The organism is Streptococcus sp. 20925_1_22 (assembly GCF_041431685.1).
Lineage (GTDB): Bacteria > Bacillota > Bacilli > Lactobacillales > Streptococcaceae > Streptococcus.
The window spans coordinates 288,357-402,576 of the sequence record NZ_JAPVYE010000002.1; the positions used below are offsets into that span (position 1 = coordinate 288,357).

Consider the following 114,220-nt stretch of genomic DNA (forward strand, 5'->3'; position numbering starts at 1 on the left):
TCTTCAAGCTCCGATAGATAAAGCAGGCTAGTGGCACTATGCAGAGAACAAGATAGAGCCAATCGATATGTCCTTCTTCTAAGCTAGAGATAGCTACAATGGCAAAGACGAGTGAGCTTGCTAAGAGGAGAAATGAGAGGAGATCAAAGGCGCGTTTCCTAGACTTTTCGGAATTTCTTAAAAAGAAAAAGCCAAGAATAAAGGAAATGATTGGGACAGGAAGAATAAAGGTATAAATCATATGCCAGTCAAAACGACTAATCATAAAACCACCGTAAGTCGGACCAATTGCTGGTGCTAGGCTGACCACCATCCCAGACAAGCCCATGTAGGTTCCGATTTTTTGCTTAGGAATACGCTCAACAATCAAGTTAAAGAGCAAAGGAATGGCTAATCCAGTAGCGCCTCCTTGCAGGATTCTCCCTATCATCAAGATGGGAAAGCTTGAAGCCAACATGGCAATCAGTGTGCCCAAGCAAAAGTTGGCCAAAGCAGTAAAGAGGATGGTCCGCTCTTTCCAATTGTGGGCTAAGGTCGCTCCTAAAGTAATCGTGATGGCCACCGCTAGTAAATACCCTGTTGTAATCCATTGCAGCGTTCCCAATCCTAACCCAAAGACCTTACTTAGATGCGGGAAGGTTACATTCATACTGGTTTCAGATAAGATGCCTGCAAAGCTGACTAAGGCTGTCGCAAGGAGCGAGAAAAAATCTTTCTTTTCAACTGTTTGATGATCTGGCACGATTGTCTCCTTTACATGTTTGAAATGAGTCACTGTATTTATTATAAAGCAAGAAGTTCGCTTTGAAAAGTGAATAGTGGCTATACCGCCATCTTATTTGATGAATCGAAAGAGAAAAAACGAACTCTGACAGCCAACTATCATCAGCTATAGAAAAGAAAAATAGGTTTTCAGTACTTTTATAGAAAAAAAGCCATTTTCAGACTTTTTCTTTTGGCTGAAATTGTGGTAAAATAAGGTCTGTACGTGCTTGATACAAAGATGAGGATATAATAAGCTGCTAAGACCATGATATTAAAGCTAAAATTCTGAGAAGGTTAGTTGTCAGCTGTGATTATGCTATGAGCTTTTGACGGGCTTAATATCTTGATCTTTGTAGCCAAGGCGTATGAAAAAATTTGAGCATATGCTCGGCAAGGAGTCTTTATGACAAAACAAGTTTTTAAAACTATTTTTGCAGGCCGTGAGCTGGTAGTTGAAACCGGTCAGGTTGCAAAGCAGGCAAATGGCAGCGCCGTTGTTCGATATGGAGAAAGTACCGTTTTAACCGCGGCAACCATGTCCAAAAAGATGGCTACGGGAGACTTTTTCCCATTGCAGGTCAACTATGAGGAAAAAATGTATGCAGCTGGGAAATATCCTGGTGGCTTTAACAAGCGCGAAGGCCGTCCATCAATGGATGCGACTTTGACTGCTCGCTTGATTGACCGTCCGATTCGCCCTATGTTTGCGGAAGGCTTCCGCAATGAAGTTCAGGTTATCAATACAGTTCTTTCTTATGACGAAGATGCTTCGCCTCAAATGGCTGCTATGTTTGGTAGCTCTTTGGCTCTCTCTATCTCAGATATTCCTTTTAACGGCCCTATCGCAGGAGTTCAGGTTGGTTATGTAGATGGTGAATTTATCATCAATCCTAGCAAGGAACAAAAAGAAGTTTCACTTTTGGAACTGACAGTGGCTGGCACCAAAGATGCTATCAATATGGTAGAGTCTGGAGCCAAGGAACTTTCTGAAGATATCATGCTGGAAGCTCTTCTCAAAGGGCACCAAGCGGTCAAAGAATTGATTGCCTTCCAAGAAGAAATCGTTGTGGCAGTCGGCAAGGAAAAAGCAGAAGTAGAATTGCTGCATGTTGATGAAGAGCTGCAGGTAGAGATTATCGCAGCCTATAATAGCGACTTGCAAAAGGCTGTTCAGGTAGAAGAAAAGCTGGCGCGTGAAGCCGCAACTCAGGCTGTCAAAGACCAAGTCACAGCAGTTTATGAAGAGAAATACGCGGACCATGAAGAATTCGACCGTATCATGCGTGATGTGGCTGAAATCTTGGAGCAAATGGAGCATGCAGAAGTGCGGCGTTTGATTACCGAAGATAAGGTCCGTCCTGATGGCCGTAAGGTTGATGAAATCCGTCCGCTGGATGCGGAAGTGGATTACCTGCCGCGCGTGCATGGTTCTGGTCTCTTTACTCGTGGGCAAACCCAAGCCTTGTCTGTTCTGACTCTGGCACCAATGGGCGAAACGCAAATCGTTGACGGCTTGGATCCGGAATACAAGAAACGCTTCATGCATCACTATAATTTCCCGCAATACTCTGTCGGTGAGACAGGTCGTTATGGGGCTCCTGGTCGTCGTGAAATCGGACACGGTGCTCTTGGGGAGCGTGCTCTGGAGCAAGTCTTGCCTAGCTTGGAAGAGTTTCCTTATGCTATCCGTCTGGTAGCAGAAGTCTTGGAGTCAAACGGTTCTTCCTCACAGGCCTCTATCTGTGCGGGCACTTTGGCTCTGATGGCTGGTGGTGTGCCGATTAAGGCTCCGGTTGCTGGTATTGCCATGGGATTGATTTCAGATGGCAGCAACTACACGGTTCTGACGGACATTCAAGGTTTGGAAGACCATTTTGGCGATATGGACTTTAAGGTAGCTGGTACTCGCGAAGGGATTACCGCCCTGCAGATGGATATTAAGATTGAAGGAATTACAGCAGAAATCTTAACAGAAGCTCTGGCTCAGGCTAAGAAAGCCCGCTTTGAAATCCTGGACTTGATTGGAGCGACGATTCCTGCTCCACGTCCAGAGTTGGCTCCAACTGCTCCGAAAATCGACACCATCAAGATTGATGTGGACAAGATTAAGATTGTCATCGGTAAAGGTGGAGAAACCATCGATAAGATCATCGCTGAGACCGGTGTTAAGATTGACATTGACGAAGAAGGAAATGTATCCATCTACTCCAGCGATCAAGACGCCATCAATCGTGCTAAGGAAATCATTGCTAGCTTGGTCCGCGAAGCAAAAGTGGATGAAGTTTACCATGCCAAGGTTGTTCGGATTGAGAAATTCGGTGCCTTCGTCAACCTCTTTGACAAGACGGATGCCCTCGTTCATATCTCAGAGCTGGCTTGGACTCGGACCAACAACGTCGAAGATGTCGTACAAATCGGTGATGAAGTGGATGTCAAGGTGATCAAGATTGATGCCAAAGGCCGGGTAGATGCTTCCATGAAAGTATTGCTGCCGCGTCCACCAAAGTCTGATAAGCCAAAACATCATCATGACAAGGGGCATCATCCGCGCAAGGAGCACAAGGGTCATAAGGATCATCAAGAAAGCCCTAAAACAGAAGAATAAGAGGTCGCTTATCCCTATAGATCTCATCAAAAATCGGCAGAGGCGAGCCTAGTTCTCGTCTCTCCTTGTTTAGAGAAGGAAGGAGGCTAGCATGGGTTGGTGGAAGGAATCCATTGATATTGTAAAAGAAAATGACCCGGCGGCACGAACGTCGCTGGAAGTCTTGCTAACCTATCCGGGCATCAAAGCTTTGGCGGCCCACCGCCTCTCGCATTTTTTGTGGCGGCACGGCTTCAAGTTGCTGGCGCGCATGCACAGTCAATTCTGGCGTTTCTGGACCCAGATTGAGATTCATCCCGGTGCTCAGATTGAGTCAGGTGTCTTCATCGACCATGGCAGTGGCCTAGTGATTGGAGAAACAGCTATTGTGGAGAAGGGAGCCATGCTTTACCACGGTGTGACACTAGGCGGTACGGGCAAGGATACAGGCAAACGCCATCCGACCGTGCGTCGAGGTGCCTTGGTCTCTGCCCATGCTCAAGTCATTGGACCAATTGAGATTGGTGAAAAAGCCAAGGTCGGAGCCGGTGCAGTTGTAGTGGCTGATGTTCCTAGTGATGTGACAGTGGTTGGCGTACCAGCCAAGATTGTCCGTGTCCACGGTGAGAAGGACGAGCCGACCATTCACGAGGTAGAGGAGAAGCGGGAATACTATCTAGACAAGCTAGAGCATGCCCGCGAAGCCAGTCACCATTCGTCAAGTCTTTAGAAAAGGTTGGCAAAGATATCGAAGTGAAATATGACAGGAGGAACCGACATGTCAGATTTATCAGATGCTATTTTGAACCAGGTAGTCCTTGAACTGAAAGAGCGCTTGGACGGTCCTGCCAAGGAGAGTTTTACCAAACTACCGCCTAGCCACCAGCGCGAATGGGCTCGCTATATCAGTGAAGCCAAAAAAGATGAGACCAAGCTGCGCCGCATAGAAAAGATGAAGGTGGATTTGCTGAAGCCTTAAAGAAAGAGAAGTTATGCTATTAGAGGAATTTGAAGATGTAGCAGCAGTCATTGAGCCAAATGAAAAGCCAGTCCATGACAAGGGTGAAGTGTGTGAAACCATCATCCTGTCCTTTAATGGCGAAATTCTGAAACGTTTGGTCGAGTCAGAGGAAGTCTATCCGGGAGGCTATTTGAAAAGCATAAACGGACAGCATCCATGGTATATTTACCGCCAAGGTCCTAGCAAGCTAGCAGTTATGTTGGCTCCGATTGGGGCTCCCATGATAGTTGGCCAGCTGGAGGAGTTGGCGGCTAGAGGCTTCAAGAATTTCATCATTCTAGGTTCCTGTGGCGTTTTGGACCGCTCAATTGAGGCTGACAAGATCATCCTGCCTGCAGCCGCATTGCGAGATGAAGGAACTAGCTATCACTATGCCCCACCGGGTGACGAAGTAGCCTATGACGAGTCTCTGCTGATCGAGCTGGAAGCCATCTTTGACAAGCACAATATCGAGCATATCCGCACCAAGTCTTGGACGACTGATGCCTTTTATCGAGAAACGCCTGATAAGGTCAAGCGTCGCTTGGCTGCTAGAGCCAAAGTGGTGGACATGGAAGCTTCAGCTATCATGGCTTGGAGTCAATTTCGCAAGAGTAAAGTCTATCAGTTCTTCTACACAGCTGACTATGTGGATCATCATAACCGAACCTGGGATGCCCGCCATGAAGAGCGGACAGCTGATGCCATGACTTTTTTCACTATCGCTTTGACAATAGCAAAGGAACTAGAAAGGTAACTACAAGAATGGCAGTATATTTTTACGGCTGTATCACCATGGATGGCTACTTGGCAGACAGCCAGCACAGGATAGACTGGCTGCATCAGCTTGGTTCTGTAGAGGATACAGGCTATGATGACTTTTACAAGCAAATGGATATCACCATCATGGGCAAGCGGACCTTTGAGGAAATCCAAGATTTGCAAGATGTAGAAAGTTTTTATCAAGCTACGGAAAACTATGTCTTTACGCATGATAGGCACCTGCCTGTCAGCAATTACCAACCAGTAGCTGGGGATGTGGTGGACTTTGTTCACCAGATTGACAAAGGCAAAAATGTCTTTGTGATTGGTGGTAATTCCTTGGTAGGACCGCTCTTGGATGCGGATCTTTTCGACCACCTCATTATTCAGATAGCACCCCTTATCCTAGGAAAGGGGGTTCCCCTCTTTACCCAAGAGGAAGGGCAGCGCTTTTACCAACTGGATAGCCTCAGACAATTTGGCCCTTTTGCAGAGCTGGTTTTCAGCCGAAAAAGTCAGAAATAGAGAAGGGAGTGGACCGCATGATTAAAATTTACGACACCATGACCCGCAGCCTACGTGAATTTGTGCCCATTGAAGAGGGCAAGGTTCGCATGTATGTCTGCGGTCCGACGGTTTATAACTATATCCATGTCGGCAATGCCCGCTCAACAGTAGCTTTTGACACGGTTTGTCGCTATTTTGAGTATCGGGGATTTGAGGTCAACTATATTTCCAATTTTACAGATGTAGATGATAAGATTATCCATCGCGCCAAGGAAGAAGGCATCACACCAAAAGAAGTGGCGGACAAGTATATCGCGGCTTTTCGTGAGGATGTATCAGCTTTGGGTGTTAAGCCGGCTACTCAGCATCCGCGCGTGATTGACTTTATGGAGGCAATCATTGACTTTGTGCGGACTTTGGTGGACAAGGGCTACGCCTATGAGTCAGAAGGCGATGTCTATTTCCGAGTGGAAAAATCTCACAATTATGCCAAACTAGCCAACAAAACCTTGGCAGACTTGGAGTTGGGTGCTTCTGGTCGGACAGATGAGGAGACTGCTCGTAAGGAAAATCCGGTGGATTTTGCTCTCTGGAAGGCAGCTAAGCCGGGCGAGATTTCTTGGGACAGCCCTTGGGGAGCAGGTCGTCCGGGCTGGCACATCGAGTGTTCGGTCATGTCGACGGAGATTTTGGGTGATACTATTGATATCCACGGTGGTGGGGCAGACCTAGAGTTTCCTCACCATACCAATGAAATCGCCCAGTCAGAGGCCAAGACTGGTCAGACTTTTGCCAACTACTGGATGCATAATGGCTTTGTCAACATTGACGATGTTAAGATGTCCAAGTCTCTAGGCAATTTTATCACTGTTCATGATGCCCTCAAGACCATTGACGGTCAGGTATTGCGTTTCTTCTTTGCTACCCAGCATTACCGCAAGCCTATCAATTTCACAGAAAAAGCTGTTCATGATGCAGCGACCAATCTCAAATATTTGAAAAATACCTATGAGCAGCCTTTCACGGGTCAGGCAGAATCTGCTCAGCTTCAGGCCTTTCTGGACAAGTTTACCGCCGCTATGGACGAAGACTTCAATGCGGCTAACGGTATCACGGTTGTCTTCGAGTTAGCTAAGTGGATCAACTCTGGCAATTACACCTCTGAAGTCAAGGCAGCCTTTGCCAAGCTCTTAGAAGTTTTTGGTATCGTCTTCGTAGAAGAAGTCTTGGATGCGGACATTGAGCGCTTGATTGAGGAGCGCCAAGCAGCGCGGGCTAATCGAGACTTTGCGACTGCAGACCGTATTCGGGATGAATTGGCCGCTCAGGGCATCAAGCTTTTGGATACTAAGGACGGAGTGAGGTGGACACGTGACTGATGTCAACCTGATTAACGGTATTGCCCTCGCCTTTGAGGGAGATGCTGTCTACTCCATGTATATCCGACGTCACCTGATTTTTCAAGGTCTGACCAAGCCCAATCAGCTGCACAGGGAAGCGACCAAGTATGTTTCTGCCAAGGCTCAGGCTAATCTTATCTCTCTCATGCTGGAAGAAGGGATTCTGACGGAAAAGGAAGAGGATATCTACAAGCGCGGCCGCAATGCCAATAGCCACACCAAGGCTAAGAATACAGATATCGTCACCTACCGTATGTCTACCGGCTTTGAGGCAGTCATGGGCTACCTGCATATGACCGAAGCCATTGAGCGACTGGAAGAGCTGATTGACTGGTGTATTCAACGGGTGGAGGAAAGCAAATAAAAAAAGATTATCTAGATCCGTTTATAAGCTAGATAAATTGAAGATATCTAAAACAGAGTTGTTGCGGCAGCTCTTTTCTTTAGAGCTTTTATTTGCTATAATATACAAAGTAGAAAACATTTATAGGAGAAAAACTGTGAAAAAATACTTTACTCTGTCGGTAGCGACTTTATCTTTGTTTTTGCTCTGTGCTTGCAGTAATAAGAAGCAAACAGAATCTTCTTCTAGTAGGGTTTCTAGTAGCAAGACTAGCAGTTCCTCTAGCAAATCTTCTTCTAGCAAAAAGGTTGAAAAAACTGATATAAAACTTTATGATTCTATTTTGGATATGTATGCTCAGGCGATTCAGAATCCGAAAGCTAATCAACAAAACCAAGAGATTAATTGGATTGTTTCTCAAGCAAATATTCATCCACAAGTTTATAGTGGAGTCTTCTATAGTTATTATGACCTAGATAAAAACGGAACAGAAGAGCTGATTGTTGCTATGGGGCGCGTGAATGCTGATGTGAAGTATGATCTTCTGGATATTTATACTATTGATGACCAAAAACCACTTCGATTGACAAATAAAGAGAACCAGTTGGATATGATTGGAGAGCGGATGATTTTGGCTCCTTTGGAAGATGGATCATTCCTTTATAGAGGAGCTTCTTCAGCTACTGAGGCTCAATATATTCATTACAATTTCAATCAAAAAGGCAATGCACTGGAAAAAGTGGCAGAGGGAGCAAGTCAAGACTCACTTGGACAATTGCCTGCTTTTCTAGATTTATCTATTCTGGATTGGAAAGTCTTGGGTAAAACGGAAACGAATACGGAAAGTTCAACATCTTCTATGGATGAGGAAGCTATCAAAAATGGAGACTACTCTAGCATTGTAGGAACTTGGAAAAGTGGTACTGGAAATACATTGGTGTTTGATGCCAATGGTTTGGTGAGCGAAACTCAACATTTGAGTGAATATGGTGCAAGAGATATGTATGGTTTTGTTAGTATTGGAGTCCTCCCTAAGCAAGGTGCAGGTGGTTATGTAATAGCTTTTATACCTAAAGGAAAAGACTACACTATCACTAATGCAGGAGAAACATATAAAGATGCATCAGACCATGAACGAGATCGGATATGGGCGGGTCAAGGACTTGGAACCAATACAGATCCAAATTCCTTTTATTATAAAATAGACTGAAAAGACTAGCTGTCCTCCATGGCAGCTAGTCTTCTTTATAATTCTCGTAAAATTCTACCTTAATTCTAATAAAGGTTTCCAAGTCTCGCAGGAGCTGCAGGAGCATGGCGCGGGTTTCAAATTCCTGACGGGTCTTAGGGAGTGGGCGCTCGCGAAATACGGTTAAATAGTTGTCAATCTCGTCCAGAAGGTCTCGGGCGGGATTTTCTTGGCTCAGTTGCTTAGCGGTCTGGGAGAAGAGGCGGGCTAAAATCAAGCTTTCACTGGCTGCTAGATGGCAGTTATTAATATTGCTGGCCATGTCTTGTAGGATACGGTTTTGAGCCTGCCGCATTTCAAAATAGTGGATATGGTAGTTGGTCTGGTGAAAGAGGTGGTTGGAGTGGTCCAGATAGACCAGCTGCAAGGCCTGTTGCAAAATCTTGTCCAGCTCCTTGATCAGCGCTGCATCATTTCGGCCGTCTCCAGCTTTTAAGAAATATTCAAAGCGTAGCAAAATCTTTTTCAGCTGTTCCTCCACTTGCTCATGGTAGCTGTCAATCTCTTTCTGGCGCGAGGGCATATAGAGATTGGCTAGCAGCGCAAAGCCAGTTCCAATGAGAAATAGAGCTAGTTCATTTCCAAGGAGTGACCAGGAGGTGGATTTTTCTAAGAGCAGATGGGTGACGAGGACGGTACTAGGTGTAATGCCGATTTCCCAGCCAAGGCGAAAGGCCAGAGGCACATAGACTACGATATAGATGGCCAATGCTCCGAGATGAAAACCTAGAAAGTGAAAAGCCAGGCTTCCGATAGCCAGAGCCAGCAGGGTAGATAAAAAGCGATTGCCAGCTAGCTTTGCAGTGCTGCGGCGGGTATCGGTCACGCTGAGGATAGCAATAATTCCAGCTGAAGTTGAGTAGGCCAGACCTAAAAAGTCAGCCAGCCAAGCAGCTAGACAGGTAGCTAGTACCAGCTTGATGGTGCGTTGGAGGAGAGACATGAGTAAGAGTTTCCTTTTTTAGACTTCTTTCTATTATAGCATGACAGACGGGGAATCTTAGGGGCTGCTGATTGCTTTTTATCAGAGCAGAATTCTGTCTCGCCCGAGTAAATCCTGCCGCCATTTTTTCGCCTTTGTGTTATACTAGTCCTATGGAAAAAAACGATATTGTCTACGGTGTGCATGCGGTGACAGAGGCTCTCGCAGCTAACACTGGAAATAAACTCTACATTCAAGACGACCTGCGTGGTAAAAAGGTCGACAAAATCAAAGATTTAGCAGCAGAAAAGAAGGTTTCTATCTCATGGACGCCTAAGAAAACCTTGCAGGAGATGACTGATGGAGCTGTTCACCAGGGCTTTGTCCTGCGGGTGGCGGAGTTCGCCTATACTGACTTCGAGGTGCTGTTGAAAAAAGCAGAGCAGGAAGACAATCCGCTCTTGCTGATTTTGGATGGGCTGACTGACCCGCATAATCTGGGCTCTATCTTACGGACGGCTGACGCGACCAATGTAGCGGGAGTCATCATTCCCAAGCACCGGGCAGTCGGTGTGACACCAGTCGTGGCCAAGACTTCAACGGGTGCCATTGAGCATATTCCTATTGCCCGTGTGACTAATCTCAGCCAGACTCTGGACAAGCTCAAGGAAGCTGGTTTCTGGATTTTCGGTACAGATATGCAGGGGACGCCTTCTCATAAGTGGAATACAGCAGGCAAGCTGGCCCTCATCATCGGCAACGAAGCTAAGGGGATCTCAAGCAATATTAAAAAGCAAGTGGACGAGATGATTTCCATTCCCATGAATGGGCATGTTCAGAGCCTCAATGCCAGTGTCGCAGCGGCTATTCTCATGTATGAAGTATTTCGCAATCGCCTATGAAAAGAAAAATCTTACTGGTGGACGGTTACAATATGACGGCCTTTTGGCGGGAGACTCGTCCTTACTTTAACCGCGGAGAACTAGATGCCGCACGAACGATTCTGCTTCAGAAGCTCAGTAATTATGCCAGTTTTGAAGGACTGGAAGTTATCTGCGTCTTTGATGCCCAGTATATGCCGGGAGTTCGGCAGACCTACGAGGAGTTTAATGTGACGGTCGTTTTCACTGAAGAGGAGGAAACGGCGGATGACTATATCGAGCGCTTGGCAGCTGAGCTCAATACACCCAAAAATCAGGTGTCAGTTGCGACTAGCGATCTCAATGAGCAGTGGACTGTCTTCGCCCAAGGAGCTTTGAGAGTTTCCGCTAGAGAGCTAGAGAAGCGAGTGGCTGTTACCAAATCAGACCTCAATAAACTGAGCGGACAAATCAACCTGCAAAGACCGCCCTTGCGACCGATGGACAGCCAATCTTTGCGTGATTTACAAAAAATGATGGAGAAAAAAGATGACCTTTAAAATTTTAACCGATTCAACAGCAGACCTGCCAGAAAACTGGACCCAGGAAAATGATGTTCAGGTCCTAGGCCTGACCATTCAGCTAGATGGCCAAACTTATGAGACAGTTGGCGCAGGCAAGCTGACCAGCCAAGAACTTCTGGATAAGATGGAGTCCGGCAGTAAGCCGACTACCAGTCAGATCAATGTCGGCCAGTTTGAAGATGTTTTTCGTAGCTATGCCAAGGAAGAGACACCAGTTCTCTATGTAGCCTTTGCTTCAGCCCTGTCAGGTACTTATCAGAGTGCTGTCATGGCACGGGAGATAGTCTTGGAAGATTTTCCAGGTGCACTGATTCGCATCATTGATACCAAGGCGGCTTCTATGGGGGAAGGACTTTTAGTCATGAAAGCGGCAGAAGCTAGAGCGGCAGGCCAGACCTTGGAGCAGACAGCAGACTTGATTGAGAGCTTGGTGCCTAAGGTCAAGACATATTTTCTGGTTGATGACCTCAATCATCTCATGCGGGGTGGTCGGATTTCCAAAACTGCTGCGCTTATGGGGAGCTTGGTCAATATCAAGCCGATTATCGCTGTCAAGGGAGATGGGACTCTGGACTCGGTCGCTAAGGTTCGCGGCAAGAAGAAGGCACAGGCTGAAGTTGTCCGCATGACTCTGGAGGGAGTTGCTGACCCGCGGGTGGTCATCGCCTATGCAGGTGCCGAAGAGATTGCTGAGAGTCTAAAAGCCCAGCTGCTGGAAAGCGACCAAGTAGAGGAAGTTCTCCTCATGCCTCTGGGACCTGTCATTTCTACCCATACTGGTCCTGGAACTTTGGGACTCTTTAGTATTGCCCAAGACATTCAAGACTAAGAAAACATGAAATCGCTATTTCATAAATAATTGCTTCAAATCTATTGCTTTTGCCTACTATTTTTGATATGATAGTAGGCGGTATTGTTTACCCCATTTGTAAGGCCCCGGAACCTTTCAAATAACTCGCGGACCGGAACATCCGCCCTGTAAACAAAAACGATATTTATATAGGAGAAATCATGAACAAAACAACATACATGGCTAAGCCAGGTGAAGTTGAACGCAAATGGTATGTAGTGGACGCTACTGATGTCCCTCTTGGACGCCTTTCTGCTGTTGTAGCAAGCGTACTTCGCGGAAAAAACAAACCAACCTTTACACCACACACTGATACAGGTGACTTCGTAATCGTTATCAACGCTGAAAAAGTAAAATTGACTGGTAAAAAAGCGACTGATAAGATCTACTACACTCACTCTATGTACCCAGGTGGATTGAAACAAATCTCAGCAGGTGAGCTTCGCTCTAAGAATGCTGTTCGTTTGATCGAAAAATCTGTTAAAGGTATGCTTCCGCACAATACTCTTGGCCGCGCTCAAGGTATGAAGCTGAAAGTATTTGTAGGCGCTGAGCACACTCACGCTGCACAACAACCAGAAGTTCTTGATATTTCAGGACTTATCTAAGGAAAGGAACAAATAAGCTATGTCACAAGCACAATATGCAGGTACTGGACGTCGTAAAAACGCTGTTGCACGCGTTCGCCTTGTTCCAGGAACTGGTAAAATCACTGTAAACAAAAAAGATGTTGAAGAGTACATCCCACACGCTGACCTTCGCTTGGTTATCAACCAACCATTCGCAGTTACTTCAACTGTTGGTCAATACGACGTTTTCGTAAACGTTGATGGTGGTGGCTACGCTGGTCAATCAGGCGCTATCCGTCACGGTATCGCTCGTGCCCTTCTTCAAGTAGACCCTGACTTCCGCGATTCATTGAAACGCGCAGGCCTTCTTACTCGTGATGCCCGCATGGTAGAACGTAAGAAACCAGGTCTTAAGAAAGCTCGTAAAGCATCACAATTCTCAAAACGTTAATCAATACGATTATATCAACGTTTACAGACATTCAAGAATTATTTCTTGGATGTCTTTTTTGTTTCAAAAAATCAAAGTTCACCCCAAAATTCACCCCATATTCACCCCATCAATTTTTTAAACTACGAAAAGCAATATCACCTACAGTCTGATTGACTTTATCTTTGATATTAACGTAAGTTTTTGTAATCTCTTTATCACTATGAGTAAGAGCTTCTGAGAAGGCTTCAAGAGAAACACCTGCTTGTTTAGCAAGAGTAGCACCAGTATGTCTTAGTTTGTGTGGTGATGCTGGTGCTAATTCGGGATGTCTTCGTCTGACTGATTTCATCTTGATAAAACTTAAAATTTTTCTAATTATAACGAAGCATAGTCAAAAAGCTATGACCTCTATATTCACAAAAAAATCCAGACCAATACTAGTCCAGATTTCTTGTCTATTAAACATTCTTTTCAAAGAATGGAAGAACGGCTGTAACGGCTTTGTCAACGCAATTATTTAACTGTGAGAATCCGACGCACATAAATTTTAAATGGTGTCTCAGTCACATTTAAATTTATGAGACGCTTAGACGTTAGGCTTTCAATTTGTCAAATTTTGCTTTGACATTTGCCTTGAATTCTTCAAGTTTAGCCTTGCGTTCGGCTTTACGTTCAGCCTTCATTTGTGCACGTGCCTGGTTGTAGAGGTCTTCTTGGACTTGCAGAGCTGCTTCGATTTCGGCTACGACGGTTGCTACATCCCAACGCACGATTTGGGTGTCGTACTTGGTGAAGTAAGCATCGATGACTGCTTCGTTGTTTTCTTGCACCAAGGCGACAACGGCTGTTTCGCCGTCGATCAATTTTTGAGACACAACGTCAATCAAGCCAGCTTCTGCCGTATCAACGGTATCACCAGCAGCCAAACCATAGAGGCTGCCAATACCATAACCAAACAAGACGCCGATAGGACCACCCAAAAGCCCGATAACTGCACCGAGCAAGCCACCTTCTAGGGTTGCATCCGTCGTTGAATCTTCAAAGTCATAGCGTTCTTTTTCAACGATGTGACCGTTTTCATTTTTGACCAAGGCGATTTGAGCAACCTTGGTCGTCTGAGTTTGGCGGAAAGCCTTCAAATCCGCAAAGGACTGATAAGCTTCGCTTTCAGTGTTAAAGACTGAAACTACTAGGTTTTCCATAGTTAGTACCTCTTTTCTAAATATATACGTTCATTATAATACAGTTTCAATCACTTTTCAATCATTTTAGTGCGACATTTTAATTGATATGTCGCGTTTATCAGCGTCAAAGAACAGTTTCAGGCAGCGGTATATCTTTGCCATATCCCAGCCCAGACACTCTGGCGACTCTGAGTGATTATCAAGAAAGGCGTCCAGCAACATCTTAAAGCCTCCCGTGCAAAAAGTAAATAAATAGTGTTTTTCCTGTATGCCTGTCACACGGCTAAAAGACCGCTTGACCAAATCTTCCAGAAAATTATAGCAGATATTATGTACCAGCTCTGTGTAGCGAGTCTGATGAGCGTGCCGAATCACATCGACACTTTTATAGAATCTGCCAACTGTTTCCTTATGGTCGAATCCTTGAAAGAAGTCGCTTTATTCGTCGGTCAAGACAATTAATTTGGCTGGTGCAACTGATTCGCCAAGCTATGAACAAGCAATTATTACCTTTTGAAAGCAAAAATGGCAATTATGAAGGTGAAGCTACTCAGGTCTTAGTTCTTCTATCCAATTACTATGCAGACAAAAAACTATTTGATGAAAATACAGATGAATATGGAAATATCTTGATTTTAAAGGATTCATCCATCATTTCTAAATTATCGGCTATCCCAGATTTATTAAAAAGGGGATCTAGTAGGTAACAATAATATCGAATATATCAAAGTACGCAATATTAGGATTTCTTCAGAGGTTGAGTTAGAGTCAGATGTTGATGGGGATAAGTCGGATAATCTGCCAATAGATATAAAAATACTAGAAAACAGGCTTGAAAAAGGCTCGTAAAGCTAGCCAGTTCTCTAAACGTTAATTCGTTGCTGGACAGCAGAATACAAACGAAAACACTTTGCATCTTGCAAGGTGTTTTTTTCTATGAGAACTGGCGGTGCGCAATTAGGATAGCTCTAGCGACTTTAGTCGCATAGAGATATGCTATGCACAGTTGCCTCAAGAAAACAATGCTTCTTGGTCCACCCTGTTAGACAAGCTTCAAAACCAAGGAATCCAACAGATTTCTCTTGTAGTTACAGATGGCTTTAAGGGGCTTGAGCAGATTATCAGTCAGGCTCACCCATTAGCTAAACAACAATGTTGCTTAATTCATATTAGTCGAAATCTAGCTAGTAAAGTGAAACGAGCAGATAGAGCGGTTATTCTGGGGCAATTTATAATGATTTATCGTGCTGAAAATTTAGAAATGGCAGGACAAGCTTTAGAGGACTTTCTCGCCGAATGGAAACCAAAGTATAGGAAAGTCATGGAAAGTCTGGAGAAGACGGATAATCTTTTAACTTTTTATCAGTTTCCCTACCAGATTTGGCACAGCATGTATTCGACAAACCTCATTGAGTCTCTTAACAAAGAAATCAAACATCAAACGAAAAAGAAGGTTCTTTTTCCTAATGAGGAGGCTCTGGAACGTTACTTAGTTACGTTGTTTGAAGATTATAATTTCAAGCAAAGTCAACGAATCCATAAAGGGTTTGGTCAATGTTCTGATACACTTGAAAGCTTATTTAATTAACACTCCGTAACTCTACTTAAGTGTTTACACATAATTATTGACAGTATCAAAAAATAAAGTATATTGTTTTCATCATAATATAATTAAATATCAGTATAGAGAATTTTATCTATATATCAGATATCAGCAATTGCTTTTGCTGTCATTTTTCGCTACAATAGTTACAAGGAGGAAATAAACATGTTAAAAGAAGTATTAAACGTCGCAAAAGTTGCGAAAAAATCATCTCTCTTCTTAGGAGGGGTAGCATTTGGGACGCTTGGCTTGAAAGTCTTAGCAAGTAAAGAAGCTAAGAAAGGCTATTCTAAGGCCTTGGCTAAAGCTTACAAATTGAAAGATGGACTGGATGCATCTGTTTCTGTTGTAAAACAACACGGTGATGATGTTTTACAAGACGCTAAATATTTATACGAACAGGAAAAGAAAGAAGAACAATTAGATAGCCTGACAGGTGAATAATATGTCTTTTAAAGTGCTACACAGAGGATATCAACATATCCGATTATCGTCCTCGTTTTCACTGACCTTGGATATTCAAGATTATCTTCGTTCCTTGGCTAAAGATGAAAAAGGGATCGACTCTATTCAGTTTTATATGGATCAGCAGCACTTTACTCTACGTATGAAAGAAGGCTTCTCTGTATTAGAAAATGCAGAGGCCTTTTTAAAAAAAATTGACAAGGGGAAAGTTTCGGACTTGATGACTCTTCCCATTCGTAGAGAAGAGAGTGCTTATTCAATTGTATCGGGTGCAGCGATTAAGCGTTTGCTGTTTCGAAGTTTTGTACCCTACCCTATTCGTTATATTTGGACTTGTTATCAGGCTTTGGGTTATGTCAAAGAAGCCTATCAAACTTTAGCGCGCAAGGAACTAACCATGGAGGTCTTGGACTGTTCGGCCATTTTGTTGTCCTTGTTTATGAACCAATCCAAGACAGCTAGCAACATCATGTTTATGCTTGATTTGGGTAATCATCTGGATCAGTGGTCTTTAAAAAAAACAGCAACAGATTTGGAACAAAGCCTTCTTGCTAAAGAAAGTGATGTTTTCTTAGTGCGGGGAGACATGGTCATCAGCATCAAGAGTTCTGATGTTCAAGTAGGTGATGTATTAGTTGTCTCCCAAGGGAATGAAATCTTGTTTGACGGCCAAGTGGTTTCAGGATTAGGCATGGTCAATGAGAGTTCCTTGACTGGAGAGAGCTTCCCTGTTGAAAAGAAAGAGGGAGATTCTGTATGTGCGAATACTGTTTTGGAAACAGGAGAGTTAAGAATTCGTGTGACTGATAATCAGATAAACAGTCGTATTTTGCAACTCATCAATCTGATGAAAAAATCTGAAGAGAGTAAGAAGACAAAACAACGTCATTTTATTAGGATGGCAGACAAGGTTGTAAAATATAACTTCTTAGGTGCTGGTTTGACTTATCTGTTAACAGGTTCGTTTTCAAAAGCCATTTCCTTTTTATTGGTGGATTTTTCATGTGCTCTAAAAATATCCACACCTGTAGCCTACCTTACGGCCATAAAGGAAGGTCTAAATCGAGAAATGGTTATTAAAGATGGTGATGTATTAGAAAAATATCTGGAAGTGGATACTTTCTTGTTTGATAAAACGGGTACCATCACGACGAGTTATCCTTTGGTTGAAAAGGTTCTTCCTTTCGGAGATTATACTGAGAAAGATATTTTAAGAATAAGTGCATGTTTGGAGGAACATATCTATCATCCTATTGCCAATGCAATTGTTAAACAAGCTGAAATTGAAGGCATTGAACACGAAGAAATGCATGGCAAGCTTCAGTATGTTGCAAGCAAAGGGATTAAATCGCAAATTGATGGTCAATCGGTTGTCATTGGAAATTATGTACTAATGCAAGACGAACAGGTAAGAATTAGTTCTGAGCAGCTGGCCTTGATTGAGCAATATAAGACTCATTACAATTTATTGTTTTTGGCTTATAAGAAAGAATTAATTGGGATGTTTTGTATCCACACTCCCTTGAGAAGCGAGGCGAAAGTTGCATTGAAAAAGCTAAAGCGCCAAGGGAAAAAACTGATTCTGGCAACTGGTGATACGTTGGCTAGAACAGAAGAGTTGGTTAAAGATCTGCCATTTGACAACGTTTATACTGATTTAAAACCAGATGGTAAGTTTCAGTTGGTTCAGGAATTACAGAAAGCTGGCCGAACTATTTTGATGGTTGGAGACGGGTTAAACGACTCTGCTGCCTTGACGCTTGCAGATATTGGGGTTGTGATGAATGAAAGTGCTGATATTTCTAAGCAGATGAGTGATATTTTATTATTAGATAATCGTTTAGATTTCTTCGAGGAATTGAATTCTTTATCTGAATCGTTGCAGAAATTAATTCAAAGAAATATTCAAGAAACAGTTGTAATAAATGGAAGTTTAATTGGATTTGGGTTGTTAAATTGGTTAAGCCCATCTAATCTTTCGATATTGCACAATCTGACTACTTTAAGAATCGTCCTTCGTAGTCTTTCTATTAAAACTAGGTAAGAGACCGAGAAGCTGAGGTTATAAAAACTAAAAGGAGTTGTCTCATTTGAGAATAACGGCTCTTTGTCAACTGTAGTGGGTTGATGGAAAATTATACCCTGGAGAGGACCAAATTGGTTCTCTCCTTTTAAATATTGAAAAAACCATTGGCAGTGGACATACTTTAAGACTATATATTTCTGAAACTAGTTTCACAATACAAATATTGACATGCAATTATTAATTGGTGGATTTGAAGTTGACATCTACAAAGGTTAATGTTAGAATACATTCAAAAATATATTTGAATGAGGTGTTTTATGATTCAAAATATTGTTACTTCAATAATCCTGTATTCTGGGACAGCCGTAGACTTACTTATTATCCTAATGTTATTTTTTGCCAAAAGAAAAAGCAGAAAGGACATCATTAACATCTATTTAGGACAATTTCTAGGCTCTGTTAGTCTAATATTCCTAAGTTTGCTTTTTGCATTTGTCTTAAATTATATTCCTAGTAAAGAGATTTTAGGTTTACTCGGTTTGATTCCAATTTTCCTAGGCCTCAAAGTTTTGCTTTTAGGAGATTCTGATGGAGAAGCTATTGCAAAAGATGGTTTGCGAAAAGACAATAAAAACCTGATTTTTCTAGTCGCTATGATTACTTTTGCAAGTTGTGGCGCTGATAATATTGGTGTCTTTGTCCCATATTTTACCACCTTAAATTTAGCGAATTTGATAGTGACTTTACTTACTTTTCTAGTCATGATTTATCTCTTGGTTTTTTCTGCCCAAAAATTAGCACAAGTCCCTTCTGTTGGAGAAACTTTGGAAAAATATAGTAGATGGTTTATTGCCGTTGTCTATTTAGGATTGGGGATGTATATCCTGATTGAAAACAACAGCTTTGACATGCTATGGGCTGTGTTAGGCTAGGAGAAAAAATTATGAAAAAAGATAGTATCTGTCAAGTGGATGTTATAAATCAACAAAATGTTACAACCGCAACGAACTACCTTGAAAAGGAAAAAGTCCAAAAATCACTTCGCATTTTATCAAAATTTACCGATAATAAACAGATAAATATCATCTTTTATCTCCTTGCCGTCGAAGAACTCTGTGTCTGCGATATAGCCTGTTTATTAAATCTCAGTATGGCATCTGCCTCCCACCATCTTCGTAAACTAGCCAATCAAAACATCTTGGACACTAGAAGAGAGGGGAAAATTATATATTATTTTATAAAGGATGAGGAAATCAGAGATTTTTTTAATCAACTAGGATAACAACTATTTTTACTACTTTTCCATGATTATAGGGAGATTATAATCGTTGTTGTTTCAACGGTAGCAAACTGGTTTTTACATAAAGTAATTGATAAACCCAATATAGATCAGAAAGAATTACTTGAAGCTACCGCACAATATAGAAAGTTATTGATACCTGACCTAATAATTAAAGGAGTGGGATTGATTCTATCCTTAATTGTCTATCCTCCGATTATGATGTATAGTGTTTTAATTGCGGCATTTTATATCATAACTTTAAAAACACTATCTGAAAAAAGAGTGAATAACTAAAAAAATGGTGATCAAAGTTAGGTGTATTATTTTAATGCTTACAGACCTAAACTATTCCCCTATTTATAATCTATTGATTCATATTTTATGAAATTAATCAGTAGATATCGTTCTGAAAAGCCTTGATAATACGCTGTTTTTAGTCCAACTGAAACCCATACTTTCCAAACCAGGCTTGAAAAAAGCTCGTAAAGCATCACAATTTAGTAAACGTTAAAACTTATTTAAACTTATTGAAAGCATTTCGTATCAAAAATACGGGATGCTTTTTCTGTTCACCCCAAATTTTTGTAACTAGGTGATACTTGAAATTAATACAAATTTGGTTGTTTTTGATAAATCTAAGCAACACTACATGATGAAGTGAAAGGGGATGAATCTTTGATAGTATTCACTTATTGTGAAATATGATATATTTATTAATTAGATGGATGAATACTTCTAGAGTTAAATATAGTATAATAGGGACATACTTTTTGGTTTATTTTTGTTTGTAGTCGGATTATGAAAGAATATCCAATATTATGCGATAAGATAGAATGTTACAAAAAAGAAAGGGGATGCAATCCGATGAAGAAAGACAGATTAATTGTATTGACAGATGCTGTTCTAGCAATTATTATGACCATCTTGGTTTTAGAGTTAGAAAAACCAACAACACCAAGTCTTGAAGCTTTTTGGGATTTACGGCAAAATTTCTTTGCTTGTTTTCTTTCCTTTTTCTGGTTGGGATCGTTATGGATGGCACTAAACACATTATGGGAAAAGGTTGAGAAAATTTCCTCAGAAATTATTTGGTGGAATTTGTTTCTACTCTTGGAGCGGCAGGAGTTCTCTTTGGAGAATTTCATGCCATCCAAGATACCAGTCTGAATGATGTGGTGGACCGGATCTATATAAATGTCAAGGATTTACCGTTTCAGTCCTTGGGAGCTTTAGCTAATATCCTGTCTGATATTAAGAAGGGACTGATTCAAGACAGTCATATCTGGTCTTTCTTCCAGTCATTTTTCAAACAATATCAGTTGATAATCAGCTTAAATCAGATCTATCAGTTTGTCTATCTTTCTCTGATGGAGATCATGTCCTATCTTCACTTTGATTATTGGAAAAAAACGGCTCGGTCAGGAGCTAGTATGAATAAGGAGAACAAATGAAACGTTTAAAAATGTTATGGCATATTATGCAGGTTACGGGTTTTACTCGGTTTGCTCTGAGTTTTGTGACCTTTGTTTTTGGGTCAGGAGGCGTGCTTTTCCTAGTTGAACCTGCTATCACAAATTACGGAGACGGTCTTTGGTATGCTTTTGTGACTTCGACGACTGTCGGCTACGGGGATCTCCTAGCTGTGACCTTGATTGGAAGGATTACCAGTGTCTTCTTGACGATTTATGGGCTCATATTTTTTGGCTGTTTATCAGCTGTTATTTTTAATTATTATACCAATTTAAATAAGGAAAGAGGAGAGGACAAATGACTGCCAATTATTCAACACGGGAATACCGTGAGAAATTATACGATGACCTTCATGTTCGATTGAGAGATACAGCGATTTTGATGTGTGCAATTTTTATTGCCTCTATCGGACTAAATATGAATTCAACAGCTGTCATTATAGGAGCCATGTTGATTTCACCTCTCATGACACCGATTGTTGGACTGGGATTCGGTTTAGCTATTTTTGATACGCGTTTAATCAAGCAATCTCTAGAGGTTTTATTGACTCAAGTGTTGGTCAGTTTGCTTGTCTCGACTCTGTATTTCTGGATTTCTCCCTTGTCTTATGCAAGTAGCGAGTTGATTGCACGAACCTCTCCAACCATTTGGGATGTCCTCATTGCTATTGCTGGTGGGATTGCTGGTGTGATCGGTTCAAGGAAAAAAGAAGCAAACAATATCGTGCCAGGAGTAGCCATTGCTACAGCTCTGATGCCGCCTATCTGTACTGCTGGCTATGGTTTAGCTAATGGGAATGTACGATTTTTATTGGGGGCTCTCTATCTTTTCTTGATCAACTGTGTCTTTATCATGCTAGCCAACATTGTTGGAACAAGAATTTTGATGAGAAAATCTCCTTTAACTTCATTTAAAGAGCTGAGCATTAAAATGAGAATTGGCTTGATATCTTTGATTGTATTGTTGATTCTTCCAGCTAGCTATTCGGCAGTTACTCTGACAATAGAACAAGCGCGCAAAGAAGGGATCAAACAGTTTGTAGGAAAAGAGTTCGCCAATTATACGGTTATTAATCAAGTCTACAAGTCAAGTAACAATGAATTGGTCTTGACGGTTGTTGGAGATCCGATTTCAGAAGAAGAATTAGAAACACTCCACCAAAAACAAGCCTCTTACGGTATTCAATCTGTTCAATTGAAAGTGAATCAAGTTCAGAACTCGCCAACATTAGATAGTGAAGCGACCAAGGAATTTTATGAAAACATTGACAAGTATATTGATCAAAAACTCTCTGAAAAAGATTCACAAAACGATCTCGTAAAAGAAAATGAAGCAGACAAGGATTGAGGACAATGAACTGAATCGGTTTTTACGCCGTGTTTTTCTTGTATCTTCCTCTTTCTTACTTATAGCAGGTTGTTTTTGCTTGAATAAGAAATAAATTAGAAGTTCTATCATCTAAGAAAAATGATGAACAAAAAATCATTTAACTAATGGTGTGAACGTTTAGTGTTTATCAGCTCCATTCTCTGTAATTTTGGGGGTAAAATCCACACCATTCGGATAAAATTAGTTGAATTTGATTGGAAAAAAGCTTTTATAAAAGCGGAGAAAAGTCTTGATATTACGCTGTTTTTAGTCCAACTGAAATTCATACTTTCCAAACCAGGTCTTAAGAAAGCTCGTAAAGCGTCACAATTCTCAAAACGTTAATCAATACGATACTATCAACATTTACAGACATTCAAGAATTTCTCTTGGATGTCTTTTTTGATGTAAAAAACAATTTAACCTAAAAATACACCAAGATTCAAAATCTTGGTGTATTATCTTTTTTTAGATAATTGTTCTCTAAAAAGTTTTGTCATTTGTTTTTGTCCGGCAGGAGTACCTAGTGCTTCTTTGCTTATTTCTCCTTTAAATATTTGTTCCATTAAAAATAGGTAAGCCTCGCCTAAAGCAGTTGTAATTAATCCAGCAGTGGTTCCAGAAATCGTTCCGCCAACTGCTGTTCCTACTCCGGGAATAAATTTGAGTATATTAGAGACAATTGTTTTTCCGAGGAATGTTGCTCCCCCAGACCCTAAGGTTGAGGATACAAAGGCGGTTAGAAAAGTTTTATTTATATCAAGGCCAAATATTACAGTGATGCCAGTAATCATGCTTATCTGGGTTGGAACAAGCATGAATGCATCTGCGAATGGAACTGGAGCGAAACCTTCACCAAAACTTGCTGCTACTGCAGTCGCAATGACTGCCCTAGCATGTTTTTTTTTAGATTCCAGAGATACTTTTTGGATATTTTGGAGAGTATCTTGTAGTTCAGTTGGCAATACCTCAGACATTACATCAATCAAAGTATCTAATCCAAAAGCTTTAGCGACATATTCCTCATCAAAATCCATATCTTGAGCTAAAATTGGCACAACTTTACAAACATCTAAGTTTTCCTGCTCAACATGAGCTTTCATTTCTAGTGCTTTCTTCTTAGGTACAGATTGAGTAAGGACAACAATGATAGGTACCTTAGACGTTTTATTCTTCTCAGAAAACTCTCTAAGCCATTCCACTTCCGAACTATCGAAAGTACGGTTTGAACCGACATTAATACAATACCAAATGCAGTGGATCACCTCATTGATATCATTAGAAGAGTAACCGTTGTTAATTAGGTTAATCACTTCATCTTTGACACTCTCCTGTTGGGTATATGATAATTCAAAGCCGGGTGTATCATAGATAGCCAAAGGATATCCATTTTTTTCAATTTTGCGAATTTCCTGAGTTACTGGTCTACCCAATCCAGTATCGGCAAAATTACCTCTAAACAAACTGTTGATTAGTGTGCTTTTACCGACACCTGATTTCCCAATTACGATGATGTTTAATCTTTTTAAATTGTGAATTCTATCATTAATCGCATTGAGACATTGTTGCGCAATATTGTCAGTATTAATTTGCATGTTCTTCTACCTTTTTATATTCAGATTTTTTAACCAATTTGTCCTTGCAATCAAAAGTTACTTTTCGATGATTAGTTATTTTTACTTGCTTTTTATACAAATAATTTGTAGTTTTTTTCAAAACTTTAGGCAGAATCACTGTAGAAGCTAGAATTAAAACTCCACTTCCTAAGATATATTTTACTTTAGAAGAATTTCTTTTTTTGTTACCTTTTGTCTTTGACATAATATTTCTCACTAATATGATTTTTAAAATAATTATATCATATAAGAAATTAAAAGAGTCAATTTAATGATTTTGGTTATCTCTTTGTTTTAAAGATTTTAGAACAACTTCTCCGATAGAAATTGAAGTAATGTTAGCAGAGTTCTATTAGGTGTAATGAAGAGGATGTAAAGATCTTGAAGATAGAGAAGTAGTTATGTGGTTTTCAGCCTGTCTGGCTCTCCAAGGTACAAGAAAAATAAACCACCTGCCTTGCGTGTGTGGTCCCTAGATGGGTGGCTATGATTTGTAAAATAAGTCTAAGTAAATTGCTTGATAAGATTTAGTAATTTATAGATTTTAAAAAATTTATATAGTAAACTAGATGTGTAGCATTGGGTTTTGAGTGACTGAAAAATTAGTATGGATCGTACCAGTTGTTTTAGAGAATTAATGTGGTATCAAAAAAATTAAGGAGACGTTATGGAGAAACGAACGAAAATCATAATTGCAACAATTGCAACAATAGTTGCGCTCGTAAGTCTGGGAGGATGTGCCATGACTCAAAAAGAAAGTAATAAACAAGATAAGAAAATTACTTCTTCAAAAAAGGCTATCAAAGATGATAAAGAAGCTATCAAGCAAAAACAGCTCGCTTATCTCAAAGAACATGAGCAAGAAATTATAGATTTGGTAAAAGCTCAAAGTCCAAAAGTCGAATCAGTTCAGATTGATTGGGAAGAGACGCAATGGAGTGATGGTGGGCTTACAAATCCCGAGTATTATATTAATGTTTTTGGGCGAATCAATAATATTGAAGAATCGGGTTGGGGAGTGGATATACCGATTAATGATGATGAAAGTGTAAATCTTGAAGAAATGATTATAGGTAATTACATAAGTATCGGAGGTGAACCGATTGACTAATTAGAATTTGAAAAGTTTTAATAATATATGCTTCGTTAGAGGAATCATTCTATAGGCATAAAACTAATAGACATTCAAGAGCTATTTCTTGGATGTCTTTTTTCCATTATTCAACTTCCCATAAAATTCTTCTATTACTTTCATAGAAATTATATATTAGCCAGATAGGGGCAATCATAGTAAAATAGCTATCAAAATAGACTAAAGGAGTTTGGAATGAAGTTAGTTTCTTTATGGTCAAAGGTTTCTCTGGGCTTGCAACTCTTGATTGCTTTGATTTTGGGTGTTCTTGTTGCTCTTATCTGGCCGCAGTTTTCGGCTTTTTACCAATTTCTGGGTCAAGCTTTTATCAGTTTGATTAATATGGTGATTATTCCACTGGTCTTTCCAGTTGTGGTCGTAGCTGTGGCTGGTGTGATCGGCAAGAAATCTTTCGGGAAGCTTTTGTCAAAGAGTCTGCTCTATTTCTTTGGGGTCACGACGGCGATTACTTTTATTTTTGTCTTTGCATCTTATTATCTGGGCTTTGGTCAGGGAGTCAATATCGGTCAGGCGGGATCCAGCATTGACGGGATTGCCAAAAGTATTCAGTTGGATGAGTTTTTGCTTAGCTTCATTCCCTCTAATATCGTCAAGTCGCTTTCAGAAGGGGCTTTGCTTCCTATCATCGTCTTTGCGATATTTTTGGGTTATGGTCTTGGGAGTCTTAAGGAAGACAAGTCACAGAAGTTTATTGATTTATTACAAATTTGGATTGAGGCTATTTATAAAATTGTCGGTGTGATTGTGAAGCTGTCTCCGATTGGTATTTTTGGTTTTATTGCTAAGGATGTGGCTACGACAGGAGTTGACAAGTTGGCCGGTTTGGGGCAATTTGTAGCAGGGACTTATCTGGCTTATGGGGTTCTAGCTTTAGTGATTTTTCCTTTGATTGCTCTTACTTTCAGAATTCCTTATCTAACAAGCTTGCAACGGATTTGGAGTCTTTTGACTTTGGCTTTTGTCTCTGGCAGTTCCAGTGTTGTCCTGCCGCCGCTGTTGAAAGATTTAAAGAAGCAGGGCTATGATGAGCATGTCATAGATTTGGTTGTGCCTTTGGGTTACACTTTTAATCTTGAAGGGGCTGCTGTTTATTTCTCTGTAGCAACTATTTTTATTGCCCATGCTTATGGGATTGCTTTTTCTGTCTCAGGACTTTTCTTTACTGTTTTGCTTTTGACATTGATTGGTAAAACAGCTGCAACGGTGCCTTCTGGAGCGATTGTTGTCTTGCTGGCAGCTGCACCTCAGCTAGGCCTACCAGTCGAGGGTGTTGCCCTGATTTTTGCGGTTGATTTCTTTGTCAATGCTGGTCGTACGGCACTCAATGTTCTAGGCCAGGTCTTGGCCGTCAGTGTTATTGAAAAGACGGAAGGCAATGTAGTAGAAGAATCGAAAAGCAGCAAGTTGGCTGTTCGGTATTCATAAAGGAGAGAAGAATTATGAGTCAAGCAAAAGTTTATGTTATTCATGAAAATTTGGAGTGGACGCAGCACTTGGTCAAGTGGCTAGAGAAAAAAGATGTGCCCTATGAACTTTGGGATTTGTCAAGTGGGATCCTAGATCTGCAGAGTCCGCCCCCAACAGGAATTTTCTACAATCGGATGTCAGCTTCTTCTCATACGCGTGGACACCGCTATGCACCTGAATTTACAGAACAAGTTCTAGCTTGGCTGGAAGCTCACGGTCGTAAAGTCATCAACGGAAGTGGGGCTATTAATCTAGAAATTAGTAAGATTAAACAATATTTGAAGCTTTCTGAGGTTGGAATTGCTTATCCAGAGACAGTAGCCGTTTTGGGACAAGAGAATATTCTGGAAGCAGCTAGAAAACTCGATATTTATCCCCTGATTACCAAACATAATCGGGCTGGGAAAGGTTTGGGTGTGCAGCTCTTCAATAGTGAGGAAGAGTTGGAAGCCTATATAGACAGTCCTGCTTTTGAGCCTTCTGTGGATGGGATTACCCTGCTTCAGGCCTATATCAAGCCTGCGGATGGTCGGATTCGCCGTTCGGAGTTTATTAACCAGAAGTTTCTTTATACGGTGTCCATTGATTCATCAGATGGCTTTCAGCTTTGTCCGGCAGATGGGTGTCAGATTGGGCAAAAGCCTGCTCAGTTGGAAACATCGGATAAGTTTCAAATCACGGAGCCGCTGCCTGCTAGTCAAAGACAGGCTTACGAGACATTTCTAGCTCAGGCTGGTATTGATGTGGCGGCTATTGAGTGGGTAGAGTCGGAGGCAGGTCAGATTTATGTCTATGATGTGAACACCAATACCAACTATAATCCGACAGCGGAAGAAAAAGCAGGAATTTTTGCTCATCAGCGCTTGGCAGAATATCTAAAGAACGAGCTGGCAGCATCCTATTCAGAATAAATTTAAAACAAACAAAAGCTTTCCGTTTTGGAGGCTTTTTGTTTTTTCTTCGTTTTTAAAATATGACATCTGTCATTTTGTTTTTGTGACAAACGTTAGGTGAAGCGCTTACAAAAATTTGTTATATTTAGATTATTGAGATTGCTTCTTTTTTATAAAGGAGTTAGGTGCTAAACAAGGTGTTCATTTTGAACAAGAAAAGGTGAAAGGAGTGCGTTATGTAGCAGTGATTTAGTTGTGAGGAGTCTGATTTTATTTTTAGAATATTGAGGTGCATCATGAAAAATCATCAGGAAAAAGTGTGTAAAAATTGGTTTATGAGAAAAAGCGGCAAGCGTTGGGTGTTTGGGTGCGCCTTGCTTGCTTTTGGAGCTTTCTTGTTAGATGGTGGCGGTGTGGTTTATGCGGATGAGGGTAAGGCTAATCCAGCTCCTACTCAGGTCTTGCAGGCTGATTCATCAGCTGTCTTGGAGGCTGAGAGTGGGCAAACAGCTGCTCCTACAAGGAATACCGATAAGACAGAGAACCTTGTAGCCGGGGAGACTGCTGCAACTGCAGCGACGGAAGCAGATGATCAGGATGCAGCAGTAGAGTCAGCCAATCAAAAGGCTGATAAGGAAAATCAAGCCACAGCAAATGCTAAAGAGACCAAACAGGAAGAAGACGAACAGCCAGCGGCGAAGGAAGTTGCTTCGGAAAAACTCCCTGCCGTAGAGACTGTAGATAAGCAGTCAGGCTTCAATACTAATTTGGCAGAAGCCAAGGGAGACAAAAATGGAGTTTGGGAAGTCCGGGAACAAGGTCTTTATAGTGATGCCAGAGGCAAAGGTGATAGTTTCCTTTACTCTCAAAGTCAGGGCAAGGATTTTGTTTACTCGACGGATGTAACTTTTCTCAGTAAGGAAGGGGCAGCAGCCCTCATTTTCCGCAGTAATAATAATCCGGATGACAAGAGCAGCTATGCAGTTAATATTGATGGTGGCAGCAACAATGTGAAGTTTTGGCGTTGGCAAGGCGGACGTGACTATCAGTTTATCAATGAAAAGCATATCGAGCCTACGGAGGATAACAAATATCGGCTCAAGGTCGTTTCTATCGGCTCTTGGGTATACTACTATGTCAATGATATTCTAGTGGCCAGCTCAGGAGATTACACGCTTCAGAGAGATGATAAGGGGCAGAATACTTATCTGTCAGAAGGTTATTTTGGCTTACTTAACTGGAATAGCGAGCTGCTTTTTCAAAATACCTTTTATAAAGAAATCACTCCTCAGTCTAATCCCGAGTTGGAGGATATAAGGGTGACTTCTTCGGTTGGGAAAGTGGAGCAGAAAGGTCAGTTTAGTGCTCCTATTACCATCCAGTATGTCAAACATGATGCTGAGACTGTAGACTTGACCGTCGTAGCAAAAAATCCCGCTGCCAAGGTAAGCGTGACCGATGCTGCAGGTAGGGTTTATAGTGATTTGAAGAATATTCCGCTGGCAGTGGGGGCAAACTATCTGACTGTAACCAGCACTGTGACCGATGCGGATGGGCAGGAGGTCAGCCTGACTTACCGGCTCAATGTCCATCGTCGGCAGGCAGATGAGGTATACTACAATGAGCTTTATCGCGGTCAGTATCATTATTCGGTCAAGGACGGATGGGCCAATGATCCCAACGGGCTTGTTTATTACAAGGGAGTCTATCATTTCTTCTATCAGTTTTACGACGATACCAAGTGGGGGCCTATGCACTGGGGTCATGCGACCAGCAAGGATTTGATTCATTGGGAAGAACAGCCGATTGCCTTTTATCCGGATGCTAATGGGGCTATGTTCTCAGGCTCTATCGTAGCAGATACCACTAATTCCTCTGGTTTGTTTGACAATGACCAGGGCGGTTTAGTCGCACTGATTACTGCCGATGGAAACGGTCAGCGCATCAAGTTAGCCTACAGTAAGGATGAGGGCCGGACTTGGACGAAGCTTGATCAAATTGCAGCTGACTGGACGGACGATCCACTGCAATCTCAGGATTTCCGTGATCCCAAGGTCTTCCGTTGGGAGGGTAAATGGTTTATGGTCGTTGCAGGCGGACCGCTGAGAATTTATTCGTCTGATAATCTGCGTAATTGGAAGGTGGAGTCAACCTATGCGGATCTCCATACGGAGTGTCCAGATCTCTATCCTCTACTGGCAGACGATGGTAGCCTTAAGTGGGTCCTGTCTCGTGGCGGGCGCTCCTATAAGGTCGGTGATTTTAGACAGGTGGAGGGCAAGTGGACCTTCGTCCCAGATGCTGAGTTTGCTCAGGCTGATCAGGTTATGAACTTTGGTAAAGACTCTTATGCGGCCATGACTTACTACGTTCAGGACTTTGGCAGCAAGGCTAATCCAACCCTACCCGACATTATCGAGTCTAACTGGATGAATACCTGGGAGGACTACTGTAATCTGGTAGCCGATACCGTCGGTCAGAAGTTCAACGGCACCTTCAATCTTAACCTCAAACTAGGCCTTATCAAGCAAGACGGCAGCTATCGGCTGACTCAGACGCCGATTGCAGCTTATCAGTCTCTACGTCAGGAAGACAAGGCTGTGTTGTATAAAGACGTGGAAGTTAGTGAGAAGAATGAGCTGTTGAAAGATTTTTCCGGTGATCAGTATGAAATTGTCTCTACTTTCCGGCCGAGTGAAACGACTAAGAAAGTCGGTTTTAACCTGCGGGTTGGAGATGGAGAAGTGACTAGAGTTATCTATGGTTTAGAAAAGGAAACTCTCTCTATTGACCGTAGCCAGTCTGGTATTCTTCTCAGTAATAAATTTGCTCAGGTGGATAGTCAGTCCGTCAAGCGCAATGCGGATGGCAGCATAGATCTGCATCTCTACGTAGATCGTTCCAGCCTAGAAGTCTTTGCCAAAGGATATACTGTGGCGGGTGCCAATCAGATTTTCCCTGCGCCAAATAGTCTTGCGGCTAGTGTGTTTGTAGAAGGTGGGGCTGCTAAGGCTGACATTGCTCTTTATCCGCTGAAGGGCATCTGGAAAGACAAACAGGCAGTGAGCAAACCACTGGAACTAGTGCAGGCTTCTCCTGTAACAAATAATATTTATGTCGGTGATAGTTTGGATTTGAAAGCATACGTCATGCCAGCAAGTGTCTCTCAAGCGGTCAGCTGGAGTGTGGATCAGCCAGACTTGGTCTCTGTCACGGAAGATGGCAATAAGCTGCGAGTGACTGCTCTGCAAAGGGGCGTGGTCAAGGTAACGGCGACCTCTAAGGCAAATCCAAGCCTTTCCAAGGTCTTCACCATCAATATCAGCCGTAATGACTTTAAGACCAATGTTCCAGATCTAAAAGCTATTTCCGGTAAGTGGTATGTCGACGGTGAAAGTCTCTATAATCAGAATACCAGCGCCAATGATTATTATATGGGAGGTCAGAAGATTCCTTTCCCTGAGTATAACTTGGATGTGGATCTCAAGTATCAAAAAGGCTTGATTAATATTTTCTATGCGTCTGAAAATGTTGATCCTCGCAATGCTTATTCTATTCAATTTGGCGATAATGATAAGATTCGACTCTACCGCTTTATGGGAGAGACGATTGCAGAAAGTAGCATGAATGGCAAGCATCTTAATGACGGGCAGTTCCACCATGTTAAGCTAGTGAAAACTAAAAATGGTGTCAGTGTATCTGTGGACGGTGTAGAATACCTGAACCACCAATTTGATACGGTTGAGCCTTATTATAATGATGCCTACGTCGGTCTGGGACTCTGGGATGGGGACTTGGAAGCGCGTAATTTCTTTGTGACCAATCTTCATGCGCCAGCAGTTAATAAGGCTTCTCTGCAGAAAGTGGTAGACAGTACGGCTAGTCTAGATCCGAGCCTCTACACTGATGAGACAGTTCAGGCTTATCAAGCAGCCATGGCTCGAGCCCAGTCTCTCTTGGCAGATGAAAAAGCGGAGCAGACGGATTTAGATAAAGCAGAGCAAGATCTGAAGGCAGCTCTTGCTGCCCTGGCTCTGAAACCAAGTCATCAGGTCACTCCGGAAGAAGGGATAAAGGAACTAGTGGAAGAAAAGCCGTTCTTAGAAATCGTAATGGAAGAAATTGCATATCAGACTCGAGAACAGGAAAATCCAGAACTGGAACAAGGGCAGCGGCGGATACTTGTAACTGGCCAAAAGGGACAAAAGCGAGTCTTTGTAGAAGTCTTGAACGGTCAGCCAACCATCCTCGGTCAGGAAGTGCTTTCTCTAGCAGTTGACGAACTAGTAGAAGTTGGCAGCAAGGTGGTGGCTGAAAGTGCTAAACAGCCTTTGACAATAGCCCAGCCTCAAGCTCTGAAACAAGGTGAGGAAGGGAAAGTTATTTCGTCGCCAAGATTGCAGCCAGCTCCCGACTCAGCTCTACCTAAGACTGCCACTCAAGAAGATAACTTTCTGCCTCTGGCTGGTTTAGCTTTTCTGGGAATGGGTCTTCTAGCTGGAAGGAAGAAACAAGAAGACTAAGGTGCTAAGCAATGGTTAGTTGCACATAAAAAGGATGGGGTTTTCCCGTCCTTTTTTGATATAGATACGGCTTGTGAAATGATTAGTTTTTGGCTGGGCATGCTCTAGTATCTGGCAAGAAATTCCGCTACATCCATCTACTTGCTTTTTATCCCTCTATCCGAACTTGCATCCGGATGAACATATCGCGGTGCTGCTCCTGGAGTTGTGGCTGTTCATGGATGACCTCGCAGATATAATCACCCACAGGAGTATATCCAGCTTGGGACAGATCCTGGTAAAAATGCGGCAGAGCTTTAAGTTCATCTGCAAAGGAAGAGCAGTAAGCAACAGCATAATTTCCTGCCGGCAGCAACATTCGATTTAAGTGAGGAAGTTCATTGGGAGTATGATGGAAGAGACAGAGTTGCTTGGAAATACATCTTTCTTTTTGGAAATCTTCTTGTTTCATAATGGAGCCAACGCGGCTGAAATGAGTGAAAAAAGGACTGTAAAGTAGAATTTCTTGCTTGAAGCAGCGGAGAGCAAGTTCGTATTCTTCACTTTTCATTTGATAAATATTTTGATCAATTTCAAAAGTAAGCAGCTGCCGCTCAGGAAAAGTTAGGATTTCCAGTTCTTGCTCGCTCTGCTTTTCGCCATAGATACGGGCACCAGACCGAAAGATTTCGATTTCTTGGATTTGTTTTTCTAAATCCTCTTTTTCCTCTAGAAGGCGCTGATAGCGTTCCTCGATAAGCTGGTGCAGTTGAAAATGGTCCTTATCAGATAGGATTTCTTTGATGTCTTCTAGAGAAAAATTCAGTTGACGCAGGTACTGAATGGAGTCAACCAGAGAAGATTGATTGATGTGATAGTAGCGATAGTTGGTTTCTGGATCGACTTTATAGGGTTTTAAAAGACCGATTTGGTCATAGAATCGTAGAGTTTGGATGGAAATCTGATTTATTTGGGAAAATTCTCCGATACGCAAAATTTTTTTCATTTTTTAAAACCCTCTATTGACTCTCTAGTTACTAGAGATATTATACTATAATTGTGAAAATAATAACAATTAATGGAGGGTTTGCCATGAGAAATACAAAAATTCGTGCTGTTCAGTATGGCTGCGGCAAGATGTCTAAAGTGATTTTCAAGTATCTGCTGGATCACGGTGTAGAAATTGTCGGAGCTATTGATAACAATCCTGCTGTAGTAGGACAGGATGTTGGCGATTTTGCAGAGCTAGGCTATAAGACTGGTGTTCTGATTTCTGATAATGCCGAACATGTCTTTGGAGAGTGTGATGCTGACATTGCCATCGTCACTATTGCTTCCTATATGCCGGAAATGTATGATTTTTTTGAAACAGCCATCAAGCATGGAGTTAATATCATCACGACCTGTGAGGAAGCTATCTACCCTTGGACGACGTCGCCTTCCGAAACAAACCGCTTGGACAAGCTGGCTAAAGAATATGGTGTCACTGTAATGGGCTCAGGCATGCAGGATATTTACTGGATTAATATGCCTTGCTTGGCTATGTCTGGCCTTAATCGTATTCAAAAGGTGAAAGGGATTGTCAGCTATAATGTGGAAGACTATGGTCTGGCTTTGGCAGAAGCGCATGGTGCTGGTTACGATTCAGAGCGATTTGAAAAGGAAATTGCCAGTGCTGAGAGTCTGCCGTCCTATATGTGGAATGCTGCTGAAGCTATTTGCTCTAAGATGAACTGGACCATTCAGGATATTTCACAAAAGAACGTTCCTTATATTCTGGATGAAGATGTTTATTCTGAAACGCTGGGTCGCATAGTTCCGGCGGGGCAAGTAACGGGTATGTCAGCTGTGACGACCATTCATACCCATCAGGGAATTGAGTTGGAAGTAGAGTGTATTGGCAAGGTCTATCGTGAAAATGACGGAGATATGTGTGATTGGGAAATTACTGGCGAGCCAAATCTAGTCTTCTCAGTCAGCAAGCCTGATACTGTAGCCTTGACCTGTGCCACTATCGTCAATCGTATCCCATCTGTGTTAGACGCACCGGCAGGTTATGTGACCTCTGAGTTGGCGCGTGACTTAGCCTATCCGACCTATCCACTTCATACCTATGTGGAAAAATAGCAGAGCTTATAACTAAAAATACACCTCCCACATCAATTGGGAGGTGTATTTTTAAGTATTAGTCTTCCTTTTTCTTTAAGAGGAAGAGTCCAGCTGCTCCTGCAACCAGAAGTCCAGCTAGCACGAAGCTAGCACGTGTTTCTTGGCTTCCGGTCTCTGGCAGAGTCTGATTGTTGTAGGTCAGGGCTACTGTCCGAGCCGGCGGATTGACAGTGGCAGGCTTCCAGTCAAGGACAGTCTGACTTGGAGCTTGGTAGGTTGGATCAGGTGTCGCAGGACTTGGGAGGTCTATCAGCTCGGCCAACTGGCTGCCAAAGATAGCATTGGAAATCCAGCGGTAGAAATGAACAGGGTGAAGGCGGTTAGTCGGATTGCCGGCGTAGACAAAGAGAGGCTTCTCGTTATAGGTACCAGCAATGGCTACGACTTTGTTGGCTAGTTGCTCATTGCCAGGCCACCAGCCAGCGATATAGAAGTCACTTCCGGCAATGCTGGCAAGAGTTCTAAAGTTGGCAGGAATCTTAGCAATCCAGTTACCAGAGTTGGAGTAAAAGAGTCCATCCTTCTTGTAGCCGCTGGTCAGCGGGTCTTGGTCTTGGATAATAGCCTTCATCAGTCCTTCATAGTCACTGCCGTTCTTGAAGCGTTCAGCGTCGAAGCCGTCTAGGATTCCTAATTTTTCCAAGCGCTGCATAGCAGAGCCTCCGACGACGATGGTTGGCTTGAGTCCGACAAGAGACTTGTCATAGTTGTTGCTTTCAAGGACGATGACATCCGCATCTTCTGGACGATCGACGATTTCAAAGCCCATATTCTTCAGAGCTAAGGCAGTATGAGCTGGTGCGTCCACGCCTGCCCATGAAAATTGATGCGGTGGTGCGTAGATCTTGAGAGGCTTCAGAGTTGGTCCCTGTGGAATCTTATAAAGGGCGTCGCCGTAAATAGCATAACGATCTAAGAGGCTGGTAAAGGTCGGCGTATCAACGATATAGCCGTCGTCTGTCAGATAAACCTTTTTGCCTTCTGCAAGAGCTTGATTGACGGCCTTAACGGCACTTTCAGACGTATTGGCAATGACGTAATAAGGCGCTTTCTCGTCAACCTGATTGGTACGTGCAGCACGGAGGGCTGTCACCTCTCCTAGCTTGCCTTCAAAGAGCTTATCGCCAAAGACTGGCTGGGCTTTGAAGCCTTTCATATCAGGAAAATTGACGACCAATTCCGCATACATAGCTGCCCACTTGGATTCATTTGAGCCTTTGTAGAGGACATGATTGGCATAGCCACGCTTAGCCTGCGCCATATCGACAACCAAATCGCCTTTTTTATAGTTGCCGCTGTCTTCCTTGAGTTCTTTGACCAGGACACCGTTGCGCTTGAAATAATCAATCGTATTAAAGGCTTCTTGGGTATCGTTGTCCTTGTCCACTCCCATCGGGATGACATAGTAGTCTGGGAAGAATTTTTCCTGGCCTTTTTTAATCCGGCCTACGACCTGACCATCAGGTCCGACGAGTTCACTTTCTGCCTTAGGATCTTCGACTTTATTGATGCCGCGCAGGTAGAAGTTGAGACGCATCTCCATGAGTTTATCTGGGTTCTGAGCTAGATAGTCAAGGCCTCCTAGAACTGCATAATATCCAGCCTTGTAGGACTCTTGATTACCCTCGGGAATTTCGATGGTATGTCCCAGGATGCCATGGTACATAGAATAAACCGCTGTGTAGCCGGAGAAGGAATCGTCCCATCCGTCTCCCCAGTCCAGTTTTGGAATGATGTATTTGTCGTAGCCAGAGTTGGCAACGCCGGCCCGTCCCATATGATGGGCGTTGTCCAGCATGAGGTCAGCTAAAAGGTCATATTCAAAGTTAGGATCGTGAGGCGGGGTTGCCGGCTCAATCAGGAATTCCTTGACAAAGCCGTGGATATCATAGAGGGCAATCGGGTTCCATTTGTTGATCAATCCAGCAACGGTGCGGGTTTCAGGATTGGCTTGGTAGCCAGTATCACGGTTAGGGTCAAGGCCATTGGCCAGAGCCCGAGTGTTAAGGACATCGCCGTCAGGGTTTTCCGTAAAGTCAAAGAGGAAGATAAACTTCTTCAGTAAATCTTGGATTTTGAGAGTGACAAGTTTTTCAGAACCATCGGCAGCGGTTGTTTTGAAGCTGACTTGGTCTTTGGTGGCAAAGGTCTTAAAGAGACCTGTGATAATATCAATAGCAGGCTGTTCATCAGCGTGAGTGTTGTTAATGAGCACAGGCAGTTTATAGTCTAGGTTGCCATTTTTGAGAGCTGCCAGCATTTCTGCTGGTTTGGTCAAGGCCTGTGGATTAGTTGTGCTGAGGTAGTCGTCAATGCTCTTTTGGTCAGAACTGATAATACCCAGCTTGATATCACGACCCTGAGCACTCTTTCCGATATTCTCAATCTGTACCAAGCGATCAGTCTTGGCATCCTGTCTGCTCTTTTCGATGGATGCCAGCATCTCCTCATGGCTGTGGAAGTCTTCATAAGGGCGCAAGACGATATTTTTGCGAATGGTCAAGCTCAAGTCCTGGCTCGTACCAACCAGTTCATGCTTGCCAATGAATTTTCGATAGGTCCGGCGAATATTATGGGGAGAGCGCAGGCTGAGATCGTCTCCGAAAAGCTTTTGAAACTGCAGATTCAGATGAAGATCGTTCCCGTCGGCCTTTTCCTCAATTGTGACAAAGGGTTGGCCGGTAAAGGTGCCGCTGTCCATGTTCCAGGTTTTCCAGTCGGCAATCGGTTTATTGTCCAGAGTCCAGGTCAGCTTGCCCGCCTGAGAAGCCTGTCCTTGGACGGTTTCCTTGACCTCTGCAGGCTCGGACATATAGACAGTGCTGTCGGCCAGCTGGGTCTTGGCTTCTTCAGAAGCAGCTGTTCTTGTTTGAGCTGCTGCAGAGACAGCTGGATTGTCCGCTGCAGGAGCAGGAGTCTGTTCTTTTTCTCCTGTCTGATTTGGAGCAGCTTCTGTCGCTGGAGTTACAGCCTCTACCTGATTGGCGGTTGGCTGTGACTCAGTACTGTTCTGCTGGTCAGCCGCGGCCTTGCCCTGAGCTAAGACAGCCATCAATACAGCGGCTGATAAACTCAAGACCTGAGTATAGAGACGCTTCTTGTATGAATCGTTCATTAGGAAATCTCCTTTGTGTAAAATATTCTATATTTAGTATAACAAATATCGAAAGCGCTTTCAAACAAAAATAGAAAAACATACAAAGATGTTCAAAATAGTTTCTCAGATGAATTGCTGAGCGTAGGAGAATTTTCCTTGTTTCAAGTGCTATTTGCAATATCCGAACCTTCTGCCTTTATTTTCTGAAATAGTATACAAAATCCTCGAATTTATGCTACAATGAGACAAACTAAAAATGATTGGAGCCAAGCATGAAAGCAATTATTACCGTTGTCGGAAAAGATAAAACAGGGATTGTAGCCGGAGTTTCTACTAAGATTGCGGAGCTGGGGCTGAATATTGACGATATTTCCCAAACCGTTTTGGAGGAATATTTTACCATGATGGCCTTGGTGTCCAGCGATGAAAAGCAAGATTTTACGGTACTTCGCAATGAGTTTGAAGCTTTTGGCCAAGAGCTCAACGTCAAAATCAACATTCAAAGTGCAGCCATTTTTGATGCCATGTACACTATCTAAGGAGTGAAGGATGGATATTAGACAAGTAACAGAAACCATTGCCATGATTGAGGAGCAGAATTTTGATATTCGGACCATCACCATGGGCATTTCACTCTTGGACTGCATCGACACAGATATTAATCGGGCGGCGGAGAAGATTTACCAAAAAATCACGACCAAAGCGAAAGACCTGGTGGCAGTTGGGGATGAAATTGCTGCAGAGCTTGGGATTCCTATCGTCAACAAGCGGGTCTCCGTGACTCCGATTTCTCTGATTGGGGCAGCGACAGACAGTAGTGACTATGTGCCGTTGGCCAAGGCTTTAGACAAGGCAGCCAAGGAAATCGGTGTTGACTTTATCGGTGGTTTCTCGGCCTTGGTTCAAAAGGGCTATCAAAAAGGCGATGAAATCCTCATTAATTCCATTCCGCGCGCTTTGGCTGAGACGGACAAGGTCTGCTCCTCTGTCAATATCGGCTCAACCAAGACCGGCATCAATATGACGGCAGTTGCGGATATGGGGCGGATTATTAAGGAAACGGCCCAGCTTTCTGACATGGGGGCGGCCAAGCTGGTCGTCTTTGCTAATGCAGTAGAGGACAATCCTTTTATGGCAGGCGCCTTCCATGGTGTCGGTGAAGCAGATGTGGTCATCAATGTCGGTGTTTCTGGGCCAGGTGTTGTCAAGCGAGCCCTGGAAAAGGTCCGCGGTGAGAGCTTTGACGTGGTGGCTGAAACGGTCAAGAAAACAGCCTTCAAAATCACCCGTATCGGTCAGTTGGTCGGTCAGATGGCCAGTGAGCGTCTGGGCGTCAAGTTCGGGATTGTTGACTTGAGTCTTGCTCCAACACCGGCAGTCGGAGACTCAGTGGCCCGTGTCTTGGAAGAAATGGGCTTGGAAACAGTTGGCACTCATGGCACGACAGCGGCGCTTGCCCTGCTAAATGACCAAGTCAAAAAAGGCGGTGTCATGGCCTGCAATCAGGTTGGTGGTCTGTCTGGTGCTTTCATTCCTGTGTCAGAAGATGAGGGCATGATTGCAGCTGTGCAGAATGGCTCGCTCAATCTAGAAAAGCTAGAAGCTATGACAGCTATCTGCTCGGTAGGTTTGGATATGATTGCCATTCCAGAGGTGACACCGGCTGAAACCATCGCGGCCATGATTGCGGATGAGGCAGCGATTGGCGTTATCAATCAGAAGACGACAGCTGTGCGGATTATTCCAAAGGGCAAGGAAGGCGATATGATTGAATTTGGTGGGCTCTTGGGAACAGCTCCGGTCATGAAGGTCAATCAGGCTTCGTCAGCTGCCTTTATCGCCCGGGGCGGTCAAATTCCAGCGCCTATTCACAGCTTTAAAAATTAAAAAGCTAGATTTGAAACAGCTTTTAAGAAAGCATCATAAAGGACAGCTATTCAGTTTCCGAGTAGGAGTTTGCGGGATTGAATCTAGCTGGATGCTTGAGATGTAGGGGATTATAAGGAGATTGTTTAGGTTATGAATAAAAGAGAGCTAGCTGAGCTGGCCCTTGATTTAGGTTTGGATTTTGATAAGGAGAGCGGCATTATATATGGCCGTAGAAGGGATTATGCTTTTTATCTAGAGACCATAACAGATGGCGACGAATTTGCGATTTTTTTCTCGGTCAGATGTGAGCAGGGCTATATCGGTCGAGATGCCTTGGAAGCTCTGATCAACGATTCCGAGGTCTTGATTGATTTTGAGAGAGCTGGCTACTGTCTGGCCTGTCAGATTTTGGCTAATCAAGACCGAGATTTGCTGCCGGACATTTTGGAGGAGGCTATTGAAGACTGCACCCGCTACTTTGAGGAGCAAGGGCTGGTTAGCGCCTGTGAGAAAACCGGTGAAACCGGAGATGTAGACTTGTATCAGTTCAAAGGAGACTGGCTCTTTCTCACGCCATCTAGCTATGAGCGAATGATTTCCATCTCACAGGATAAGGTGACAAAGCGCTCCCTTCCTCATCAAAGTCCGCAGAAAATACATTATTTTCTGGGGATTTTCGGAGCATTTTTGACTAGCTTGGTTGGTGCATGCCTCGTCTTCTTCCTGACAGGTGCCTCCTTGGCTATGGGCTTCATATCAGGTTTTACACTGCTATTTAGCATTGCTTGCTATGAAAAGTTTGTCAAAGGAATTTCTGTTTTAGGAATTGTGGTAAGTTTCTTTTTTACTTTAACGATGAGCTTTTTAGCTGTTCAAATCGGTTATGCCAATTCTTTTTACCAAGGGGAAGGCAATATTTTGCAAGCCGTTATCGCTATTAATAAAGCCGCTTTATCCGGTCAGTTTGGTCTTAATTATTGGCTCCATTATCCGTTCATTGTTCTTGGATGTGTCAGTTCTGTAAAAGTTCATGTTAAGTCTCTATAGTTGATTAGATGCTGACTTCACAGTGAGTAGCTGTCTATCATAGTGGGAAACCGAGTTCTCCCTCTTCTTTATCTAAAGAATACGAAGGCCTATACTATAATAAACAAAGGAAAAATAAAAGAGGTAAACTATGTCAAAAACAAGACTCTATGTTATCCGTCATGGCAAGACCATGTTCAATACTATCGGCCGGGCACAGGGCTGGTCTGATACGCCGCTGACTGCCGAAGGCGAGCGCGGTATTCGTGAGCTGGGTATCGGATTGCGAGAGTCTGGCTTGCCTTTTATCAAGGCTTTTTCCAGTGATAGCGGCAGGACCATTCAGACCATGGGGATTATCCTAGAGGAGCTGGGTCTGACTGGCCAGATTCCCTATCGCTATGACAAGCGTATCCGGGAGTGGTGTTTCGGAAGTTTTGATGGTGCCTATGGGGGTGAGCTCTTTCATGGCGTTATCCCACGAGTTCTTAAGACGGATAATTACAAGGAACTCAGTTGGCCGGATTTGGCGAATGGCCTGGTAGAAGTGGATTCAGCTGGCTGGGCTGAACCTTGGGACAAGCTTAGCGGTCGGATTTTAGAAGGCTTTGAAGCCATTGCTAGAGAGGTGGAGTCCTCTGGCGGCGGCAATGCTCTGGTCGTCAGCCACAGCATGACCATTGGTACCTTGGCTTATCTGGTTGATGAGAATATCACGAAAAATCCTAATGTTGATAATGGCAGTGTCACAGTGCTGGAATATGAAGATGGTCACTTTACTATCCAAACCTTGGGTGATGTGTCTTACCGTCAGGTTGGCGCAGCCATATTGGACCGAGAAAATCAAGAATGAGCGGGAGTTTTGAGACTCCTGCTTTTTGCTTTGAAAGCCAGATGGCGCCAATTTCTTCATAAAATGGTATAATATGAAAAGAATAACGGAGGAAATGAAATGGCAAAAACAAGATTATACTTGGTTCGTCATGGCAAAACCATGTTTAATACTATCGGCCGGGCTCAAGGCTGGTCTGATACCCCATTGACTGAAGTTGGGGAACGTGGCATTCATGAGTTGGGCATTGGCCTGAGAGAAGCTGGGCTTGATTTCAAATTGGCCCGTTCCAGCGACAGCGGCCGAACTATTCAGACCATGGGCATTATTCTAGAGGAACTGGGCCTGACAGGACAGATTCCTTATACCTTTGACAAACGGATTCGCGAATGGTGCTTTGGCAGTTTTGATGGTGGTTATGATGGAGAGCTCTTTATGGGTGTGATGCCCCGGGTTTTCAATATTGAGCATGTTCATCAGCTTAGCTATGCTGAGTTGGCAGAAGGTCTTGTAGAAGTCGATACAGCTGGCTGGGCGGAAAACTGGGAAAAGCTCAGCGGCCGAATCTGGGAAGGCTTTTCAGCCATAGCTGAGGAGCTGGAAGCTGCTGGTGGTGGCAATGCTCTGGTCGTCAGCCACGGCATGACCATCGGAACCTTTGTCTATCTAATCAATCGAACTCGGCCTCATGGTTTGGACAATGGTAGTGTGACGGTTGTAGACTATGAAGACGGTAAATTCACAGTAGCTTGCGTCGGAGACATGTCTTATCGAGAGGCCGGTGCCAAAGTAATGGAGGAAGAAGTTGAAGCGCGCTAAACATCGCAAAGAAAAGAGAAAATCGAAGTCTAAGAAGATTGGGTTGACACTTTTGTTGTTAATCGTCTTGTGTCTGGCAGCTGGAGGAACGGCGATTTATTTCCGTCCGTCCTTGTTACAAGATCTGCTTGCAAAGATTCAGTTTTCGGGTTCGTCTAGTAGTTCTGCTACGAAGGGCTCTTCTAGCTCAGAGAGTTCACAGTCTGATTTGCCCAAGGTGTCTTCTACTGACTGGAATTTGATTTTGGTCAATCGTGACAACCAGCAAGAAGAAAAGACGCCTGATCTGACTCAGATTGGAGAGGTCCAGGTGGACAGCCGCATTGCTGAAAATACTCGGCAATTCCTAGCAGCAGCCCAAGCGATAGCTCCTGAAGAAACTCTAATCTCTGGCTATCGCAGCCGAGCTGAGCAGGAGGAACTCTATAATGAAAAAGTTGCTGGGGAAGTCGCCAAAGGCTTGTCAAATGAAGAAGCAGTCAGCATCGTTCTGAAGCAGGTGCAGCTTCCAGGAGCCAGCGAGCATCAAACGGGCTTGGCTATTGATATGAGCGCTCCAGAAGGTCAGGAGGATGAATTGGCAGCTAAGATTGCGGAGCTAGCTCCCCAGTATGGTTTTGTCCTTCGCTATCCGGATGGCAAGAGTGATATTACCGGAGTTGACTTTGAGAATTGGCATTACCGCTATGTCGGTGTGGAGAATGCCCAGTATATGCAGAAGCACAATCTGGTTCTGGAAGAATATATCGCCCTACTCAAGGAAGCGGGCAAATAAACAAGTAAGTCAGGTGTTCCTGGCTTTTTTTATGCTGATTTATCATGATGCAGCTCTCTAATCCTTTTAGCTTCAGATTAAATCAACTACAAGTATTGAAAGATAAAAACGAACCACTTTCTGTAAAAAATATTTATAAATCCTTGACAACTATATCGGACTGCGATATAATTTTTGTATATCAAGGTTCGATATATCGAGGTGAAAGGGGGATGAAAAGATGAGTGGATTGACAGAAAAGCTTAGGAGAGTCTATGTGCCAATGACAGAGACAGGTTTTTATATCCTCTTCTGTCTTCAGAAAGAAAGGCATGGCTACAGTATTACTCAAAAAGTCAAGCAATTGACAGAAGGACAGCTATCTATCAGCCCGGGAACCATGTACGGGACCTTGGCAAAGATGGAAAAAGATGGTCTGATTGCCTTTGTTCGTGAGGAAGAAAAGAGAAAACTCTATTCTATCACGGAGCTTGGGAAGCAGATTTTAGAGTTGGAAATCCAGCGGATTGAGCGCCTTTACCGCAATAGTAAGGAGGAAGTTTGATGGAAAAGAAAATTGTCTATAAAATCTTTACCATTGCAGACTATGACAGAGAAGCAGCTTATTTTAAAAAAATGCATAGCCAAGGCTGGAAATTGAAAAAAGTAAGTTATTCTCCCTTTCTTGTTGCGGTTCGCTATACTTTTGAAGCCTGTCCGCCTCAGGAAGTGGCCTATCAATTAGATTTTCGCCCCATGAAGAAGGCGGAGCAAGAATCCTATTATCAACTGTTTGAGGATTGTGGCTGGGAGCATATTACAAACTTTAATCAGTTCTCTTATTTCCGCAAGCCGGTTTCTCAGCTTGATGCGGAGAGCGATCTTGAAATCTATAATGATGCTTGGTCTAAGCTAGAAATGGTCAAGCGTTTGCTTATATGGCGTTTTTTGCCAGCCATCATGGTTTTGTGTGTCACTACCTATCTCATCCTAGATATTTCCCAGAAAAGTTTGAAAGCAAGTCTATTATTCAAGTCAATTTTAGTAATAGACTGTGTTATATTGCTCATTCTGTTCTGTCAACTGGTCCATATTGCCTTGCGTTTTTGGAAAATGAGGCAGGAACTGAAAGATTGATTGCAGTTTTGTTAAATACTGTTGTGAAAGCGAGGAAAACAATGAAAAAGACCATTATTGAAGTGCAAGGCTTGAAAAAGAAGTTCAAGGAACAAGAAGCCTTAGCAGGAATCAATTTTTCCATCCGAGAGGGAGAGATTTTTGGCTTTCTAGGGCCTTCTGGATCTGGTAAAACCACGACCATCAATATCTTGACTGGACAGTTGTCTGCAGATGCTGGGACAGCTCATGTGCTGTCTGCACCGGTTGAGGATTTGAAGGCAGAAGTGCTGGAGCAGATTGGGATTGTCAGCGATGGCAGCGGTTTTTATGAAAAGATGTCACTTTATAAAAATCTCAAGGCTTATGCTATGCTCTTTGGTGTTAATATGACAGAAGTCGATGAACTTCTCCGAAAAGTGGGGCTTTATGATAGCCGCAACAAGGTAGCGGAAAAACTATCTACCGGTATGAAGCAGCGTATGTTACTGGTTCGTGCCTTGATTAATCGACCTAAACTGCTCTTTTTGGATGAGCCAACCAGTGGTTTGGACCCGTCAACCTCTCGCACCATTCATGAACTACTGCTGGAACTAAAAGCGCAGGGGACGACTATTTTTCTGACAACTCATGATATGCAGGAAGCTACTCTTTTGTGTGATCGCTTGGCCTTGCTAAGTAAAGGAAAATTAGTTGAAGTAGGCAGTCCACATGAGATAATCCAAAAGTATAATACAGATAAGAAGGTTCGTTTAGAATATGAAGATTTGACGACGAAGACGGTGGCCTTTGAGGAACTGCAAGGAGGCTTAGATTTGTCCGATGTTATCAGTATTCATTCCTGTGAACCAACTTTGGAAGATGTTTTTATCACTTTGACAGGAGGTACCTTAAATGTCTAATAAATTAAAAGGTATGATTTGGCTGAGAGGTCAAGTTACCCTGGCTAATAAAAGTATTCTATTGCAGGTTTTCATGCCGATTTTCCTCATTTTTCTCTATAAATTTATTTTTTCTCTGAATGGAGCGGAGCAGGAAATTGGAGCTGATAAACTAGCTACTTTATTACTGAATATCTCTTTGCCTTTCTCTCTAGCCATGTCAGTTGGAACCCCCATCATCATCATCCTAGCTGAGGAAAGAGAAAAACATAATTTGCAAAGTTTGCGTTTGGCTGGTGTGACAGCTGGTCAATATATTCTCTCCGCTTTAATCTGGCCAGCGATTATTGGAATTTTTTATATCGTCATTACCCCACTTTTGGTGGGAGCTAAGCTTTCTAATCATCTGTTCAGCTATAGTTTGGTTCTCTTGTTGACCATGCTGGTCTTAATTTTTTTCTTTTTAATGGTTGGTCTGTTTTGTAAAAATCAGGTCATGGCACAATCTCTTAGTGTTCCAGCCATGCTCTTGGCGGCATTTATTCCTATGTTTTCAAATATGAGCGAGGAGTTATTTAAAGTGCTGCGTTACAGCTTTATGGGCCTTTTTAGTAGTTATATGAAAGATTGGTCTCATTTCCATTTATGGAGCGGAGAATTTTTGGCTCTGCTAGTTTGGTTGCTTCTTTTTGCAGGAATTTCTTTCTATTTGATGCGCCATTTGCAAATCCTGGAGGATTAATCTAGGTCGCCAGACTGATTTTTAGCACTCTTGTAAAAAGAGTGCTAATTTTTTGAGTTTTTGTCTTGACTTTGGTGTGGAAGAGTGTATAATAGAATCATGAGTTAGCACTCGAGGTTGTTGAGTGCTAATCGACAGCAGAATCTTGATTGGAGGTGATGCCGTGGTCACGGAGCGTCAAAATGAGATTTTGAATTTGATTATTGATATCTTTACCAAGACTCACGAGCCAGTCGGCTCCAAAGCCCTGCAGGATTCCATCAATTCCAGCAGTGCCACTATCCGAAATGATATGGCGGCTTTGGAAAAGCAGGGGCTTCTGGAAAAGGCGCATACGTCTAGCGGCCGTAAGCCTAGTGTGGCTGGTTTTCAATACTTTGTCAAGCATTCTCTGTCCTTTGATCGTCTCGCTGAGAATGAACTCTATGAGGTTATCAAAGCCTTTGACCATGAGTTTTTCAACTTGGAGGACATTCTTCAACAGGCAGCGGATCTTTTGACCAAGCTCAGTGGATTCACGGTTGTTGCACTGGATGTAGAACCCAGTCGGCAGCGCTTGACAGCTTTTGATATCGTTGTGCTCAGTCAGCATACGGCTCTGGCAGTCTTCACCCTGGATGAGTCCAATACTATCACCAGTCAGTTTATGATTCCGCGCAACTTCCTAAAAGAAGACCTGGATAGGCTTAAAGGCCTGGTAAGGGAGCGGTTCTTGGGTCAGACAGTGCTGGACATCCATTACAAGATTCGGACGGAAATTCCGCAGATTATCCAACGCTATTTCACTACGACGGACAATGTCATCCAGCTCTTTGAGCATATCTTTGGTGATATTTTCAAGGAAAATGTGATTCTGTCTGGCAAGGTTCAGCTCTTGGAATTCTCAGACCTGACGGCCTATCAGTTTTTTGATGACCCACAGAAAGTAGCCTTTGAAATTCGCGACAGTTTGGCCGAAGATCAGATGCAAAGCGTGCGCGTGGCAGACAGTAGAGAAAGCTGTTTGGCTGATTTGACACTAATTTCCAGCAAATTCCTGATTCCTTATCGAGGATTTGGAGTGTTGGCAGTTGTCGGTCCGGTTAATCTTGACTACCAACGGCTCGTCAGTCAGATGAATGTTGTCAATCGCGTGCTGACCATGAAGCTGACCGACTTCTATCGCTATCTGAGCAGCAATCACTACGAAGTCCATTAAATATAGTATAAATATTCCTAAAAAGGAGGTGCCTTGTGGCAAAGTATAAACAAGAAGAACATCCAGAAGATGTGGAAGTAAAAGAGGAACCTGTGGAAACAGCTGAACAGGCTGAATCAGCAAGCCCTGAAAAATCAGAGTTAGAATTAGCTAATGAGCGAGCAGAAGATTTTGAAAACAAATATCTCCGTGCTCATGCAGAAATGCAGAACATCCAGCGCCGAGCAAATGAAGAACGCCAGCAGCTGCAAAGATACCGCAGCCAGGATCTGGCAAAAGCTATCTTGCCTTCGATAGATAATCTGGAGCGCGCGCTTGCCGTTGAAGGTCTGACAGATGATGTCAAAAAAGGACTGGAAATGGTCCAGGAAAGCTTGATTCATGCTCTCAAAGAAGAGGGTATCGAAGAAATCCCAGCTGACGGAGCTTTTGACCATAACTATCACATGGCCATTCAAACCGTTCCAGCTGACGATGAGCACCCAGCTGACACTATAGCGCAGGTCTTCCAAAAAGGCTACAAACTTCATGACCGTATCCTGCGCCCAGCAATGGTAGTGGTGTACAATTAGAGAGGGATAGGATAGATGGAACAAATAAATTTATTAATCCAATTGGTAAAGGAATATGGATTAGTAACAGTAATAGTGCTAGTAGCAGTAGTGTTACTATGGTTAGTGATTGTTTATCCAGTTTTACGACTTTTTTGGGGTTTCTTAAAAAATCTTTTTACAACTAGAAAACGAGCTTCAAAAAACAATTGGAATTATCAAAGTCAGAAAACAGTTTTTAAGTTTGAACGAACTGAGAAAAAAAGGCTGGAATATTTTGAAGGGCTTGAACAATGGGATGAAATCATTCTAAATGGCGGCAGTGTTTATGAAATTAATCATAAAACTTATCCAAATAGAACTTTAAAACAGAAAATTTTGGAGTGGGATAAAGTGGAGATTGTTATTACATTGACCCCTAAAAAATAAGAACTTGTCCGAAACGACAATAAACTATGAAAGAAGAAAACATTCGTTCAACTTTGTTTTTAATGAGCGAAGCGAACCAAAGAGCATAAAAATAAAATTAAAGTAAAAAGAGGTAAAAATATGTCTAAAATTATCGGTATTGACTTAGGTACAACGAACTCAGCAGTTGCAGTTCTTGAAGGAACTGAAAGCAAAATCATTGCAAACCCAGAAGGAAATCGCACAACACCATCTGTAGTGTCATTCAAAAATGGTGAAATCATCGTTGGTGATGCGGCAAAACGTCAAGCAGTGACAAATCCAGATACAATCATTTCCATCAAATCAAAAATGGGAACATCTGAAAAAGTAGCTGCCAATGGCAAAGAATACACTCCGCAAGAAATCTCAGCTATGATTCTGCAATACTTGAAAGGGTATGCAGAAGAATACCTTGGTGAAAAAGTCAGCAAAGCGGTTATCACAGTACCGGCTTACTTTAACGATGCGCAACGTCAAGCGACTAAAGATGCTGGTAAAATCGCTGGTCTTGAAGTAGAACGTATCGTTAACGAACCAACTGCAGCAGCCCTTGCTTACGGTCTTGACAAACAAGATAAAGAAGAAAAGATTTTGGTCTTTGACTTGGGTGGTGGTACCTTTGACGTTTCAATCCTTGAGTTGGGTGATGGCGTCTTTGATGTATTGGCGACTGCAGGTGATAACAAACTCGGTGGTGACGACTTTGACCAAAAGATTATCGACCATATGGTAGCTGAGTTCAAGAAAGAGAACGGCATTGACTTGTCAAATGACAAGATGGCGCTTCAACGTTTGAAAGATGCAGCTGAAAAGGCTAAGAAAGACCTTTCAGGTGTAACTTCAACTCAAATCAGCTTGCCGTTTATCACAGCTGGCGACGCTGGACCTCTACACTTGGAAATGACTCTGACTCGTGCTAAATTCGATGATTTGACTCGTGACTTGGTAGAGCGCACTAAAGAACCAGTTCGCCGTGCTCTTTCTGACGCAGGTTTGAGCTTGTCAGAAATCGACGAAGTAATCTTGGTTGGTGGTTCAACTCGTATTCCTGCAGTTGTGGAAGCTGTTAAGGCTGAAACTGGTAAAGAGCCAAACAAATCAGTGAACCCTGATGAAGTAGTTGCTATGGGTGCTGCTATCCAAGGTGGTGTCATCACTGGTGATGTCAAAGACGTTGTCCTTCTTGACGTAACACCATTGTCACTTGGTATCGAAACAATGGGTGGCGTCTTCACTAAGCTGATTGACCGCAACACAACAATTCCAACTTCTAAATCACAAGTCTTCTCTACAGCAGCGGACAACCAACCGGCCGTTGATATCCACGTTCTTCAAGGTGAACGTCCAATGGCAGCAGATAACAAGACTCTGGGACGTTTCCAATTGACAGATATCCCAGCTGCTCCTCGTGGAATCCCTCAAATCGAAGTAACCTTTGATATCGACAAGAACGGTATCGTATCTGTTAAAGCTAAAGACCTTGGAACTCAAAAAGAACAACACATTGTTATCCAATCTAACAGCGGCTTGACTGACGAAGAAATCGACCGCATGATGAAGGATGCAGAAGCGAATGCTGAAGCAGATAAGAAACGTAAGGAAGAAGTTGACCTTCGTAACGAAGTTGACCAAGCTATCTTTGCGACTGAAAAGACTATCAAGGAGACTGAAGGCAAAGGCTTCGACGCAGAACGTGACGCTGCCCAAGCTGCTCTTGATGAACTTAAGAAAGCGCAAGAAGACAATAACTTGGACGACATGAAAGCGAAATTGGAAGCTCTTAACGAAAAAGCTCAAGCACTGGCAGTGAAACTCTACGAGCAAGCTGCTGCGGCTCAACAAGCCCAAGCAGGAGCGGAAGGAGCTGAAAACGCAGGCTCAACTAAAGCAGACGACGATGTTGTAGACGGAGAGTTTACTGAGAAATAGGCGGTGAGACAGAACTAAAAATTGAAAGTTTTTAGTTCGTAGTCGAACCCCCGCGAGGATGATTAGGATTTTTGGGAGTCTGAAAGACGAACCTAAAATCCAATCAGCTACCGCATCAAAAATTTTTCGAAAAATATTGTTTTGAAAATTTCACGTCGTAATGATAGGAAGAAATCCAGAGGTTGCAACCCAGCCTCTGTTTTTCGCTAAACTAGAGGGTGACGCTTATGAAGAAAGTGCTCTGTTCAACCTACTGGAACACTGGATGAAGTAGTTATCGAAGACTATTCTTGTGTCATTTTGCCAGGAATGATAAATATTGCTCCTGCTTTGCATGATGAAAAATTGATTTCTTTCCTAAGAAGTTTGAAGCAGCAAGAAGTTTTAATTGCAGCTATTTCCTCAGCGCCCATTTTATTGGCGAAAGCAGGTTTATTGAAGGACACTAAATTTACTGGTGGGATTTGGCAAAACTTTTTTGACTATTTTGAATTTCTTCCGCGTGAAAATTTCAAAGCTCAAGCTGTTCTGCAAGATAAGAACATCATTACAGCTGTTGGCTTTGCCTATCAAGAGTTTGCAAGAAAAGTTCTTCTTAGTCTAGGTTTGGTAGATAATGCTGACAACTATTTTAAAGAACGGAATCAGTATTCGGAAGATGACTTGATATTCACTTTATCCGATGAAGAGTTTGCTGAAATGAAGCATGGATTTGAAAATACCCTCTGATCGATATTTTCTAAAATTTAAAGAAAGGAACATGGGTGTTCGCAACTGAACACGGGTTCCAAAAATTCTGACTCAATATAAAAGAAAGGAACTGAACCCGACCTAAATTCTCGGAAAAAAGAGAAATCTGTCTAGGAGCATCGCTCCGTCGCCTGATTTCCTATTTTTCAGTCGAATTTTACGGTCTTGGTATCTTATATGAACAATACAGAATATTATGACCGTCTAGGTGTCTCTAAGAATGCTTCTCAGGATGAGATCAAGAGAGCCTATCGGAAATTATCTAAAAAGTACCACCCCGATATTAATAAGGAAGCTGGGGCGGAGGACAAATATAAAGAAGTCCAAGAGGCTTATGAGACTCTGAGCGACGAGCAAAAGCGGGCGGCCTATGATCAATACGGCGCGGCGGGAGCTAATGGTGGCTTTGGCGGCGGTGCAGGCGGCTTCGGTGGCTTTGATGGCTCCGGCTTTGGCGGCTTTGAAGACATTTTCTCTAGCTTCTTTGGTGGCGGTGCTTCGCGTAATCCTAATGCTCCGCGCCAAGGGGACGATCTGCAGTATCGTGTGAATCTCCGCTTTGAAGAAGCCATTTTCGGGGCTGAGAAGGAAATCAAGTATAACCGCGAAGCGACTTGTCGTACCTGTGACGGGTCTGGTGCTAAGCCAGGAACTAGCCCTGTTACCTGTGGTCGCTGCCATGGATCAGGTGTTATCAACGTTGATACCCAGACACCGCTTGGCATGATGCGTCGCCAAGTAACCTGTGATGTCTGTCACGGCCGAGGAAAAGAAATCAAAAATCCTTGTGAAACCTGTCATGGAACGGGGCATGAAAAACAGGCTCACAGCGTCAAGGTGAAAATCCCTGCTGGTGTAGAAACTGGTCAGCAGGTCCGTCTGTCTGGTCAAGGTGAAGCAGGCTTTAATGGCGGCCCTTATGGTGATCTTTATGTTGTGGTCCAAGTTGAGCCGAGCGATAAGTTTGAGCGAGATGGCTCTACCATTTACTACAAGCTCAATCTCAACTTTGTCCAAGCAGCTCTTGGTGACAGTGTAGATATTCCAACTGTTCACGGGGATGTTGAGCTGAATATCCCAGAAGGAACACAGACTGGCAAGCGTTTCCGTCTGCGTGGTAAGGGAGCACCGAGTCTGCGTGGTGGAAGCATGGGTGACCAGTATGTTACTGTCAATGTTGTGACACCGACTGGCCTCAACGACCGTCAAAAAGCAGCCCTCAAAGAATTTGCGGAAGCTGGCAACATCTCGGTCAATCCTAAGAAAAAAGGTTTCTTCGACAAAATGAAAGATGCCTTGGAAGATTTGTAATCAGATAAAAAGGAGCAGCCTAAAGCTGTTCTTTTTGTGTTTTCTAGAAAGCTATTGGGCAAATGTAGTCAAGAACGAGATCCGCTCTAATCAGCCCTTTAATCAAAAGAAATTCACCATAAAAAGCGTAAAGAGATTTTCTCTATTTACTTTTACAAAAATTAATTGTTTTTTTAAGTAAAATCTATTGTAAAAATTTCCTAAAAGATATATGATAATACTATATGTATAAAACGCATCTTTTTAGCCTGCTGGGGAGTTGGCTAGGGAGATATTGGGAGATTAGCTTTATACATTTTAGGAAAAAGGGGATTTATAAAGTGAAACGTTTTGAAAAAGTGCAGGAGCGAATTCAGAAATATTCGATTCGCAAATTGTCTGTCGGTGTGGGCTCAGTTGCCATTGCAGCTCTGATTTTTGGGAGCTCTTTGTCCAGTTCGACTGTTGCTGCGGATGAAGTAGGAGGCGGTGCGACTGCTCATTATAGCTATGTCGAAGAGCAAGAGCTAACAGAGCAGGAAAAAGGGCTGATTAAGAAAGGTCTGCCTGAAAATCTGCAAACAGGGGAAAATTATTACCTGATTTATCGGAAGCAAGATGGGCAAGCTGTCTTGCCGAGTACAGGAAATAACGGTCAGCCGCTTCTCAGCTTATTTGCAGGAACGGCTATTTTGGCTGTCTTGGTATTCTCACGAAAGAAATCTGGCAAATTACTAGGAGTGCTTTTGCTAGGCAGCTTGGGACAGACTGTATTACAGTCTCCTCAAGCGTTTGCGCTAGAAAATCGGGAATTACTTTCCTATAACCGTCAAGTTGCGGTTTCGTCAGCAGTTTCTGAAGCGGATGTGACTATTGCAGGCTATAACTATATCGGTTACTTTACCGCTTCTGATTTGCGTACTTTGACAGAGACCAAGACAACTTCTCTGCCGGCTGGTCAAGAGGCTCAAGCGCAAGCAGAAGTGTCAGAAGCTGCAAAAGAGGATTCTGATTCTATTGATCGAGCTGCTCAGGCAGGGTTGCAGTATCAGCTGAATCCTGATGAAAGTGATTCTGGCCAGATAGGAAATCTTCCAACTCCAGCTCCAACTCCAAATCCTAGTCTAGCTCCTCAGCCGTCAAATCCACCTATAGAAACGGCAAAAGGGGAAAGTTTACAAGAGCCCGCCTTGCCAGAGTACAGCGGTGCTGTGAACGGTGAGTCGCTAGTTCAAGCGGAAACTCCAGTCTATACTGCCCCAGTTGGTACAGTTGGAGACACAGCCCCGGTTGAGCCAGCATTGCCAGAATATACAGGCGGCGTTAACGGCGAATCGCTAGTTCAAGCAGACAATCCAGTCTATGATGCTCCAGTAGCTACAGTTGATGATACAGCCCCAGTTGAGCCAGCCCTCCCAGAATACACAGGCGGCGTTAACGGTGAATCGGCAGTTCAAGCAGACAATCCAGTCTATGATGCTCCAGTAGCTACAGTTAGTGACGTGGCTCCGGTTGAGCCAGCATTGCCAGAATACACAGGTGGCGTTAATGGTGAGTCAACAGTTCAGCCAGAACAGCCTAGTCTGCATACAGACATCAAGCTAGAAACGATTGAACCTCAAGTTGTCAACAAGACAGATGATAGCAAGTATCTTGATGAGGAGACCACTGTCGATGGAACTCCAGGACAAAAAGAAATTGTTACCAGCTATGAAGTCTTGGGTGGTAATCGCATATCAGAGCCGCAAATAACTGAAAGAATCTTGCATGAAGCAGTTGATACAGTGGTCACTCGGGGTAGCAAGGCTCGCATCAATAAAGAAGAATTGAGCAAGCAGCTAGCTTTAGCAGCGGCTGTAGATCCAGGAGTTTACACCAATCAATCCTATCAGCAGCTGCAAGCAATTAAGAATATGGCTGCGACGGTTTATCAAACTTCGTCAAGTCAAGATGAAATAGATGCGGGTGTCAACCAACTTAAGCAAGCTTTGTCCGACTTATTGGCCCTTAAAGCAGCACCAACTCTGACTGTTTCAGCGGTTAAGAAGGATGAATTGCAGAAATCAGTTCAGATTCAATACCAGCTGACGGACAGGGATCAAGCCTTTACTAGTGCTCATGTTCGTCTGAAGAAGGATGGCCAGCTGATAGCAGAGCAGAACTTGGCGGCAGGCCAGTTGACTGCTAGCTTCAGTGGTTTGGACTACTATACACCATATAAGATTGAGACGACTCTGTCTTATGACTTAGGAAATGGCTCTGAAAGTCAGGAATTAGCTCAAGAGACAGTCCAGCTTGACCTGAAGAAGGTAGAACTCAAGTCCATCACTAATGTCGCTTTGATGAAGGTTGAAAATGGCCAGACAAAATTGATGCCTACTCTGGCTGAAAAGCCAGCAAATCTGGACCAATATTATCTGCACTTTACATCCGACCAGTTCAAGGACACTGTCCTACCAGTTACCTCTATTGAGGAAGTGGTCGTTGATAACCAGCCTGTCTTCAAGATTCAGGCTCAGCTGCCAGACTTGCTGCAAAGAAGCGCAACTGGTCTTCAAAACAGCTTTGATTTCTATCTGGAAAAGGCTAAGAAGCGTGAAGGAAATGTCTACTATGACTTCCAAGATCTTTTGGACGGTATCAAGGAAGATCCTTCTGGAACCTTTATTTTGGGCCGCAGTATCAGTGCCAAGCTGATTGACAAACCTGCCAACAGCAAATCTTACTTGCCAGGTGAGTTCAAAGGTCAGCTGATTGGCGGTCAAAATGGCGAGCGCCATGCGATTTTAGACTTGGCGCATCCTTTATTTGATACGATTACTGGCGGAACGGTCAAGGATATTGACTTTAAGCGGGTCAATATGGTTTATCCAGATTCGCAAGCGGGCGATACAATTGCGACAATTGCTGCCCGCTTGAAGAATAAAGGAGTAATCGAAAACGTCAATGTACAAGGATACTTGGAAGGAAGAGACCATATAGCCGGTCTGGTTAACAATATAGAAGGCCAATCTCGAGTTGAAAATGTCTCCTTTAAGGGTCAGATTAAGTCTAAAGGCGGAAATTCTGTAACAGCTGGTATCGCTGGAACCAACGCCATGTCCTTGGTGAAACGTGCCTACGTTGAAGCGGATATTTGGGTTAAGAGTGGCCAAAATGCAGGTATGCTGGTCGCTCAAAACTTCACTGACTATTCAGGTTCAGGCTGGGGTAACTGGGGCAGATTGATGCAATCAGTTGCCAAAGGTAAGTTAGAGGATGCAGGCTCAAGAAATTCAGCTGGTATCGCTGCTTCCATTTGGCCGTATGGAACCATCAATGACACTGTCAGCTATGCAACGGTAGTGAACGGTAAAGAGCTCTTTAGCTCAGATAATGAGATTACCGATGCTTGGATGGGACAAAAACTCCAAAACCTCTTTGGTGTTCAGGGACAAAGCTCTGGAACCAAGACAGGTAAAGATGCTAAGTTCCGTCGCTTGACAGAAGCAGAAGCTGAGCAAAAAGTCAAGAGCTATCAGATTACGGCTCTTGAGCAAACCAGCGCAAATGAAGTAACAACTGAGAAGCTAAATGCTGCTATCCTGAGAACAAGTACTTATCAAGATAAGCCAGGTTACAAGGCAGAAAATGAACAGCTTTATCAGAACCTCGAGCGCTTTATGCCTTTCTACAACCAAGAGTTCTTGATTCATGAGGCCAATAAGCTGGTGGATGCTGGTAAGGCGGGCGACCTGTTGACTAAGAAAGTTCTATCAGTTCAAGCCCTGAAAGGCAACCAATTTGTTACTGGCGGAACGGATGCAGATAAGATCTTAGTCCATTTTGCAGACGGAAGCAAGACCATCTTCAATCTTCAAAATCAAGCACGATTTGAACAGACGGCTCTGCCGGAATACCAGATTGCAGAGCTTGGTACAGTCTATACTCCAAACCACTCAACGGCTGTCAAAGAAGACTTGCTGACTCAGCTGACTGAGAGCTTAAAGAGTTTTGAACTGTACAGTGATGAAGTCTATCGTTCTGTTGGCCTGCCTAATGATAATGACAAGGTCAACAAAGTCAAGCGTCTCTTCCTAGATGAATCTCTGGCTGAAGTGAAAGCCAACTTGCAGGATATGCTTGGTAAGCTCCTGGCCAATGAATGGACAAGATTCCATGCTGATAATCCAGCAGCCAATGAAGCTCTGAAAGCTAAAATCGAAGAGAACAAGACGGCTATCATGCTCGGTCTGACCTACCTCAACCGTTATTACGATCTCAAATTTGGCGACTATAACCTTAAGGAGCTAGTACTCTTCAAACCAGATTTCTATGGTGAAAAAGTGTCATTGCTGGATCGCTTGATTAAGATTGGTCGTTCGACAGAAAATCAACTGAAAGGGGCAGACAATGTCAATATGTTTGCGCGTCAGTTGAAGGCTGAGTCCAAGTCTAGTGATTTGGTCGCTTACTTGGATTACAACCGTCGCCTGCTGACTGACTTTGAAGACATGGATTCTTGGTTCAAGGATGCAACACGAGGCTTTATTCAGTTTGAAGAACGCCAGTCCGAAGTCGAGGAGATTAAGTCTGCTAAGTATCGCGTCTTTGATAACCTCAACTCTGAATATTTCAGCAACTATATCCTCCCGCTTCTAACCTTGAAGAATACGCGCTTAGCCATTCTGTCAAACTATAGCACGATGGCCTTTGTCAACAGAGACAAGCGCCGGTCATGGTCTGATGAACGATTTAATGCGGGCATCAAGGAAGTAGCGACCCAGCATCGAAATCACGTAGACACTTGGTACAAGCTTCTCTCAGATGATATCAAGTCCAGAATGGTCAAGCAAAATGTAACGGCTGTATGGGATGGTTTTGATGTGGAAGGACGTGGCTGGATTGATGTCAACGGAAATGATAATAAGGGCAATCCTTATGCTCCATCCCGCGAGTTCTTCAACCTAGTTGGCGGAAGAGCTGGTGGCTGGTACAAGTCAAATGGCTACGGTGCCCATGCTGCTGGTTCAATCCGTGTGAACTTCGAGGCCTTTGACCTCTTGACGGAATACGGTGTGTCTGTCTTCACGCACGAGCTCACCCACGTCAACGATAGAGATATTTATCTGGGCGGACATGGCAGGCGACAAGGTATCGGACCAGAAGGTTATGCCCAAGGTCTGCTCCAATCACCAGTTCCTGGTCAGCCAGGCTGGGGTGCTCTGGGTCTCAATATGGCCTTTGATCGTCCAAATGATGGCAGTCTCATTTTCAATAGCTCGCCAAGTCTTTTCAAGAACCGAGCAGACATCGACCATTACATGAAGGGGTATAATGATACCCTCATGCTGCTGGATTATCTTGAGGGACAAGCCGTTGTTGCCAAAGGAAATGAAGCAGCAGCCAAATGGTTCAAGAAGGTTGAACCGAAAGTTGTGGATCCTCGAACCCAATACGATGTTGTGAGAGAGTTGACGGCAGAGGAAAAAGCAGCCATGTCAGTCTCGTCTGTAGAGGATTTGGTTGACCAAGGCTTGCTGTCTAACCGTGCGGTGGACAATCGAACCTATAATCCTGCTGACTATGACTCTAGTTACATTGCTATCGACTTTATGACGGGTATCTATGGTGGTGGTCAAAACAATACTGGGGCGCCAGGAGCCTTGATGTTCAAGCATAATACCTTCAGAATCTGGGGTTACTATGGCTATGAAAAAGGCTTTGTAAGCTATGCTTCCAATAAACACCGCAAGACAGCCAATGAGCAAGGTGTGACTGGTTTGAGCGATAACTTTATCATCAAGCAAATTTCTGAAGGTGAATTTGAAACCATTGAAGCCTTCAAGAAAGCTTACTTCAGAAAAGTTGTGGATAAAGCACAAACCTCAGGTATTAAGCCAGTGACAGTCAACGGAAAAGTCTATAGTACTTATGAAGAACTAAAAACTGGCTTTGCAGAAGCTGTTGACAAGGATCTGAAGAAGTCTCGTGTTGATGAACGCGCAACCAAGGACTTCAAGTATGCTGTATTTACGCAGTTGCTGAAGAACACCAACAGCTTTATGGATGAAAACTCCATTTGGGGTTCCTGAGTCAAAGTGTCAGATTTACGTTAGGTCTAGCTGCAAATAAGGACCGTTAGAAGATGTCATAAATACCCCATTTGAATTTACTCTGTTTGTGTCGTCACTGACAGTCTGATTCAGATGGGTTATTTTGTTGCATGATGGCAAGTCAAAGTGCAGATTATCCCTAATTCCTATACGGTATTTTCATAAAAATCTGTCCCCGGACAGTTCCTGCTTTTAGGGCTTGCTGGGGGCTTTTTTTCCTGCTAAAATAAACACATGACACGTTATAAAGCGATTATTTCCTATGATGGCTATGGCTTTGCTGGTTTTCAGCGACAGCCCCATGCCAGAAGCGTTCAGGAAGAGATTGAAAAGACCCTGACCCGTATCAATAAAGGCCAGCCTGTAGTGATTCATGGAGCGGGCCGAACCGACAGCGGCGTCCATGCTCTGGGCCAGGTGCTGCATTTTGATTTACCAGAAGAGCGGGATGAAGAGAAATTGCGTTTTGCTTTGGATACACAGACGCCGGAAGATATTGATTTTATCAGGGTGGAGCGGGTATCGGATGATTTTCATTCTCGATACAATAAGCATAGCAAAACCTATGAATTTTTGGTGGACATCGGCCGGCCTAAAAATCCTATGATGCGCCATTATGCTACGCATTATCCTTATCCTTTGGAGCTGAGTCTGATAGAAGAAGCGATTGCTCAGCTGGAGGGGACACATGATTTTACTGGCTTTACGGCTTCGGGAACCAGCGTGGAAGACAAGGTTCGGACCATTACCGAGGCAAAGGTCCGACATGATGCAGAGCGGAATTTTCTGGTCTTTACTTTTTCGGGCAATGGCTTTCTCTACAAGCAAATCCGCAATATGGTCGGGACCCTGTTCAAGATTGGCAATAAGCGCATGCCGGTGGAGCAGATTCAGAGGATTTTAGCGGAGAAAGATCGCCATCTGGCGGGCCCAACGGCTGGTCCAAACGGCCTCTATCTAAAGGAGATTCGTTATGAAGAATAAACTGATTCTAGCCCTTTCGGGCAATGATATTTTTAGCGGCGGCGGGCTCCATGCTGATCTGGCTACCTATACAGTCAATGGTCTGCATGGTTTTGTAGCTATGACTTGCTTGACCGCGATGACTGACAAGGGATTTGAGGTTCTTCCAGTTGAGGAAGAGGTTTTTGCCCAGCAGTTAGCCAGTCTCAAGGATGTTCCTTTTTCTGCTATTAAGATAGGACTTTTGCCCAATCTGCAAATAGCAGAGCAGACTTTGGCTTTTGTCAAGCAGCATGGGGATATACCAGTAGTGCTGGATCCTGTTCTGGTCTGCAAGGAAAATCATGACTTGGAAGTCAGTGCGCTGAGAGAAGAAATCATCAAGTTTTTCCCTTATGTCAGCATCATCACGCCTAATCTGGCAGAAGCTCAGCTATTAACCCAAAAAGAAATCAAAAGTCTGGAAGATATGCAGGCTGTAGCCAAGGAGCTCTGTGATTTGGGAGCCAAGCATGTGGTGATTAAGGGCGGCAATCGCTTGAGCAAGGAGCGGGCGGTGGATGTTTACTATGACGGTCAAGATTTTGAGATCATGGAATCGCCAGTGCTGGCTAGCAACAATACCGGAGCGGGCTGCACATTTGCTTCCAGCATTGCCAGTCAGCTGCTTCTAGGCAAGTCTCCGCTTGCAGCAGTTCAATTGTCTAAAGATTTTGTTTACCGAGCGATTCAGCGCTCAGATCAATATGGGGTAGTTCAGTATGAGAAATAATCAAGTTAAAAAATTAGTTATCTTAGCTTTCATCACAGCTTTATCTGTGGTTTTGGGGAATTTTTTAAAAATCCCAACTCCTACAGGATTTTTGACGCTGCTGGATGCAGGGGTTTATTTTACAGCCTTCTACTTTGGTCGCAAGGAAGCGGCTATTGTCGGAGGTCTCTCAGGCTTTTTGATTGATATGATTGCCGGCTATCCCCAGTGGATGATTTTCAGCCTGATTTGCCACGGACTTCAGGGGTTCTTTGCTGGCTTTGAGGGCAAGAAACGCTACCTTGGGCTGGTCTTGGCCACAGTGGCTATGGTCGGTGGCTATGCCCTCTTTGGTAGTATCATGAATGGTGTCGGGGCTGCCCTAGCCGAAATCTCAAGTAATTTTATGCAGAATGCATTTGGTTTAGCAGTCGGTTTTGCTCTTTACAAAGCTTTCCCGGAGAGTTTGAAAAAGGCAGTCACAGTGAAATAAACGAGGTGAGACATGGACTTAGCTAAGATTGGAGCGGGAACTCGTCAGATTGTTCTAGATGTTTTGGACAAGGCTGCCTTGGTCGAGGGAGATATTTTTGTTCTGGGCCTATCCTCTAGTGAGGTTGTCGGAGGCCATATCGGTCAGAATTCCAGTCTGGAAGTCGGACAGGTCATTGTCAAAACCATACTGGATATCTTAGAAGAGAAGGGTATCTTTCTAGCAGTTCAGGGATGTGAGCATCTCAATCGCGCCCTCGTAGTTGAAAGAGCCTTGGCGAACAAGAAGGATTTGGAGATAGTCAATGTTCTGCCTACTCTTCATGCTGGAGGCAGTGGTCAGCTAGCGGCTTTCCAATACATGAAAGATCCTGTTGAGGTAGAGTTTATTGTCGCTCAGGCGGGGCTGGATATTGGCGATACTGCTATCGGCATGCATGTCAAGCATGTGCAGATTCCTATCCGACCGATTCTCAAGCAGTTGGGAGCTGCCCATGTCACGGCTTTAGCCAGCCGTCCCAAGCTGATTGGCGGCGCCAGAGCGGCCTATATAGAGGATAAAATCAGGAAGGGATAAAAGGAAAAATAATTTTGAAAAAAACTCTAATTATGCTATAATGGGTTGTATTCAATAAATTTTAAGGAGAAATGACAGAATGTCTGTATCATTTGAAAACAAAGAAACAAATCGCGGTCTTTTGACTTTTAGCATCAGTCAAGAGAAAATCAAGCCTGCCTTGGACCGTGTATTTAACTCAGTAAAAAAAGATATTGCTGTACCAGGTTTCCGTAAAGGTCGCCTTCCACGTGCTATCTTCAACCAACGTTTTGGTGAAGAAGCCCTCTACCAAGATGCTTTGAACGCTCTTCTTCCAGAAGCATACGAAGCTGCTGTTAAAGAAGCAGGTATCGAAGTAGTTGCTCAGCCTCAGTTTGATGTAGAATCTATGGAAAAAGGTCAAGACTGGGTCATCAAAGCTGAAGTAGTCACTAAGCCAGAAGTTAAGCTGGGTGCTTACAAAGACTTGGAAGTAACTGTTGAAGCTACTAAAGAAGTGACTGACGCTGAAGTAGATGAGCGCATTGAGCGTGAGCGCAACAACTTGGCTGAGTTGGTTCTCAAAGAAGGTCCAGCAGCAGATGGTGATACAGTTGTGATTGACTTTGTTGGATCTGTTGACGGCGTTGAATTTGACGGCGGTAAAGGTGACAACTTCTCACTTGGACTGGGCAGCGGTCAATTCATCCCAGGATTTGAAGAGCAGTTGGTTGGCCACAGTGCAGGTGAAACAGTGGATGTTGTCGTAACCTTCCCAGAAGACTATCAAGCAGAAGACTTGGCAGGTAAGGAAGCTAAGTTTGTGACAACTATTCACGAAGTTAAAGAAAAAGAAGTTCCAGCATTGGACGATGAACTTGCAAAAGATATCGACGAAGAAGTGGAAACACTTGACGAGCTGAAAGAAAAGTACCGCAAAGAATTGTCAGAAGCTAAGGAAACAGCTTATAACGATGCGGTAGAAGCAGCAGCGATTGATCAAGCAGTAGCAAACGCTGAAATCGTTGACTTGCCAGCAGAAATGGTCCACGAAGAAGTACACCGCGCTGTTAATGAATTCTTGGGCAATATGCAACGCCAAGGAATCTCACCTGACATGTACTTCCAAATCACTGGTACTAGTCAGGAGGACCTGCACAAGCAATACGAAGCAGATGCTGAGTCACGCACTAAAACAAACCTTGTCGTAGAAGCTGTTGCTAAGGCAGAAGGTTTTGAAGCTAGCGCAGAAGAAATCGAAGCAGAAGTAACATCATTGGCTACAGACTACAACATGGAAGTAGAACGTGTTCGTCAATTGCTGTCAGAAGACATGCTGAAACATGACATTGCTATCAAGAAAGCTGTTGAAGTGATTACAAGCACTGCGAAAGTGAAATAAGCTTCATCATTCAAAATGAAATCATTTGAAACTAGTGTACTGATGCACTAGTTTCTTTTTGTACTTGTTCCGTGATTTTTCCTGGATTTTCTTTTGACGAAAATAGAAATTTATCGTACAATAGAAAGTAGCGAAAAATTGCAAGAGGGCGACAAGCCTTTACTTAATCTTAAAGGAGATCAACTTTGGAATTAGAAGTATTTGCTGGACAGGAAAAAAGTGAGCTTTCTATGATTGAAGTGGCGCGTGCCATTTTGGAAGCCCGCGGCCGCGATCATGAGATGTATTTTAATGATCTGGTCAATGAAATTCAAAACTATCTGGAAAAATCAAACAGCGAGATTCGTGATGCTCTGCCTTTATTCTACACAGAACTCAATGTAGACGGCAGCTTTATTCCGCTGGGGGATAATAAATGGGGCCTGCGTTCATGGTATGCCATTGACGAAGTGGATGAAGAAATCATCGCCTTGGAAGAGACTGATGAGGACGATGCACCTAAGAAACGCAAGAAGAAACGCGTTAATGCCTTTATGGATGGCGATGAGGATGCCATTGACTACAGCGATGACGATCCAGAAGATGAGGACGGCTACGAAGCTGATCCTGCTCTCTCATACGATGAGGAAAATCCAGACGATGAGAAGAACGAAGTGGAAGCTTATGATGCTGAAATCAACGAAATCGCTCCAGATGATCTAGGTGAAGAAGTCGAACTCAACGAAGAAGATGACGACTACTCTGACGAAGACACGGAGACCGAAGAGGAAGAATAAATCAACCAAAAGAAACAAGGGACGAAATCCTTTGTTTCTTTTAATATTCCTTGAAATATAAGTTCGGAAGGTGTAGAATACTAATAAAATTTAATAAAGAAAAGATGGAGGTATGCTGCTATGAAATTTGTCATTGATAAGAGTCTGGGTGAACTAGGCATAAAAAGTGTCGTTATCGGGATTGCCAAGAATGTCAATCCTCATGCAGAACTGTCTTCCTCATTTCTAAAAAAGAAAAAGGAAATGGAAGACTGGGCTTTAGCCTGCGACTTGGATGAGGTGCTTGAGTCGCCGGTGGTTCAAGGTTATATAGAGATACTGCAGCGCGTAGGTCGCAGTGTCAAGAAAAATCCTCCGACGGTTCCTGCTCTGATTCGCAATATCCAGCACCGAGGCTCGCTCCCTCATATTAATAGCATTATTGATATTTATAATGTCGAAGCCCTGCATTCCCTACTGGCTATTGGTGGGCATGATTTTGATAAGATTGAAGGTCAGATAGCATTCACTGTAAGCCAAAAGGAAGATGTTTTTCTGCCTATTTTGTCCAAGGAGAAGCATGTTGCTGAGACGGACTATGTCTATCGGGATGCCAAAGGCATTTTGGCTTGGCTGGATGTCCGTGACAGCGAGTATTATAAGTTTGATGAGGAGACCAAGGATGCCATTTTCATCATTCAGGGGAATGCCAATACCTCTGTCGAAATGCGTCTGGAAGCCTTGGAACGAATCCGACACGATTTAGCAGAGTGCATGCCCGATGTAGAATTTGAAACACATGTCATTAGTATTGGTGAAAATGGATGAAAACTGACTGAAATCATTTGACAATTTTTTAGATTTGCGATATCATACTGTTCGGGCACCTCTTTTAGAGGTCAGAGCTTCCTGTTTTCAGGGAGCTATTTTTCTTTTTCAGACAGATTTTGGAAAATCCTCCTCTAGATAAGTTTACAGCAACGACGTGGTTGCTGGAATGAATTGTTTTATGAAAAGGAGCACGTATGTCAACTAAATATATTTTTGTCACTGGCGGTGTAGTTTCTTCTATCGGAAAAGGGATTGTGGCAGCTAGCTTGGGACGGCTTTTGAAGAATCGAGGTCTCAAGGTTACGATTCAGAAATTTGACCCCTATATCAACATTGATCCCGGGACCATGAGCCCTTACCAGCATGGGGAAGTGTTTGTCACAGATGATGGAGCCGAGACGGATCTGGATCTGGGGCATTATGAGCGTTTTATTGACATCAATCTCAATAAATACTCCAATGTCACCACTGGTAAAATCTATAGCGAAGTCCTGCGCAAGGAGCGTAAAGGCGAGTATCTGGGGGCGACGGTCCAAGTCATTCCGCATATTACGGATGCTCTCAAGGACAAGATCAAGCGGGCTGCACGGACGACGGACTCGGATGTGATTATCACCGAGGTCGGAGGTACAGTGGGGGATATCGAGTCTTTTCCTTTCTTAGAAGCTTTGCGCCAGATGAAGGCTGACGTCGGTGCAGACAATGTCATGTATATCCATACGACTCTCCTGCCCTATCTCAAGGCAGCCGGTGAAATGAAGACCAAGCCGACTCAGCATTCTGTCAAAGAACTGCGAGGTCTGGGGATTCAGCCTAATATGCTGGTCATCCGCACAGAAGAGTCAGCTGGGCAAAATATCAAAAATAAGCTGGCTCAATTCTGTGATGTGGCGCCGGAGGCGGTCATTGAGTCACCGGATGTAGAGCATCTCTATCAAATTCCTCTTAATTTGCAGGCGCAAAAGATGGACCAAATCGTCTGTGACCATCTGAAGCTGGATGTGCCGGATGCGGATATGACAGAGTGGTCAGCTATGGTTGAGAAAGTGATGAGTCTGAAAAAGCAGGTTCAGATTGCTCTGGTCGGCAAGTATGTCGAGTTGCCAGATGCCTATATTTCAGTTGTTGAAGCGCTCAAGCATGCCGGCTATGCCAATAATGCGGAGGTTAAGATTAACTGGATTGACGCGAATCAGGTAACGGCCGAAAATGCAGCAGAGTTTTTTGGAAATGCGGATGGGGTTATCGTTCCGGGCGGCTTTGGGCAGAGAGGAACTGAGGGTAAGATTCAGGCAATCCGCTATGCGCGTGAGCAGGATGTGCCTATGCTGGGCATTTGTTTGGGTATGCAGCTAACCTGTGTCGAATTCGCCCGTCATGTCCTAGGGCTAGCAGATGCCAACTCAGCGGAGCTCAATCCAGACACACCATTTCCGATCATTGACCTCATGCGTGATCAGATTGATGTTGAAGACTTGGGTGGAACGCTGAGGTTAGGGCTCTATCCTTCTAAGCTTAAGCCTGGCTCTAAGGCAGCAGCGGCTTACGACCATCAAGAAGTCGTGCAGCGCCGTCACCGTCATCGCTATGAGTTCAACAATGCTTTCCGCGAGCAGTTTGAGGCGGCTGGATTTATATTTTCTGGAGTTTCACCAGACAATCGCTTGGTCGAAATAGTGGAAATCCCAGAAAACAAATTCTTCGTAGCCTGTCAGTATCACCCAGAGCTTTCTAGCCGACCGAACCGACCTGAAGGTCTTTATACGGCATTTGTCACAGCAGCGGTAGAAAAGAGCCAGGAGAGATAGACTTGCTTTTTCTAGGATAAGCGATTTTTCTAGAGAAATGTTATAATGAAAAATAAAAGGAGGGAAGAAGATGTTTCTAAACATTTTAGCTAGTATTCGTACTAATAATTTTCAAGATGAGCATTGTATAGAAAAAATCCAAAAGCTCTGGAAAGAGCAGGAGCCAGCAGTGGCTGAGGCTTTTGCTGAGGGGGAGCCGGTTTATGCCGTCTATCATGACTATGCTAGTGATTACAAAGGAGACTACAGTCTCTCTATCTGCCGTTTGACAGATGGGGAAGTCTATGATTTTGACACATCCGAGCAGACCTATCAAGTATTTGAAGCGGATAAGGAAGATCCTCAAGCGATTCTTCATGCTTGGCAGAGGATTTGGCAGGCAGAAGAAACAGGTGAGCTTCATCGGGACTACACTATTGACTTTGAAAAATACGATCCCGACCAAACGGTGGCTGTCTTTGTTGCGACTCAGCAGCACTGAGTTTTCTGTGTTCCTGTCTTAGCTTCATTTTCGTTTAGATTTTCTAGATTTGTTGATTGAGTAGAAAGTTGATTTTTTGAAATAAAGTCAAAAATTTTCTTGACAAGCCTTAGCTGTCCTGTTATACTAGTAAGGTACTCAATCGCGGGGATGGCGGAATTGGCAGACGCGCAGGACTAAGGATCCTGTGACCGCTTTAGGTCGTGAGGGTTCAAGTCCCTCTCTCCGCATCAAGTAAGCTGGCTTCGGCCAGCTTTTTCATTTTGCAATAGAGATGCTTAAAAAGGCTGAGTGTCTCCCTGCAATTCTTTAAAATTTCAGGAAAAACTAGCAATTTTAGTTAAAAAGTGATAAAATAAACAATGTAAGTGGTTTAACCACAAAAAATAAGAGGAGGCCTGATAAGAATGGCAATCGTTTCAGCAGAAAAATTTGTCCAAGCAGCTCGTGACAATGGTTACGCAGTTGGTGGATTCAACACAAACAACCTTGAGTGGACTCAAGCTATCCTGCGTGCGGCAGAAGCTAAGAAAGCACCAGTGCTTATCCAAACTTCAATGGGTGCTGCTAAATACATGGGTGGTTATAAAGTTGCTCGCAACTTGATCGCTAACCTTGTAGAATCAATGGGCATCACTGTACCAGTTGCGATTCACTTGGACCATGGTCACTACGAAGATGCACTTGAGTGTATCGAAGTTGGTTACACTTCTATCATGTTTGATGGTTCACACCTTCCAGTAGAAGAAAACCTTAAATTGGCTAAGGAAGTCGTTGAAAAAGCACACGCTAAAGGTATCTCAGTAGAAGCTGAAGTTGGTACTATCGGTGGTGAAGAAGACGGTATCATCGGTAAAGGTGAATTGGCTCCAATCGAAGATGCTAAAGCAATGGTTGAAACTGGAATCGACTTCTTGGCAGCTGGTATCGGTAACATCCACGGTCCATACCCAGCAAACTGGGAAGGTCTTGATCTTGACCACTTGAAGAAATTGACAGAAGCTCTTCCAGGCTTCCCAATCGTATTGCACGGTGGTTCAGGTATTCCTGATGACCAAATCCAAGCAGCTATCAAACTTGGTGTTGCGAAAGTTAACGTTAACACTGAATGCCAAATCGCATTCGCTAACGCAACTCGTGCATTTGCTCGCGACTACGAAGCAAACGAAGCAGAATACGACAAGAAGAAACTCTTCGACCCTCGTAAATTCTTGGCTAATGGTGTAAAAGCTATCCAAGCATCAGTTGAAGAACGTATCGATGTATTCGGTTCAGAAGGTAAAGCTTAAAAAGTTTGATATATTTTTAAAAAAGTTTATCCGAAAGGATAAGCTTTTTTTGTATTATGACAATTGGACAAATAAAGAACAAATAATATTTTTCTTACAATCTAATAAAAAAATCTTGACAGAATAGATGATGAGGAGTAAAATATTAACCAGTTAATTAACTAGTTAACGAGTTAAATAAGTTGTTAAAAATTGAGTTTCTGCTATATTTTATAGAAAAAAATATTTAGATGATTTCTTTGGGGGTATATTATGAGTTAATTGTAAATTGTGATAAGTTTTAGCGAATTCTGTATAATCAAAAAAGAAAGTGATATTCAATGGAAAAAAAGAAGAAATACTTAACAGGAATTGTTGTCATTGCTACTGTGGGTCTTTTTGCTCATCAGCTAGGTTATTATCAGGCAAACAGTTCGATTAAAAAATCCAATCGAGTTAGCTATATTGATGGTAAGCAAGCTGTTCAAAAGTCTGAGGAGTTAACGCCTGACGAAGTAAGCAAAAAAGAGGGGATTAACGCGGAGCAGATTGTTATCAAAATTACTGATCAGGGTTATGTCACTTCTCATGGTGATCACTATCATTATTATAATGGGAAAGTTCCATATGATGCTATTTTCAGCGAAGATCTTTTGATGAAAGATCCCAACTATCAACTTAGGACTGAGGATATTGTCAATGAAGTCAAGGGTGGATATGTTATCAAGGTTAATGGCCAATATTATGTTTATCTGAAAGATATAGCTCGCGCGGATAATATTCGCAGTAAGGAAGAGATTAATCGTCAAAAGCAGGAACATGGTCATAATGTTACGAAAATAAGCAATGAAGTAGCAGCAGCTAGAGCTCAAGGCCGTTATACAACAGATGATGGCTATGTTTTTAATGCTTCAGACATTATTGAGGATACGGGAGATGCGTATATTGTACCTCATGGTGATCATTTTCACTATATCCCAAAGAGTGATTTGTCGCCTAGTGAGCTAGCTGCAGCTCAAGCTTACCTATCAGGTAGAGGAAAAGTAGCTAGTACTGTAGTCAGCCGTTCGTATAATAATGGAAACGGTGGCTGGATACAGACACAACCTACTTTTACTCAAATTTCAAACAACTATCAACCGAGTCAAGGAGAAGATGTTAAGGGTCTCCTTCAGCAACTTTATAATCTTCCACTTAGTCAGCGTCATGTTGAATCAGATGGCTTGATCTTTGATCCAGCACAAATTACTAGTCGAACACAAAATGGAGTAGCAGTGCCGCATGGTAATCATTATCACTTTATTCCTTATACACAAATGTCGGCATTGGAAGAAAAGCTTGCTCGGACAATTCCTCTTATAAGTCAGCCTAATAAACCTATGTTAGGATTGACACCTTATAGACCTATACCAACTCCGATACTAACTCCATCTCAACCAGCTTTAAAACCGATTCTTCCTCCAAAGTTAAATTTGGAACATGCGGATTCATTGGATAAGGATTTAATCCAGCAGGTCGTTAGGAAAATAGCTGACGGTTATGTGCTAGAGGATAAAGGAGTGTCCCGCTATCTTTTAGCTAAAGACTTGCCTAAAGAGATTATTACAGCGATTGAAAATAAATTGGCGAAGCAGAAAAGCATGTCTCATGTCCTGCAAGCTAAGAAAGAATCAGTTGAACCGAAAAATCAAGAATTTTACGATAAAGTATATGGTCTTCTGACTCAGGCTCATCAGCAATTACTAGAAAATAAGGGACGTTTGTCAGATTTTCAAGTCTTGGATGATTTAGTGAAGCGTTTGAATGATGAAACAAGTGATAAGGTGCAATTAATTGATGACTTATTAGCATTTCTTACGCCTATCAATCATCCAGAACGTCTAGGCAAAGCAAATTCACAGATTGAGTATACTGAAATCGAAGTTCGGGTAGCCCAGCTGGCTGACAAATATACGACATCTGATGGATATATCTTTGATGCGCGCGATATTATCAGCGACGAAGGAGATGCTTATGTAACCCCTCATATGGGACACAGTCACTGGATAGGAAAAGATAGTCTTTCAGCTAAAGAAAAAGCAGCTGCTCAGACCTATACTAAAGAAAAAGGTCTGCTTCCACCTGCACCAACAGATGATTCCAAAGCCAATCCAAGTGGAGAAAGTGCGGCTGCTATCTACGAACGTGTTCAAGGAGAGAAACGGATACCGCTCGTTCGTCTGCCTTACAATGTTGAGCATACTGTAGCAGTAAAAAATGGTAATCTGATTATCCCTCATAAGGATCACTACCACAACATCAAATTTGCTTGGTTCGATGATAAGACTTACCGAGCTCCTAATGGCTATACATTAGAGGATTTATTTGCAACTATCAAGTATTATGTTGAACATCCAGATGAGCGACCACAGTCTAGCGATGGATGGGGGAATGCAAGTGATCATGTTTTAGGTAAAAAAGATGACAAGGAGGATACTGTTAGCCCAGAGAAACCTCAAGAAGAAGTTGAAGAGGAAACACCAACTGAGCCAGAAATACCTCAAGTTGAAACTGCTAAAGTAGAAGCTAAGTTGCAAGAGGCGGAAGACTTACTTGAAAAGACGACGGATCCAAGTTTGAAATCCAATGCAACTGAGACCTTAACAGGATTGCGAAATAATCTTAATTTAGGGACTATGGATAATAATGGCATTATGGCAGAAGCAGAAAAACTGTTAACCTTGTTGAAATCAGCTGTTTCAACACCTGCTACTAATACAGAAACAACACCTTGATTTTTATCTGTTTTTAGATATGAATGTTTTATTGATAAATAAAAGATGAACCAACAATTTGGGAGTTAATATGAAAAAAAGAACTGCAGTATTACTAATGCTGAGTATACTAGCTCTGATGCTGGGAGCGTGTACTCAGAAAGAAGAACAGCAAGCCAAAGGTTTGAAGATTGTGACCAGTTTTTATCCGGTTTATGCCATGGTTAAAGAAGTATCTGGTGATTTGAATGATGTTCGCATGATTCAATCTAGTACAGGGATCCATTCATTTGAACCATCGGCTAATGATATAGCGGCTATCTATGATGCGGATGTTTTTGTCTATCATTCACATACCTTAGAGTCATGGGCGGGGAGCCTAGATCCAAATTTGCAAAAATCTAAGGTGAAAGTGCTGGAAGCATCCGAAGGAATGACCTTGGAGCGTGTACCGGGTTTGGAAGACGTGGAAGCTGGCGAAGGAATCGATGAAAAAACTCTCTACGATCCTCATACCTGGCTAGATCCTGAAAAAGCTGGTGAAGAAGCGCAGATTATTGCGGATAAGCTGTCTGAACTCGATAAAGAACATAAGGAAATATATCAAAAAAATGCTAAGAAATTCATTGCTAAAGCTCAAGAATTGACCAAAAAATACCAACCAATCTTTGAAAAGGCTAAGCAAAAGACTTTCGTCACTCAACATACTGCGTTCTCGTATTTAGCAAAGCGGTTTGGTTTGCAGCAGCTAGGTATTGCAGGGATTTCTCCTGAACAAGAGCCAAATGCAAGGCAGCTTACTGAAATTCAAGAATTTGTGAAAACCTATAAAGTTAAGACGATTTTTACCGAAAGCAATGCATCGTCGAAAGTGGCAGAAACGCTCGTCAAGTCAACGGGAGTCAGACTAAAAACTCTCAATCCTTTGGAAGCAGATCCTCAAAATGATAAAAACTACCTAGAGAATCTAGAAGAAAACATGAGTATCTTGGCTAAAGAATTGAAATGAGAAGGTAAAGCATAATCTAGCTGAAGACTACAAAACAGAAACCTGCCCGTAAGGGTGGGTTTTTTGGTGTGTTACAAAATATAATAATTATTTTTAAATTACCTATGTTAGTTTGGAAGTAAAAGTGGTAGTATAGTGAGGAGATAAGATTCTGTTTTTCCTGAGTTAGGTGGGAAAATGGTCTGTAACATGAATTGAATGATAGGATATTGAGAAATTATGGCAATGATAGAAGTAGAACATCTTCAAAAGAATTTTGTGAAGACAGTCAAGGAACCGGGGTTGAAGGGGGCTTTACGTTCCTTTATTCATCCCGAAAAGCAGACCTTTGAAGCGGTCAAGGATTTGACCTTTGAGGTTCCAAAAGGGCAGATTTTAGGCTTTATCGGGGCCAATGGTGCTGGGAAGTCGACAACCATCAAAATGCTGACAGGGATTTTGAAGCCGACATCTGGTTTGTGTCGGATTAACGGCAAGATTCCGCAGGATAATCGCCAAGACTATGTCAAGGATATTGGAGTGGTCTTCGGACAACGAACCCAGTTATGGTGGGATTTGGCTCTGCAAGAGACCTATACTGTCTTGAAGGAGATTTATGATGTGCCTGACTCGCTTTTCCATAAGCGCATGGACTTTTTGAATGAAGTCTTGGATTTGAAGGAATTTATCAAGGATCCCGTGCGGACTCTTTCACTTGGTCAACGGATGCGGGCGGATATTGCTGCTTCCTTACTGCACAATCCCAAGGTTCTCTTTTTAGATGAGCCGACCATTGGTCTGGATGTTTCGGTAAAGGACAACATTCGTCGCGCCATCACCCAGATCAATCAGGAGGAAGAAACAACCATTCTCTTGACCACTCACGACTTGAGTGATATTGAGCAACTTTGTGATCGGATTTTTATGATTGACAAGGGGCAGGAGATTTTTGATGGAACGGTGAGCCAGCTCAAGGAGACCTTTGGAAAGATGAAGACTCTTTCCTTTGAACTGGTACCAGGTCAAAGTCATCTCCTTTCTCACTATGAAGGCTTTTCGGATATGACCATTGATAGACAAGGAAACAGCCTTAATATTGAATTCGATAGTTCCCACTACCAGTCGGCTGATATTATCAAGCAAACCTTGTCTGATTTTGAGATTCGCGATTTGAAGATGGTGGATACGGATATTGAGGATATTATCCGTCGCTTCTACCGAAAGGAGCTCTAAGATGGTCAAATTGTGGAGACGTTATAAACCCTTTATCAATGCAGGGATTCAGGAGTTGATTACCTATCGAGTCAACTTTATTCTCTATCGGATTGGCGATGTCATGGGGGCCTTTGTCGCTTTCTATCTCTGGAAGGCAGTCTTTGATTCCTCGCAAGAGTCTTTGATTCAGGGCTTCAGTATGGCGGATATCACCCTATATATCATCATGAGTTTTGTGACTAATCTTTTGACTAGGTCTGATAGTTCTTTTATGATTGGAGAGGAGGTCAAGGATGGCTCCATTATAATGCGCTTGCTGAGACCGGTGCATTTTGCGGCTTCTTATCTCTTCACCGAGCTTGGTTCCAAGTGGTTAATTTTTATCAGCGTTGGCCTGCCATTTTTAAGTGTTATTGTGTTGATGAAAATTTTATCTGGGCAAGGGATTGTAGAAGTGCTGGGATTAACTGTCCTTTATCTCTTTAGCTTAACGCTGGCCTACCTGATTAACTTTTTCTTTAATATCTGCTTTGGATTTTCAGCCTTTGTATTTAAAAATCTATGGGGTTCTAATCTACTCAAGACTTCTATAGTGGCCTTTATGTCGGGGAGTTTGATTCCCTTGGCTTTCTTTCCTAAAATTGTTTCAAATATTCTTTCCTTTTTGCCTTTTTCATCCTTGATTTACACTCCGGTTATGATTATCGTTGGGAAATACGATGCCAGTCAGATTCATCAAGCGCTTTTGCTACAGTTTTTCTGGCTCTTAGTGATGGTGGGCTTGTCTCAGTTGATTTGGAAAAGAGTCCAGTCATTTATCACCATTCAAGGAGGTTAGTATGAAAAAATATCAGCGCATGCATCTGATTTTTATCAGACAGTACATCAAGCAAATCATGGAATACAAGGTTGATTTTGTGGTTGGTGTTTTAGGTGTCTTCCTGACCCAAGGCTTGAACCTCTTGTTTCTCAATGTCATCTTTCAACACATCCCCTCGCTAGAAGGCTGGACCTTTCAAGAGATTGCCTTTATCTATGGTTTTTCCTTGATTCCCAAGGGACTGGACCATCTCTTTTTTGACAATCTCTGGGCACTGGGGCAACGATTGGTGAGAAAGGGAGAGTTTGACAAGTATCTGACTCGTCCTATCAATCCTCTCTTTCACATCCTAGTCGAGACTTTTCAGATTGATGCCTTGGGTGAGCTCTTGGTCGGTGGAATTTTACTAGCGACAACGTTCTCTAGCATTACTTGGACTATTCCCAAGTTCTTGCTTTTCCTAGTCTGCATTCCTTTTGCGACCCTGATTTATACTTCTTTGAAAATCGCGACAGCCAGTATCGCTTTTTGGACCAAGCAGTCAGGTGCTATGATTTACATTTTCTATATGTTTAATGATTTTGCCAAGTACCCGATTTCCATTTACAATTCGCTCCTTCGTTGGTTGATTAGTTTTATCGTTCCTTTTGCTTTTACAGCCTACTATCCTGCTAGCTATTTCTTGCAGGACAAAAATGGGCTCTTTAACATTGGTGGTTTGATTCTGATTTCCCTTGTTTTCTTTTTCATTTCGCTCAAACTCTGGGATAGGGGATTGGATGCCTACGAAAGTGCGGGTTCGTAAGATGGAAAATATGTTTAGTCCTAAAGCTTAAAACATGAAAGGATTTAAAGATGGTAGCGATTGAAGAAGTGAAGGAAGAAAAACAAAAGATGATAGCAGTCAGTGAAGTTTTAAAGGATCTACCAGAATGGTTTGGAATACCTGAAAGTACACAAGCTTACATTGAAGGAGCTAGGGATTTACAAGTTTGGGTTGCTTATCAGGAGAGTAAATTGGCTGGCTTTGTAAGCTTATCTTATTCTAGTGAAGATTGTGCAGAGATTGACTGCTTAGCTGTTAAGAAATTCTATCATAGAGCGGGAATTGGTAGTCAACTTCTAGAAGTTTTAGAAAAATCTGCTCGTCAAAAAGCATCCTATCTGCAAGTAAAAACGGTAGCACCAGGTTATTATCCTACCTATGACAGAACTAACGCTTTTTATCAGGCTCAGGGCTTTAAAAAGTTAGAAATTTTTCCTGAACTTTGGGATAAAAGCAACCCTTGTTTGATTTGGGTTAAGAAATTGTGAAATTCTAACTTGACAAAAAAACTCAAGATGCTAAAATAAAGGGGAAAAGACGCCGATTTAGCTCAGTTGGTAGAGCAACGCACTCGTAACGCGTAGGTCACAGGTTCGATCCCTGCAATCGGCAGAAAGAAAACCAGCAACTTTTTCATGGGTTGCTGGTTTTGTTTATCTAATTCTTATAAAGAAGTAAGAAAAGTTAGACCGCCTAATATCACTCCTGCCGCATTGGGAATGATAAGGATCCAGTCTTTTTTAGGTTCTTTGGTCCAACCATAGATTACCCAAATTAAACAAGAAACTGCTGCGAATAGTGGTTGGAATGGTTGAGCTTTTTCTCCTTGCAAGTTAGCGATAATTTGTGGAATATATGCAATAAAGACAAGAATCCCAATAAAAGCTCCAATAGATCCGACAAAGCGATTAATTTTTTGTTTAGACATATAGTACCTCCTGAGGTACTATTATATCAGAAGGAAAAAAGTTTTCAAATTTGTTTGATCATAAAATAAGACAGATATTCAATATGTGTAAGTCGTGCTTTTATACTAAACGAATCTATTGGAGAGTCTAGGATGAGAAATCAAATTTGCTTAACATTTTTTGAGAAGGGTAAGCTACCACTTAGTTATCAAAAATAACCACTTACTGAAAATGCCTTGTTTCTTTTTTGAAAATTGTTATAATGAAGTCAGAAGCAAGGAAAGGAGTGGCTATGAAGATTAGGATTGAGCTTGATACAGATATGGCAGAAACTGAAGTCGTTATCCGAACGGCTCAATATGGTGAAGAGGTGGCTCGGATTCAAGCAGCTCTTGAACAAGCCAACCGTCAACCGATAGCTTTCTATAAGGATACAAGTGAATATTTTGTCGATTTGAAGAATATTTTATTTTTTGAAACGGATGCTACCAAAATTTATGCTCATAGCAGGGATGATGCTTATGAAGTCAAATTGAAGCTATACGAATTAGAAGAGAGACTTCCGGCATATTTCTGTCGCATTTCAAAGTCTACTATTGCCAATGCCAAGGCTATTTACGCTTTGGATAAATCATTTTCGGGAACCAGTACTATCCAATTTTATGACACACATAAACAAGTGCACGTTTCCCGACACTACTATCAAATTTTAAAAGAAAAGTTAAACGAAACGAGGTAATTTTCATGAAAAAAACAATTTTTGGAATCGGCTTTTTAGTCTTGGCAGCTTGGGTTCTGCTGCAGGGGAATTTTGGGATTCCTGCCTTCAATTTTAATATTTGGCCCATGCTAGTAGTTGCAATGTTTGCCTATTTCGCCTTGGAAAATTTCTTAGAAAGAGACTTTGGCACTGGGCTGATCATGGCAGTTATTGCGCTGATTATTGCCAATGCCGTTTACCACTTTTTAGCTATTTCAACAGGAACCTTGGTTTTGGGTGGTATTCTGGCTTGCATCGGTCTCAATATGATTTTCAAGCCCCGGCGCATTTTTAAGGGGCGTATCTTCTCAACTGCCTCTTCTTCCTCAAAAGATGATATTGCTTTTGGCAGCGGCACGCGCTATATCAACTCAGATAACTTCACCTATGAAAAGTTAGACTGTGCTTTTGGCAGTGCATCGGTTTATTTTGATAATGCGACTATCGAAGGGGACTCAGCAACTTTTGAAGTGGATCTGTCTTTTGGCAGTGTGATGCTTTATGTGCCCAGCGACTGGCGTGTAGAGCTGGATGTAGATAATGCCTTTGGCTCTGTCTACAATCCCCGCAATGTCAATGAAAAGAGAAAAACTCTCTATGTCAAAGGCAACGTAGCTTTCGGTTCTTTGAAGATTAGCTATGTTTAGGAAAACGGATTAATTTCGAAAGTTTGGACAAATGTACTTGTCAAACGTCAAGTTTTTTGGTAATATAGGAAGGTATGTGGTGCTAGCACATCCGTAATATTAGATCTAATAGGAGGAAACACGATAATGGCTAAAGTATGTTACTTTACTGGTCGTAAGACTGTATCAGGAAACAACCGCTCTCACGCGATGAACCAAACAAAACGCGCTGTTAAACCAAATCTTCAAAAAGTTACTGTTTTGATTGACGGTAAACCTAAAAAAGTTTGGGCTTCAGCTCGTGCCCTTAAATCAGGTAAAGTTGAACGCGTTTAATCTTTATTTAAAAAGGATGGAAAATTTCCGTCCTTTTTTTGCTTGGAAATTTCCGCCTAGACAGTTGATTTAGACCCTTCCTCTTTTACACCCTGTATAAAATATGGTAGAATAAACTATAAAATACTTTTGAGGTACAAATTATGACTGTGAAAATTAATACAAAAGATGGTCAAATTGAGCTGACTGATGATGTGATTGCGACAATCGTCGGAGGTGCAGCGACTGAAATTTTTGGTGTAGTTGGCATGGCCAGCAAAAACGCAATCAAGGATAATTTTCAAGCCCTTTTAGGAAAAGAAAACTATGCTAAGGGCGTGGTTGTGAAAGCGACTGATGAAGGTGATATCGCAGTTGATGTCTACACTGTGTTAAGCTATGGAGTCAAAATCAGTGAAGTTTCCAAAAACATCCAAGAGCGTGTTAAATTCAGTTTGGAAAACAAGCTCGGAATTACTGCCCATGCAGTGAATGTTTATATCCAAAATATTAAAGTCGTAGGAGAATAATCGTGGCAAATATTACTACTAGTTTATTCCAAGAAATGGTGCAAGCAGCATCTACTCGCTTAAATAAACAGGCTGAATATGTGAACTCTTTGAATGTCTTCCCAGTTCCAGACGGAGATACAGGGACCAACATGGGTATGACCATTGAAAATGGTGCTAAGGAAGTGGCGGACAAGTCTGCTTCAACAGTTGGCGAAGCGGCAGGTATCTTTGCGAAAGGCCTTTTAATGGGCGCGCGTGGTAACTCAGGAGTTATCACTTCCCAGCTTTTCCGCGGTTTTTCTCAAAGTGTGAAGGAGCATGAAGAGCTGACTGGTGAAGATCTAGCACTGGCCTTTCAGTCTGGTGTAGAAGTGGCTTACAAGGCAGTTATGAAGCCGGTTGAGGGAACAATTTTGACTGTTTCCCGCGGTGCAGCGATTGGTGCCAAGAAGAAAGCTGAAGTCACTAATGATGCTGTAGAAGTTATGAAAGCAGCTCTTGAAGGAGCTAAGGCTGCTCTGGCCAAGACACCGGATATGCTGCCGGTTCTGAAAGAAGTCGGTGTTGTGGATTCTGGCGGTCAAGGATTGGTCTTTATCTACGAAGGTTTCTTGTCTGCTCTTACAGGCGAATATATCGCTTCTGAGGACTTTGTGGCGACACCTGCGACCATGTCTGAGATGATCAATGCTGAGCATCATAAGTCTGTAGCTGGCCATGTGGCGACAGAAGACATCACTTTCGGCTATTGTACAGAAATCATGGTGGTTCTCAAGACAGGACCAACCTATGTAAAAGACTTTGATTATGATGAGTTCCGCAACTACCTTAACGATTTGGGAGATTCCCTGTTGGTAGTCAACGATGATGAAATCGTCAAAGTCCATGTCCATACTGAAGATCCAGGACTAGTCATGCAGGAAGGTCTCAAGTACGGTAGTTTGGTCAAGGTCAAGGTTGACAATATGCGCAACCAGCACGAAGCGCAGGTTGAAAAGGAAGAGCGCTCAGCTAAGCCGGCTCAAGAAAAAGAGTTTGCGATTATTGCTGTAGTGGCTGGTGATGGTCTGGCTGAAATCTTTAAGGCTCAGGGAGTTGACTACATCATCTCTGGCGGGCAAACTATGAACCCATCAACGGAAGACTTCATCAAAGCTGTGGAGCAAGTCAATGCTCGTAATATTATTATCTTGCCAAACAATAAAAACATCTTCATGGCAGCCCAATCAGCAGCAGAAGTGATTGAACAGCCAGCAGCTGTTATTGAGACTCGCACAATCCCTCAAGGCTTGACCAGTCTCCTAGCTTTTGATGGCGGCAAGACTATTGAGGAAAACCAAGAGCGTATGACTGCGGCCTTGTCAGAAGTAGTCAGCGGCAGTGTGACGACTGCGGTTCGCGATACGACGATTGATGGCTTGGAAATTCATGAAAATGACAACCTTGGTATGGTGGATGGTAAGATTGTTGTTTCTAATCCAGATATGCTGGCAACTTTGAAAGAAACGTTCAGCAAGATGCTGGATGAAGACAGTGAGATTGTCTCTATCTATATCGGTGAAGACGGCAGCGAAGAATTGGCTAGCAGTCTTGCTCAAGATTTGATGGAACAATTCGAGGATGTAGAAGTAGAAATTCATCAGGGCAGTCAGCCGGTTTATCCATATATTTTTAGTGTTGAATAGCATAAAAAGGCAATCGAAAGGTTGCCTTTTGTCATTTTATAGAAAACACTTAGACAAGAAACTGGTATTATGTTATACTGTAACAAATAAAAAGTAAAAAAGGTGAACTATGAAAAAATTTTTCATTCTTGTTATTTCTGCTTCGGTACTCTTGACGGGCTGCGTGCTTCCTAGCTTCAGCAAGCATCGTCCTAGACATTCTTCTGAATCAGCTTCTTCTAGGCGGACTAAATCTAGCTCTAGCTCTAGCAAGTCATCCAGTTCTTCTTCCGAAAGTAAAGAGATTGTCTCTAAAACCTTGGTTGGAGACATTGAAGGAATCCATCATCGTGATACAATTACCTATCATGGCAAGAAAATATTGAATCTTCGTATGGAATTGCTCACTTCCTTGCCAGAAGAAGCTAGTGCGGCATCAGCTACTTTGACTCCAGAGGAGATGACGACTATCATTCGTGAAGGAATGCAGTCTGATTCAAACTATGTAGCAGCTAAGAGTCTGGAGGGTGTCAATATTGATTATTCAGTTACAGCAGAGAAGAAATTGCAGACCTTGATTGAAATTGATTTGCAAAAGGTCAATGTCGAAGAGGTGGAAAAGAACAGTTTCTTCCAAGGTTTTGGACTGAAGGATATTAAGGATATTACACCTGAAATGTTCATTCTGAGTCTGAAGCTCAATGGTCTCAAAGAAGAGGTGCAGAGCTAAAGTTTAAAAAGCGTTGGTCATTTCATCTTACAAATTGAGTAGCTAGTTTATTGAAAAATTTTTAGATTAGGCTGCTTTAATTCCAGTTTCTATCTAAATTGCAACAGACATACAACTAGTCGGCTCCTCTCAACGAGGGGAACCGGCTTTTTTGTGTCTTCATGCAGAAGGGAGATAAACAGATTATTCCAATATTTGCTAGCTTTGTGCTCTAAAAGCAGAATAGTGACATTTGTCATGTCAGCTGGTGACAAAATCAACTAGTAGGAAAAATTTCTTTGCCTTATAATATAGTTAACAACATGATAAAAGGTTGCTGTAAGAATTAAAAAAGCATTTGGCTTTCGTTCTTCTTTCGCCTTTGGAAAAATAAAGGAAAGATGCACATACGGTTTATCAAATCAAAGGAGGAGTAAAATGGAACTGATTGAAGTAAAGAAGCTTTCAAAAAGCATTCATGGTAAGGAGATTTTAAAGGATATTTCGTTTGAAATCTCCCAAGGTGATTGTGTGGCCTTGATTGGTCCCAACGGAGCAGGTAAAACGACTCTCATGGATTGTTTGCTGGGCGATAAGTTTCTGACAGCAGGTGAAGCAAGGATTCAGGGACTAAAGCCAACTGATAATCATCTCAAGCAGTCGGTAGCGATTTTACCACAGGAAAATACAGTGGTGGAGGATTTGAAGGTCAAGGAACTCTTGGCGTTCTTCCAAGCTATTTATCCAAATAGTCTGTCCAATCAAGAAATTGATGACTTGCTGCAATTTACAGATAAGCAAAAGAATCAGTTGGCCAGTAAGCTGTCTGGTGGACAAAAACGTCTCTTCTCTTTTGTTCTGAGTCTGATTGGCCGTCCTAAGATTCTGTTCTTGGACGAACCGACTTCAGCTATGGACACTTCCACTCGTCAGCATTTCTGGGAAATTGTTAATCAGCTCAAGCAGCAGGGAGTGACCATCGTTTATTCCTCTCACTATATCGAAGAAGTCGAGCATACGGCAGATCGGATTTTGGTGCTGCACAAGGGCGAGTTGATTCGGGACACGACGCCTTATGCCATGCGCAGTGAGGAGCAGGAAAAACACTTTACCTTGCCGCTGACTTATCAGTCTGTGCTGGAAAAGCTGGATAATGTGACTGATATAGAAATCAAGCAAAAGGCTTTATCTTTTGCTACTAGAGATGCTGGTCAAGTCTGGCAAGTCCTGCAGGAACACGGCTGTACAATCGAAGAGATTGAAGTACGTAACCGTACCCTCTTGGATAGTATTTTTGAAACGACACAAGAATAGGAGAGTAATCATGAAAAATATGGCAAGTCTTATGAAGATTGAGTTGATTTTAATGAAGCGGCAGGCTGCTTATTATCTCTTGTCTATTGGTCTGCCCAGCGTCTTTTACCTGATTTTCTCAGGAATGATGTCTGGAAGTGATACGCCTGAACATGTGCTTCGAGGCTACCTTTTCTCTATGACTCTTTTTAGTATCATGTCTAGTGCCTTCTTTAGCATTCCAAGCACTTTGCAGTCTGATAAAAATAATAACTGGCAAAAAATGATTCAGCACTCGCCGATTTCTATGGTAAAATATTATATATCAAAGCTTTGCAGTACGCTGTTGACTTTTATGCTTTCCATAATCGTAGTCTTCTCGATTGGGCATTTTGTTCGCGGGGTTAATCTGCCAATGGTAGACTGGCTTCTTATTGCCGTGATCCTTCTAGTAGGAAGTGTGGTCTTTATTGCCATGGGGGTATTGGTCAGTCTTTTGCCAAGTGCTCAGCTCATGTCTGTTGTGGGCAATATCGTCTATATGGCACTGGCTGTTCTGGGCGGTCTATGGTTCCCTCTGACCATGTTCCCAAAATGGCTCCAGCCAATCGGTAAGTTGACGCCAAGTTATCAACTGATGCAAGTCGTGTCCTCTTATCTAGAACACCATCAGTTCAATGGCAAGGCAGCTTTGATTGTTCTGATTTATACGGTTTTGGTCAGCATTCTTGTGCTGCAGCTCAAAAAGCGAATTGAGGTAAAATAAAAGCATGTGGGAAAAGCTTAAACAAGTCCACTATATGTTTCATATTGCGCTGGTCTTTATCATCTTTCCAGTGGCGGGAGTAATCAGCGGGGAATACCCGCTTTTACTCTTGCTTGGGACAGCTATTTTTGTTGCGGCTTACTATGCGGTTTTGCTAAGTAACCATCGCCTTATTCAATTTTTTTCTTGGTGGTTCTTGGTTGTTTACATATACTATGGTTCTGTCTGGCTAAATACAGGTTTTACCTGGTATATTTTTTATCTATCTAATCTGCTGATTTATGAGCTGGATGATGTCTCGTTTAAATCCTGGCGTTTTTGGACCTTTATTGATTTGCAGCCTGCTATTGTGCTGACTAATTATTTGATGGGTCATGTTGGTCCAGCAGAACTACTCTTCTTTATTGTCACTTTTCTCTTTTCGGATGGTTTGACCTTTGGTCTCCATCGGATTCAGACGACCGAGCGAATCAAGGAAGAAAAGACCAAACAAAATGCCCAGCTGAATCTCTTTCTAGCAGAAAATGAGCGCAATCGGATTGGCCGTGACTTACATGATAGTCTAGGACATACCTTTGCTATGCTCAGTGTTAAGGCGGAGCTAGCTCAGCAGTTTTTGCAGATGGAAGCCTATGAAAAGGCAGCAAAAGAACTGCAGGAAGTGCAAGAGATCAGCAAGAAGTCCATGGCTGATGTTCGGCGGATTATTAACGATCTAAAGAATCGGACGCTGGACGAGGAACTAGTGACCATTCGAGCCATGCTGGAGATGAGCGGCGTTCAGGTAAAAATAGATAACCAGCTCAATATTGCCAGTATCCCACCGAGTCAGCAGTCAACAATCAGTATGATTTTGCTGGAGGCTGCTACCAATATTATTAAGCATGCCAAGGCTAAAAAGAGCAATTTTTCTTTGGTAAAGAAAAACGAAAAACTTGTTTTAGACATTCAGGATGATGGTTGTGGTTTTCAGAAGCTGACCGGACGGGAGTTGCATAGTATTCGAGAGCGGCTGTCTGCCTTATCAGGAAAGCTTGAGATTCTTAGCAGCCAAGATCCAACATGGATTCGAATTGAATTGCCATACGGAGGGAAGGAAGCATGAAACTTTTGTTAGCAGAAGATCAAAGTATGCTGAGAGATGCTCTAGCTCAGCTCTTGCAGCTGCAGCCAGATGTCGAAGAAGTCTATCAGGCCGCGGATGGGCAGAAGGCCATTGACTGTCTCAAGTCAGAAACTCTTGATGTAGCTATTTTGGACGTGGAAATGCCCCACCAGACCGGCCTAGATGTTCTCGAATGGGTTAAGGCCAATCGACCCAACATCAAGGTCATCATCGTCACAACCTTCAAGCGACCGGGCTACTTTGAGCGAGCTGTTAAGGCGGATGTAGATGCTTATGTGCTCAAAGAGCGCAGCATTGCGGATTTGATGAAAACCATCCATACCGTTCTAGATGGGCAAAAGGAATATTCGCCGGAATTGATGGAGGTGCTAATGACCAGTAGGAACCCTCTCTCTCAGCAGGAGAGGCTAGTCCTGCAAGCTGCGGCGACTGGCCTGTCCAATAAAGAAATTGCTGAAAAACTCTACCTGTCAAATGGAACGGTTCGTAACTATATGTCTGCTATTTTGACCAAGCTAGATGCTGAAAATCGAACAGAAGCAGTCCGAATCGGGCAAGAGAAAGGCTGGTTATAGCTGGGAGATTCAGCTTTGGAGAAAAGGTGGGATAAGATAGTTTTTAGCTAAAGAAAATATTTGTGTGAGGTATATTCCAACGGAGTGTCGGGACTATAAATATAGTTCTGACTTTTTATCTTTTATTAGAAAAAACATTCGGATTTAGAGAAAAAATGTAGAAAAACATTCTGCATGGCTTGCAATTTTTTTCAAAAATGTTATCATAGTAGAAAGCTTTTTGAATTTTTAGAAAATTGTAAATAAATGAAAGGGGAAGAATGGAGAAAATCAAATTAGAAACTTCTAAGACAGGCTCAGAGCTTGTGTTAGAAACCTTGAAAAATCTTGGTGTTGATACGATTTTTGGCTATCCCGGCGGCGCTGTACTGCCGCTTTATGATGCTATTTATAGTTTTGAAGGCATCCGTCATATTCTAGGCCGCCATGAGCAAGGCTGTGTTCACGAAGCAGAAGGCTATGCGAAGTCTACTGGGGAAATCGGAGTTGCAGTTGTGACTAGCGGTCCGGGAGCGACCAATGCCATTACCGGTATTGCCGATGCCATGAGTGATAGCGTCCCCCTTTTAGTCTTTACTGGTCAGGTAGCCAAGGCTGGGATCGGTAAAGATGCTTTTCAGGAAGCGGATATTGTTGGGATTACGACTCCTATTACCAAGTACAATTATCAGGTGCGGGAGACGGCAGAAATTCCGCGTATTATTACAGAAGCTATTCACATTGCGACGACAGGTCGTCCTGGGCCAGTCGTTATTGATTTGCCTAAGGATGTCTCGGCTCTGGAAACAGACTTTATCTACGACAGCAAGTTGCATCTGCCGAGTTACCAGCCGACTATTGAGCCTAATGAATTGCAGATTAAGAAGATTATCAAACAAATCTCTAAGGCTAAAAAGCCGGTCCTTCTTTCGGGAGGTGGTATTAGCTATGCCGAGGCAGCAGCGGAATTGGTTGCGTTTGCGGAGCGTTATCAGATTCCAGTGGTCACTAGCTTGTTAGGTCAGGGAACTATTGCGACAGACCATCCTTTGTTCTTAGGTATGGGTGGAATGCACGGTTCTTTTGCGGCCAATATTGCTATGACTGAGGCTGACTTTATGATTAGTATCGGCTGCCGCTTTGATGACCGTCTGACCGGTAATCCGAAAACCTTTGCCAAGAACGCTAAAGTAGCACATATTGATATTGACCCAGCGGAAATTGGAAAAATTATCAGCGTAGATATTCCTATCGTAGGGGATGCTAAGAAAGCCCTGCAGATGCTGTTGAATGAAGAGCAGGTGCATAATAATACCAGCAAGTGGATTGAAAAAGTAACGCAAGATAAGGAACGGGTTCGCTCATATGATAAGAAAGAACGTGTTGTACAGCCTCAAGCTGTCATTGAGCGCGTTGGTGAGCTGACCAAGGGTGATGCCATCGTTGTAACAGACGTTGGTCAGCACCAGATGTGGGCCGCCCAATATTATCCGTATAAAAACGAGCGTCAACTGGTAACGTCTGGTGGTCTAGGAACCATGGGCTTCGGTGTTCCAGCAGCGATTGGGGCTAAGATTGCCAACCCGGATAAGGAAGTGGTGCTCTTTGTTGGAGATGGTGGCTATCAGATGACAAACCAAGAGATGGCTATTCTCAATATCTATAAGATTCCGATTAAGGTCATCATGCTTAACAATCATTCGTTAGGCATGGTGCGCCAGTGGCAGGAAGCTTTCTATGATGGTCGTACCTCTGAGTCTGTCTTTGAAACATTGCCAGATTTCCAGCTCATGGCTCAGGCCTATGGTGTTAAATCCTATAAATTTGACAATCCGGAGACTATTGTCCAGGATTTGGAAGTGCTGAAGGAAGATGTACCGATGTTTATCGAGGTAGATATTTCTCGCAAGGAGCACGTTCTTCCAATGGTGCCGGCCGGCAAGAGCAATCATGAGATGTTGGGGGTGAAGTTCCATGCGTAGAATGTTGACAGCTAAACTCCAAAACCGTTCGGGGGTTCTGAACCGCTTCACGGGTGTCCTTTCCAGACGTCAGGTTAATATTGAGAGTATCTCAGTCGGAACGACGGAAAATCCGGAAGTATCCCGTATCACCATTATCATTGATGTGGCTTCATTGGCAGAAGTCGAGCAGATTATCAAGCAGCTCAATCGTCAGATTGATGTGATTCGAGTTCGAGATATCACGGACCGTCCTCACTTAGAGCGTGAAGTGATTCTGGTTAAGGTCTCAGCTCCAGCTGATAAGCGAGCAGAGATTCTGTCTATTATCCAGCCATTCCGGGCGACAGTTGTGGATGTAGCACCTAGCTCCATTACCGTTCAGATGACCGGTGATGCGGAGAAGAGCGAAGCCTTGCTTCGGGTCATCCGCCCATATGGTATCAAAAATATTGCTCGGACTGGAGCGACAGGCTTTACCCGAGATTAAACCAAACCTTGAATTTGTTAAAACCGCCTAACAGGCAATAAAAATAGAAAAGAGAGTAAAACTTATGGCAGTAACAATGGAATACGAAAAAGATGTAAAAGTAGCAGCACTTGACGGTAAGAAAATTGCCGTAATCGGCTATGGTTCACAAGGTCATGCTCATGCGCAAAACTTGCGTGATACTGGCCACGATGTGATTATCGGTGTTCGTCCTGGTAAGTCATTTGACAAGGCTAAAGAAGATGGCTTTGATACTTATACAGTAGCAGAAGCAGCTAAATTGGCTGATGTTATCATGATTTTGGCTCCAGATGAAATCCAACAAGATCTCTATGAAGCAGAAATCGCTCCAAACTTGGAAGCTGGAAACGCAGTTGGATTTGCTCATGGTTTTAACATCCATTTTGAATTTATCAAAGTTCCTGCTGATGTAGATGTCTTCATGTGTGCACCGAAAGGTCCTGGTCACTTGGTTCGCCGTACTTTCGAAGAAGGTTTTGGTGTACCAGCTCTGTATGCAGTTTATCAAGACGCTACTGGAAATGCCAAAGACATCGCAATGGACTGGTGTAAAGGTGTTGGTGCGGCTCGTGTTGGACTTCTTGAAACAACTTATAAAGAAGAAACAGAAGAAGATCTCTTTGGTGAACAAGCTGTGCTTTGTGGTGGTCTGACTGCCCTGATTGAAGCAGGATTTGAAGTCTTGACTGAAGCAGGCTATGCGCCAGAATTGGCTTACTTTGAAGTGCTTCACGAAATGAAACTGATTGTGGACTTGATCTATGAAGGTGGCTTCAAGAAGATGCGTCAATCTATCTCAAATACAGCCGAATATGGTGACTATGTATCTGGTCCGCGCGTGATTACTGAGCAAGTCAAAGAAAACATGAAGGCGGTCTTGGCTGATATCCAAAACGGTAAATTTGCGAACGACTTCGTTGATGACTATAAAGCTGGTCGTCCAAAACTGACTGCTTACCGCGAGCAAGCTGCTAATCTGGAGATTGAAAAGGTCGGTGCAGAATTGCGTAAAGCAATGCCATTCGTTGGTAAAAACGACGACGATGCTTTCAAGATTTACAATTAAGATAAAAAGCATATAAGACATTAGGGGTTGGAATGCGAATTCCCAGCCCCTTGTTTTGCTTGATAGAGAATAAACTGGAAAGACAGGGAAGGAAAAAATATGCTCAGAGCAAAAGATATCACGCATGCTCATAAAGTGTTAAAAGATGTGGTTGTCAATACACCTCTTGACTACGACCATTATTTGTCAGAGAAGTACCAGGCTAAGATTTACCTAAAGAAAGAAAATATGCAGCGGGTGCGCTCTTTTAAACTTCGTGGGGCTTATTATGCCATTTCTCAACTTAACGAAGAAGAACGTCAGCGTGGAGTTGTCTGTGCTTCTGCGGGAAATCACGCCCAAGGAGTGGCCTATACTTGTAAGGAAATGAAAATTCCAGCAACTATTTTTATGCCCATCACGACTCCTCAGCAGAAGATTGGCCAAGTCCGCTTCTTTGGTGGTGAATTTGTGGATATCAAGCTGGTTGGAGATACCTTTGATGCTTCGGCCAAGGCTGCGCTTGACTATACTAAGGCTGAAAACCGCACCTTTATCGATCCTTTTGATAATGAAGATGTCCAAGCTGGTCAAGGAACAGTGGCTTATGAAATCTTAGACGAGGCCAAGAGAGAAGCTATCGATTTTCATGCAGTTTTAGTACCAGTTGGTGGCGGCGGACTGATATCAGGAGTCTCAACCTATATCAAAGAAAGTCAGCCAGCTATCGAAGTTGTTGGTGTGGAAGCCAACGGTGCCCGCAGTATGAAAGCAGCTTTTGAAGCTGGAGGTCCGGTCAAGCTTAAAGAAATCGACAAATTTGCTGACGGCATCGCAGTACAGAAGGTTGGTGAGTCAACCTATGAGGTTACACAAAAGAATGTTCAAAACCTTATCGGTGTAGATGAAGGGCTTATTTCAGAGACCATCATTGACCTATACTCCAAGCAAGGGATTGTCGCAGAGCCAGCTGGTGCGGCAAGTGTTGCTGCTTTGGAAGTTCTGAGCGAGTATATCAAGGGGAAGACTATCTGTTGCATTATCTCAGGTGGTAATAATGACATCAACCGTATGCCAGAGATGGAAGAACGGGCGCTTATTTATGATGGTATCAAGCATTATTTCGTGGTTAACTTCCCGCAGCGTCCGGGTGCCCTGAGAGAATTTGTGAATGATATTTTAGGACCCAATGACGATATCACTCGTTTTGAATATATCAAGCGGGCAAGCAAGGGAACGGGACCAGTTTTGATTGGTATTTCTCTGGCAGATAAGCATGATTATGCTTCTTTGATTAACCGTATTGAGCAGTTTGATCCGTCCTTTATCAATCTGAACGGGAATGAAACACTCTACAATATGCTTGTCTGATTGTAAAGATATTTTAGCCTAATTTGTATGCTTTCGTTTGAAACTGCAAATTAAATATGTTAGAATATACTATAGTGAATCAAGGAGGCTTGAACATGTTTTTTATTCCATTTTTCTTTATCATATTGATCATAATCTTAATATTCTTGCTGCTTAGTGCAGTCTATGTGGTTCGTCAGCAATCTGTGGCAATCATTGAGCGTTTTGGACGCTATCACAAAACCAGCAGCAGTGGTATCAATTTTCGTCTTCCTTTAGGGATTGACAAGATAGCAGCTCGCGTTCAGCTGCGTTTGCTGCAGAGCGAGATTGTCGTTGAGACCAAGACACAGGATAATGTTTTCGTAACTATGAATGTTGCGACCCAGTATCGTGTAAATGAGAACAACGTAATTGATGCTTATTACAAACTTATGCGGCCAGAAGCACAGATTAAGTCCTATATTGAAGATGCCCTTCGTTCCTCCGTTCCAAAACTGACCTTGGATGAGCTCTTTGAAAAGAAGGACGAAATTGCCCTAGAGGTCCAAAAACAGGTAGCTGAAGAAATGTCGACCTATGGCTATATCATTGTCAAAACCTTGATTACCAAGGTTGAGCCTGATGCTGAAGTTAAACAGTCTATGAACGAAATCAATGCGGCGCAGCGTAAGCGTGTGGCTGCTCAGGAATTGGCTGAAGCGGATAAGATTAAGATTGTGACAGCTGCCTCTGCAGAAGCTGAGAAAGACCGCCTGCATGGGGTTGGTATTGCCGAGCAGCGGAAGGCCATTGTGGATGGTTTGGCAGATTCGATCAAGGAATTGAAGGGCGCCAACATTGAGTTGACAGAAGAGCAGATTATGTCTATTCTTTTGACCAATCAGTACCTGGATACGCTGAATAATTTTGCAGATAGTTCGGGTAATAATACCATCTTCCTTCCAGCAAATCCAGAAGGTGTCGAAAGTATTCGGACTCAGATACTTTCAGCCCTCAAAGCTAAGTAAAGAAAATTCAGAATTATTTAATTTGTTCGAATTTGGTTTGTTTAAGTTGACAAACTGTATAAAAACAATTATAGTAGTTGATGTAGCTAGAATAGAGAGGAGTAAGAAATGGCTAAATCTAATTTCGAGAAAGTAGAATCTGTTGTTAGTTGGGTACGTGATAAGAAGATCACTGGTTACCGTATTAGTAAAGAAACAAATGCACGTGAAATGTCTATCATTGCTCTTGCTCAAGGACGTGCAAAAGTGAAAAATATCTCTTTTGAAACAGCTCTTGGCTTGATTGATTTCTACGACAAAAACCATGAAAAATTTGAAGACTAAACTTCAAAATTGTGCAACTGATATTGCTCATTAAATCAAAAAAGGAATCTGGACTTAGTTCCAGATTCCTTTTTTTGTTTTTGAAAATAGAAGTAATTTAGCTGAGGAAGCGTTGCAGGAATTCTTTAGTTCTTTCTTCTTTGGGATTGGTGAAGATATCCTGCGGGCTGCCAGCTTCAGCAATGACGCCCTTGTCCATAAAGATAACATGGCTGGAAACATCACGGGCAAATTCCATTTCGTGGGTCACGACAATCATTGTCAGCCCTTCCTGAGCTAGTTCTTTCATGATTTTCAGAACTTCACCGACCATTTCAGGGTCGAGGGCTGAAGTCGGCTCGTCAAAGAGGATGGCATCAGGATTCATGGAGAGGGCGCGGGCAATAGCGACCCGCTGCTTCTGACCTCCTGAGAGTTGCTTAGGCTTGGCCTGCCAGTATTGCTCGCCCATGCCAACTTTGTTGAGGTTTTCTTTGGCAATTTTCTCGGCTTCTGACCGTTCTTTTTTCAGAACTGTTGTCTGAGCGACGATAGTGTTTTCAAGGACATTAAGATTCTCGAAGAGATTGAAAGACTGAAAGACCATGCCCAGCTTTTCACGGTAATGGGTCAAGTCGTAATTCTCGTCCAGAACATTCTTGCCGCGATAGAAAATCTGTCCGCCAGTTGGCGTTTCCAGAAGGTTAATGGAGCGCAGGAAGGTTGACTTTCCGCTGCCGGAGCTGCCGATGATGGAAATCACTTCTCCTTTATGAACGGTGAGGGAGATGTCCTTGAGGACTTGGTTTTCACCGTAGGACTTCTTGAGGTTTTTAATTTCTAAAATGGTTTCTGTCATGATTTTACTTCTCCTGTCTGCATTTGATTGGCACCTGTCGTGTAGTTGTCTGTGTCGAAGCGTTTTTCAACATAGCGCAGGATGCGTGTCACGCTGAATGTCAGGACAAAGTAGATTACAGCGATGATGGTAAAGGTTTGGAAGTATTGGTAGGTCTGGGTAGCGATAGTATTTCCAGAGAAATAAAGCTCGACTACCGAGATAACGTTCAGCACAGATGTATCCTTGATATTGATGACAAATTCGTTACCGGTTGCGGGCAGAATATTGCGGACGACCTGAGGCAGAACAATCTTGCGCATGGTCTGACCATGAGTCATACCCAGTGCTGTTGCGGCTTCAAATTGCCCTTTATCAACAGCAAATATACCACCGCGGACAATCTCACTCATATAAGCTCCAGTATTGATGGAGACGATGAAAATGGCCGCGATAGTTCGGTCGATAGAGATTCCGAAAGCCTGGGCTGTTCCGTAGTAGATAACCATGGACTGAACAATCATTGGAGTTCCACGGAAAATCTCAATATAGATATTTAAGAACCAGCCGAAGATTTTTTGCAGTGATGCCAGGAGTTTATTCTTAGAAGCTGGTGCCGTCCGATAAACTCCAATCAGCAGTCCGATGATGAGGCCTGCAATGGTTCCTGTTATCGAAATAAGCAAGGTCAACCCAGCTCCGCGTAGGAATTGAGGCCAGTTTTCAGCCAGAATCTTAGCAACTTGACTGAAGAATGATTCATTCGTTGTTTCACTATCCGTATCAACAGGCTGTTTCTGAATCATCTCATCCATCAGCTTGACTTGGTCATTGGTAGTAATCTTAGCGATTGCTGCATTGGCTTGCTCGATACGATTGTCATCCTTGCGCATCCCGATAGCAATGGAAGCGTCTTCTTCGCCGACTTCAAAACCTTTCTCAAATTGAATCATTTTGAAGTTGGAGTTGGCAGCTTCTGCAGTTAAGGCTTCTGGCCGCTCAGAGATATAGCCATCAATAACCCTGGATTCCAAGGCTTGACGCATCTGGGCAAAATCGCCCATAGCTGTTTCTTTTTTTGCGCCAGGCAGCTGGTCAATGAGATTGTAGAGGTAAACTCCTTGCTGGGAAGTAATTTTAGCGTCTTTGAAGTCTTCTAGAGTCTTAGCGGATGCATATTTTCCATCTTTACGAACTAGGAGAACTGGCTCGCTGGTGTAGTAACTGTTGGAAAAGGCGATTTCCTTTTTCCGCTCGGCAGTTGGACTCATACCAGCAATAATCATATCAATCTTGCCAGAGGTCAGAGCAGGAATCAAGCCATTCCAAGAAGTCTTGACAACCAGAGGTTCCTTGCCCATCTCTTGTGCAATTTTTTTGGCAATCTGCACATCGTATCCGTTGGCATATTGGTTGGTGCCTTCGATTTTTACAGCACCGTTGGAATCATCATCCTGAGTCCAGTTGAAGGGAGCGTAGGCTGCCTCCATACCGATTCTCAGGTAGTCATCGGCCTGAATAACATGGACCGTTCCTAAGGTGACCAGGAGGGCTGTAAATAAAGTGAGTAATAATTTCTTCATGGGATTCTCCTGCTTATCTAATAATAGTTCTTCCTATTCTACCGAAAATAGTTCCTCTTTTCAATCTCGGTAAGCCCTTACTTGATAAAAATGATATAATAGAGCAAAGTATCTGTAAAGAGAGGTTGAATATGAAGCGATATTTTTATCTTCTGTTGGTTTTATTTTCCTGCCTTTGTTTTGGTCGGGTTGTCTCGGCTGTTGACTATGATATTGAATCCTATCAAGGCGATCTGGCCTTGCGTGAGGACAATACAGCTACCTACACAGAGAAAGTGACCTACAAGTTTAATGACGACTACAATGGTCAAATTGTCTCGCTGGGCTCGGCTGGAAAGATGCCCAATGGCTTTGCTATTGATGGAAATCCGACGGTCTCGATTCTGACCAATGGTGAGACTGATGTGGACTTTAGACCAGAAATCAAAGATTTGGGCGATGGTTATGAGGTCAAAATCTATAATTCAGGCTACGATGGTGACCGAGTCATAGTCACTGTGACTTGGCAGTTGAGAAATCTCCTTTTTCTTCACAGGGATATTGCTGAGCTCAACTGGACTCCTATCAGCGACTGGGATCAGGGGATAGGAGAAGTCGTTTTGACAGTTTCTGGCTTGAGCAATCCAGATAAGAGCGAGCTTTTTGCTCATAGTGGCTACTTTGGAACCCAGCCTTTCGTGGATAAGGATGGCACCGACTATCTGGTCAAACTCAATGGAATTGGCTCGGGTGATAATGTCGAGCTCCACGGCTATTGGGATCGACAAGCGGTCTCTCTTGTGTCCCAGAATGAAGACGAGAGCGACTACTTGCCAACCTTTAAAGCTCAAGAAGAAAAAATTGCCCGCAAGACGGTCTTTTACCGGCAACTAGGAGAAATTTATATGCCCTTGCTGCTCTTATGTGCCATCCTTGCAGCGGCTATTCTTTATTTTGTCTTTGCCCAGAAGATCAAGCCTAAGCAGTCTTATCCCAAGAATGCCCGTCTATACGAAGCTCCTCAGGACTTGGCTCCCCTTGTCTTGGCGGAAAATATTTACGCAGTAGACATGGAGGATGTCGATCCGACTAGGGGCGGTAAGGCAGTGCTGAACTTTGAAAACATGGTTCAGGCGACTTTGTTAGACCTGCTGGATAGGGGTAATCTCCTCCTGCAGGGAGATGCTGAAAATCCTGTTCTGCAAATAGCAACCTATGATGGGCTAGCGGACTTTGAGAGACGTTTTTTGGGCATGGCTTTTAATAAGCAATCCCAGGCTAGGGTGAAAGATCTCTTTTCAGCCTATCAAATTTCAGAAGATATTTATAAGCACAAGTCTTCTGCAGATGAGTCCTATATCCGTAACATTGGTAGTAATATCAAGTCCTTATTTACTAACAGTTTGCGCTCCTTATCTAAAGAAGTGCGATCGGAAGGCAAGCGTTTGGATCTCTTTAGTCACTACCGGCCTCTTAAAGTTCAGGAAAAGAGATTACTGATTACTGCCATTATTCTAGCTAGTGCTGTTTTACTATTTTCTCTTGGATTTTTATTTGTCTACTTGGGCGCTTTTGGAGGCTTTATCTGGGTATATATTCCCTTAGCACTGATGGGGCTTGTTTTGATTCTCATTTTTGCTAGTAAGGCACAGCTTTATTGGCGAGATGGCGTCCTGAATGATGAAGGCGCGCATGATTACTATCTGTGGAGAAGTTTTTCCAATATGCTGCGAGATATTGCCCATCTGGACAAGACAGAAATCGAAGGCATTATCCTTTGGAACCGTCTCTTGGTCTATGCGACCCTCTTTGGCTATGCAGATCGTGTCAGCCGTGTCATGGCTCTGCGCCAGATTCACTTGCAAAATCCATCTATGGACAGCTATGTTCAGGCTAACCTGCACTATGCCTTCTATAGCAGTATGCACAGTTTCTCAAACTACGGCCATGTAGCCACCACAGCCAGCAATTTCTCTGTCTCATCTGGCGGAAGTTCAGGTGGTGGGTTCTCCGGCGGCGGAGGCGGCGGAGGCGGTGGAGCTTTCTAATAGACAAGCTCTCTGCTAGCAAGAAAAGTTATCGTACTGGCTTTTCCTAGCCTTGAAATTGTGATATAATAAGACCTAATACTCTTTGGGAATTTAACTGTGACTTTCCTTGAGTAGACCCTTGTTTCAGGAGTATTCTATGTTTATCATTGAAATTTTTATCTCTATTATTTACGGTATCATCGAAGGAATCACAGAATGGCTACCGATTTCCAGTACAGGGCACTTGATTTTGATTCAAGACTTTATCCAGTATAAAAATCAAAGTCCAGCCTTTATGGAAATGTTTAATGTCGTTATCCAGCTGGGAGCAATTTTGGCGGTCGTCGTCATCTATTTTGACAAGCTCAACCCTTTTAAACCAGGCAAGTCAGCACGTCAGGTTCAAAAGACCTGGCAGCTTTGGGCCAAGGTGGTCGTGGCAGCCTTGCCGGCTGCTGTTATCGGCTTATTCTTGGATGATTGGTTTGAAGCACATTTCTACAATCTGGTCTCTGTGTCAGTGATGTTGATTGTTTATGGGGCTGCCTTTATCTATCTGGAAAGACGCGAACAAGAGGAGCCTGTCGTGACAGATTTAGCCTCTCTTCCTTACAAGACTGCCTTGCAAATTGGTCTCTTTCAGATTCTAGCTCTCTTTCCTGGGACTAGCCGTTCTGGTGCCACCATTGTCGGCGGTCTCTTGAATGGTGTCAGTCGTTCTGTCGTGACAGAGTTCACTTTCTATCTGGGGATTCCCATTATGTTTGGCGCTAGTGGCTGGAAAATTCTTAAGTTTATCAAGAATGGGAACAGTCTGGGATTTGGGCAAATTTTCTTGCTCTTAGTTGCCATGGGGGTGGCCTTTGGTGTCAGTCTAGTCGTGATTCGTTTCCTGACAGACTACGTCAAAAAGCATGACTTTACAATTTTTGGGAAATATCGGATTGGTCTAGGCGGCGTGCTTCTGGTTTATGCAGCCATCAAAGTTTTGATGGGATAAAAAGGCAATTTTAATGTTTCCCTGACTATCTCATGCAGTGAAATAAGAAGCTCTCGGAATTTTCTGAGAGTTTTTTCTTGTAAGGAATCTTTTCTTTCCAACAACTTCCATTTTCAGAGCAATACTAGCTATTTTTTGAAATACAGGGGATTTTTTAGTATAATGGTAGGACTAGAAGTGTATGAGGTAGAGATATGGAAATGAAACAGATTAGTGATTCGACCATAAAAATCACGATTCAGCTGGAAGATTTGGAAGAGCGTGGCATGGAAATGGCCGATTTCTTGGTTCCCCAAGAAAAGACGGAAGAGTTTTTCTATACCATCTTAGATGAGTTGGAAATGCCGGATAATTTTTTGGACAGCGGTATGCTGAGTTTCCGTGTGACGCCTAAGCCAGATAAGGTGGATGTTTTTGTTACCAAGTCTAAGTTGGATAAGAATCTGAGTTTTGAGGATTTGGCAGATCTGCCAGACATGGATGAGCTATCTCATATGTCTCCAGATGAATTCCTCAAGACACTGGAAAAGAGCATTTTTGAAAAGAGTAAGGAAGACATAGAAGCAGTTCAATCTTTGGAAACAGCCGAAGCGGAGGAAGGGGAGCAGCTTTCTCAGGAGGCGGCCGATGAGCAGTCAGCAGAAAATGCAGAGCGCTATATATACTATATCCTGCGTTTTGAAGATATCAAGGCTGCTGCGACCTTTGCCCAGACGGTGGACTATAAGATTGACTTATCAGAGCTTTATAAGTATGATTCAGCTTATTATTTGACGATTTTGGTAGACGTTGAAGGCTGCCCAGAGCGCTATCCAGCTTGGCTCTTGGCTAAAATGCGTGAGTTTGCAGATGATTCGGATATTACTCGGGCAGTGCTACAGGAGCACGGGCACCTGCTCTTGGTGACAGATGCTGTCTCCGGTCTGCAAAAGGTTGAATGCCTATGATTACTTTTCCTTTAAAGTTTATCTTGGTATTGCTGGGAACTTTTTTTATCGGGGTGATTCTGACACCCTTGGTTCGACTCCTAGCCTTTAAGATTGGTGCGGTAGATTATCCCAATGCTCGCCGCATCAATAAAAAGCCCATGCCTAGCAGTGGCGGGTTGGCGATTGTAGCGGCCTTTTCTATCTCTACTCTGCTCTTGATGCCGCAGATTGTTGCTGTAGATTTTTTTGGACAGACCTATTTTGATTATGTTTGGCCGGTTGTACTAGGTGGTTTGATTATTGCTTTTACAGGGCTGATTGATGATATCAAAGAGCTGTCGCCTATGCTGAAAATGGGTGGGATTGTTCTAGCAGCCAGTCTAATCTGGTGGCTGACAGACTTCCGATTGGATGATTTTAAGCTTCCTTTTGGCGGACCTTTCCTGCATTTTGAGCCTTGGCTGTCCTATATTTTGACAGTGGTGTGGATTATTTCTATCACCAATGCAGTTAATTTGATTGACGGTCTGGATGGTCTGGTAAGTGGGGTGTCCATCATCTCCTTGGTGACGATGGGGATTGTTTCTTACTTCTTTTTGCCCCAGCATAATCTCTTTTTGACCTTGACTATTTTCGTCTTGGTCTTGTCAATTGCAGGCTTTTTCCCTTACAATTACCACCCAGCTATCATTTATCTTGGTGATACAGGAGCCCTCTTCATCGGCTTTATGATTGCTGTTCTGTCCCTACAAGGGCTAAAAAATGCGACGGCTGTTGCGGTCGTGACTCCTATGATTATCTTAGGGGTGCCGATTACGGATACTTTTCTGGCGATTATCCGCCGTACTCTATCTGGTCAGAAATTCTACACACCTGACAAGCACCATCTCCATCACAGACTCTTGTCCTTGGGATTGACTCACCGAGGAACAGTGTTGGTTATCTATGGGATTTCACTGGTCTTTGCCATGATTTCTCTCTTGTTGAATGTTTCCAGTCGAATTGGGGGCGTGCTCTTGATGATTGGCTTACTTCTGGGAGTTGAGCTCTTTGCTGAGTTGGTCGGAGTTTTGGGACCTAATCGTACTCCTTTGCTCAATATTCTCCGCTTTATTGGGAATTCCTCCTACCGAGAGGAAGTTCGGCGGAAATGGCGTCAAAAGAGGGATAAATAAGAATAGCTCTAAACAAAATAAAAGCCTTTTGGGCTTTTTTTTGGTATACTAAAGTATGTAAATCAGCTAAGCAAAGAAAGGAAAAAGAAATGTCTGTCTTAGAAATCAAAGATCTTCATGTTGAAATCGAAGGGAAAAAAATTCTCAAAGGAGTGAATCTCACTCTGAAAACGGGAGAGGTTGCAGCCATCATGGGCCCAAATGGAACAGGGAAGTCAACCTTGTCTGCAGCTATCATGGGTAATCCTAACTACGAAGTGACTCAAGGAGAGGTGCTTTTTGATGGGGTCAATATTTTGGAGCTGGAAGTGGATGAGCGTGCTCGCATGGGACTCTTCCTGGCTATGCAATACCCTAGTGAAATTCCTGGCATTACTAATGCAGAGTTTCTCCGTGCTGCCATGAATGCTGGCAAAGAAGACGAGGAAAAAATCTCCGTCCGCGACTTTATCATGAAGCTGGATGAAAAGATGGAACTGCTCAACATGAAAGAAGAAATGGCTGAGCGTTATCTTAATGAAGGTTTCTCCGGTGGTGAAAAGAAGCGCAACGAAATCCTGCAGTTGCTCATGCTAGAGCCGACTTTTGCGCTCCTGGATGAGATTGATTCAGGTCTGGATATCGATGCTCTTAAGGTTGTGTCCAAAGGGGTTAATGCTATGCGCGGTGAAGGCTTTGGTGCTATGATTATCACCCACTACCAACGCCTGCTCAACTATATCACTCCAGATGTGGTTCATGTCATGATGGATGGTAAAGTCGTTCTTTCTGGCGGTCCAGAATTGGCAGTCCGCTTGGAGAAAGAAGGCTATGCTAAATTGGCTGAAGAGTTGGGCTTCACCTATACCGAAGAAGCCTAGTCAAACATTCTTTTGACTTTGATAAAAGATAGGAGAATGACATGACTAAAGAATTGATTCAAGAATTTTCACAGCTACATGCAGAGCCAGATTGGCTCTTTCAACTGCGCCAGCAGGCCTTTGATAAAATTGACCAGTTAGAATTGCCACGTATTGAGCGGGTTAAATTTCACCGCTGGAATCTGGGAGACGGCCGTATTTCAGAGAGCGAGCCGCTGACAAGTGTTCCAGACTTTACCGCACTTGATGACAATCTCAAACTTGTTCAGGTGGGAACTCATACTGTTCTGGAGCAATTGCCGGCTGATTTGGCAGCACAAGGTGTGATCTTCACAGATTTCCACACAGCTTTGGAAGAGATTCCAGAGCTGGTAGAGAAGCATTTTATGTCTGCGGTCAAGTACGACGAGGACAAATTGGCAGCTTACCACACTGCCTATTTCAACAGCGGTGCCGTTCTTTATGTGCCGGACAATGTTGAGATTGACCAGCCAATTGAAGGAATTTTTTATCAGGACAGCGAAAGCGATGTTCCTTTTAACAAGCATATTTTGATTATCGCAGGCAAGCATTCCAAGGTTAACTACTTGGAACGCTTGGAGACTTATGGTGAGGGCTCTGTTCCAGTAACAGCCAATATCACTGTCGAAGTTATTGCTCAGGCTGGAGCTCAGATTAAGTTTTCAGCTATTGATCGCTTGGGCGAAAATGTCACAGCTTATATCAGTCGTCGTGGCAAGCTGGATAATGATGCCATGATTGACTGGGCCATCGGCGTTATGAACGAAGGCAATGTTGTGGCTGACTTTGATAGCGACCTCTATGGCAAGGGTAGCCATGCGGATATGAAGGTGGTGGCTCTCTCAAGCGGTAAGCAGGTTCAGGGGATTGATACCCGCGTAACTAACTATGGCTGCAACTCTATCGGAAATATCCTGCAGCACGGGGTTATTCTGGAAAAAGGGACCTTGACCTTCAATGGTATCGGCCATATTATCAAAGGGGCTAAGGGAGCAGATGCCCAGCAGGAAAGTCGGGTTCTCATGCTGTCTGACCAGGCTCGCTCAGATGCTAACCCAATCCTCTTGATTGATGAAAACGATGTGACGGCTGGTCACGCGGCTTCTATCGGCCAGGTGGATCCAGAGGATATGTATTACCTCATGAGTCGGGGTCTTGATAAGGCAACAGCAGAGCGCTTGGTCGTGCGCGGCTTCTTAGGCTCAGTGATTGTAGAAATCCCTGTTAAGGAAGTCCGTGATGAAATGATTGAAAATATCGATATTATTCTCGCAAAAAGATAAAAAGCTGGGCCTTGTCCCGTATTAGTTAGATAGGAGTCTTCATGTCTGGATTTAATGCAGAAGCAATCAAGCAAGATTTTCCCATTTTGGACCAAATTGTCAATGATGAGCCTTTGGTTTATTTGGACAATGCGGCGACGACCCAGAAACCTAAGCAGGTGCTGGAAGCTATCGAGGGCTACTATCTTAGAGACAATGCCAATGTCCACCGCGGTGTGCATACGCTAGCCGAGCGGGCGACGGCAGCCTATGAAGCAGCCCGAGAAAGAGTTCGTTCTTTTATCAATGCAGCTTCAAGCAGAGAAGTCCTCTTTACGCGAGGAACCACGACGGGACTTAACTGGGTGGCTCAGTTTGCGACTGAAAGGTTGCAGCCTGGTGATGAAGTGCTGATTTCTATCATGGAGCACCATTCCAATATCATTCCTTGGCAGGAAGCTTGTAGGAAGACTGGAGCCAAGTTGGTCTATGTCTATCTCAAAGACGGTGCTCTGGATATGGAAGATTTCCGTGCCAAGCTCAATGAGCGAACCAAGTTTGTCTCTCTGGCTCATGCTTCTAACGTCCTTGGAGTTATCAATCCCATCAAGGAGATTGCCCAACTGGTTCATCAGCGAGGAGCACTTTTGGTGGTGGATGGAGCTCAATCCATTCCGCACATGAAGATTGATGTGCAGGATTTGGATGTGGACTTCTTTGCCTTTTCGGGACATAAGATGGCTGGTCCGACCGGTATCGGGGTTCTCTATGGCAAGGAAGAATTGCTAGAGCAGATGTCACCAGTCGAGTTCGGTGGCGAAATGATTGATTTCGTCTATGAGCAGGAAGCGACCTGGAAGGAATTGCCTTGGAAGTTTGAGGCTGGAACGCCAAATATGGCAGGAGCAATCGGTCTTGCAGCAGCCATTGAATATTTGGAAGACTTGGGTATGGATGCTATTGCCCAGCATGAGCAGGACCTGATTGCCTACGTATTTCCTAAGCTGCAGGCAGTGGAAGGTTTGACCATTTATGGCTCTCAGGATTTGGCCCAGCGATCAGGTGTGATTGCCTTTAACCTGGATGGTCTCCATCCGCATGATGTCGCGACGGCTCTAGACTACGAAGGAGTAGCTGTTCGGGCGGGTCACCATTGTGCCCAGCCTTTGCTCACCTATCTACAGGTGCCAGCGACTGTGCGTGCCAGCTTCTATATCTACAATACTTATGCGGATTGCGACAAGCTGGTAGATGCTATAGAAAAGACAAAGGAGTTTTTCAATGGCGCTTTCTAAGTTAGACAGTCTTTACAAGGCGGTTGTGACGGACCACTCGGATCACCCCCATCATCATGGTAAGCTAGAAGATGTAGAGCAAGTAGTTCTCAATAACCCGACCTGTGGTGATGTTATCAGCTTGTCTGTGAAGTTTAATGCTGAAAACCACATTGAGGATATTGCCTTTGTGAATTCCGGCTGTACCATTTCAACGGCTTCGGCCAGCATGATGACGGATGCGGTTCTGGGCAAGACAAAAGAGCAGGCACTGGAGTTAGCGGAAGTTTTCTCACAGATGGTTCAGGGCAAGGAAGACAGTCGCCAGAAAGAATTGGGAGATGGAGCCTTTTTAGCAGGCGTTGCCAAATTCCCGCAGCGAATTAAGTGTGCGACCTTGGGTTGGAATGCCCTCAAGCGAGCAATTGAAGAAGATAAAAAGTAAGAATGTGAAAGGAAATTATGTCAGAAGAAAGAGTAGAACCAAAACCGATTGATCTCGGTGAGTACAAGTTTGGTTTTCATGACGATGTTGAGCCTGTTCTCTCGACAGGGAAAGGGCTGAATGAAGCGGTCATTCGTGAGCTTTCTGCAGCCAAGGATGAACCAGAATGGATGCTGGATTTCCGCCTCAAATCCTACGAGGCTTTCAAGAAGATGCCGATGCAGACTTGGGGGCCGGATTTGTCGGAAATTAATTTTGATGACTTGATTTATTATCAAAAGGCCTCTGATAAGCCTGCTAGAAGCTGGGATGAAGTGCCTGAGAAGATCAAGGAAACCTTTGAGAAGATTGGGATCCCAGAAGCAGAGCGAGCATACCTCGCTGGAGCGGCTGCTCAGTATGAGTCCGAAGTGGTCTACCACAATATGAAGGAAGAGTTCCAAAAGCTAGGAATTGTCTTTACGGATACCGACTCAGCTCTTAAGGAATACCCAGAGCTCTTCAAGCAGTATTTTGCTAAATTGGTCCCTCCAACAGATAACAAACTAGCAGCTCTCAACTCCGCCGTCTGGTCAGGTGGTACCTTCATCTATGTGCCAAAAGGTGTCAAGGTAGATGTTCCCTTGCAGACTTATTTTCGGATTAACAATGAAAATTCGGGTCAGTTTGAGCGGACTTTGATTATTGTTGATGAGGGCGCTAGCGTCCATTATGTTGAGGGATGTACAGCTCCGACTTATTCCAGCAATAGCTTGCATGCTGCGATTGTTGAAATTTTTGCCCTTGATGGTGCCTATATGCGCTACACCACTATTCAAAACTGGTCCGACAATGTCTATAATCTCGTGACCAAGCGGGCGCGGGCCATGAAAGATGCGACAGTTGAGTGGATTGACGGGAACCTTGGTGCGAAAACAACTATGAAGTATCCGTCTGTCTATCTGGATGGGCCTGGAGCGCGAGGAACCATGTTGTCTATTGCCTTTGCCAATACCAATCAGCACCAAGATACAGGGGCTAAGATGATTCACAATGCTCCGCATACCAGTTCATCTATCGTGTCTAAGTCCATTGCTAAAGGCGGAGGTAAAGTGGACTACCGCGGTCAAGTGACCTTTGGAAAGAATTCACAGAAATCCGTCAGCCATATTGAGTGTGATACGATTATCATGGATGATATTTCAGCGTCAGATACCATTCCTTTTAATGAAATTCATAATTCTCAGGTTGCTCTGGAGCATGAGGCCAAGGTTTCTAAGATTTCAGAAGAGCAGCTCTACTATCTCATGAGCCGGGGCTTGTCCGAATCCGAAGCAACCGAAATGATTGTCATGGGCTTTGTCGAGCCTTTCACCAAAGAACTGCCTATGGAGTATGCTGTTGAGCTTAACCGTCTCATCAGCTATGAAATGGAAGGATCAGTTGGGTAAAACTTTAAATCACTGCTTGAAGACACGCATTGCGAGTTAATATTCAAAGAAGTTTGCTAGTTCTAGTCCAACATTTACAAAACATACAAAACAACCGCGAATCATTTGATTCGCGGTTGTTCTTTATAGTTTCTCGTTGACATAGCGGACGAAGTCATTCCACCAGACCTTGAAGAAAATACTTTTTTCCACCTCTTGGCCTGCCACCATTGTGACAGAGGGTGCTTTGTTTTCCAGATAGCCTTGGCCGATCGGTTCAGGGTCGGTATAGGTCAAGGTGCCGAGTTCAGTATTTTTTTTCAGCGGAGCTTGGAATCCTTTTTCGTTGGTAGAAAATTCCACCTTGTGTTCCGCCTGATTGGCGATGCGCTCAATGATAGTAAAGTCCTTACTTGCAACAGCTGGCACGGTCTTTTGCTTGCCGTCAATAACGGTTGAATGGCTTTTATTGTAGGCTTCCCCCTCAGCCACAATGGTCGTTTGAGTGAAGTTTTGCGAAACATAGTTCATCAAAGAGGCCGTGGCTACAAAGCGTGCGTAGGGGTCACCGTCAGTTTGCTCAACGTCCAGCACAACAGTAATCATGCGGATACCATTTTCAGTAGTCGTTGCAACAAAGGAAGATCCTCCCTTCTCCGAACTGCCGGCTTTGAGTCCGTCTACACCTGAGCGGAAGTTGGACTGGTTTTCCAGCATGAAGTTATAATTTTCCAGACTCGTCCCCGCAATTTTGGCCGTGGACTTGGACGTGATGTCTGTCACTTGAGGGAAGTCCATAATCAGATGCCGGCTGATAACAGCCAAGTCGTAGGCGCTGAATTTGTTTTCAGTGTCCTTGCTTTTTTTAGCTGTGCTAGCTGAGGCAGTATAGCCTGTTTCTTCAGATGCGTATTCCACAAGAAGAGTATTCAGCCCGGTGGAGTTCACAATAGTAGCATCTGTGATTCCCCATTCTTTGAGCTTGGCCTTCATCATTTGGACGAAATTTTCTTCGCTGCCCCCAACCTTCTCAGCCAAGGCAATCGTGGCACTGTTGGAGCTGGACATCAAGGAAGCGGCAATCAAGTCCTTGACTTTGTAACGTTTGGCTTCCAAAGGGACATTACTGATATTTGGATTCGCTGTCAGATTGTAGGCGTAGTCTGAAATATCAACATAGGTATCGGCAGTCAGATCTCCTCTGTCAATGGCTTCATAGACCAGATAGACGGTCAAAAGATTGGTAATAGAGCCAACTTCAATCGGAGTATTAGCATCTTTTTCGTAGAGAATCTTTCCGGAAGTAGCGTCTACAGCCATTGCACTCTTAGCTGCAATGTTGAAATCATCTGCTGCAACCTTGCTGGCGGTCATTCCGACCAAAACTAGTAAACATAGGAATAATCGTTTCATTTCTTTCCCCTAAAACAAGATATAACCATTGTATCATAAAAAGCTCTTTTCTTTCACAAATGAAGGATAATAAAAATATTACAGAATAGATGTAAAAAGGCGCTGATATTGACTTTAAACGCATTTTTATAAAGTTTAGCATAGAAAAATATGACAATAATTAAAAAATATTTGAAATAACACAGTTTATAAGGCTGAAAAATAGAAAATTATTACTTTTTTACATAAAGCGTTTACTTTTTTAGAAAAATATTGTATAATAATACAATATACTGAATTGAGAAGGAGAATGCTCATGAAAAAATCTAAATGGTTGGCCATTACTGGACTGACAGTCGTGTCAACACTGATTTTAGCTGCTTGTGGAAACTCTAGTGCCAGCAATACCTATTCTTATGTCTATTTGAGTGACCCTGATACTTTGGACTATGTCAATTCAAATCGGGCTACTACGTCCGATGTTATTACAAACTTGGTGGACGGCCTTTTAGAAAATGATAAATATGGCAATTTGGTTCCATCTATTGCGGAAGACTGGACTGTTTCAAAGGATGGTTTGACCTATACCTATAAGCTTCGTAAAGATGCTAAGTGGTACACATCAGATGGTGAAGAATATGCAGAGGTTAAAGCACAAGACTTTGTAGCAGGTTTGAAGCACGCGGCAGATGAAAATTCTGAAGCTCTTCCTATCGTCCAAAGCTCTATCAAAGGCTTGGATGCCTATGTCAAAGGAGAGTCTAAAGACTTCTCAACAGTTGGAGTAAAAGCAGTTGATGACCACACGGTCGAATACACGCTCAACCAGCCAGAAAGCTACTGGAACTCTAAGACGACCATGGGGATTCTGTTCCCCATCAATGAGGATTTCTTGAAGTCACAAGGCAAAGATTTTGGTACCGTAAAACCTTCTTCCATTCTTTATAACGGACCTTATGTTCTGAAAGCATTCACTTCTAAGTCTGTCATTGAATATGCTAAAAACCAGAACTATTGGGATAAGGACAATGTCAAGGTTGAAAATATAAAACTGACTTATTTTGATGGTTCGGATCAGGAATCCTTGATCCGCAACTTCTCAGACGGGGCTTATTCTCAAGCACGGCTTTACCCTACGAGCTCTAACTATGCTTCTGTAGAAAAGCAGTACAAAGACAATATTATTTACACACCACAGAATTCAACTAGTTTCTATTTTGCTTTCAATCTGAATCGTAAGACTTATAATCATTCGTCTAAGACATCAGATGCTCAAAAGGCATCAACTACAGCTGCTATTCAAAATAAAGACTTCCGTCAGGCAATCAACTTTGCCTTTGACCGGACATCTTTTGGAGCTCAGATGAATGGTAAAGATGGGGCGACTAAACTCATCCGTAGCTTGCTAGTTCCTCCTAGCTTCGTGCAGGTTGATGGCAAAGACTTTTCAGATGTAGTAGAGAGCAAACTTCCTACATACGGTGATGAGTGGAGCGGTGTCAAACTGACAGATGCCCAAGACAGCATCTACAATGCTGATAAAGCCAAGGCGGAATTTGCCAAGGCAAAAGAAACCTTGCAAGCTGAAGGTGTAGAATTCCCAATCCATATTGACGTCCCTGTCGATCAGTCTGACAAGGTTTTGGTACAACGGACGAATTCCTTCAAACAGTCTGTCGAATCAGCGCTTGGCCAAGAAAATGTCGTTATTGATGTTCAGCAAATGTCAACAGATGACTTTGATAATTCTGCCTACTTTGCAGAAACAGCAGCTCAGAAAGACTACGATCTCAACATGTCTGGCTGGTCAGCAGACTACCAAGATCCATCAACTTATCTGAATATCTTTAACCCTGAAACAGGTGATGCTGCAGATAATATTGGTATAGAAAAAGGGAAAAATGCTGATGTGGCAAATAAGGTTGGCTTGAATGAATACAAGGCTTTGCTGGATGAAGCTGATCAAGAAAAACAAGATACAGATGCTCGTTACACCAAATACGCAGCAGCTCAGGCTTGGTTGACGGATAGCTCCATTGTTATTCCTAGTGTTTCTGGTGGTGGTTCACCAGTCGTTCAGAAGGTTGTGCCATTTACCAAGTCTTACTCTTATGTCGGAATCAAAGGAGATGCCTATGTCTTTAAGAACATGGAGCTCCAAAATGATATTGTTACAGCTAAAGACTATGAAGCGGCTCTTAAGAAATGGGAAAAAGAAAAGGAAGCATCCAATAAAAAAGCCCAAGAAGACTTAGAAAAACACATTAAATAAGGTTCTGAACCGCGAGCTTTTGATTCTTTATAAACAGTTTGGAATCAAAAGTTTGTGAATACGATAAAGCGAGACTGAGACATTTTGTCCCAGTCTCTTTTTTATATGACTCTCCATTACATTGAAGCGTTTACATCCTGTCGCAGAAGTGCTATAATGAAAGTAATCTTAATGAAAACTGGAGGAAGTTTATGAAAACATCTAAGTTAGCTGCAGCTGCTGGGCTTGTCATTCTCTCTGCAGGAATTTTGGCTGCCTGTTCGTTTGGCGGCTCCAATTCATCTGGGAAAAACTATAGCTATGTTTATACGGCAGATCCAGATACGCTGGATTACACTGTGTCCAATAAGCGGGCAACCAATGAGATTATGGCTAATGTAGTAGATGGTTTGCTGGAAAGTGATAAGTATGGTAACTTAGTGCCTTCTCTAGCGGAAGATTGGACTGTTTCAAAAGATGGTCTGACCTATACTTATAAGCTTCGTAAGGGAGTGAAATGGTATACTTCTGATGGTGAAGAATATGCAGATGTGACTGCTAAGGACTTTGTGACCAGTCTTAAGCATGCTGCTGACAGCAAGTCTGATGGTCTCTATATCGTTCAAAAATCCATTAAAGGCTTGGACGACTATGTCAATGGTAAAATAACTGACTTCTCCCAAGTTGGTGTTAAGGCGGTGGATGATTCTACTGTTCAGTATACTTTGAATCAGCCAGAAAGCTTCTGGAATTCTAAGACAACCATGGGGATTCTTTTCCCAATCAATGAAGAATTTCTGAAATCAAAGGGTGACAAATTTGCTCAGGGGACAGATCCAACCAGTGTTCTCTATAACGGTCCGTTTATCTTGAAATCTATCACCTCGAAATCTCAAATTAGCTTAGAGAAGAATCCTAACTATTGGGATAAGGAAAAGGTGAAAATTGATACTGTCAAATTCTCTTACTATGATGGTCAAGATACAGAATCTCTGGTGCGTGGCTTCTCTGACGGCAATTATACCATCGCTCGTCTTTTCCCAAATAGCTCCAACTTTGCCAGTGTGAAGAAACAGTACGGCGACAATATCGTCTACACTCCTCAAGGTTCAGGAACCTTCGTCGTTACAACTAATATTGACCGTCAGTCTTACGAGCATACCTCCAAGACAACAGATGCACAGAAATCTTCCACTAAGAAAGCACTGCTCAATAAAGATTTCCGTCAGGCTCTGCTTTTTGCCTTTGACCGTACTGCCTATTCTGCCCAAACCAATGGCGAAGAAGCAGCAGACAAGCAGCTTCGTAATACCTTTGTTCCGCCAACCTTTGTTCAAGCTAATGGTAAAGAGTTCGGCAGCATTGTAGAAGAAAATCTGGCTAGCTACGGTGATGAGTGGAAGGGAGTCAAATTAGACGACGCTCAGGATGGTCTTTATAATCCAGAAAAAGCCAAGGCAGAATTTGCCAAAGCTAAGGAAGCGCTGCAGGCAGAAGGAGTGGAATTCCCAATCCATCTGGATATTCCAGTTAGCTCAGCAGATACCAATGGCGTTAAGAGTGTTCAGTCATTGAAGCAGTCTATTGAAGCCAATCTTGGCTCTGACAATGTAGTAATTGATATTCAGCAGATGACAGATGATGAGTTGAATAATATCACCTACTTTGCAACCTCTGCATCCCAAGAAGACTGGGACTTGAATAATAATCTTGGCTGGAGTCCAGATTATAACGATCCATCTTCTTATCTGGAAATCACTGGCTCTAAGACTGGTGAGAATGTTGACAGCTACTTTGGTTTTGACCCTGGAACAGATAATGCAGCAGCTAAAGAGGCCGGCTTTGAAGAGTATGACAAGCTCTTGGAAGACGCAGCTGCGGAAAACGAGGATATTAACAAACGTTACGAAAAATATGCTGCAGCTCAGGCTTGGCTGACAGACAGTGCTCTGTTGATGCCAGCTTGGTCATCTGGTGCAACACCAAGTGTCCGTAAGGTTGTTCCATTCTCAGGGCCATTTGCTTGGACTGGAAACAAGGGCGAATACAGTTTTAAATATGTTGAAATCCAAGATAAACCAATAACGACTAAAGATTATGAAAAAGCGCGTGAAAAATGGGCAAAAGAAAAGGAAGAATCCAATAAAAAAGCTCAAGCAGAACTCGCAGAACATATCAAATAAATCAAGAAAATCCCATTGTAGCAACAGTGGGGTTTTTGATGATTTGAGAGATAGAATAAGCGAGTTTGAGCTTGTCTAATCCTATATAGCAAACATGCAGGAAGCCTGATTACATAAACATCTTAGGGTGTTAGTGAGCTAACTTAATATTCTGAAAATTTATTTTACTTTTAGTACTATCTATGCTATAATCTTAATTAAATCTAAAAATCTAAAAGATGGAGAAACCCATATGAAACAAAGCAAAGTCCTTGCGTTAGCAGGAGTTACTCTTCTTGCGGCTGGCTTTCTTGCAGCTTGCTCAGGCTCTAAGCCAAACACAAAGTCAGGCAGCTCAGACTCTTCTAACACCTTTAATTATATCTACGAGACAGATCCTGAAAACTTGAACTATCTCACTTCAAGCAAGGCTGCTACAACAGACTTGACTGCCAATGTCATTGACGGTCTTTTAGAAAACGACCAATATGGAAACTTAGTTCCTTCAATGGCAGAGGAATGGACTGTATCACCAGATGGGAAAACCTATACTTATAAGCTTCGCAAAGACGCTAAGTGGTATACTTCCGAAGGTGAAGAGTACGCAGATGTTACAGCAGAAGACTTTGTTACAGGTCTTAAGTATGCGGCAGACAATAAATCTGAAACAATCTACTTGGTTCAGGATTCTGTCAAAGGGCTTAAGGACTATATTTCTGGGAAGATTGATTTCTCAGAAGTAGGGATCAAAGCAGTCGATGATCATACCGTTGAGTATACTCTTAATGAGCCAGAAAGCTTCTGGAATTCTAAAACTACAATGGGAATTCTCTACCCAGTAAACAAAGACTTTTTGAAAAACCAAGGTGATAAGTTCGCTCAAGCAACTGATCCAACAAGCTTGCTTTATAACGGACCTTTCTTGCTCAAATCATTGACTTCAAAATCTGAAATTCAATTTGAGAAGAATCCTAATTATTGGGACAAAGAAAATGTTCACGTAGATGCAGTGAAACTCTCTTTCTATGATGGACAAGATCAAGGGAAACTAGCTGATCAGTTCAGTCAAGGTGCTCTGACAACAGCCAGACTCTTCCCGACTAGTGCGACTTATGAAAAGGTTGAAAAAGACTTTAAAGATAATATCGTTTATACACCTCAAGATGCCTCAACTTTCTTAGTAGGTACAAACATTGATCGTCAGTCGTACAACCATACTGCTAAGACATCAGAAGCTCAAAAGACTTCAACTAAGAAAGCTTTGCTTAACAAGGACTTCCGCCAGGCTTTGACCTTTGCCTTCAATCGTGAGTCCTATGCTTCTCAGATTAATGGTAAGGACGGAGCAGACAAACTTCTTCGTAACCTTTACATCCCACCTACATTTGTGCAGGCTAGTGACAAGTCCTTCGGTGACCTAGTTAAGGAAAAAGTAGTAACTTATGGTGACGAATGGAAAGATGTGGACTTCTCAGATGGTCAAGATGGTCTCTATAACGAGAACAAAGCAAAGGCTGAATTTGCTAAAGCAAAAGAAGCTTTGAAAGCTGATGGAGTAGAATTCCCAATTCATCTGGACATTCCAGTTGATCAAACAGCTACTTCTAAAGTACAACGTGTTCAATCCCTCAAGCAGTCTATTGAAAAGACCTTAGGAAAAGATAATGTTGTAATTGATGTTCACCAATTGTCTAAGGATGAAGTGACTAACATTACCTTGTTTGCTCCTTCTGCTGCTGAAGAAGACTGGGATATTTCAGATAATGTCGGCTGGTCTCCGGACTATCAAGATCCATCTACTTATCTAGATGTCATCAAACCTGGTGGTGAAAACACCAAGACCTTCTTAGGATTTGATGGCACAGATAATGCCGCAGCGAAACAAGTTGGTTTGGATGAATATACCAAGCTGGTTGACGAAGCGGGTGCAGAAAAGCAAGATTTGAACAAGCGATATGAAAAATATGCGGCTGCTCAGGCTTGGCTGACTGATAGTGCTTTGTTGATTCCGGTAACTTCTAGAACCGGCCGTCCAACCTTGACTAAGGTAGTGCCTTTCTCAGCACCGTTTGCTTGGTCTGGTGCTAAGGCGCGTGAAGCAGCAAGTTATAAGTACATGAAATTGCAGGATGAGCCTGTAACGACAAAAGATTATAATAGCGCTCAGGAAAAATGGAATAAAGAACGTGCGGAATCTAATAAAAAAGCTCAAGAAGAATTAGCAGACCACGTGAAATAAGCTTGCTAAGAGAACTTTCTCTAATAGAGGAGAAAGTTCTTTTGGAATTTAAAGGAAACGATAAATGAAAAAATATATTTTTATGCGTATCTTACGCTCAATTGTGTCGATTTTCTTGGTGACGACCCTGACTTATGCCATTATCTATACTATGGTGCCAAGAAGGTTGATTTTCAAGCAGGATCCTAACTATAATAAAATAGCGACTAATAAAGATAAAAAGACTAACTATGAAAACACCATCTTTGAGCGGATGGGTTACATTGACTATTATGATACTAAGGAACTGCAGGAGAAAGCCAGCAAGGAAGATTCTTCTGTTACCACAGAAGCTACTGAAGCAAACGAGAAGATTTATCAGAAGTATGTTGATAAACTTGGTAATGGTTGGAAATTGCAGAAATTCCCACTGAGCGGAGAATTCTACGCTGTACGCGAAGTACCTGTGTATGAACGTGTCTTTGAGTTCTATGCTAATTTGATTCAAATCGACCATCCAAATGTTATCCAAGATGAGGAAAATCCAAACCTAGAGCGTTATATCCGGTTTGAAAATGATCCTTCTGTTGGCTGGTCTCTTGTGGGTTCAGGTACCAAGCATAAGTATCTGCTTTATTTTAATGGTCAGTTCCCATTTGTCCACCAGAACTTTATTACCTTTAATTTAGGTAATTCTTATCCAACCTATGCCAATATCCCTGTTCTGCAGGTTATTACGCAAGGACAAGGACAAACTAAGTCTTCTGAAGTTCAATTCCCAACAGGCAAAAAGACATCGTCTGTTAATATTTATTCTCGTACTTACAAGACGCCAAGCAAAGCCGATTCACAGGACATTGCTAAGTTTGGTAAGGGAGATGCCTATACAGCGACTCAAAGCAACTATCAAAATCCTTCCATGATTACCAGCTCAGCCATTATTGGTTTGATTGGTGTGGCTCTGTCTTATCTGATTGCTATTCCGCTCGGATCCTACATGGCTCGACTCAAGAATACATGGTTTGATAGCATTTCTACAGCAGGCTTGACCTTTATGATGTCACTGCCAACCATCGCCTTGGTCTACATTGTCCGTTTGGCGGGGTCTGCCGTTGGTCTTCCAGATTCCTTCCCAATCTTGGGAGCGGGAGATTGGCGTTCTTATGTTCTGCCAGCTGTTATTCTAGGGCTTTTGAGTGCTCCTTGGACAGCTGTTTGGATTCGCCGGTATATGATTGACCTTCAGTCTCAGGATTTTGTCCGCTTTGCACGTGCTAAGGGTCTCTCAGAAAAAGAAATTTCTAACAAGCACATCTTTAAAAACGCTATGGTGCCGCTGGTATCCAGTATCCCGGCTTCAATTGTCGGAGTTATTGCTGGTGCAACCTTGACAGAAACAGTCTTTGCTTTCCCTGGTATGGGTAAGATGTTGATTGATTCCGTTAAGGCATCCAATAACTCTATGGTTGTTGGTCTTGTATTCATCTTCACATGTCTGTCTATCTTTGCCCTCTTGCTGGGTGATATTCTGATGACTGTACTGGACCCACGTATCAAGTTAACATCAAAAGGAGGTAAATAATGGCTACAATTGATAAAAGCAAATTCCAATTTGTCAAACGTGACGATTTTGCCTCTGAAACGATTGATGCTCCAGCCTACTCTTACTGGAAATCAGTCATGCGTCAATTTCTGAAAAAGAAATCAACCATTACTATGCTGGGAATTCTGATTGCCATTATTCTCATGAGCTTCATTTATCCTATGTTTTCAAACTTCGACTTTAATGACGTGAGTAAGGTAAATGACTTTAGCATGCGTTATATCAAGCCAAGTGCCCAGTACTGGTTTGGAACAGATAGTAATGGTAAGTCTCTCTTTGACGGTGTTTGGTTTGGTGCCCGTAACTCTATTCTCATTTCGATTATTGCGACAGTTATTAATCTGGCGATCGGAGTTATCATCGGCGGTATCTGGGGAATTTCCAAAACAGTCGACCGTGTCATGATGGAAATCTACAATATCATTTCAAACATTCCAGCCCTCTTGATTGTCATTGTCTTGACCTACTCTATCGGTGCTGGTTTCTGGAATCTTATTTTTGCCATGACGATTACTGGTTGGGTCGGTATTGCTTATACTATCCGTGTGCAGATTATGCGCTATCGGGATTTGGAATACAACCTTGCCTCTCGTACTCTTGGTACACCGACTCTCAAGATTGTTACGAAGAACATTATGCCGCAGTTGGTATCTGTTATCGTGACTACCACTTCACAGATGCTGCCAAGCTTTATCTCTTATGAAGCCTTTCTGTCCTTCTTTGGATTAGGTCTTCCTGTAACAGTGCCAAGTTTGGGACGCTTGATTTCAGATTATTCTCAAAACGTGACGACCAATGCCTACCTCTTTTGGATTCCGCTCACAACCTTGATTTTGGTATCCCTCACTTTCTTCGTAGTTGGGCAAAACTTAGCCGACGCCAGCGATCCACGTACACATAGATAGGAGTAAATATGACAAAGAATGAAAATGTAATATTGACTGCTCGCGATATTGTCGTGGAATTCGATGTTCGCGATCGTGTCTTAACCGCCATTCGTGGAGTCTCACTGGACTTGATTGAAGGTGAAGTGCTGGCTATTGTTGGTGAATCTGGTTCAGGTAAGTCTGTATTGACCAAGACCTTTACTGGAATGCTAGAAGAAAATGGCCGTGTAGCTCAAGGAACCATTGATTACCGAGGCAAAGATTTGACGACTCTTCGTAGTAATAAGGATTGGGAGCCGATTCGTGGTGCAAAAATTGCGACTATTTTCCAAGATCCGATGACGAGTTTGGATCCCATTAACACCATTGGGAGCCAGATTACAGAAGTCATTATTAAGCACCAAGGAAAATCAGCCAAAGAAGCTAAAAAAATGGCCATTGACTACATGAGTAAGGTTGGGATTCCAGATGCGGAAAAACGTTTCGAAGAATATCCTTTCCAATACTCAGGTGGTATGCGTCAGCGGATTGTTATTGCTATTGCTTTGGCTTGCCGTCCTGATATTCTTATCTGTGATGAGCCGACAACGGCCCTTGATGTAACGATTCAAGCGCAAATCATTGACTTGCTCAAATCCTTGCAGCAAGAATATCATTTCACAACCATCTTTATTACGCACGACCTTGGAGTTGTAGCTAGTATTGCAGATAAGGTTGCAGTTATGTATGCTGGTGAGATTATCGAATACGGTACAGTTGAAGAAATCTTCTACGAGCCAAAACATCCTTATACATGGAGTTTGCTGTCCAGCTTACCTCAGCTAGCAGATGCAAATGGTGCCCTCTACTCGATTCCTGGAACGCCACCGTCTCTTTATTCACCAATCAAAGGGGATGCCTTTGCTTTGCGTTCTGACTATGCCATGTCAATTGACTTTGAAGAAGCAGCGCCGGCTTTCAATGTATCTGAGACTCACTGGGCTAAGACTTGGTTGCTCCATGAAGATGCGCCTAAGGTTCATAAGCCAGAGATTATCGAAAACCTACATGAAAAAATTCGTTCAAAAATGGGCTTCAATCAATTAGAAGCTTAGGAGGAAGGAAATGACTGAAAAATTAGTTGAAATTAAAGATTTAGAAATTTCCTTCGGCGAAGGAAGTAAGAAATTTGTAGCAGTAAAAAATGCGAATTTCTTCATCAATAAGGGGGAAACTTTCTCTCTTGTAGGAGAATCAGGTTCTGGTAAGACTACTATTGGTCGAGCTATTATCGGACTTAATGATACCAGTGCCGGTGATATCTTCTACGAAGGCAAAAAGATTAACGGGAAAAAATCAAAAGCAGAAGAAGCGGATTTGATTCGTAAGATTCAGATGATTTTTCAAGACCCAGCTGCCAGTCTGAATGAACGTGCAACGGTTGACTATATCCTTTCTGAGGGGCTCTATAATTATCACTTGTTTGATAGTGAAGAAGACCGTCAAAGAAAAGTCAAAGATATCATCAATGAAGTCGGCTTGTTGGCTGAGCATTTAACTCGCTATCCTCATGAATTCTCTGGTGGACAGCGTCAGCGGATTGGGATTGCTCGCGCTTTGGTTATGAAACCAGATTTCGTAATTGCTGATGAGCCTATCTCAGCCTTGGATGTATCTGTCCGAGCTCAGGTCTTGAATCTTTTGAAAAAATTTCAAAAAGAGTTGGGTTTGACCTACCTGTTTATTGCCCATGACCTTTCGGTAGTTCGTTTTATTTCTGATCGTATCGCCGTGATTTACAAAGGTGTCATTGTAGAGGTGGCAGAGACAGAGGAGCTGTTCAACCATCCTGTCCATCCTTACACACAATCCCTGCTCTCAGCTGTTCCAATTCCAGATCCAATCTTGGAGCGTAAAAAAGTGTTGAAGGTCTATGATCCTGAACAGCACGATTATTCTGTTGATAAACCAGAAATGGCAGAGATTCGTCCAGGACACTATGTCTGGGCCAATAAAGCTGAACTCGAAAAGTATAAACAAGAACAAGAATAGAAAAAATGTCCGCAAGGGCATTTTTTACGCCTTTAAAAAGATAGAATGTAGGTCAATTTACCATCCTCAAAGGTATGTAAAACTATTCACCAATTTAAAAATAATAATTTTTTAATTTTTTTCAAAAAAGGTATTGACAGTT

103 protein-coding genes, 2 tRNA genes and 5 pseudogenes (1 of these 110 running past the window's edge) are annotated in these 114,220 nt (G+C 42.9%); 97 read left to right on the forward strand and 13 right to left on the reverse strand.

Annotated elements, in window-relative coordinates; translation table 11 throughout:
- Positions 1 to 742, reverse strand: the 5' portion of a protein-coding gene (locus tag O3621_RS03910; RefSeq protein ID WP_032910563.1) for an MFS transporter. It extends 620 nt beyond the left edge of the window; 742 of the gene's 1,362 nt are visible here — the first part of the coding sequence; it begins with the start codon at positions 740 to 742; its stop codon lies off the left edge, out of view.
- Between the two features lie 426 nt (positions 743 to 1,168).
- Here O3621_RS03910 and pnp point away from each other — a divergent pair, with 426 nt between their 5' ends.
- The 8 genes from pnp to O3621_RS03950 all read left to right on the forward strand — a co-directional run bounded on the left by pnp (position 1,169) and on the right by O3621_RS03950 (position 8,571).
- Positions 1,169 to 3,370 carry a polyribonucleotide nucleotidyltransferase gene (gene pnp / locus O3621_RS03915; protein WP_314448604.1) on the forward strand — a complete coding sequence of 734 codons (2,202 nt, stop codon included), beginning with the start codon at positions 1,169 to 1,171 and terminating at the stop codon, positions 3,368 to 3,370.
- 91 nt (positions 3,371 to 3,461) lie between these two features.
- Positions 3,462 to 4,079 carry a serine O-acetyltransferase gene (cysE, locus tag O3621_RS03920; protein ID WP_002899011.1) on the forward strand — a complete coding sequence of 206 codons (618 nt, stop codon included), beginning with the start codon at positions 3,462 to 3,464 and terminating at the stop codon, positions 4,077 to 4,079.
- Positions 4,080 to 4,109: 30 nt separating this feature from the next.
- Entirely contained in the window at positions 4,110 to 4,328 is a 219-nt protein-coding gene (locus O3621_RS03925; RefSeq protein ID WP_002899010.1) for a YdeI/OmpD-associated family protein, read from the forward strand.
- Between the two features lie 13 nt (positions 4,329 to 4,341).
- On the forward strand, positions 4,342 to 5,106 hold the full coding sequence (locus O3621_RS03930) for a nucleoside phosphorylase (protein ID WP_002926042.1): 765 nt from the start codon (positions 4,342 to 4,344) through the stop codon (positions 5,104 to 5,106).
- Between the two features lie 8 nt (positions 5,107 to 5,114).
- Positions 5,115 to 5,636, forward strand: a complete 522-nt coding sequence (locus O3621_RS03935; RefSeq protein ID WP_002926040.1) for a dihydrofolate reductase family protein — start codon at positions 5,115 to 5,117, stop codon at positions 5,634 to 5,636.
- A gap of 17 nt (positions 5,637 to 5,653) precedes the next feature.
- Positions 5,654 to 6,997, forward strand: coding sequence for a cysteine--tRNA ligase (gene cysS / locus O3621_RS03940; protein WP_004184256.1), 1,344 nt, complete (start codon positions 5,654 to 5,656; stop codon positions 6,995 to 6,997).
- Entirely contained in the window at positions 6,990 to 7,382 is a 393-nt protein-coding gene (locus tag O3621_RS03945) for a Mini-ribonuclease 3 (RefSeq protein ID WP_004185361.1), read from the forward strand. The genes cysS and O3621_RS03945 overlap by 8 nt, the downstream gene beginning before the upstream one ends.
- Positions 7,383 to 7,518: 136 nt before the next feature.
- Positions 7,519 to 8,571 (forward strand): DUF6287 domain-containing protein, encoded by a 1,053-nt coding sequence (locus tag O3621_RS03950; protein ID WP_004185362.1) that lies wholly within the window; start codon positions 7,519 to 7,521, stop codon positions 8,569 to 8,571.
- A gap of 25 nt (positions 8,572 to 8,596) precedes the next feature.
- Here O3621_RS03950 and O3621_RS03955 read toward each other — a convergent pair whose 3' ends face one another.
- Complete coding sequence (locus O3621_RS03955; RefSeq protein ID WP_371513732.1) at positions 8,597 to 9,553, reverse strand: aromatic acid exporter family protein; 957 nt, start codon at positions 9,551 to 9,553, stop codon at positions 8,597 to 8,599.
- Between the two features lie 152 nt (positions 9,554 to 9,705).
- Here O3621_RS03955 and rlmB point away from each other — a divergent pair, with 152 nt between their 5' ends.
- From rlmB to rpsI, 5 genes are all read left to right on the forward strand, one after another.
- Positions 9,706 to 10,434 (forward strand): 23S rRNA (guanosine(2251)-2'-O)-methyltransferase RlmB, encoded by a 729-nt coding sequence (gene rlmB / locus O3621_RS03960; RefSeq protein WP_002911678.1) that lies wholly within the window; start codon positions 9,706 to 9,708, stop codon positions 10,432 to 10,434.
- Complete coding sequence (locus O3621_RS03965) at positions 10,431 to 10,952, forward strand: NYN domain-containing protein (RefSeq protein WP_002902298.1); 522 nt, start codon at positions 10,431 to 10,433, stop codon at positions 10,950 to 10,952. Before rlmB ends, O3621_RS03965 begins: the two co-directional genes overlap by 4 nt.
- Positions 10,942 to 11,805: a DegV family protein gene (locus O3621_RS03970; RefSeq protein WP_371513735.1), complete on the forward strand. Its 864-nt coding sequence runs from the start codon at positions 10,942 to 10,944 to the stop codon at positions 11,803 to 11,805. Before O3621_RS03965 ends, O3621_RS03970 begins: the two co-directional genes overlap by 11 nt.
- Before the next feature lie 182 nt (positions 11,806 to 11,987).
- The gene (gene rplM / locus O3621_RS03975; protein WP_002893769.1) at positions 11,988 to 12,434 is read left to right on the forward strand and encodes a 50S ribosomal protein L13; all 447 of its coding nucleotides are present in this window, start codon (positions 11,988 to 11,990) and stop codon (positions 12,432 to 12,434) included.
- Positions 12,435 to 12,453: 19 nt separating this feature from the next.
- The gene (gene rpsI, locus O3621_RS03980; protein WP_002902303.1) at positions 12,454 to 12,846 is read left to right on the forward strand and encodes a 30S ribosomal protein S9; all 393 of its coding nucleotides are present in this window, start codon (positions 12,454 to 12,456) and stop codon (positions 12,844 to 12,846) included.
- A 109-nt stretch (positions 12,847 to 12,955) separates the two neighbouring features.
- Here the strand turns inward: rpsI and O3621_RS03985 are convergent, their stop codons facing one another.
- The 3 genes from O3621_RS03985 to O3621_RS03995 all read right to left on the reverse strand — a co-directional run bounded on the left by O3621_RS03985 (position 12,956) and on the right by O3621_RS03995 (position 14,387).
- The gene (locus O3621_RS03985) at positions 12,956 to 13,177 is read right to left on the reverse strand and encodes a tyrosine-type recombinase/integrase (protein ID WP_002893762.1); all 222 of its coding nucleotides are present in this window, start codon (positions 13,175 to 13,177) and stop codon (positions 12,956 to 12,958) included.
- 244 nt (positions 13,178 to 13,421) lie between these two features.
- Positions 13,422 to 14,030 (reverse strand): DUF1269 domain-containing protein, encoded by a 609-nt coding sequence (locus tag O3621_RS03990; protein WP_002893760.1) that lies wholly within the window; start codon positions 14,028 to 14,030, stop codon positions 13,422 to 13,424.
- Between the two features lie 66 nt (positions 14,031 to 14,096).
- Positions 14,097 to 14,387, reverse strand: coding sequence for a hypothetical protein (locus O3621_RS03995; protein ID WP_037614148.1), 291 nt, complete (start codon positions 14,385 to 14,387; stop codon positions 14,097 to 14,099).
- Here O3621_RS03995 and O3621_RS04000 point away from each other — a divergent pair.
- The 12 genes and pseudogenes from O3621_RS04000 to O3621_RS04055 all read left to right on the forward strand — a co-directional run.
- A pseudogene (locus tag O3621_RS04000) lies at positions 14,381 to 14,524 on the forward strand (IS982 family transposase); the annotation flags it as partial. The gene O3621_RS03995 and the pseudogene O3621_RS04000 overlap by 7 nt on opposite strands.
- Before the next feature lie 3 nt (positions 14,525 to 14,527).
- A pseudogene (locus tag O3621_RS04005) lies at positions 14,528 to 14,861 on the forward strand (diacylglycerol kinase family lipid kinase); the annotation flags it as partial.
- Positions 14,862 to 15,009: 148 nt separating this feature from the next.
- Positions 15,010 to 15,600: pseudogene (locus O3621_RS04010) on the forward strand (transposase); the annotation flags it as partial.
- Positions 15,601 to 15,780: 180 nt separating this feature from the next.
- Positions 15,781 to 16,059 carry a DUF6110 family protein gene (locus O3621_RS04015; RefSeq protein ID WP_002893755.1) on the forward strand — a complete coding sequence of 93 codons (279 nt, stop codon included), beginning with the start codon at positions 15,781 to 15,783 and terminating at the stop codon, positions 16,057 to 16,059.
- A 1-nt stretch (position 16,060) separates the two neighbouring features.
- A complete protein-coding gene (locus O3621_RS04020) occupies positions 16,061 to 18,124 on the forward strand; it encodes a heavy metal translocating P-type ATPase (protein WP_009660066.1) in 2,064 nt (687 codons plus the stop codon).
- 299 nt (positions 18,125 to 18,423) lie between these two features.
- On the forward strand, positions 18,424 to 19,038 hold the full coding sequence (locus O3621_RS04025) for a CadD family cadmium resistance transporter (protein WP_002911684.1): 615 nt from the start codon (positions 18,424 to 18,426) through the stop codon (positions 19,036 to 19,038).
- 11 nt (positions 19,039 to 19,049) lie between these two features.
- Entirely contained in the window at positions 19,050 to 19,388 is a 339-nt protein-coding gene (gene cadX / locus O3621_RS04030; protein ID WP_000711078.1) for a Cd(II)/Zn(II)-sensing metalloregulatory transcriptional regulator CadX, read from the forward strand.
- Positions 19,389 to 19,427: 39 nt separating this feature from the next.
- Positions 19,428 to 19,682 (forward strand): annotated as a pseudogene (locus tag O3621_RS04035) (hypothetical protein); the annotation flags it as partial.
- A gap of 570 nt (positions 19,683 to 20,252) precedes the next feature.
- Entirely contained in the window at positions 20,253 to 20,555 is a 303-nt protein-coding gene (locus O3621_RS04040) for a TMEM175 family protein (protein WP_006151097.1), read from the forward strand.
- The gene (locus O3621_RS04045) at positions 20,480 to 20,839 is read left to right on the forward strand and encodes a hypothetical protein (RefSeq protein WP_000397555.1); all 360 of its coding nucleotides are present in this window, start codon (positions 20,480 to 20,482) and stop codon (positions 20,837 to 20,839) included. The genes O3621_RS04040 and O3621_RS04045 overlap by 76 nt, the downstream gene beginning before the upstream one ends.
- Complete coding sequence (locus O3621_RS04050; RefSeq protein ID WP_000825751.1) at positions 20,836 to 21,159, forward strand: potassium channel family protein; 324 nt, start codon at positions 20,836 to 20,838, stop codon at positions 21,157 to 21,159. Before O3621_RS04045 ends, O3621_RS04050 begins: the two co-directional genes overlap by 4 nt.
- Positions 21,156 to 22,205, forward strand: a complete 1,050-nt coding sequence (locus O3621_RS04055) for a DUF389 domain-containing protein (RefSeq protein WP_000126416.1) — start codon at positions 21,156 to 21,158, stop codon at positions 22,203 to 22,205. The genes O3621_RS04050 and O3621_RS04055 overlap by 4 nt, the downstream gene beginning before the upstream one ends.
- Positions 22,206 to 22,684: 479 nt before the next feature.
- Here O3621_RS04055 and O3621_RS04060 read toward each other — a convergent pair whose 3' ends face one another.
- Both O3621_RS04060 and O3621_RS04065 read right to left on the reverse strand, forming a co-directional pair.
- On the reverse strand, positions 22,685 to 23,821 hold the full coding sequence (locus tag O3621_RS04060) for a YcjF family protein (RefSeq protein ID WP_002911688.1): 1,137 nt from the start codon (positions 23,819 to 23,821) through the stop codon (positions 22,685 to 22,687).
- Complete coding sequence (locus O3621_RS04065; RefSeq protein ID WP_002911689.1) at positions 23,811 to 24,047, reverse strand: hypothetical protein; 237 nt, start codon at positions 24,045 to 24,047, stop codon at positions 23,811 to 23,813. Before O3621_RS04065 ends, O3621_RS04060 begins: the two co-directional genes overlap by 11 nt.
- A 462-nt stretch (positions 24,048 to 24,509) precedes the next feature.
- Between O3621_RS04065 and O3621_RS04070 the strand changes: the two genes are divergently transcribed.
- From O3621_RS04070 to O3621_RS04085, 4 genes are all read left to right on the forward strand, one after another.
- A complete protein-coding gene (locus O3621_RS04070) occupies positions 24,510 to 24,953 on the forward strand; it encodes a hypothetical protein (RefSeq protein WP_002911690.1) in 444 nt (147 codons plus the stop codon).
- Between the two features lie 216 nt (positions 24,954 to 25,169).
- Positions 25,170 to 26,420, forward strand: coding sequence for a dicarboxylate/amino acid:cation symporter (locus tag O3621_RS04075; protein ID WP_002911691.1), 1,251 nt, complete (start codon positions 25,170 to 25,172; stop codon positions 26,418 to 26,420).
- Positions 26,421 to 26,434: 14 nt separating this feature from the next.
- Positions 26,435 to 27,373 carry a RimK family alpha-L-glutamate ligase gene (locus O3621_RS04080; RefSeq protein ID WP_004185400.1) on the forward strand — a complete coding sequence of 313 codons (939 nt, stop codon included), beginning with the start codon at positions 26,435 to 26,437 and terminating at the stop codon, positions 27,371 to 27,373.
- A gap of 278 nt (positions 27,374 to 27,651) precedes the next feature.
- Positions 27,652 to 31,878 carry a GH32 C-terminal domain-containing protein gene (locus O3621_RS04085; protein ID WP_004185402.1) on the forward strand — a complete coding sequence of 1,409 codons (4,227 nt, stop codon included), beginning with the start codon at positions 27,652 to 27,654 and terminating at the stop codon, positions 31,876 to 31,878.
- A 148-nt stretch (positions 31,879 to 32,026) separates the two neighbouring features.
- On the opposite strand, the gene O3621_RS04090 is transcribed toward O3621_RS04085, so the two are convergent.
- On the reverse strand, positions 32,027 to 32,863 hold the full coding sequence (locus tag O3621_RS04090; RefSeq protein ID WP_002916449.1) for a helix-turn-helix domain-containing protein: 837 nt from the start codon (positions 32,861 to 32,863) through the stop codon (positions 32,027 to 32,029).
- Between the two features lie 86 nt (positions 32,864 to 32,949).
- Between O3621_RS04090 and O3621_RS04095 the strand changes: the two genes are divergently transcribed.
- On the forward strand, positions 32,950 to 33,984 hold the full coding sequence (locus tag O3621_RS04095) for a dihydrodipicolinate reductase (RefSeq protein ID WP_032911841.1): 1,035 nt from the start codon (positions 32,950 to 32,952) through the stop codon (positions 33,982 to 33,984).
- Positions 33,985 to 34,042: 58 nt separating this feature from the next.
- Here the strand turns inward: O3621_RS04095 and O3621_RS04100 are convergent, their stop codons facing one another.
- Positions 34,043 to 37,141 (reverse strand): LPXTG-anchored zinc carboxypeptidase, encoded by a 3,099-nt coding sequence (locus O3621_RS04100; RefSeq protein ID WP_314448557.1) that lies wholly within the window; start codon positions 37,139 to 37,141, stop codon positions 34,043 to 34,045.
- A gap of 254 nt (positions 37,142 to 37,395) precedes the next feature.
- Here O3621_RS04100 and O3621_RS04105 point away from each other — a divergent pair, with 254 nt between their 5' ends.
- From O3621_RS04105 to O3621_RS04275, 35 genes and pseudogenes are all read left to right on the forward strand, one after another.
- On the forward strand, positions 37,396 to 37,662 hold the full coding sequence (locus O3621_RS04105; protein ID WP_002911697.1) for an ACT domain-containing protein: 267 nt from the start codon (positions 37,396 to 37,398) through the stop codon (positions 37,660 to 37,662).
- Between the two features lie 10 nt (positions 37,663 to 37,672).
- Entirely contained in the window at positions 37,673 to 39,010 is a 1,338-nt protein-coding gene (locus O3621_RS04110) for a PFL family protein (RefSeq protein ID WP_371513742.1), read from the forward strand.
- Positions 39,011 to 39,142: 132 nt separating this feature from the next.
- On the forward strand, positions 39,143 to 40,039 hold the full coding sequence (locus O3621_RS04115) for a hypothetical protein (protein WP_371513744.1): 897 nt from the start codon (positions 39,143 to 39,145) through the stop codon (positions 40,037 to 40,039).
- Between the two features lie 130 nt (positions 40,040 to 40,169).
- Positions 40,170 to 40,871, forward strand: a complete 702-nt coding sequence (locus O3621_RS04120; protein WP_004185413.1) for a histidine phosphatase family protein — start codon at positions 40,170 to 40,172, stop codon at positions 40,869 to 40,871.
- Positions 40,872 to 40,970: 99 nt separating this feature from the next.
- Positions 40,971 to 41,669, forward strand: coding sequence for a histidine phosphatase family protein (locus O3621_RS04125; protein ID WP_004185414.1), 699 nt, complete (start codon positions 40,971 to 40,973; stop codon positions 41,667 to 41,669).
- Entirely contained in the window at positions 41,656 to 42,444 is a 789-nt protein-coding gene (locus O3621_RS04130; RefSeq protein ID WP_049553371.1) for a D-alanyl-D-alanine carboxypeptidase family protein, read from the forward strand. Before O3621_RS04125 ends, O3621_RS04130 begins: the two co-directional genes overlap by 14 nt.
- A 220-nt stretch (positions 42,445 to 42,664) precedes the next feature.
- Positions 42,665 to 42,988: a PadR family transcriptional regulator gene (locus O3621_RS04135; RefSeq protein WP_125409124.1), complete on the forward strand. Its 324-nt coding sequence runs from the start codon at positions 42,665 to 42,667 to the stop codon at positions 42,986 to 42,988.
- Positions 42,988 to 43,560, forward strand: a complete 573-nt coding sequence (locus O3621_RS04140; RefSeq protein ID WP_314448550.1) for a DUF2812 domain-containing protein — start codon at positions 42,988 to 42,990, stop codon at positions 43,558 to 43,560. The genes O3621_RS04135 and O3621_RS04140 overlap by 1 nt, the downstream gene beginning before the upstream one ends.
- 41 nt (positions 43,561 to 43,601) lie before the next feature.
- Positions 43,602 to 44,441: an ABC transporter ATP-binding protein gene (locus O3621_RS04145; RefSeq protein WP_314448548.1), complete on the forward strand. Its 840-nt coding sequence runs from the start codon at positions 43,602 to 43,604 to the stop codon at positions 44,439 to 44,441.
- A complete protein-coding gene (locus O3621_RS04150) occupies positions 44,434 to 45,162 on the forward strand; it encodes an ABC transporter permease (RefSeq protein WP_314448546.1) in 729 nt (242 codons plus the stop codon). The genes O3621_RS04145 and O3621_RS04150 overlap by 8 nt, the downstream gene beginning before the upstream one ends.
- Positions 45,163 to 45,325: 163 nt before the next feature.
- A complete protein-coding gene (gene hrcA / locus O3621_RS04155; protein ID WP_032912382.1) occupies positions 45,326 to 46,360 on the forward strand; it encodes a heat-inducible transcriptional repressor HrcA in 1,035 nt (344 codons plus the stop codon).
- Between the two features lie 35 nt (positions 46,361 to 46,395).
- On the forward strand, positions 46,396 to 46,932 hold the full coding sequence (grpE, locus tag O3621_RS04160; protein WP_314448542.1) for a nucleotide exchange factor GrpE: 537 nt from the start codon (positions 46,396 to 46,398) through the stop codon (positions 46,930 to 46,932).
- Positions 46,933 to 46,947: 15 nt separating this feature from the next.
- On the forward strand, positions 46,948 to 47,340 hold the full coding sequence (locus O3621_RS04165; protein ID WP_049553368.1) for a hypothetical protein: 393 nt from the start codon (positions 46,948 to 46,950) through the stop codon (positions 47,338 to 47,340).
- A gap of 120 nt (positions 47,341 to 47,460) precedes the next feature.
- A complete protein-coding gene (gene dnaK / locus O3621_RS04170; RefSeq protein WP_002905346.1) occupies positions 47,461 to 49,290 on the forward strand; it encodes a molecular chaperone DnaK in 1,830 nt (609 codons plus the stop codon).
- Positions 49,291 to 49,536: 246 nt separating this feature from the next.
- Positions 49,537 to 50,019: pseudogene (locus O3621_RS04175) on the forward strand (DJ-1/PfpI family protein); the annotation flags it as partial.
- 198 nt (positions 50,020 to 50,217) lie between these two features.
- The gene (gene dnaJ / locus O3621_RS04180) at positions 50,218 to 51,351 is read left to right on the forward strand and encodes a molecular chaperone DnaJ (protein ID WP_002925971.1); all 1,134 of its coding nucleotides are present in this window, start codon (positions 50,218 to 50,220) and stop codon (positions 51,349 to 51,351) included.
- A 320-nt stretch (positions 51,352 to 51,671) separates the two neighbouring features.
- A complete protein-coding gene (locus tag O3621_RS04185; protein WP_314448534.1) occupies positions 51,672 to 57,404 on the forward strand; it encodes a ZmpA/ZmpB/ZmpC family metallo-endopeptidase in 5,733 nt (1,910 codons plus the stop codon).
- 255 nt (positions 57,405 to 57,659) lie between these two features.
- Entirely contained in the window at positions 57,660 to 58,409 is a 750-nt protein-coding gene (gene truA, locus O3621_RS04190) for a tRNA pseudouridine(38-40) synthase TruA (protein ID WP_004185426.1), read from the forward strand.
- Positions 58,399 to 59,160 (forward strand): bifunctional hydroxymethylpyrimidine kinase/phosphomethylpyrimidine kinase, encoded by a 762-nt coding sequence (locus O3621_RS04195; protein WP_314448532.1) that lies wholly within the window; start codon positions 58,399 to 58,401, stop codon positions 59,158 to 59,160. Before truA ends, O3621_RS04195 begins: the two co-directional genes overlap by 11 nt.
- A complete protein-coding gene (locus tag O3621_RS04200; protein WP_314448529.1) occupies positions 59,150 to 59,632 on the forward strand; it encodes an ECF transporter S component in 483 nt (160 codons plus the stop codon). The genes O3621_RS04195 and O3621_RS04200 overlap by 11 nt, the downstream gene beginning before the upstream one ends.
- Positions 59,633 to 59,644: 12 nt before the next feature.
- A complete protein-coding gene (locus tag O3621_RS04205) occupies positions 59,645 to 60,208 on the forward strand; it encodes a TIGR01440 family protein (RefSeq protein ID WP_314448526.1) in 564 nt (187 codons plus the stop codon).
- 79 nt (positions 60,209 to 60,287) lie between these two features.
- A complete protein-coding gene (gene tig / locus O3621_RS04210; protein WP_002927751.1) occupies positions 60,288 to 61,571 on the forward strand; it encodes a trigger factor in 1,284 nt (427 codons plus the stop codon).
- 185 nt (positions 61,572 to 61,756) lie between these two features.
- Entirely contained in the window at positions 61,757 to 62,347 is a 591-nt protein-coding gene (gene rpoE / locus O3621_RS04215; RefSeq protein WP_002898937.1) for a DNA-directed RNA polymerase subunit delta, read from the forward strand.
- A 120-nt stretch (positions 62,348 to 62,467) separates the two neighbouring features.
- Complete coding sequence (locus O3621_RS04220; RefSeq protein ID WP_314448522.1) at positions 62,468 to 63,154, forward strand: phenylalanine--tRNA ligase beta subunit-related protein; 687 nt, start codon at positions 62,468 to 62,470, stop codon at positions 63,152 to 63,154.
- 197 nt (positions 63,155 to 63,351) lie between these two features.
- On the forward strand, positions 63,352 to 64,965 hold the full coding sequence (locus O3621_RS04225; RefSeq protein WP_314448520.1) for a CTP synthase: 1,614 nt from the start codon (positions 63,352 to 63,354) through the stop codon (positions 64,963 to 64,965).
- A 70-nt stretch (positions 64,966 to 65,035) separates the two neighbouring features.
- Positions 65,036 to 65,446, forward strand: a complete 411-nt coding sequence (locus tag O3621_RS04230) for an effector binding domain-containing protein (RefSeq protein WP_314448519.1) — start codon at positions 65,036 to 65,038, stop codon at positions 65,444 to 65,446.
- 144 nt (positions 65,447 to 65,590) lie between these two features.
- Positions 65,591 to 65,676: transfer RNA gene (locus O3621_RS04235), tRNA-Leu, on the forward strand.
- Between the two features lie 177 nt (positions 65,677 to 65,853).
- Positions 65,854 to 66,735 (forward strand): class II fructose-bisphosphate aldolase, encoded by an 882-nt coding sequence (locus O3621_RS04240; RefSeq protein ID WP_002908036.1) that lies wholly within the window; start codon positions 65,854 to 65,856, stop codon positions 66,733 to 66,735.
- 320 nt (positions 66,736 to 67,055) lie between these two features.
- On the forward strand, positions 67,056 to 69,488 hold the full coding sequence (locus O3621_RS04245; protein ID WP_314448515.1) for a pneumococcal-type histidine triad protein: 2,433 nt from the start codon (positions 67,056 to 67,058) through the stop codon (positions 69,486 to 69,488).
- Positions 69,489 to 69,558: 70 nt separating this feature from the next.
- Positions 69,559 to 70,476, forward strand: a complete 918-nt coding sequence (locus O3621_RS04250; protein ID WP_101771962.1) for a metal ABC transporter solute-binding protein, Zn/Mn family — start codon at positions 69,559 to 69,561, stop codon at positions 70,474 to 70,476.
- Between the two features lie 219 nt (positions 70,477 to 70,695).
- A complete protein-coding gene (locus O3621_RS04255) occupies positions 70,696 to 71,688 on the forward strand; it encodes an ATP-binding cassette domain-containing protein (RefSeq protein ID WP_371513752.1) in 993 nt (330 codons plus the stop codon).
- A 1-nt stretch (position 71,689) separates the two neighbouring features.
- Complete coding sequence (locus O3621_RS04260; protein WP_314448507.1) at positions 71,690 to 72,508, forward strand: ABC-2 family transporter protein; 819 nt, start codon at positions 71,690 to 71,692, stop codon at positions 72,506 to 72,508.
- A 1-nt stretch (position 72,509) separates the two neighbouring features.
- On the forward strand, positions 72,510 to 73,295 hold the full coding sequence (locus O3621_RS04265; RefSeq protein WP_002905302.1) for an ABC transporter permease: 786 nt from the start codon (positions 72,510 to 72,512) through the stop codon (positions 73,293 to 73,295).
- A 50-nt stretch (positions 73,296 to 73,345) separates the two neighbouring features.
- On the forward strand, positions 73,346 to 73,804 hold the full coding sequence (locus O3621_RS04270) for a GNAT family N-acetyltransferase (RefSeq protein ID WP_002902392.1): 459 nt from the start codon (positions 73,346 to 73,348) through the stop codon (positions 73,802 to 73,804).
- A 51-nt stretch (positions 73,805 to 73,855) separates the two neighbouring features.
- Positions 73,856 to 73,928: transfer RNA gene (locus tag O3621_RS04275), tRNA-Thr, on the forward strand.
- Positions 73,929 to 73,980: 52 nt separating this feature from the next.
- On the opposite strand, the gene O3621_RS04280 is transcribed toward O3621_RS04275, so the two are convergent.
- Positions 73,981 to 74,244, reverse strand: a complete 264-nt coding sequence (locus O3621_RS04280; protein ID WP_002902394.1) for a SemiSWEET family transporter — start codon at positions 74,242 to 74,244, stop codon at positions 73,981 to 73,983.
- Between the two features lie 272 nt (positions 74,245 to 74,516).
- Between O3621_RS04280 and O3621_RS04285 the strand changes: the two genes are divergently transcribed.
- The 16 genes from O3621_RS04285 to O3621_RS04360 all read left to right on the forward strand — a co-directional run bounded on the left by O3621_RS04285 (position 74,517) and on the right by O3621_RS04360 (position 88,750).
- On the forward strand, positions 74,517 to 74,963 hold the full coding sequence (locus tag O3621_RS04285; protein WP_023917202.1) for a LytTR family DNA-binding domain-containing protein: 447 nt from the start codon (positions 74,517 to 74,519) through the stop codon (positions 74,961 to 74,963).
- Positions 74,964 to 74,968: 5 nt separating this feature from the next.
- Positions 74,969 to 75,631, forward strand: a complete 663-nt coding sequence (locus tag O3621_RS04290) for a hypothetical protein (protein ID WP_002905297.1) — start codon at positions 74,969 to 74,971, stop codon at positions 75,629 to 75,631.
- Between the two features lie 126 nt (positions 75,632 to 75,757).
- Positions 75,758 to 75,946 (forward strand): 50S ribosomal protein L28, encoded by a 189-nt coding sequence (gene rpmB, locus O3621_RS04295; protein WP_001140948.1) that lies wholly within the window; start codon positions 75,758 to 75,760, stop codon positions 75,944 to 75,946.
- A 143-nt stretch (positions 75,947 to 76,089) separates the two neighbouring features.
- Positions 76,090 to 76,455, forward strand: a complete 366-nt coding sequence (locus tag O3621_RS04300) for an Asp23/Gls24 family envelope stress response protein (RefSeq protein WP_002893676.1) — start codon at positions 76,090 to 76,092, stop codon at positions 76,453 to 76,455.
- Positions 76,456 to 76,457: 2 nt separating this feature from the next.
- Positions 76,458 to 78,122, forward strand: coding sequence for a DAK2 domain-containing protein (locus tag O3621_RS04305; RefSeq protein ID WP_061592747.1), 1,665 nt, complete (start codon positions 76,458 to 76,460; stop codon positions 78,120 to 78,122).
- 109 nt (positions 78,123 to 78,231) lie between these two features.
- Positions 78,232 to 78,831: an SP0191 family lipoprotein gene (locus O3621_RS04310; RefSeq protein WP_061592746.1), complete on the forward strand. Its 600-nt coding sequence runs from the start codon at positions 78,232 to 78,234 to the stop codon at positions 78,829 to 78,831.
- Positions 78,832 to 79,248: 417 nt separating this feature from the next.
- The gene (locus tag O3621_RS04315; protein ID WP_314448495.1) at positions 79,249 to 80,124 is read left to right on the forward strand and encodes an ABC transporter ATP-binding protein; all 876 of its coding nucleotides are present in this window, start codon (positions 79,249 to 79,251) and stop codon (positions 80,122 to 80,124) included.
- A 10-nt stretch (positions 80,125 to 80,134) separates the two neighbouring features.
- Positions 80,135 to 80,869 (forward strand): ABC transporter permease, encoded by a 735-nt coding sequence (locus O3621_RS04320; protein ID WP_004184210.1) that lies wholly within the window; start codon positions 80,135 to 80,137, stop codon positions 80,867 to 80,869.
- 4 nt (positions 80,870 to 80,873) lie between these two features.
- Positions 80,874 to 81,974 carry a sensor histidine kinase gene (locus tag O3621_RS04325; RefSeq protein WP_111675343.1) on the forward strand — a complete coding sequence of 367 codons (1,101 nt, stop codon included), beginning with the start codon at positions 80,874 to 80,876 and terminating at the stop codon, positions 81,972 to 81,974.
- A complete protein-coding gene (locus O3621_RS04330) occupies positions 81,971 to 82,570 on the forward strand; it encodes a response regulator transcription factor (protein WP_048774104.1) in 600 nt (199 codons plus the stop codon). Before O3621_RS04325 ends, O3621_RS04330 begins: the two co-directional genes overlap by 4 nt.
- Positions 82,571 to 82,830: 260 nt before the next feature.
- Entirely contained in the window at positions 82,831 to 84,531 is a 1,701-nt protein-coding gene (locus O3621_RS04335) for an acetolactate synthase large subunit (protein WP_048774106.1), read from the forward strand.
- The gene (ilvN, locus tag O3621_RS04340) at positions 84,524 to 85,000 is read left to right on the forward strand and encodes an acetolactate synthase small subunit (RefSeq protein ID WP_002898887.1); all 477 of its coding nucleotides are present in this window, start codon (positions 84,524 to 84,526) and stop codon (positions 84,998 to 85,000) included. The genes O3621_RS04335 and ilvN overlap by 8 nt, the downstream gene beginning before the upstream one ends.
- A gap of 64 nt (positions 85,001 to 85,064) precedes the next feature.
- Positions 85,065 to 86,087: a ketol-acid reductoisomerase gene (ilvC, locus tag O3621_RS04345; RefSeq protein WP_002902418.1), complete on the forward strand. Its 1,023-nt coding sequence runs from the start codon at positions 85,065 to 85,067 to the stop codon at positions 86,085 to 86,087.
- Positions 86,088 to 86,186: 99 nt separating this feature from the next.
- Positions 86,187 to 87,437, forward strand: a complete 1,251-nt coding sequence (ilvA, locus tag O3621_RS04350) for a threonine ammonia-lyase IlvA (protein WP_048774108.1) — start codon at positions 86,187 to 86,189, stop codon at positions 87,435 to 87,437.
- A 56-nt stretch (positions 87,438 to 87,493) separates the two neighbouring features.
- Positions 87,494 to 88,426, forward strand: a complete 933-nt coding sequence (locus O3621_RS04355) for an SPFH domain-containing protein (protein WP_075202729.1) — start codon at positions 87,494 to 87,496, stop codon at positions 88,424 to 88,426.
- A 108-nt stretch (positions 88,427 to 88,534) separates the two neighbouring features.
- Positions 88,535 to 88,750 (forward strand): hypothetical protein, encoded by a 216-nt coding sequence (locus O3621_RS04360; RefSeq protein WP_002893653.1) that lies wholly within the window; start codon positions 88,535 to 88,537, stop codon positions 88,748 to 88,750.
- 97 nt (positions 88,751 to 88,847) lie between these two features.
- Here O3621_RS04360 and O3621_RS04365 read toward each other — a convergent pair whose 3' ends face one another.
- Both O3621_RS04365 and O3621_RS04370 read right to left on the reverse strand, forming a co-directional pair.
- Positions 88,848 to 89,588, reverse strand: a complete 741-nt coding sequence (locus tag O3621_RS04365; RefSeq protein WP_023917192.1) for an amino acid ABC transporter ATP-binding protein — start codon at positions 89,586 to 89,588, stop codon at positions 88,848 to 88,850.
- Positions 89,585 to 91,150, reverse strand: coding sequence for an ABC transporter substrate-binding protein/permease (locus tag O3621_RS04370; protein ID WP_314448486.1), 1,566 nt, complete (start codon positions 91,148 to 91,150; stop codon positions 89,585 to 89,587). Before O3621_RS04370 ends, O3621_RS04365 begins: the two co-directional genes overlap by 4 nt.
- A gap of 131 nt (positions 91,151 to 91,281) precedes the next feature.
- Between O3621_RS04370 and O3621_RS04375 the strand changes: the two genes are divergently transcribed.
- The 9 genes from O3621_RS04375 to sufB all read left to right on the forward strand — a co-directional run bounded on the left by O3621_RS04375 (position 91,282) and on the right by sufB (position 101,555).
- Positions 91,282 to 93,177 carry a DUF2207 domain-containing protein gene (locus tag O3621_RS04375; protein WP_314448484.1) on the forward strand — a complete coding sequence of 632 codons (1,896 nt, stop codon included), beginning with the start codon at positions 91,282 to 91,284 and terminating at the stop codon, positions 93,175 to 93,177.
- Between the two features lie 139 nt (positions 93,178 to 93,316).
- Positions 93,317 to 94,159 carry an undecaprenyl-diphosphate phosphatase gene (locus O3621_RS04380; RefSeq protein ID WP_314448481.1) on the forward strand — a complete coding sequence of 281 codons (843 nt, stop codon included), beginning with the start codon at positions 93,317 to 93,319 and terminating at the stop codon, positions 94,157 to 94,159.
- 194 nt (positions 94,160 to 94,353) lie between these two features.
- Positions 94,354 to 95,106, forward strand: a complete 753-nt coding sequence (mecA, locus tag O3621_RS04385) for an adaptor protein MecA (protein ID WP_371513754.1) — start codon at positions 94,354 to 94,356, stop codon at positions 95,104 to 95,106.
- Positions 95,097 to 96,263 carry an MraY family glycosyltransferase gene (locus O3621_RS04390; protein WP_314448478.1) on the forward strand — a complete coding sequence of 389 codons (1,167 nt, stop codon included), beginning with the start codon at positions 95,097 to 95,099 and terminating at the stop codon, positions 96,261 to 96,263. The genes mecA and O3621_RS04390 overlap by 10 nt, the downstream gene beginning before the upstream one ends.
- Positions 96,264 to 96,352: 89 nt before the next feature.
- On the forward strand, positions 96,353 to 97,123 hold the full coding sequence (sufC, locus tag O3621_RS04395) for a Fe-S cluster assembly ATPase SufC (RefSeq protein ID WP_002893635.1): 771 nt from the start codon (positions 96,353 to 96,355) through the stop codon (positions 97,121 to 97,123).
- 41 nt (positions 97,124 to 97,164) lie between these two features.
- Positions 97,165 to 98,427 (forward strand): Fe-S cluster assembly protein SufD, encoded by a 1,263-nt coding sequence (sufD, locus tag O3621_RS04400; protein WP_004185458.1) that lies wholly within the window; start codon positions 97,165 to 97,167, stop codon positions 98,425 to 98,427.
- Between the two features lie 41 nt (positions 98,428 to 98,468).
- Complete coding sequence (locus O3621_RS04405; RefSeq protein ID WP_314450240.1) at positions 98,469 to 99,701, forward strand: cysteine desulfurase; 1,233 nt, start codon at positions 98,469 to 98,471, stop codon at positions 99,699 to 99,701.
- Complete coding sequence (sufU, locus tag O3621_RS04410) at positions 99,688 to 100,125, forward strand: Fe-S cluster assembly sulfur transfer protein SufU (RefSeq protein ID WP_314450238.1); 438 nt, start codon at positions 99,688 to 99,690, stop codon at positions 100,123 to 100,125. The genes O3621_RS04405 and sufU overlap by 14 nt, the downstream gene beginning before the upstream one ends.
- A 17-nt stretch (positions 100,126 to 100,142) precedes the next feature.
- Positions 100,143 to 101,555, forward strand: coding sequence for a Fe-S cluster assembly protein SufB (sufB, locus tag O3621_RS04415; protein ID WP_002893631.1), 1,413 nt, complete (start codon positions 100,143 to 100,145; stop codon positions 101,553 to 101,555).
- Positions 101,556 to 101,678: 123 nt separating this feature from the next.
- On the opposite strand, the gene pbp3 is transcribed toward sufB, so the two are convergent.
- Positions 101,679 to 102,947: a D-alanyl-D-alanine carboxypeptidase PBP3 gene (pbp3, locus tag O3621_RS04420; protein ID WP_314450236.1), complete on the reverse strand. Its 1,269-nt coding sequence runs from the start codon at positions 102,945 to 102,947 to the stop codon at positions 101,679 to 101,681.
- A 295-nt stretch (positions 102,948 to 103,242) separates the two neighbouring features.
- On the opposite strand from pbp3, the gene O3621_RS04425 reads away from it, so the two are divergent.
- The 7 genes from O3621_RS04425 to O3621_RS04455 all read left to right on the forward strand — a co-directional run bounded on the left by O3621_RS04425 (position 103,243) and on the right by O3621_RS04455 (position 114,078).
- Positions 103,243 to 105,198, forward strand: a complete 1,956-nt coding sequence (locus tag O3621_RS04425) for a peptide ABC transporter substrate-binding protein (protein ID WP_032911845.1) — start codon at positions 103,243 to 103,245, stop codon at positions 105,196 to 105,198.
- A 191-nt stretch (positions 105,199 to 105,389) separates the two neighbouring features.
- Positions 105,390 to 107,360: a peptide ABC transporter substrate-binding protein gene (locus tag O3621_RS04430; protein WP_314450233.1), complete on the forward strand. Its 1,971-nt coding sequence runs from the start codon at positions 105,390 to 105,392 to the stop codon at positions 107,358 to 107,360.
- Between the two features lie 232 nt (positions 107,361 to 107,592).
- The gene (locus tag O3621_RS04435; RefSeq protein ID WP_311154948.1) at positions 107,593 to 109,578 is read left to right on the forward strand and encodes a peptide ABC transporter substrate-binding protein; all 1,986 of its coding nucleotides are present in this window, start codon (positions 107,593 to 107,595) and stop codon (positions 109,576 to 109,578) included.
- Between the two features lie 64 nt (positions 109,579 to 109,642).
- Positions 109,643 to 111,139, forward strand: a complete 1,497-nt coding sequence (locus tag O3621_RS04440) for an ABC transporter permease (protein WP_004192144.1) — start codon at positions 109,643 to 109,645, stop codon at positions 111,137 to 111,139.
- Positions 111,139 to 112,065, forward strand: a complete 927-nt coding sequence (gene oppC / locus O3621_RS04445; protein ID WP_002898857.1) for an oligopeptide ABC transporter permease OppC — start codon at positions 111,139 to 111,141, stop codon at positions 112,063 to 112,065. Before O3621_RS04440 ends, oppC begins: the two co-directional genes overlap by 1 nt.
- A gap of 8 nt (positions 112,066 to 112,073) precedes the next feature.
- On the forward strand, positions 112,074 to 113,141 hold the full coding sequence (locus O3621_RS04450; RefSeq protein WP_176798400.1) for an ABC transporter ATP-binding protein: 1,068 nt from the start codon (positions 112,074 to 112,076) through the stop codon (positions 113,139 to 113,141).
- Between the two features lie 10 nt (positions 113,142 to 113,151).
- Positions 113,152 to 114,078 (forward strand): ATP-binding cassette domain-containing protein, encoded by a 927-nt coding sequence (locus O3621_RS04455; protein ID WP_311154946.1) that lies wholly within the window; start codon positions 113,152 to 113,154, stop codon positions 114,076 to 114,078.
- The last annotated feature ends 142 nt before the right edge of the window (positions 114,079 to 114,220 follow it).

What these genes read in the sequence shown, in the direction of transcription:
- O3621_RS04440 (WP_004192144.1), top strand. Translation starts at nt 109,643, where the DNA reads ATGAAAAAATATATTTTTATGCGTATCTTACGCTCAATTGTGTCGATT.
- O3621_RS04435 (WP_311154948.1), top strand. Translation starts at nt 107,593, where the DNA reads ATGAAACAAAGCAAAGTCCTTGCGTTAGCAGGAGTTACTCTTCTTGCG.
- O3621_RS04425 (WP_032911845.1), top strand. Translation starts at nt 103,243, where the DNA reads ATGAAAAAATCTAAATGGTTGGCCATTACTGGACTGACAGTCGTGTCA.
- O3621_RS04135 (WP_125409124.1), top strand. Translation starts at nt 42,665, where the DNA reads ATGAGTGGATTGACAGAAAAGCTTAGGAGAGTCTATGTGCCAATGACA.
- O3621_RS04165 (WP_049553368.1), top strand. Translation starts at nt 46,948, where the DNA reads ATGGAACAAATAAATTTATTAATCCAATTGGTAAAGGAATATGGATTA.
- dnaJ (WP_002925971.1), top strand. Translation starts at nt 50,218, where the DNA reads ATGAACAATACAGAATATTATGACCGTCTAGGTGTCTCTAAGAATGCT.
- O3621_RS04050 (WP_000825751.1), top strand. Translation starts at nt 20,836, where the DNA reads ATGAAACGTTTAAAAATGTTATGGCATATTATGCAGGTTACGGGTTTT.
- O3621_RS04250 (WP_101771962.1), top strand. Translation starts at nt 69,559, where the DNA reads ATGAAAAAAAGAACTGCAGTATTACTAATGCTGAGTATACTAGCTCTG.
- O3621_RS04230 (WP_314448519.1), top strand. Translation starts at nt 65,036, where the DNA reads ATGTTTCTAAACATTTTAGCTAGTATTCGTACTAATAATTTTCAAGAT.
- O3621_RS04270 (WP_002902392.1), top strand. Translation starts at nt 73,346, where the DNA reads ATGGTAGCGATTGAAGAAGTGAAGGAAGAAAAACAAAAGATGATAGCA.
- dnaK (WP_002905346.1), top strand. Translation starts at nt 47,461, where the DNA reads ATGTCTAAAATTATCGGTATTGACTTAGGTACAACGAACTCAGCAGTT.
- O3621_RS03990 (WP_002893760.1), bottom strand. Translation starts at nt 14,030, where the DNA reads ATGGAAAACCTAGTAGTTTCAGTCTTTAACACTGAAAGCGAAGCTTAT.
- O3621_RS04070 (WP_002911690.1), top strand. Translation starts at nt 24,510, where the DNA reads ATGGAGAAACGAACGAAAATCATAATTGCAACAATTGCAACAATAGTT.
- O3621_RS03955 (WP_371513732.1), bottom strand. Translation starts at nt 9,553, where the DNA reads ATGTCTCTCCTCCAACGCACCATCAAGCTGGTACTAGCTACCTGTCTA.
- O3621_RS04125 (WP_004185414.1), top strand. Translation starts at nt 40,971, where the DNA reads ATGGCAAAAACAAGATTATACTTGGTTCGTCATGGCAAAACCATGTTT.
- O3621_RS03935 (WP_002926040.1), top strand. Translation starts at nt 5,115, where the DNA reads ATGGCAGTATATTTTTACGGCTGTATCACCATGGATGGCTACTTGGCA.
- O3621_RS03925 (WP_002899010.1), top strand. Translation starts at nt 4,110, where the DNA reads ATGACAGGAGGAACCGACATGTCAGATTTATCAGATGCTATTTTGAAC.
- O3621_RS04060 (WP_002911688.1), bottom strand. Translation starts at nt 23,821, where the DNA reads ATGCAAATTAATACTGACAATATTGCGCAACAATGTCTCAATGCGATT.
- O3621_RS04120 (WP_004185413.1), top strand. Translation starts at nt 40,170, where the DNA reads ATGTCAAAAACAAGACTCTATGTTATCCGTCATGGCAAGACCATGTTC.
- mecA (WP_371513754.1), top strand. Translation starts at nt 94,354, where the DNA reads ATGGAAATGAAACAGATTAGTGATTCGACCATAAAAATCACGATTCAG.
- O3621_RS03970 (WP_371513735.1), top strand. Translation starts at nt 10,942, where the DNA reads ATGACCTTTAAAATTTTAACCGATTCAACAGCAGACCTGCCAGAAAAC.
- O3621_RS04195 (WP_314448532.1), top strand. Translation starts at nt 58,399, where the DNA reads ATGAAGAATAAACTGATTCTAGCCCTTTCGGGCAATGATATTTTTAGC.
- O3621_RS04290 (WP_002905297.1), top strand. Translation starts at nt 74,969, where the DNA reads ATGAAAAAAACAATTTTTGGAATCGGCTTTTTAGTCTTGGCAGCTTGG.
- O3621_RS04405 (WP_314450240.1), top strand. Translation starts at nt 98,469, where the DNA reads ATGTCTGGATTTAATGCAGAAGCAATCAAGCAAGATTTTCCCATTTTG.
- O3621_RS04320 (WP_004184210.1), top strand. Translation starts at nt 80,135, where the DNA reads ATGAAAAATATGGCAAGTCTTATGAAGATTGAGTTGATTTTAATGAAG.
- O3621_RS04065 (WP_002911689.1), bottom strand. Translation starts at nt 24,047, where the DNA reads ATGTCAAAGACAAAAGGTAACAAAAAAAGAAATTCTTCTAAAGTAAAA.
- O3621_RS04055 (WP_000126416.1), top strand. Translation starts at nt 21,156, where the DNA reads ATGACTGCCAATTATTCAACACGGGAATACCGTGAGAAATTATACGAT.
- O3621_RS04280 (WP_002902394.1), bottom strand. Translation starts at nt 74,244, where the DNA reads ATGTCTAAACAAAAAATTAATCGCTTTGTCGGATCTATTGGAGCTTTT.
- O3621_RS04090 (WP_002916449.1), bottom strand. Translation starts at nt 32,863, where the DNA reads ATGAAAAAAATTTTGCGTATCGGAGAATTTTCCCAAATAAATCAGATT.
- O3621_RS04015 (WP_002893755.1), top strand. Translation starts at nt 15,781, where the DNA reads ATGTTAAAAGAAGTATTAAACGTCGCAAAAGTTGCGAAAAAATCATCT.
- ilvC (WP_002902418.1), top strand. Translation starts at nt 85,065, where the DNA reads ATGGCAGTAACAATGGAATACGAAAAAGATGTAAAAGTAGCAGCACTT.
- sufC (WP_002893635.1), top strand. Translation starts at nt 96,353, where the DNA reads ATGTCTGTCTTAGAAATCAAAGATCTTCATGTTGAAATCGAAGGGAAA.
- O3621_RS04040 (WP_006151097.1), top strand. Translation starts at nt 20,253, where the DNA reads ATGAAGAAAGACAGATTAATTGTATTGACAGATGCTGTTCTAGCAATT.
- O3621_RS04325 (WP_111675343.1), top strand. Translation starts at nt 80,874, where the DNA reads ATGTGGGAAAAGCTTAAACAAGTCCACTATATGTTTCATATTGCGCTG.
- O3621_RS04075 (WP_002911691.1), top strand. Translation starts at nt 25,170, where the DNA reads ATGAAGTTAGTTTCTTTATGGTCAAAGGTTTCTCTGGGCTTGCAACTC.
- O3621_RS04360 (WP_002893653.1), top strand. Translation starts at nt 88,535, where the DNA reads ATGGCTAAATCTAATTTCGAGAAAGTAGAATCTGTTGTTAGTTGGGTA.
- O3621_RS04335 (WP_048774106.1), top strand. Translation starts at nt 82,831, where the DNA reads ATGGAGAAAATCAAATTAGAAACTTCTAAGACAGGCTCAGAGCTTGTG.
- O3621_RS04105 (WP_002911697.1), top strand. Translation starts at nt 37,396, where the DNA reads ATGAAAGCAATTATTACCGTTGTCGGAAAAGATAAAACAGGGATTGTA.
- O3621_RS04390 (WP_314448478.1), top strand. Translation starts at nt 95,097, where the DNA reads ATGCCTATGATTACTTTTCCTTTAAAGTTTATCTTGGTATTGCTGGGA.
- rlmB (WP_002911678.1), top strand. Translation starts at nt 9,706, where the DNA reads ATGGAAAAAAACGATATTGTCTACGGTGTGCATGCGGTGACAGAGGCT.
- O3621_RS04365 (WP_023917192.1), bottom strand. Translation starts at nt 89,588, where the DNA reads ATGACAGAAACCATTTTAGAAATTAAAAACCTCAAGAAGTCCTACGGT.
- O3621_RS04260 (WP_314448507.1), top strand. Translation starts at nt 71,690, where the DNA reads ATGGTCAAATTGTGGAGACGTTATAAACCCTTTATCAATGCAGGGATT.
- O3621_RS04095 (WP_032911841.1), top strand. Translation starts at nt 32,950, where the DNA reads ATGAGAAATACAAAAATTCGTGCTGTTCAGTATGGCTGCGGCAAGATG.
- O3621_RS04240 (WP_002908036.1), top strand. Translation starts at nt 65,854, where the DNA reads ATGGCAATCGTTTCAGCAGAAAAATTTGTCCAAGCAGCTCGTGACAAT.
- cadX (WP_000711078.1), top strand. Translation starts at nt 19,050, where the DNA reads ATGAAAAAAGATAGTATCTGTCAAGTGGATGTTATAAATCAACAAAAT.
- O3621_RS04370 (WP_314448486.1), bottom strand. Translation starts at nt 91,150, where the DNA reads ATGAAGAAATTATTACTCACTTTATTTACAGCCCTCCTGGTCACCTTA.
- O3621_RS04455 (WP_311154946.1), top strand. Translation starts at nt 113,152, where the DNA reads ATGACTGAAAAATTAGTTGAAATTAAAGATTTAGAAATTTCCTTCGGC.
- O3621_RS04205 (WP_314448526.1), top strand. Translation starts at nt 59,645, where the DNA reads ATGGACTTAGCTAAGATTGGAGCGGGAACTCGTCAGATTGTTCTAGAT.
- O3621_RS04150 (WP_314448546.1), top strand. Translation starts at nt 44,434, where the DNA reads ATGTCTAATAAATTAAAAGGTATGATTTGGCTGAGAGGTCAAGTTACC.
- O3621_RS04285 (WP_023917202.1), top strand. Translation starts at nt 74,517, where the DNA reads ATGAAGATTAGGATTGAGCTTGATACAGATATGGCAGAAACTGAAGTC.
- pnp (WP_314448604.1), top strand. Translation starts at nt 1,169, where the DNA reads ATGACAAAACAAGTTTTTAAAACTATTTTTGCAGGCCGTGAGCTGGTA.
- ilvN (WP_002898887.1), top strand. Translation starts at nt 84,524, where the DNA reads ATGCGTAGAATGTTGACAGCTAAACTCCAAAACCGTTCGGGGGTTCTG.
- O3621_RS04430 (WP_314450233.1), top strand. Translation starts at nt 105,390, where the DNA reads ATGAAAACATCTAAGTTAGCTGCAGCTGCTGGGCTTGTCATTCTCTCT.
- ilvA (WP_048774108.1), top strand. Translation starts at nt 86,187, where the DNA reads ATGCTCAGAGCAAAAGATATCACGCATGCTCATAAAGTGTTAAAAGAT.
- O3621_RS03930 (WP_002926042.1), top strand. Translation starts at nt 4,342, where the DNA reads ATGCTATTAGAGGAATTTGAAGATGTAGCAGCAGTCATTGAGCCAAAT.
- rpsI (WP_002902303.1), top strand. Translation starts at nt 12,454, where the DNA reads ATGTCACAAGCACAATATGCAGGTACTGGACGTCGTAAAAACGCTGTT.
- O3621_RS04245 (WP_314448515.1), top strand. Translation starts at nt 67,056, where the DNA reads ATGGAAAAAAAGAAGAAATACTTAACAGGAATTGTTGTCATTGCTACT.
- O3621_RS04310 (WP_061592746.1), top strand. Translation starts at nt 78,232, where the DNA reads ATGAAAAAATTTTTCATTCTTGTTATTTCTGCTTCGGTACTCTTGACG.
- O3621_RS04255 (WP_371513752.1), top strand. Translation starts at nt 70,696, where the DNA reads ATGGCAATGATAGAAGTAGAACATCTTCAAAAGAATTTTGTGAAGACA.
- O3621_RS04225 (WP_314448520.1), top strand. Translation starts at nt 63,352, where the DNA reads ATGTCAACTAAATATATTTTTGTCACTGGCGGTGTAGTTTCTTCTATC.
- O3621_RS04110 (WP_371513742.1), top strand. Translation starts at nt 37,673, where the DNA reads ATGGATATTAGACAAGTAACAGAAACCATTGCCATGATTGAGGAGCAG.
- O3621_RS04220 (WP_314448522.1), top strand. Translation starts at nt 62,468, where the DNA reads ATGAAATTTGTCATTGATAAGAGTCTGGGTGAACTAGGCATAAAAAGT.
- sufD (WP_004185458.1), top strand. Translation starts at nt 97,165, where the DNA reads ATGACTAAAGAATTGATTCAAGAATTTTCACAGCTACATGCAGAGCCA.
- O3621_RS04115 (WP_371513744.1), top strand. Translation starts at nt 39,143, where the DNA reads ATGAATAAAAGAGAGCTAGCTGAGCTGGCCCTTGATTTAGGTTTGGAT.
- tig (WP_002927751.1), top strand. Translation starts at nt 60,288, where the DNA reads ATGTCTGTATCATTTGAAAACAAAGAAACAAATCGCGGTCTTTTGACT.
- O3621_RS04450 (WP_176798400.1), top strand. Translation starts at nt 112,074, where the DNA reads ATGACAAAGAATGAAAATGTAATATTGACTGCTCGCGATATTGTCGTG.
- O3621_RS04315 (WP_314448495.1), top strand. Translation starts at nt 79,249, where the DNA reads ATGGAACTGATTGAAGTAAAGAAGCTTTCAAAAAGCATTCATGGTAAG.
- O3621_RS04330 (WP_048774104.1), top strand. Translation starts at nt 81,971, where the DNA reads ATGAAACTTTTGTTAGCAGAAGATCAAAGTATGCTGAGAGATGCTCTA.
- rplM (WP_002893769.1), top strand. Translation starts at nt 11,988, where the DNA reads ATGAACAAAACAACATACATGGCTAAGCCAGGTGAAGTTGAACGCAAA.
- O3621_RS04085 (WP_004185402.1), top strand. Translation starts at nt 27,652, where the DNA reads ATGAAAAATCATCAGGAAAAAGTGTGTAAAAATTGGTTTATGAGAAAA.
- O3621_RS04020 (WP_009660066.1), top strand. Translation starts at nt 16,061, where the DNA reads ATGTCTTTTAAAGTGCTACACAGAGGATATCAACATATCCGATTATCG.
- O3621_RS04375 (WP_314448484.1), top strand. Translation starts at nt 91,282, where the DNA reads ATGAAGCGATATTTTTATCTTCTGTTGGTTTTATTTTCCTGCCTTTGT.
- O3621_RS04200 (WP_314448529.1), top strand. Translation starts at nt 59,150, where the DNA reads ATGAGAAATAATCAAGTTAAAAAATTAGTTATCTTAGCTTTCATCACA.
- O3621_RS04265 (WP_002905302.1), top strand. Translation starts at nt 72,510, where the DNA reads ATGAAAAAATATCAGCGCATGCATCTGATTTTTATCAGACAGTACATC.
- O3621_RS04080 (WP_004185400.1), top strand. Translation starts at nt 26,435, where the DNA reads ATGAGTCAAGCAAAAGTTTATGTTATTCATGAAAATTTGGAGTGGACG.
- O3621_RS04145 (WP_314448548.1), top strand. Translation starts at nt 43,602, where the DNA reads ATGAAAAAGACCATTATTGAAGTGCAAGGCTTGAAAAAGAAGTTCAAG.
- sufB (WP_002893631.1), top strand. Translation starts at nt 100,143, where the DNA reads ATGTCAGAAGAAAGAGTAGAACCAAAACCGATTGATCTCGGTGAGTAC.
- oppC (WP_002898857.1), top strand. Translation starts at nt 111,139, where the DNA reads ATGGCTACAATTGATAAAAGCAAATTCCAATTTGTCAAACGTGACGAT.
- O3621_RS04140 (WP_314448550.1), top strand. Translation starts at nt 42,988, where the DNA reads ATGGAAAAGAAAATTGTCTATAAAATCTTTACCATTGCAGACTATGAC.
- O3621_RS04355 (WP_075202729.1), top strand. Translation starts at nt 87,494, where the DNA reads ATGTTAGAATATACTATAGTGAATCAAGGAGGCTTGAACATGTTTTTT.
- O3621_RS03985 (WP_002893762.1), bottom strand. Translation starts at nt 13,177, where the DNA reads ATGAAATCAGTCAGACGAAGACATCCCGAATTAGCACCAGCATCACCA.
- rpmB (WP_001140948.1), top strand. Translation starts at nt 75,758, where the DNA reads ATGGCTAAAGTATGTTACTTTACTGGTCGTAAGACTGTATCAGGAAAC.
- O3621_RS03965 (WP_002902298.1), top strand. Translation starts at nt 10,431, where the DNA reads ATGAAAAGAAAAATCTTACTGGTGGACGGTTACAATATGACGGCCTTT.
- cysE (WP_002899011.1), top strand. Translation starts at nt 3,462, where the DNA reads ATGGGTTGGTGGAAGGAATCCATTGATATTGTAAAAGAAAATGACCCG.
- O3621_RS04300 (WP_002893676.1), top strand. Translation starts at nt 76,090, where the DNA reads ATGACTGTGAAAATTAATACAAAAGATGGTCAAATTGAGCTGACTGAT.
- O3621_RS04380 (WP_314448481.1), top strand. Translation starts at nt 93,317, where the DNA reads ATGTTTATCATTGAAATTTTTATCTCTATTATTTACGGTATCATCGAA.
- truA (WP_004185426.1), top strand. Translation starts at nt 57,660, where the DNA reads ATGACACGTTATAAAGCGATTATTTCCTATGATGGCTATGGCTTTGCT.
- sufU (WP_314450238.1), top strand. Translation starts at nt 99,688, where the DNA reads ATGGCGCTTTCTAAGTTAGACAGTCTTTACAAGGCGGTTGTGACGGAC.
- O3621_RS04025 (WP_002911684.1), top strand. Translation starts at nt 18,424, where the DNA reads ATGATTCAAAATATTGTTACTTCAATAATCCTGTATTCTGGGACAGCC.
- O3621_RS04100 (WP_314448557.1), bottom strand. Translation starts at nt 37,141, where the DNA reads ATGAACGATTCATACAAGAAGCGTCTCTATACTCAGGTCTTGAGTTTA.
- pbp3 (WP_314450236.1), bottom strand. Translation starts at nt 102,947, where the DNA reads ATGAAACGATTATTCCTATGTTTACTAGTTTTGGTCGGAATGACCGCC.
- cysS (WP_004184256.1), top strand. Translation starts at nt 5,654, where the DNA reads ATGATTAAAATTTACGACACCATGACCCGCAGCCTACGTGAATTTGTG.